The organism is Mycobacterium sp. NTMscope_Eco_3, assembly GCF_976985685.1.
The window spans coordinates 5,702,461-5,814,299 of record NZ_CDRJYZ010000001.1; the positions used below are offsets into that span (position 1 = coordinate 5,702,461).

The window sequence follows — 111,839 nt, forward strand, 5'->3', positions numbered from 1 at the left end:
TCTTCGGGTTCGTCGGCGTCGGCGTCGTCGGCGGCGGCGTCGGCGTCGTCCGTCTCGCTCGCCTCGGCTTCGTCGTCTTCGTCGGCGCTGTCGGTGTCAGCGTCCGCGTCCGCCTCCTCGCCCTTCTTGCGGCGCCGCTTCTTGGGCTTCTTCGCCTTGATCGGTTTGGGCGGCGGCGGTGGCAGCTCGGCGACAAAGGAGAGATAGAAGGCAAAGAAACCGAGCAACGCGATCGCGGCGGCCGCCCCGTAGATCCCGAACAACCATCGTCCGGCGACGTCCAGGCTCAGCCAGATCTCGCTGATCGCCGCCCCGATGATCAGCACACCGGCCAGCACGTGGGCCACGATCGAGGCGACCCGGAGGGACAGCGCCATCTGCGGGGTGCCCAGTTCCGGCTTGCGGGTGCGCAGCAGGGTGAACACCACCGGCAGCGCCGCGAGCGCGACGAGCGCACCCGCCACGATGCGCAGCGCCGTCCCCAACGAATGCGCGGTGTCACCCATCAACTCGGGCCAGCGGGGCAACACGAAAAAGAAGTAGAGGAAGCCGGCGGCGATCGTGAATGACGCGTGCCACGGGATGGCAACCTTGCGCCCCATAAGCCTCCTCATGCTGGGCCGGCCCGAGCCGGCCTGAGGGCGACCAGCGCGATACCAAACCGCTTACGTGCGTGTCCGCGGGGCGGACCGATGGCGGAGGATGCGGGATTTGAACCCGCGAGGGCTGTTAACCCAACCCGCGTTCCAGGCGAGCGCCATAGGCCACTAGGCGAATCCTCCGTGGCAATGGTAACCGAGGGCCAGACGGCCACCGCCGGTTGCTCCGGGGAAGGTATTAGACTCTCGGTGGACCCCGCGCGGCGTCTATCCTGTGAACTCCCCCAGGGCCGGAAGGCAGCAAGGGTCAATGGGCTCTGTCGGGTGCGCGGGGTCCCCTAGGTTAAACGGGTGCCGACCCGCTGCGCCCGGCGATCGCACCTCCCACGCCTTGATAGCGAAAGGGTCCATGGTGTCGCTGGAGTCCCTCGGCCCTGCCGAGCTTGCCGCTGCACACGCTCGCCATCAGCAGGATTACGCGGATTTGCAGGCCAAAAAGCTGGCCCTGGACCTGACCCGCGGCAAGCCGGCTCCCGCCCAGCTCGACCTGTCCAACCAGCTGCTGAGCCTTCCCGGCGATGACTACCGCGACAGCGAGGGCACCGACACCCGCAACTACGGCGGCCTGCACGGCCTGCCGGAGCTGCGGGCCATCTTCGGTGAGCTGCTCGGCATCCCGGTGCAGAACCTGATCGCGGGAAACAACTCCAGCCTGGAACTGATGCACGACCTCGTCGCCTTCTCGATGCTCTACGGCGGCGTGGACTCGCAGCGGCCCTGGAAGGACGAAGCCGGCGTCAAATTCTTGTGCCCCGTCCCCGGCTATGACCGGCACTTCGCCATCACCGAGACGATGGGCATCGAGATGATCCCCGTCCCGATGCTGTCCGACGGGCCCGACGTCGACCTGATCGAGGAACTGGTCGCCGCGGACCCCGCCATCAAGGGCATGTGGACCGTGCCGGTGTTCGGCAACCCCACCGGGGTCACCTACTCCTGGGACACGGTGCTGCGGCTGGTCCAGATGCGGACCGCCGCGCCCGACTTCCGGCTGTTCTGGGACAACGCGTACGCGGTGCACACCCTGACGCACGACTTCGTCCGGCAGGTCGACGTCCTCGGCCTGGCCGCCGCGGCCGGCAACCCCCATCGGCCGTACGTGTTCGCGTCGACCTCCAAGATCACCTTCGCCGGCGCCGGCGTGAGCTTCCTTGGCGGATCGCTGGGCAACATCGCCTGGTACCTGCAATACGCGGGGAAGAAGTCGATCGGGCCGGACAAGATCAACCAGCTGCGGCACCTGCGCTTCTTCCGCGACGCCGACGGGGTGCGCCTGCACATGCTGCGGCATCAGCAGATCCTGGCGCCGAAGTTCGCGCTGGCGGCCGAGATCCTCGATCGGCGGCTCAGCGATTCCAAGATCGCCTCGTGGACCGACCCCAAGGGTGGCTACTTCATCAGCCTCGACGTGTTGTCCGGCACGGCCAAGCGGACCGTCGCGCTGGCCAAGGACGCCGGGATCGCGGTGACCGAGGCGGGGGCGTCGTTCCCGTACCGCAAAGATCCCGACGACACGAACATCCGGATCGCCCCCACCTTCCCGTCGCTGCCGGATCTGCGCGACGCGGTCGACGGCCTGGCCACCTGCGCGCTGCTGGCGGCGTCGGAGTCGCTGCTGGCCCGCGATCGGGTGTGAACAGACGACCCTGCCGCGCCCGCGTCGTCGTCGGACGACGCCGGTAGCCTGCTGACCGTGGCCCTCTACCGCAAGTACCGTCCGGCAACCTTCGCCGAAGTGGTGGGGCAGGAGCACGTCACCGAGCCGCTGTCGATCGCGCTGGAAGCGGGCCGGATCAACCACGCGTACCTTTTCTCGGGTCCGCGCGGCTGCGGAAAGACCTCCTCGGCGCGCATCCTGGCCCGGTCGCTGAACTGCGCCCAGGGGCCGACGGCCACCCCCTGCGGGGTCTGCGACTCGTGCCAGGCGCTGGCACCCAACGCGCCCGGCAGCATCGACGTCGTCGAACTCGACGCCGCCAGCCACGGCGGCGTGGACGACACCCGCGAGCTGCGCGACCGGGCCTTCTACGCGCCGGCGCAGTCGCGCTACCGGGTGTTCATCGTCGACGAGGCGCACATGGTGACCACCGCGGGGTTCAACGCGCTGCTCAAGATCGTGGAGGAGCCGCCCGAGCACCTGATCTTCATCTTCGCCACCACCGAGCCCGAGAAGGTGCTGCCGACGATTCGGTCGCGCACCCATCACTATCCGTTCCGGCTGTTGCCGCCGAAGACCATGCGGGCGTTGATCGCGCGGATCTGCGAGCAAGAGGGCGTCGTCGTCGACGACGCGGTCTATCCGCTGGTGATCCGCGCCGGCGGCGGCTCGCCCCGCGACACCCTGTCGGTGCTGGACCAACTGGTGGCCGGCGCCGAGGGCGCGCATGTGACCTACCAGCGGGCCCTGGGCCTGTTGGGGGCCACCGACATGGCGCTGATCGACGACGCCGTGGACGCGCTGGCCGCCGGGGATGCCGCGGCGCTGTTCGGGGCGGTGGAGTCGGTGATCGACGCGGGCCACGACCCCCGGCGTTTCGCCACCGATCTGCTGGAGCGGTTCCGCGACCTGATCCTGCTGCAGGCCGTCCCGGACGCGGCGGCCCGCGGCGTGGTGGACGGGCCGGAGGACGTGCTGGAGCGGATGCGCGACCAGTCGACCCGGCTCGGGACGGCGACCCTGACCCGCTACGCCGAGGTGGTGCAGGCGGGGCTGGGGGAGATGCGGGGCGCGACGGCGCCGCGCCTGCTGCTCGAGGTCGTGTGCGCGCGACTGCTGTTGCCCTCGGCCAGCGACACCGAGGCCGCGCTGCTGCAACGCGTCGAGCGGATCGAGACCCGGCTGGACATGTCCATTCCCGGCGCCGAAACCACGGCGGGCACTCCCCGCGGCGCGGCCACACCGGCCGAGCCCGATCGCCCGGTCCGCTACACCCGGCCGTCCGCGTCTGCCGCCAAGCCCGAGCCGAAGCCCGACCCCGAACCGGCACCCGCGCCGGCGCCGCCACCCGCGCCGGCTCCCGAACCCGCCCCCGCGCCCGTCCCCGAAACCCCTTCTGCGCCTGGCGAACTCAACGCCGCTGCGGTGCGAAGCATGTGGTCGACGGTGCGCGACAAGGTGCGTCAGCGCAGCCGCACCACCGAGGTGATGCTGGCCGGCGCCACCGTCCGGGCGATCGAGGACAACACGTTGGTGCTCAGCCACGAATCGGCGCCGCTGGCCAAGCGGCTGTGCGAACAGCGCAACGCCGACGTCATCGCCGAAGCGCTCAAAGACGCGCTGGGGGTCAACTGGCGGGTGCGGTGCGAGGCCGGCACGCCGGCGCCGGCCGCGGCCGGGACGCTGACCCCCGCGCCGGAAGAGCCTGCCCCCGAACCGGATTCCGCTCGGCGGGCCGAAGAAGAACACATGCTCGCCGAGGCCGTCCGCGACGAGCCGCCGGGCCCGCGCCGCGATCCGGAAGAGGTCGCGCTCGAACTGCTCCAGAGCGAGCTGGGTGCCCGCCGCATCGACAACGGCTAGAGGCTAGCGCGTCAGGCCGTCCACCACGGCCGCAGCGGCAGGTCGTCGTCGCCCCGCGCGGCGGTCTTGGCCGCCAGCACGTGATGCAGCTGAAGGTTGTTCTGCTCGAAGGCAACCCGTGACGCCGCCATGTACAGGCCCCACACCTTCGCGGTCGGCAGGCCGACCTCGCTGACCGCGGCGTCCCAGTTGTCGACCAAATTCCGGCACCAGTCGCGCAGCGTCATCGCGTAGTGGTGGCGGAAGTTCTCCGCGTGCAGCACCTCGAAGCCGCAGTCCTGGACGTCGCAGGTGATGCGGCCCGAGCCGGTCAGCTCCCCGTCCGGGAAGACGTAGCGATCGGTGAACCCGCCGGCGAACGACGTCGACGTGTTGTCGTGGCGCGTGATGCAGTGGTTGAGCAGCAGGCCGCCGGTGCGCAGCTTCGACTTCAAGAACCCGAAGTAGGCGGGATAGTTCTTGACGCCGATGTGCTCGGTCAGCCCGATCGAGGACACGGCGTCGAACGCCGCCTCGCCCACGTCGCGGTAATCGGTGTGGCGCACCTCGGCCAGGCCCGCGAGGCCTTCCTCGGCGATCGCCTTCTGTGCCCACTTCGCCTGCTCGGCCGACAGGGTGGCGCCGGTGGCCCGGACACCGCGGCGCGCCGCGTAGCGCACCATGCCGCCCCAGCCGCAGCCGACGTCGAGCAGTCGGTCGCCCGGCTTCAGCCGCAGCTTCTCGAAGATCAGCCGGTACTTGTTCTCCTGCGCCTCTTCCAGCGTCGCGTCGGCATCGGGGTACACCGCGCACGTGTAGGTCATCGACGGCCCCAACACCAATTCATAGAAGGTGTTGGACACGTCGTAGTGGTGGTGGATGGCCTCGGCGTCGCGGGTCTTGGTGTGCATCAGCCCGTCGGCGATGCGGCGCCACCGGGGCAGCGCCTCCTGCGGGGGCGGCGCGACAGGCAACAACCGCTCGAACCCCAGCGACCGCACCACGTTGGCCAGCACCCGCGCCGGCGGGCGCTTGAATTCCACCCGGTCGGTCAGCGTCTTGAGCAGTTGGTACGGGTCGCCGGGATGGACGCCGTACGCCTGCAGGTCGCCCGACACGTACGCGCGGGCGAGGCCGAGTTCGCCGGGTGCGGTGGCCAGGTAGGTGGCGCCGCGGGGGCTGCGAAGGTCCAGGCCCAGTTCGGCGTCCTCGCTCCCGGCGGTGCTGCCGTCGTAGGCGGTGAACTTCAGCCGATGTCGGCCGGTCGCGGCGAAGACCTCCAAGATCTCGGCCATGCTGAGTTTCCCGTTCCGCGTGCGGTGGGTTTCCTTGGTAGTCGTCATCGCCGTTGTACCGCCTTTGCGTAGAGGTCGAGTAAACGAGAATCGGGGTCGTAGGTTTTCTTGACGGTGTTGTAGGCCTCGCCGCCGTACAGCTCGTCGAAGTCCTCGCGGGAGTAGAAGGAATCGGAGTACAGGGACTTGTGCCCGTCGAATTCGCCCACCTTGGCTTCGATCATCCGGTTGGTGGCGCCTTCGGTCGCGCCCCCCGGCACCGACGACCAGAAGCCGACGTTGACGTATGTGTGATCGGGTCGCATCGGGTACAGCGGCCAGCCGTGGCGGTCGCGAAGGCGCAACGGGCACAACCAGATCGGCGTGATGGGCACGTTGTCCAGGAACCACTGCAGGAAGTCGCAGGTCCGTTCGACCGGGACCTCGACGTCCTGGACCACCCGTTCGCGTGGGGGTCGACCGTTTCGCGCTTCGATGCGGTCGGACACCCCGAAGCGGCGGTCCATGGCGATCAGCTTGGAGTAGACGCTGCTGCGCCGATAGCGGCGCGGCCACCAGCGTCGCAACCGCGGGTCCTGCACACCGAACGCGCGCGAGCACCAGAACCAATCGGTGTCCCAGCGCCAGAAGTAGTCGTGGATGGTCAGCCGGTCATCCTTGGTCGCCTCTGCCGCGGCTTCGGGACCCGCCGCGTCGTGCCGGATGGACTGGTAGTAGATGTCCTTGCCCGTGTAGTCGCTGACCGGGCCGGGGGTGGTGGTCCGCCGGCCCACGCACAGGTAGCTTTCGTCGGCGCTGAAGACCACCCCGTCGAGATAGTCGACCGGGGTTCCGCCCTGCCCGCCGGTGTCGATGATGCGTTCCATAGCCGCGATCAGAGCGGGCAGCGAGCGGAAGCGGATGTGGCGCAGCGCCACAAACGGTGCGACGGGTTCCAGCTCGATGCGCAGCCGGGTCGAATACCCAAGTGTCCCATAGGAATTCGGGAAGGCTCGGAAAAGATCCGGGTGCTGGGAGCGGGACGCGGTGAGCAAATCGCCAGCGCCCGTGAGGATGTCCATCTCCAGCACCGATTCATGCGGCAGCCCGTTGCGGAACGACGCCGACTCGATCCCCAGGCCGGTGACCGCCCCGCCGAGGGTGATGGTCTTCAGCTGCGGGACGACCAGCGGCGAAAGGCCGTACGGCAGGGTCGCGGCCACCAGGTCCGCGTAAGTGCACATGCCGGCGACGTCCGCGGTGCGGGTTTCGGGATCCACGCCCAGGACGCCGGTCAGCCCGGACGTGTCCAAACCGGGCGCATCCCGTTTGGTGCGGGCGCGGAACAGGTTTGACGTCGGCTTGGCCAGCCGGACCACGGACGTCGCGGGGATGGATCGATAGCTTGCCAGCAGCCGCTCAACGCCCGACTTGTAGGCCGAGAGTGCAGATCCAAGGACAGGCACCACATATACCCTAGTCTTCGACAACAGCCCGTGCATCCGTCGCGAGCGGCGGCACCGGGGAATTCATCACGAGGAGGGGTCGCCTTGGCACAGGTGAGCGCCGACAGCACCATCTTGATCAACGCCGAGCCTGCGGCAACCCTTGCCGCCGTCGCGGATTACCAGACGGTGCGTCCGAAGATTCTCTCGCCGCAGTACAGCGACTACCAGGTGCTGCAGGGCGGGCAGGGCGCGGGCACCGTCGCCAAGTGGAGGCTGCAGGCCACCAAATCACGCGTCCGCGACGTGCAGGTCAACGTGGACGTGGCCGGGCACACCGTCATCGAGAAGGACGCGAACTCGACCATGGTGATCACCTGGACGGTGGCGCCCGCCGGGCCCGGCTCCAGCGTCACCGTGAAGACCACGTGGACCGGCGCGGGCGGAGTCAAGGGCTTCTTCGAAAAGACCTTTGCGCCCTTGGGGCTGAAGAGGATTCAGGGCGAGGTGCTGGCCAACCTGAAAAAGGAACTCGAAGGTTAGCGCGCCTGGCCCTGCGAGGCCAGGAAGCCCGCGACGCCGCGGACCATGGCGTCGGCGTATTTCTGCCGGCCCTCCGCGGACTGCATCAGCGCCGAGTCCGCGGGATTCTTCATGTTGCCGCACTCGACCAGAACCGACGGGTACTGCGCGAGGTTCAGGCCGGCCAGGTCCGAGCGCCCGTACAGGCCGTTCTGCCCGATGTAGTTGGCCGGCGGGATCCCCGAGGCCTGCATCTGGTCGCGCATGATGCGGGCGTACTGCACCGACGGCCCGGCCTGCGCCTGGTTGAGCGGCGGCGCCGAATAGTTGACGTGGAACCCGCGCCCCGACGGCGGGCCACCGTCGGCGTGGATGGACAGGATCGCGTTGGGGTGGAGCGCGTTGGCCATGCTGGCGCGCTCGTCGACGCAAGGCCCCAGGCCGGTGTCGTTGGCGCGGGCCAGGGCGGTCCGGACGCCCAGCGCGGTCAATTCGGCGCGGACCCGCAGCGCGGTGTCCCAGGTGAAGGTGTGCTCCTGATAGCCGGCGTTGGTCGCCGTCCCGCTGGCCTGGCAGTCCTTGGTGCCGCCGCGGCCGGTGGGCACCTGCCGGTTGATGGACGCATCGTTGGAGCCGTTGTGGCCCGGATCGATGAAAACCACCATGCCGGCGATGTTGGAGGGAACCCCCCACGCGGCCGGGGCGATCGCCGTCGACGCAGCAACGAGCGCACCAACCGCCAGTTTGATCCCGACACGTCTGCTCAGTCGTAGGTCCACGGCGCAAAGGTAACGGCGCGCGGTTTACGCTGGGTGTTCCGAATCGCCGGAGACTCACGAGCGAAATCAAGTCGAGACCAAGATGCGAGGGGACTGTCATGCAACCCGGAGGCGATATGTCGGCGCTGCTGGCCCAGGCGCAGCAGATGCAGCAAAAGCTCATGGAAGCCCAGCAACACCTGGCGAACGCTGAGGTGCATGGTCAAGCCGGTGGGGGTTTGGTCGAGGTCGTCGTCAAGGGCAGCGGCGAGGTGGTCGCCGTGAAAATCAATCCCTCCGTCGTCGACCCTTCGGACGTCGAGACCCTGCAGGACTTGATCGTCGGCGCCATGGCCGACGCGTCCAAGCAGGTCACCCGGATGGCGCAGGAGCGGCTCGGGTCGCTGGCCGGCGGGTTCGGACAGCCGCCGGGGCAGCCGCCCGCACCGGCGCCGGGGCTTTAGATCCCGCCCCGACATGTTCGAAGGACCCGTCCAGGATTTGATCGACGAGCTGGGCAAGCTGCCGGGCATCGGGCCCAAGAGCGCCCAGCGCATCGCCTTTCACCTGTTGTCGGTTGAGCCGCCGGACATCGACCGGCTGACCGCGGTGCTGGCGAAGGTGCGCGATGGCGTGCGGTTCTGTGCGGTGTGCGGCAACGTCTCCGACAACGAGCGGTGCCGGATCTGCGCCGATCCCCGGCGGGACGGCTCGCAGGTATGCGTCGTCGAGGAGCCGAAGGACGTGCAGGCCGTCGAGCGCACCCGCGAATTCCGCGGCCGCTATCACGTGCTGGGCGGCGCGCTCGATCCGCTGTCCGGGGTGGGGCCCGAGCAACTGCGGATCCGCGAGCTGCTGAGCCGGATCGGGGAGCGGGTCGACGACGTCGACATCACCGAGGTGATCATCGCCACCGACCCGAACACCGAAGGCGAGGCGACCGCCACCTACCTGGTTCGGATGCTGCGCGACATCCCCGGCCTGACCGTGACGCGGATCGCCTCCGGGCTGCCGATGGGTGGCGACCTGGAGTTCGCCGACGAGTTGACGCTCGGCCGCGCGCTGGCCGGCCGCCGGGCCATGGTCTGACGTTCGTCAGGCCTTGCTCAATTGGAACGACCTGGTAAAGGTCCTGCCCGCCTCTCCGCCGCACGCGTCCGTCGTCGTCTGCTGGCCTTCGCCGGCAAGCGACACGGCATCGAAGCTGTAGTTGACGGTCACCGGAGCGGATGCGCCGTTCGGGCACGGCGCCGGGGCCGTGCCGCTGTGCGTCCATCGTCCGTTGGCGAGGTGGAATTCCCAGCTGATGACGAACGTCCCGCCATCTTGGGAGGTCGCCAGGACGCAGTCCGATCCGCACGGGACGAAAAGCCAGGCGGTCGGTTTGTCGTTGTCCGCGTAGAGCACGTTGTACCGGCCGTTGAGCACTTCCGGGTTGGCGTGCGACGGCGTCGACGACGCGATGAACGCGGCGACCAGTGCGGCACCGGCGGCAAGTCTGGGGCTGATCTTCGTCATCTCGTTTCGTCCTAGCGCGCCGCTAACCGCTCGCGGCGCAACAAGTCCACTTCCGGCATCGACAGCGGGGGCAGCTCGCCGACGACCGTGCTCAGCAGCAGGTCGGCCAGCTCCGGATTGCGGGCCAGGCACGGCCCGTGCATGTAGGTCGCGATCACGCTGCCCTGCACCACGCCGTCGAATCCGTCTCCAGACCGGTTGCCGGCGCCCTTGACCACCGCGCCCAGCGGCGACGCCGACGGGCCCAGCACGGTGCCGCCGCGGTGGTTTTCGAAGCCGGTGAGGCGCTCGGTCAGGCCCGCCAGCAGCGGCCTGGTGGCCAGCTCGCCGATGGTGCGCGCCTCCTGCGGTGACGTCGTCGCGTCCAGCATGCCCACACCGTCGACGCGTTCGCCGGCCGACGTTTCGTACCACTGGCCCAGCACCTGGACGGCCGCGCAGATCGCCAGCACGGGCGCGCCGCGTTCCGCGGCGCGCTGCAGGCCCGGGTGCTTGATCAGGTGGCGGGTGGCCAGCCGCTGCGCGTAGTCCTCGGCGCCGCCCAGCGTGTAGAGGTCCAGCGACTCGGGCACCGGGTCGGCCAGCGTGATCTCGACGATCTCGGCGGCGATGCCGCGCAGCAGCAGCCGCTGGCGCAACACCAACGCGTTGCCGCCGTCGCCGTAGGTGCCCATCACGTCGGGCAGGACGAGCCCGATCCGGACTACCGAGTCAGCCATGGCGCGCCAAGGCTCGTTGCAGCTGCAAAAACGCGGTGTAGTTGGCGACGACCTCCACCCGCCCGGGCGGGCACGACGCGATCGCGGCGACGGTGTCGTGCACTAGCGTGTGCTCGACGCCCGCGTAGCCGAGGCGCACCGCGAGATCGGTGCCGCGCTCGCCGGCGGCCACCACGGACGTCTCGTCGAAATGCTCGAAACGCACGTCCCACAACCACGACAGGTCCTCCCCGTCGGGCACCTGGCCGTTGACGGAGATGACCACCCCGGCGGCGTGCTTGTCCACCATCGACAGCGCTTCCTGCCAGCCCGCCGGATTCTTGGCCAGCAGCATCCGCACGTCGTGCTCGCCGACCCGGACGGTCCGGTAGCGCCCCGCGACCTCGTCGACGGCCGAGACGGCCGCGACCGCCGCCGCCGGATCCGCGCCCAGCGCGACCGCGGCGGCCACGGCCTGAGCGGCATTGCCCCGATTCACCGCGCCCGGCAGCGTCAGTCGCATCGGCAGGCACAAGCCGTCGGGGCCGTGGAGCGCGCCCCCATCTTCCGGGTCGACCCACCACTGCGGGCTGGGTCGTTTGAAGTCGGCGCCGGTGGAGTACCAGTGGCCGTGCTCGCGGACGATGACCTCGCCGCTGCGCGGGCAGCTGACCGAATCGTTCGACCACGAACCCCCGGCGGCCACCCACACCACGTTGGGGCTGTCGTAGGCCGCCGACGTCATCAGCACGTCGTCGCAGTTCGCCACCACGACCGCGTCCGGGTGCCGGGCCAGGCCCGCGCGCAGGGTTCGTTCGATGACGTTGATCTCGCCGACCCGGTCCAGCTGGTCGCGTGAGAGGTTGAGCAGCACGACGACGCTGGGGTCGACGGCGTCGGAAACGTGGGGGACGTGCATTTCGTCGACTTCCAGCGCGGCCAGCGATGCTCGACGTTGGGCGGCCAGCGCGGCCACCAGGCCGGCGTCCATGTTGGCGCCCTCGGCGTTGGTGGCGACCGGGCCCAGCGTTTCCAGCGCGGCCGCCGTCATCCGGGTGGTGGTCGATTTGCCGTTGGTGCCGGTGACGATGACCGTGCGGCGTCCGGAGGCGAGCTGCCGGAGGACCGAGCGGTCCAGCGTCATCGCGATCAGGCCGCCGATCATCGCCCCGGCCCCGCGTCCGGTCGCCCGCGACGCCCAGCGCGCGCTCGCTCCTGCGGCGAGGGCCAGACGGGCGCGGGTGGTGACCACCCGGGAAGTTTAAGGGGAGCCGGTTTCCCGCATCGATTCAAGCGCCGACACGGCGCGCAACGACCCGGCGATGTCGGTTGGCCGTGCCATCCTCAGTGCATGAGCGCGGTGTGCTGGGGTCGGCCGGCCAGCGAGCCGGACGCGGGCTGGGCCGTGATCGACGTCGAAACCTCGGGTTTCCGGCCAGGTCAGGCACGGATCATCAGCCTCGCGGTGCTCGGCCTGGACGCGGACGGCGAGGTCGAGCAGTCGGTGGTCAGCCTGCTCAACCCCGGAGTCGATCCGGGCCCCACCCACGTGCATGGCCTGACCGCCGCCATGCTGGAAGACCAACCGCAGTTCACCGACGTCGCCGGGGACGTGATCGACGTGCTGCGCGGCCGCACGCTGGTGGCCCACAACGTGGCGTTCGACTACGCCTTCCTGGCCGCCGAGGCCGAACTCGCCGACATCGAACTTCCCGTCGACTCGGTGATGTGCACGGTCGAACTGGCCCGGCGGCTGGACCTCGGCCTCGACAACCTGCGGCTGGAAACGCTCGCGGCGCATTGGAGCGTGACCCAGGAGCGCCCCCACGACGCCTTCGACGACGCAATGGTGTTGACCGGCGTGCTGGCCTCGGCGCTCAAGCTTGCCCGCGACGGCGACATCTGGCTGCCGGTGCATCCGGTGACCCGGCGGCGCTGGCCGAACGGTCGGGTCACCCACGACGAGCTAAGGCCGTTGAAGGTGCTGGCCTCCCGGATGCCCTGCCCGTATCTCAACCCGGGCCCCTACGTGGGCGGCCGGCCACTCGTCCAGGGCATGCGGGTGGCGCTGGCCGCCGAGGTCGGCCGCACCCACGAGGAACTCGTCGAGCGGATCCTGCACGCCGGGCTGGCCTACAGCGACACCGTCGACCGGGAGACCTCGCTGGTGGTCTGCAACGATCCCGCGCCCGAGCAGGGCAAAGGCTATCTGGCCCACAAATTGGGGGTGCCGGTGATCTCCGACGCGAAGTTCATGGACTGCGTCGGAGCCGTCATCGGCGGCACCAGCATGGACGAATTCACCGACACCACCAACGCGGACCCGCAGCTCGCACTCTTCTGATCAGGCGCGAGTCTGATCAGGCGCGGGCGGCGCGGTTGACCGCCGACACGACCGCACGCAGCGACGCCGTGGTGATGGACGGCGCAATGCCGACACCCCACACCGTCTGCCCACCGACTGGGCCCGATGGGTGCCGACCCGCTTCGCCCGGCTCCGCCGCGCTCGCGATCGACACCGGGCCCGAGGGGTGCCGACCCGCTTCGCCCGGCTCCGCCGCGCTCGCGATCGACACCGAAGCCTCGACGTAGGCCGCCGCCTGCGCGTCGTCACCGGAACTCATCGCGTGCTCGGAGTAATCCAGCACGGCCACGTCGAAGCCGACATCGCCCAGCGCGTGGACGAACGCGGCCAGCGGGCCGTTGCCGGACCCACTGATCTCGGTCTCCACCCCGTTGATCTTGACGGTCGCGGTGATGCTGGTGACGCCGCTGTCTTCCTCCGAAGCGTCGACGCGCTGTTTCACCCGCTCGAGCGGCCACACCGGGGCCAGATACTCCTCGGAGAACGCGTCCCACATCTCCTTCGGCGAGACCTCGCCGCCCTCGCCGTCGGTGATCTTCTGCACCACCTGGGAGAACTCGATCTGCAGCCGTCGCGGCAGGGCCAGGCCGTGATCGGCCTTCATGATGTAGGCGACCCCCCCCTTGCCGGACTGCGAGTTGACCCGGATCACGGCCTCGTACGTGCGCCCGACGTCCTTGGGGTCGATCGGCAGATACGGCACCTGCCAGAGCATCTCCTCGACGTCGGTATCGGCCTCATCGGCGTCGACCTTCATCTGATCCAGGCCCTTGTTGATGGCGTCCTGGTGGCTGCCGGAGAACGCGGTGTAGACCAGGTCACCGCCGTAGGGGTGACGCTCGTGGACCGGCAGCTGGTTGCAGTACTCCACGGTTCGGCGGATCTCGTCGATGTTGGAAAAGTCGATCTGCGGGTCCACGCCGCGCGAGAACAGGTTCAGCCCCAGCGTCACCAGGCAGACGTTGCCGGTGCGTTCGCCGTTGCCGAACAGGCAGCCCTCGATGCGGTCGGCGCCCGCCTGGTAGCCCAATTCCGCTGCGGCAACGGCGGTTCCGCGGTCGTTGTGCGGATGCAGGCTCAGGATGACCGATTCCCGGTTGGCCAGGTTGCGGCTCATCCACTCGATCGAATCGGCGTAGACGTTCGGGGTGGCCATCTCCACGGTGGCGGGCAGGTTGAAGATGATCGGGTTTTCCGGTGTGGGCCCGATGATTTCGCCGACGGCGTCGCACACCTGCTTGGCGTACTCCAGCTCGGTTCCGGTGTAGGACTCCGGCGAATACTCGAACCGCCACCGCGTGTCCGGGTACTTGGCGGCCTGTTCGACGCACTTGCGGGCGCCTTCGGTCGCGATGTCCTGCACCGCGGCCCGGTCGGCGCGAAATACGACGCGGCGCTGCAGGATTGACGTCGAGTTGTAGAAGTGCACGATGGCCTGCGGCGCGCCCTGGCACGCCTCGAACGTGCGCTCGATCAGTTCGGGCCGGCACTGGGTCAGCACCTGGATGGTGACGTCGTCGGGGATGGCGCCGTCGGTGATGATCTCGCGGACGAAGTCGTAATCGGTTTGGCTGGCCGACGGGAACCCGACCTCGATCTCCTTGTAGCCCATGCGGACCAGCAGATCGAACATGCGGCGCTTGCGGGTGGGGCTCATCGGGTCGATCAGCGCCTGGTTGCCGTCACGCAGATCCACCGCACACCACAGCGGTGCGCTGGTGATGACCCGATCGGGCCAACTGCGATCGGCCAGCCGGATCGGCTCGACCTCGTCGGCAAAGGGCCGGTACCGGTTGACCGGCATCGACGAACCCCGCTGGGGGTTCCACGTGGGCTGCCCGGGTCGTGGTGGGCCCGCCGGTTTGACGATGCTGCGTGTCGAGCTGAATGCGTCGGAATTGGAAGTCACGGTAATTGCTCCGGGGATGTCAGAAGGAACCTCAGACCGGCGCATCGCGAACACCCGCGACGGGAAGCCGGTCTGGATCAGACCCCGTCGCGGCGTCCGAGGAGGAGCACCCGCTGCACGTCGGCAACTTTACCGCGCTTGGCGCCGTGGTGAAAATCTGCGTCAGATCCGGGCCGCTGTGGTTCCGCGCGCAGCGCCGCGGGAAAAGTCGCAGCGGCGCTGCAAGTATTCTGTTGCGCGACGCATCAGTCGTAGCAGAAGGGGAAGCAGTGGCGCTCGTCGTGCAGAAGTACGGCGGATCCTCGGTGGCCAACGCCGATCGGATCCGGCGCGTGGCCGAGCGCATCGTCGCTACCAAGAAGCAGGGCAACGACGTCGTCGTCGTCGTCTCCGCCATGGGCGACACCACCGACGACCTGATGGATCTGGCCCAACAGGTGTGTCCGGCCCCGCCGCCGCGCGAACTCGACATGCTGCTGACCGCCGGTGAACGCATCTCCAACGCCCTGGTCGCGATGGCCATCGAATCGCTGGGTGCGCAGGCCCGCTCGTTCACCGGTTCGCAGGCCGGCGTGATCACCACCGGCACGCACGGCAACGCCAAGATCATCGAGGTCACTCCCGGACGGTTGCAGGCCGCGCTCGACGAGGGGCGCATCGTGCTGGTGGCCGGGTTCCAGGGCGTCAGCCAGGACACCCGGGACGTCACCACGCTGGGCCGCGGCGGCTCGGACACCACCGCGGTGGCCCTGGCCGCGGCGCTGCGCGCCGACGTCTGCGAGATCTACACCGACGTCGACGGCATCTTCAGCGCCGACCCGAGGATCGTGCACAACGCCCGCAAGCTGGACACGGTCACCTTCGAAGAAATGCTCGAGGTGGCGGCTTGCGGCGCCAAGGTTTTGATGCTGCGCTGCGTGGAATACGCGCGCCGCTACAACATTCCGGTGCATGTCCGATCCTCGTATTCGGAAAACCCAGGCACCGTCGTCGTCGGATCGATCAAGGACATAGCCATGGAAGACCCCATCCTGACCGGAGTCGCGCACGACCGCAGCGAGGCCAAGGTGACCGTCGTCGGCATTCCCGACATCCCCGGATACGCCGCCCGCGTCTTCCGGGCGCTCGCCGACGCCGACGTGAACATCGACATGGTGTTGCAGAACGTCTCCAAGATCGAGGACGGCAAGACCGACATCACCTTCACCTGCTCCCGTGACAGCGGGCCCACCGCGGTGGCCAAGCTCGACGCGCTCAAGGACGAGATCGGGTTCAGCCAGCTGCTCTACGACGACCACATCGGCAAGGTGTCGCTGATCGGGGCGGGCATGCGCAGCCACCCCGGGGTCACCGCCACCTTCTGTGAGTCCCTGGCCGAGGTGGGCGTCAACATCGAGCTAATCTCCACCTCCGAGATCCGGATCTCGGTGCTGTGCCGCGACACGGAACTGGACAAGGCCGTCGTGGCGTTGCACGAGGCGTTCGGGCTCGGCGGCGAGGAGTCGGCGACGGTGTATGCGGGGACGGGTAGATAGAAATGGTTGCCATTGGCGTGGTTGGCGCCACCGGCCAGGTCGGCCAGGTGATGCGCAGGTTGCTCGACGAGCGGGACTTCCCGGCGACGTCGGTGCGGTTCTTCGCGTCGGCGCGCTCGCAGGGCCGCAAGCTGGAATTCCGCGGCCAGGAGATCGAGGTCGAGGACGCCGCGACGGCGGACCCGAGCGGCCTGGACATCGCGTTGTTCTCCGCCGGCAAGACGATGTCGCTGGTGCAGTCGCCGCGGTTCGCCGCGGCCGGGGTGACGGTGATCGACAACTCGTCGGCCTGGCGCAAGGACCCGGACGTGCCGCTGGTGGTCTCCGAGGTGAACTTCGAGCGGGACGCGCACCGGCGCCCCAAGGGCATCATTGCCAACCCGAACTGCACCACCATGGCCGCGATGCCGGTGCTCAAGGTGCTGCACGAGGAGGCCGGTCTGCAACGCCTGGTGGTGTCCAGCTATCAGGCGGTATCCGGCAGCGGGATCGCCGGGGTGGAGGAGCTGTCCACGCAGGCGCGTGCGGTCGTCGACGGCGCCGAGCAGCTGGTGCACGACGGCAGCGCGGTGCAGTTCCCGGCGCCCAAGACCTACGTGGCACCCATCGCCTTCAACGTGGTGCCGCTGGCCGGATCGCTGGTGGACGACGGCTCCGGTGAGACGGACGAGGACCAGAAGCTGCGCCACGAGAGCCGCAAGATCCTCGGCATCCCCGACCTGGCGGTGAGCGGCACCTGCGTGCGGGTGCCGGTGTTCACCGGGCACTCGCTGTCGATCAACGCCGAGTTCGCGCGGCCGCTGTCGCCGCAGCGCGCCCGCGAGCTGCTCGACCGGGCGCCCGGCGTCAAGGTTGTCGACGTGCCGACCCCGTTGGCGGCCGCCGGCGTCGACGAATCCCTGGTCGGCCGGATCCGCCAGGACCCGGGGGTGCCCGACGGCCGCGGCCTGGCCCTGTTCGTCTCGGGAGACAACCTGCGCAAGGGGGCGGCGCTGAACACCATCCAGATCGCCGAGCTGCTGGCCGCCCAGCTGTGATCAGCGGGTGAGCTTGTTGAGCTCAGCCCACACTCGCCTGGTCGTGCGGTGCTCGCTTGCACTGACTTTATTTGCGCCGCAATGGTTTTGGGACGCTCATGCCGATCCGCCGGCGCCCGCCCCCGAGCCGATCCTGCAGCCGCTGGCGCCCGGGGAGGTGTTGCGGATCGGCCCCACCGCCGGAACCGGCACTCCCACGGGGGATTACGGCATCGGCGCGACCGACCTGTGTGAGTTCGTCGAATTCCCCACCGAGCTGCTGCAGGTGTGCGGCGACAGCTTCGCCGGCCAGGGCGTCGGGTTCGGCGGCTGGTACGCGCCCGTCGCGCTGCACGTCGACACGGCGTCGGTCGACGACCCGGGCGGGGTGCGCTACACCGGCGTCACCGGGATCGCCCACCCGCTGCTGGCCGACCCCACCCCGCCGGACGCCTCGCAACTGCCCGCCGGAGTGGTGCAGATCAACCGGCGCAACTACGTGATGGTGACGACGACGAAGAACCTGGAGCCGCAGAGCTCTCGGCTGGTGACCGCCGAACCGGCGCGCGCGGGATGGCAGACGATCCCGGGTTCCAAGCGGCCCGCCTCGTATCAGGGCGGCTCGCAGACGCAGATCAGTGGGTATTACGACCCGATCCCGACCCCGGATTCGCCCACCGGGTGGGTGTACATCGTGGCCGACAGCTTCACCCGTCGGGACCCGGTGGTCCTGTATCGCGCCACACCGCAAACGTTCACCGACCGGTCCCGGTGGCAGGGCTGGGCGGCCGGGCCGCAAGGGGGCTGGGGCAAGCCGCCGACACCGCTGTGGCCGGATGCGGTGGGCGAGATGTGCATCCGGCAGATCGACGGCAAGGCCGTGTTGTCCTACTTCAATGCCGTCACGGGCAACATGGAGGTCCGGGTGGCCGACCACCCGACGGCACTGGGCGACGCGCCGGTCACCACCGTGGTGCAGCACGACGAGTGGCCGGAACCCGCGGAAAGCCTGCCGCCGCCCTACGACAACCGGCTCGCGCAGCCGTATGGCGGCTACATCTCGCCCGGCTCGACGCTCGACGAGCTGCGAATCTTCGTGAGCCAGTGGGACACTCGCGCGCGGGTAGCCGCGCCGTACCGGGTCATCCAGTTCGCGGTCAATCCGTTCAAGCCCGAGTAGCTGCTTTCGGGCGCTGAGCGGCGGTTTTAGTTCACAGCTGCTACATAAGTAGCGCATAGCCGCCACTACTGTTAACGGCTTCATCATTTGTCTCATGAGTGAAACATCTGAAACCCCCACTGTGCGGACCTCCACCGCCACTGCACCGGCCGCAGCTGCCGCGGCCTACCGGGCCCCGCGGGTCTTCCAGCTCGCCGCGTGGGTCGCCATCGTCGCCGGGATCGTGTTCATCGTCGCGGTCATCTTCTTCACCGGCTTCATCCTTGGCCACCGCGGCGGCCATCACGGCCACCACCACAAGCACCACCACCACGCGATGCTGCATCACCGCGGCCCCGGTGGCCCCGGTGGACCTGGCGGCGTCGCCCCGGGTGGCCCGAACGGGCCGGGCGCTACCACGACGCCGGCGGCCCCGTCGTCCGTGCGGCCCAGTGGCATGGCCCCGGGACAGCTCCCGGCGTCGGTATTCCACTCGGCGGCCTCGCATGAGGTCCCGAGCGTCATCGTCCTGACCAACTAGAACCCCCAACCCGCGAGTGGCCCGGCGCTCTCCTCGAGCGTCGGGCCACCTGTCATGCGCGGTAACCGCCGCGTCTCGATTCACGGCAATTTGCCGCCGGGGCCTGTTACGGACATCGCGGGCGGGGCAATATGGCATGGCATGAGCGAGACACCCGAACCCCAAGCCGAGCCGACCCCTGCCGCCGCGACCACTCCGCCTCCGCCGCCACCCCCGCAGCGGGTGAAGCCGCCGCGGCTCTACACGGCGGCGGCCTGGGTGGTGATCGTCGCGGGCATCGTGTTCATCATCTCGTCGGTGTTCTTCGTCGGCGCCTTCATTTGGAAGCACAACTACCACTGCCACCATCACCACGGCATGTTCCACCCGGGCGGCCCCGGACCGGGCAACGGGCCGTGGGGGCCCGGGCCGGGCAACGGGCCGTGGGGACCCAACCCCGGCGGTCCCGGCGCGTGGTACGGCGGCCCCGGTGGTCCCGGACCCGACAATGGGCCATGGGGACCCAACCCCGGCGGACCCGGTTTGATCGTGCCGATGCCCCCCGGCGGTCCGGGCGGGCCCGGCGGTCCGGTCTCCGGCCCCGGGATCAGCGGCCCCGGTCAGCCGACGGCTGTCAGCCCGGCTCCCGGCACGCCCGCGCCGCGCCCCTGACGCGGCCGGGAACGCTTGGCGCACAAGGCCGGTGCTGACGGGGGCTGACCGAACGTCCGGACGCCTGGCATGATCGCTGCATGACCATGCGGGTGTACTGGGCCGTACTCGCCGTCGGCTTCGCGTTGGCGGGTACGGTCGGGCCTCCGATCGCGGCGGCCCATCCGTCGGAGCCGGGCGTGGTGAATTACGCCGTCCTCGGCAAGGGGTCGGTCGGCAACATCGTCGGCGGACCCATGGGCTGGGAGTCGGTGTTCACCCAGCCGGGACAGGGCACCTGGGTGGACCTGCCGGAGTGCAACAACTGGGCGGACATCGGGCTGTCCGAGGTGTACGACGACCCCGACCTGGCGTCCTTCAACGGAGCCGTCACGCAGACGTCGGCGAGCGACCAAACGCATCTGGTCAAGCAGGCGGTCGGGGTGTTCGCCACCCCCGACGCCGCGGCCCGGGCATTCCATCGGGTGGTGGATCGAACGGTCGGCTGTTCGGGTCAGACGACCGCGATACACCTGGACAACGGCAGCACGCAGGTGTGGTCCTTCGACCGGGGGGCCGGCCGAGCCCGCCGACGAGAACTGGACCAAGCAGGAGGCGGGCACCGATCGGCGTTGCTTCGATCAAACCAGGCTGCGCGAAAACGTGTTGCTGCAGGCGAAAGTGTGTCAGTCGGGCAACGCCGGGCCCGCCGTGAACGTGCTAGCTGGGGCGATGCAGAACGCGCTGGGTCAGTAGTCGAGCGATTGGGTATCCGTCCCTGCCGTCCGGCCATTGGCGCGGGAAGGGAATATGTCGGGGGCGTCTGATAGATGAAGCACTAGACGAAGTAGTGCCGGATATCGTTCGATTAGCTGCGCAGGGAAGCGGTCCGCAGGTGCGTGTTCAGCCTTGGTCGGGCCCGAAGGGATCGTGATATGACGTTCGCCCCGATCACTGCGGCGGCTCCGCGGTCGACCGGCGCCGACCCTGCCGCGGAGCTGAAAATCGCCGAACTCACCGACGCCACGGCCGTCGCGCAGTACATCGCCGACGGCTGCCTGGTGGACGCCCCGCTGGGACGGGTGGGTCTGGAGCTCGAGGCCCATTGCCACGACCCGGCCGCCCCGCACCGCAGGCCCGGCTGGGACGAAATCGCCGCGGTGCTCGACGGGCTCCCCGCGCTCCCGGGCGGCAGCAGGGTCACCGTGGAGCCCGGTGGCGCGGTCGAACTTTCCGGCCCGCCGGCCGACGGCGTCCTCCCCGCGATCGATGCGATGCAACGCGACCAGGCCGTGCTGCAGCCGGCGTTCGCCGAGGCCGGCCTGGGCCTGGTCTTCCTCGGCGCCGACCCGCTGCGACCGCCCCGGCGCATCAACCCCGGCGCCCGGTACCGCGCCATGGAACGGTTCTTCGCCACCAGCCGCTCCGGTGAAGCGGGCGCGGCGATGATGACGTCCACCGCGTCGATTCAGGTCAACGTGGACGCCGGGCCGCGCGAGGGCTGGGCGGCGCGGGTTCGGCTGGCGCACGCCTTGGGGCCCACCATGATTGCGATCACGGCCAACTCACCGATGCTGGGCGGCGACTTCACCGGCTGGGTCTCCAGCCGGCAGCGGGTGTGGGGACAGATGGATTCGGCGCGCTGCGGCCCCATCCTGGGGGCCAGCGGCGACGACCCGGGCACCGACTGGGGGCGCTACGCGCTCAAGGCTCCCGTGATGCTGGTGCACACGCCGGACGCTGAGGCGGTCACGCATTGGGTGCCCTTCGCCGACTGGGTCGACGGCCGGGTGTTGCTCGGTGATCGCCGCCCCAGCGTCGCCGACCTGGAGTACCACCTGACGACCTTGTTCCCGCCGGTCCGCCCCCGCCGGTGGCTGGAGATCCGCTACCTGGACAGCGTCCCGGACGCGTTGTGGCCCGCGGTGGCGTTCACCCTGGCGGCGCTGCTCGACGACCCGGCCGCCGCCGACGCCGCGGCCGAGGCCGTCGAACCGGTGGCCACCGCCTGGGACGTCGCGGCGCGGCTCGGGCTGCGCGACCGGCGGCTCTTCGCGGCCGCGAACGCGTGCGTGACCATCGCCGCCGAAAGGGCACCGGCCGAACTCGGCGACGCGATGCAGCGGCTGGTGAGCCTCGTCGAACAGGGCCGGTGTCCCGGCGACGACTTCGCCGACCGGGTGATCAAACATGGCGTCGCCGCCGAGGTGTCGCGGGCGGCGCGAGGGGGACGGTGACGGTGACGTCACGCCAGGCGCTTGCCGACCAGTTGGCGCGAACCCGGACCCGGACCTTGCGGCTGGTCGACTTCGACGACGCCGAGGTGTGCCGTCAGTACGACCCGCTGATGAGCCCGCTGGTGTGGGATCTGGCGCACATCGGGCAGCAGGAAGAGCTGTGGCTGTTGCGGGGCGGTGATCCGGCCCGGCCGTCGATGCTGCCGCCGGCCGTCGAGGGACTCTACGACGCTTTCGTGCACTCCCGCGCCAGCCGGGTCGACCTTCCGCTGCTGCCACCGGACCAGGCGCGCGCGTACTGCCGGACGGTGCGGTCCGCCGTGCTCGACGCCCTGGACGCGCTGCCCGACGACCCCGCGGGCGACGAGGCGGCCTTCGCGTACGCGATGGTGGTCAGCCACGAAAACCAGCACGACGAAACCATGCTGCAGGCATTGAATTTGCGCCGCGGCGCCCCGCTGCTGCGCGAGACGCCGCTGCTGCCGCCCGCCCGTCCGGGCCTGGCCGGCACCTCGGTGCTGGTGCCCGGCGGCGAGTTCGTGCTCGGTGTGGACCCGGCCACCGAGCCCTTCGCGCTGGACAACGAGCGCCCCGGCCACGTCGTCGACCTGCCCGCGTTCCGGATCGGCCGGGTTCCGGTCACCAACGGCGAATGGCGGCACTTCGTCGACGACGGCGGCTACGACCAGCCGCGGTGGTGGTCGGAGCGTGGCTGGCGGCATCGCCAGGCCGCCGGCCTGACCGCGCCGCAGTTCTGGAATCCCGACGCCGCCACCCGCACCCGGTTCGGCCGCGTCGAAGACATCCCCGCCGACGAACCCGTCCAGCACGTCAGCTATTTCGAGGCCGAGGCGTACGCGGCCTGGGCCGGGGCGCGGCTGCCCACCGAGATGGAATGGGAGAAGGCCTGCGCGTGGGACCCGTCCGCCGGCACGCGGCGCCGCTACCCGTGGGGCGCCCAGGAGCCGGGCGAGGCGCTGGCCAACCTCGGCGGCGCCGCGTTGCGGCCCGCACCCGTCGGGGCCTACCCCGCCGGCGCCTCGGCGTACGGGGCCGAGCAGATGCTCGGCGACGTGTGGGAGTGGACGAGCAGCCCCCTGCGGCCCTGGCCCGGGTTCGTCCCGATGCTCTACGAGCGCTATTCACAGCCGTTCTTCGACGGCGATTACCGGGTGCTGCGCGGCGGGTCGTGGGCCGTGGAGCCAGGCATCCTGCGGCCGAGTTTCCGCAATTGGGACCACCCGTACCGCCGCCAGATCTTCTCCGGCGTCCGGTTGGCCTGGGACGTTTCCGACAACGGGGACATCGCCTGATGTGCCGGCATCTCGGGTGGCTCGGGGCCGACGTCACGGTCTCCTCGCTTGTGCTCGACCCGCCGTTCGGGCTGCGGGTGCAGGCCTACGCGCCGCGCCGCCAAAAGCATTGCCTGCTGAACGCCGACGGTTGGGGCGTCGGGTTTTTCGATGTTCCTTCGGACGGCCCCTCGAATGGCGCCGCGCCACGGCGCTGGCGTAGCCCGCTGCCGCTGTGGGGCGACGTGTCGTTCGAGTCCGTCGCGCCGGCGCTGCGCAGCCACTGCGTGGTGGCCGCGGTGCGCTCGGCGACCGTCGGCATGCCCATCGAAGTCAGTGCGACGGCACCGTTCACCGACGGGCAGTGGTTGTTGTCGCACAACGGAATTGTCGACCGGGCCGTGTTGCCGGCGACGTCGCGGGCCGAATCGGTCTGCGACAGCGCGATACTGGCGGCCGTCATCTTCGAGCGGGGCCTCGACGCGCTGGGCGAGACCATCGCCGAGATAGCGGCCGCCGATCCCAGCGCCCGGCTGAACGTGTTGGCCGCCAACGGCTCTCGCATGCTGGCGACGGCCTGGGGGGACACGCTGTCCATCCTGCGCCGCCCGGACGGTGTGGTCCTGGCCAGCGAACCCTATGACAACGACTCCGACTGGGAGGACGTGCCGGACCGCCACCTCGTCGAAGTCACCGCCGGCGGCGTCACGCTGACGCCGCTGGATCATCCGAAAGGGTCTTGATGACGCTGTCGCTGTCGAACCACCTCGCCGCCGACTCGGCCTACCATGCGTTGCGCCGGGACGTGTTCGACGGCCTGCAGCAGACGCCGAAGTCGTTGCCGCCCAAGTGGTTCTACGATGCCGTGGGCAGCGACCTGTTCGACCAGATCACCCGGTTGCCCGAGTACTACCCGACCCGCGCCGAGGCCGAGATCCTGCGCGCGCGGGCGGCCGAAATCGCCTCGGCCAGCGAGGCCGACACCCTGGTGGAATTGGGCAGCGGGACCTCGGAGAAGACGCGGGTGCTGCTCGACGCCCTGCGCGCACGCGGTTCGCTGCGCCGGTTCGTCCCGTTCGACGTCGACGCCAGCATCCTGTCGACGGCCGCCGCGGCCATTCAGCGGGAATACGAAGGGGTCGAAATCAAGGCCGTCTGCGGTGATTTCGAAGAACACCTGACCGAGATCCCGGTGGGCGGGCGACGGCTGTTCGTATTCCTGGGGTCGACGATCGGTAACCTCACGCCCGGGCCGCGCGCGGACTTCCTCACCGCGCTGTCCGCCCAAATGCGGCCCGGCGACAGCCTGCTGCTGGGCACCGACCTGGTCAAGGACACCGAGCGCCTGGTGCGCGCCTACGACGATGCCGCCGGGGTGACGGCGCTGTTCAACCGCAACGTGCTTGCGGTGGTAAACCGGGAACTGGACGCGGATTTCGACGTCGACGCCTTCCGGCACGTGGCCCGGTGGAACCCGTCCGAGGAACGCATCGAGATGTGGTTGCGGGCCGACCGCCGCCAGCGGGTGCGTGTCGGCGCGCTCGAGCTGATCGTGGATTTCGAGGCCGGCGAGGAGATGCTCACCGAGGTGTCGTGCAAGTTCCGCCCGGAAAAGGTGAGTGCCGAATTGGCCGCCGTGGGATTGCGCCGCACGCGATGGTGGACCGATGGCGCGGGCGACTTCGGGTTGTCGTTGGCCGTGAAGTGACGGTCGGCGAAACGCTGGCCGACCAATGGCGGGCGGCGCGCCCCCGCTTCGCCGGCCTGCACCTGGACAACGCCGCGTGTTCACGGCAGAGCCTTGCGGTGATCGAGGCCGCGGCGCAGCACGCCCGCAACGAGTCCGAAGTCGGCGGGTATGTCGCGGCCGAGGCGGCCGCGCCGGTGCTCGACGCCGGACGTGTCGCGTTCGCCGCGCTGACCGGGATGACCGACGCCGAGGTGGTGTTCACCACCGGCTCGCTCAACGCCTTGGATCTGCTGTTGGGCGCCTGGCCGGCAGGAGGGGCGGACCGAAAAAGGCTAGCGTGCCTGCCCGGCGAATACGGTCCCAACCTGGCCGTGATGGCCGCCCACGGATTCGAGCGCCGGCTGCTGCCGACCCTGGACGACGGCCGTGTCGCGCTCGACGACGCGGCGCTGGCCCTCGACGCCGACCCGCCGGACCTGGTGCACCTGACCGCGGTCGCCAGCCATAGCGGTGTGGTGCAACCGGTTTCGATGGTCGCGCAGCTCTGCCGCGAGGTCGGGCTGCCACTGGTCGTCGATGCGGCTCAGGCGCTGGGGCAGGTGGACTGCGCGGCCGGCGCGGATGCGACGTATTCCTCGTCGCGCAAGTGGATCGCCGGGCCGCGTGGCGTGGGGATTCTCGCGGTGCGCCCGGAGCTGATGGAAAGCCTGCGCCCGAGGCTGGCGGCGCCGCAGTGGGCGCGCGCGTCGGGTTCGCCGACGGTCGCCGAGCAGCTGGAGTTCGGCGAAGCCAATGTTGCCGCGCGGGTGGGGTTTTCGCTGGCGCTGGGGGAGCACCTGGCGTACGGGCCGGCGACGGTCTGTGCACGCCTGGCCGAACTGGGCGGCCTGAGCCGCGCGGTGCTGGCCGATGTGGCCGGGTGGGCGGTGGTCGAGGAGGTCGAAGAACCCAGCGCCATCACGACTTTGGCGCCGACCGACGGCGTCGACCCGGAGGCGGTGCGGGGCTGGTTGCTCGCCGAACGACGGATCCTGACCACCTTCGTCGGCGTGCAGCGGGCGCCGCTGGAGCTGTCGGGGCCGCTGTTGCGGATCTCGCCGCACGTGGATACCACGGCCGAGGACCTGGAGACCTTCGCGGAGGCGCTCATCGCCGCGACGGCGGCGACCGCGACCGGCTAGCCGGCTTTGTGCGCCGTCAGCAAGTAGGCCGGCATCTTGATGCGGCCCTGCTCGTCGCGGTCGTGCGGCGGGAATTCGAAAGGCGCGTCGGGGATGTTGACGGCGTTCGACAGGATGAAGGAGGGGCGAATCTCGTCGACCTCCCAGTACTTGCTCACCGCGGCGCGCAGTTCGTCTTCGTCGACCTCGTTGGGCTTGGGTTCCATCTCGGCGGGGAAGGCGCCCTTGGCGAACACCAGCACGAAGTAGTTGGCGCCCGGGGCCGCGGCGCGGTGGACCGCGCGCAAGTAGCCGTCGCGGGCCTCGACGGGCAGCGAGTGAAACAGCGTGCTGTCGACCACGGTGGCGAACCGACCGTCATAGCCGCTCAGCGACGTGATGTCGGCCTGCACGAAGCTGGCCGTGGTCAGTCCGCGCTCTTGGGCGGACTTGGTGGCCGCGGCGACGGCGGTCGGGGTGAGGTCGACGCCGACGACGGTGTAACCCTGCGCGGCCAGGCTCAGCGACAGTTCGGCGACTCCGCAGCCGGCGTCCAGCACGTCACTGCGGAATTTGCCGGCCGCGGCCAGCGCCGCCAATTCGGGTTGTGGCTCACCGATATTCCACGGCGGCGGACCCTCGAAGTGGGCCTGCTCGCGGTAGGCACTGTCCCAGTCCATCACTTGATCAGACGACATGTTGTCAACCTACTCCCAGGTGTGCACCGGCTCGTTGGCGTGCATGTACTCGCAGTAGCGGCGCAGCATCTCGGCCAGGGCCGCGGGCCTGGTCATGCCGCCTTCCTGCAGGGCCCGCACGGTGGAAACCTGCCAGGTGGCGCCGTTGCGGCCCGCGCGGGCACGGCCCTCGATGACCCCCAGAAACCGGTCGCGCACCTCGGCGTCGACGCCCCAGCGCCGCAACCCCTCGTCGGCCATCGGCAGCAGTGTGTCGAGCACCAGGTCGCGTGCGGTCACCTCCCCGACCCCGGGCCAGCGCAGCCGGGCGTCGATGCCATCGCGCGCCGCCGCCAAGAAATTGGCCTCCGCCACGGCGAAATCCATGTCGGCCCACAACGGCCTGTCCGCTTCGGACAAGCTGCGCAGCATGCCGTAGAAGAAGGACGAATTCGCCAGCATGTCAACGACTGTCGGCCCGGCCGGCAACACCCGGTTCTCCAGTCGCAGATGTGGGCGCCCGTCGACCACGTCGTACACCGGACGGTTCCAGCGGTAGACGGTGCCGTTGTGCAGACGCAGTTCGGACAGGTGTGGGATGCGTCCGGCGGCCAGCTCGGCGACCGGATCCTCCTCGGACACCTCGGGTAACAGGGACGGGAAGTAGCGGATGTTCTCGCGATACAGGTCGACGACCGAGGTGATCCACTGTTCGCCGAACCACACTCGCGGGCGCACGCCTTGGGTTTTCAGCTCCTCCGGTCTGGTGTCGGTGGATTGGGTGAACAGCTCGATGCGGGTCTCTGCCCACAACCGGTGGGAGAAGAAGTAGGGCGAGTTGGCGCCCAGCGCCAGCTGCGGGCCGGCCACGACCTGCGCGGCGTTCCAGTTGGCGGCGAACATCTCCGGAGCCAGTTGCAGGTGCAATTGCATGCTGGTGCAAGCGGATTCGGGCGCTATCGTCGCGGTGTGCCAGTTCAACGGTTCGGGGCCGTCGATGTCGATGGGGAGGTCTTCGCCGCGGGCGGTGAAGATCGAGTCGTTGAGGGCGGCGTAGCGTGTCGACTCGCTCATCCAGTCGTGATCGAGGTGTTCGGGCATCAGCGTGGGCAGGATGCCGATCATGACGATGTGCGCACCGTCGGCGGCGCCGGCCTTGATCTCGGCCTCGTTCAGGCTGGCCCGCACCTCGGCCTCGAGATCCAGCCCGGTGTGCCCGGGCAGCGCGTGCGGGGGGACGTTGAATTCGATGTTGTAGGCGCCCAATTCGGTCTGGTACGCGGGATCGCCGATGGCGTCCAGAACGTGGCGATTGGACATGGCCGGCTGGTAGTCCGCGTCGACGAGGTTGCACTCGATCTCCATGCCGGTGAGCGGCTGTTCCGAATCGAAGCATGACTGGGCGAGCATCGTCTCGAACACGTTCAGGCACAGCTGAACCTTGCGCCGGTATTCGCGGCGGTGTGCGCTGTCGTACGTGGTGCGCTTGACCTCTTCGCCCACACCGCAGATGCAACAGGGTTACCGCCCGTAACGCAAGCTCTCCGGCGTCGCGGTTGCGGCCTCGCGCGCCGGGCGGGTAGTCCATGATGGACTTTTGCCGCAAAAGTGCCGGAGCTCACGGGTGGAGGAGGGCAGTTGGCCGAGTTCGCCGAATTCGTGGCCGCCATCGACCAGGGGACGACCAGCACTCGCTGCATGATCTTCGATCACGAGGGTGCCGAGGTGGCCCGCCACCAGCTCGAGCACGAACAGATCCTGCCCCGGGCCGGCTGGGTCGAGCACGACCCGGTCGAGATCTGGGAACGCACCTCCTCGGTGCTGACCTCGGTGCTCAACCGCGCCGACCTGGCTCCGAAAAACATTGCCGCGCTGGGTATCACGAACCAGCGTGAGACGACGCTGGTCTGGAACCGCAAGACCGGACGGCCCTATTACAACGCGATCGTGTGGCAGGACACCCGCACCGACCGAATCGCGTCGGCCGCCGAACACGACGGCCGGGGCGAGGTGATCCGCCGCAAGGCGGGACTTCCCCCGGCGACGTACTTCTCCGGGGCGAAGCTGCAATGGATCTTGGAGAACGTCGACGGAGTGCGCGATGCGGCCGAGCGCGGCGACGCGTTGTTCGGCACCCCCGACACCTGGGTGTTGTGGAATCTGACCGGGGGTCCGCGGGGCGGCGTGCACGTCACCGACGTGACCAACGCCAGCCGCACCATGCTGATGAACCTGGAGACGCTGGACTGGGACGACGAGCTGCTGTCGTTCTTCGCCATCCCCCGGGCGATGCTGCCGCGGATCGGGCCGTCGTCGTCGCGGCAGCCCTACGGGGTGACGACGGAAACCGGACCGGCCGGGGGCGAGATTGCGATCACCGGGATGCTCGGTGACCAGCACGCGGCGATGGTGGGGCAGGTGTGTCTGGCCGAGGGGGAAGCGAAAAACACCTATGGCACCGGCAATTTCCTGCTGCTCAACACCGGTGAGACGATCGTGCGGTCCGACAATGGGTTGCTCACCACCGTCTGCTACCAGTTCGGGGACGCCAAACCCGTTTACGCGCTTGAGGGTTCGATCGCGGTGACGGGAGCGGCCGTGCAGTGGCTGCGCGATCAGCTGGGCATCATCAGCGGGGCCGCGCAAAGCGAGGCGCTGGCCCGCCAGGTCGACGACAACGGAGGGGTCTATTTCGTCCCGGCGTTTTCCGGGCTGTTCGCGCCCTACTGGCGATCCGACGCCCGGGGCGCGATCGTCGGGCTGTCGCGGTTCAACACCAACGCGCATCTGGCGCGGGCCACCCTGGAGGCGATCTGCTACCAGAGCCGCGACGTGGTGGACGCGATGGCCGCGGATTCCGGTGTGCGCCTTGAGGTTTTGAAGGTCGACGGCGGTATCACCGGCAACGACCTGTGCATGCAGATACAGGCTGACGTGCTGGGCGTGGACGTGGTGCGTCCGGTGGTCGCCGAGACCACCGCGCTGGGCGCCGCGTACGCGGCCGGACTGGCCGTGGGGTTCTGGGCCGACCCGGCGGACCTGCGCGCCAACTGGCAGGAGGGCCGGCGTTGGTCACCGGCCTGGAACGACGAGCAGCGCGCCGAGGGGTATGCGGGCTGGCGCAAGGCCGTGCAGCGGACCCTGGATTGGGTCTCCCTCACCTGAGGTGACCTGATCCAGGGCCCGCCGACGCCGGTCAGTCTTCGCCGAGAATGCCGTAGATCTCGCGCCGCGCGTTGTTGAGGATGTCAACGATGCGCTGCTGCTGCTCGGCGGAAGCGGTGTGGGCGGACTGCCCGACCGCGCCGAACAACTGCCCGGCGGCCGCCCTCAGGTTCATGTGACCCGGGTCCGCCCCTTCGGTGATCTCGTCCCACGGCGGGGTCTCGATCTTCTCGGCCGCGCCGCGGCCCTGTTCGGTCAGCTCGAAAAGCTTCTTGCTGCCTGCGCTTTCGCTCGCGGCGATCAGGCCCTCGTCGTCGAGCAGCTGCAGGGTCGGGTAGACCGAGCCGGGGCTCGGCTTCCACAGTCCGTTGCTGCGTTCGGCGATCTGCTGGATCATCTCGTAGCCGTGCATCGGCCGCTCGGCCAGCAGCGTCAGGATGGCCGCTCGCACGTCGCCGCGCTTGCCGCGGCCCGGGCCGCCACGGCGCCAGCCGCCGCGTCGACCGCCGGGCCCGAAGCCGAATCCGGGACCGAAGCCCGGACCGAATCCGGGACCCAACCCGAACGGGGCCTCGAAGCCACCGGGGTGGCCGCCGCCGGCGTGGTCGCGGAGATGTTCGCGAAGGTCCCGGCGCGCCTGGCGCCGCGCCTCGTGCAGGGCGCGGCGGTCGACGGGGCCGGAGCCAAAGCCGAATCCGAAACCGGGCCGGGCGCCGAATGGTCCCTCGGGGGGAGTGAATGGGTTGCTCATTGTCTGTCCTTACGTTCGTGGGTTGTGCACCAGTTTGGTGCGCTACGGAATATCACGATATATCGGAACCTAACGCGATGCAACGGGATATGTTGAAAAATATCGCTTGCCGCCGCTGACCTGCGGAAATATGCGCCCAAAACCGGGGCTCGGTCTGGAGGGCCGGTTTGCAGAGGGCGGACGGCGGGTAGGAACTGTGGGATGGACGCTGACAACGACGTGACGGTCGGTCGCGGGGTCGCCGGTGCGGCCCCGTTCGGGGACCCCGGTGGTGCCCCGCGCCGGAACGCGTGGCCATGGGTCAACTGGGGGTTGGCGCTGGCCACGGTGCCCGCCGCCGCGATCGTGATGCTTTTCGCGCTGGGTGGCGTGATGAGCACCGCCGGCTGCAGCGGCCGCAGTTGCCCCAGCATGGGCCACGGCGGCATCGATTTCGGCGTCGCGTTCTACGGCGCGCCCGCGGTCGCGGTCGTCGTCATCGTCATCTCGGTTTTCACCGCCAAACACCGCGGCGGCATCGCCGTCCCGCTGTTCGGGTGGGCGCTGCTGATCGCCGACGTCGCACTGATGGCGGTGAGCGTCGCCGGCTAGCGCGCGTCAGTGCGGCGGTGCGAAACCATCCGGTGCACCGCCGTGGCCCGGCCCCGGGCCGGGCGGCCACGGCGGCGGGTACTGCTGCACCGCCCCCGGTGGCATGGTCGGCCAACCCGGGGCGGGCGGGCGCAGCCGGGCCAGTTCGCGGCGGTGCCGCTCGGCGAGGACGGCGGCAAGCACCAGTTCCGGCGGGGCTCCCGGTGGCGGTGGCGGCGCAATGCGGGCCACGACGTCACCGGCGATGCGGTACGCCATCTGCGTGCGTAGCTGGCGGTCGAGTTGCGGTGCCCGGGAAAGGAATTGGCGCGCGACCTCGGCCTGACCGACGGATAGCCCCGACAGCTGCAGCGACGCAGCCCACCAGGCCAGGGCCGGGGGCATCGTCGGCGGAGGTCCCAGCCGGGGTCCGCGTTCGTTGACCATCACCGTGCCGGCGAAGATATCGCCGATCCGTTTGGCCTTGGGCGACAAGATGCTGCAGATGACGGCGGGGCTCCCGAAGAGCATCCAGATTTCCACCAGCGAGGCCAGGGCGCGAAACAGCGCCTGGCGGAAGCGTTCTGGGCCGCCGTCGTCGGACACGACGCGCAGGCCCAAGGCGATCTTGCCCACCGAGCGTCCCCGCGTCGCGGTCTCGAGGATCAACGGGTAGCCGACAATTACCAGCACCGTAAATATAAGCAGGATGGCGTTACTCAGCGCGGTGTCGAACTGGGTCAGGGTGGCGGCCCACAGCATCAGCCCGAGCAGATAGCCGATCACCATGACGGCGATATCGATCAGCGCGCTCAATGCCCGCACCGGCAGCTGGGCGATCTGCACATCCAGCACCACGGCGTCCCCGGTCACCACCTCCGACATAACTTCGAACGGTACAGGCCGGGCGGGTGCGGCCGGCCACACTTGGTTGTGCCCGCGGGGGCATGGCCGCCGGGGCGATTAGGCTGCCCAGGGTGGACGTCGACGCATTCGTGCTGGCCCATCGCGGTACGTGGGACCGCCTCGACCGACTGATCGGGCGGCGCCGGTCGCTGAGCGGCGCGGAAATCGACGAGCTCGTCGAGCTGTATCAGCGGGTGTCCACCCACCTGTCGATGCTGCGCTCGGCGTCGTCGGATTCGATGCTGGTCGGCCGGCTCTCGAGCCTGGTCGCGCGGGCCCGTTCCGCGGTGACCGGCGCCCACGCGCCGCTGAGCAGTACGTTCGCCCGGTTCTGGACGGTGTCGTTCCCGGTCGTCGCGTACCGCACCTGGCGGTGGTGGCTGGCCACGGCGGCGGTGTTCTTCGCGGTGGTCGTGCTCGTCGCGCTGTGGGTCGCCGGCAGTCCCGAGGTGCAGTCAGCGCTCGGAACACCCAGCGACATCGAGCAATTGGTCAATCACGACGTCGAGTCGTACTACAGCGAACATCCCGCCGCCGCGTTCGCGCTGCAAATCTGGGTGAACAATTCCTGGGTTTCCGCCCAATGCATCGCGCTTTCCGTGGTGCTGGGGCTGCCCATTCCCTTCGTGCTGTTTGAAAATGCCGCCAATCTGGGCGTGATCGCCGGCCTGATGTTCCCGGCCGGCAAGGGCGACGTCCTGCTGGGATTGCTTGCCCCCCACGGGTTGTTGGAGCTGACGGCGGTCTTCCTCTCGGGGGCGGCGGGGATGCGATTGGGATGGTCGGTGATCTCGCCCGGAGACCGGCCCCGAGGGCAGGTCCTGGCCGAACAGGGTCGTGCCATCGTCTCGGTGGCCGTGGGCCTGGTGGCCGTGCTCTTGGTTTCCGGGTTGATCGAAGCGCTGGTGACGCCGTCGCCGTTGCCGACCGTCGTACGGGTCGGCATCGGCATCGTCGCCGAGGCGGCGTTCGTGTGCTACATCGTCTATTTCGGCCGCCGCGGGGTCAAAGCCGGGGAAAGCGGCGACATCGAGGACGCGCCGGACGTGGTCCCCACCGGCTGAGTTTCGCGAGACTGCAACTACCGACGGCCTTACTCGGGAAATGCGTCGGTGGTTACAGCTTCGCGGCGCCAAAGCTACAGGCGCCCGGTCGCTTTCATCGCCAGGTAGTGGTCGGCGAGGGCGGGTGCCAGCTCGGCGGGTGGGGCGTCGACGACCTCCACGCCGGTGCGGCGCAGCCGCGTGGCCATGGCGCCGCGGTCGTTGCGGGAGCGCTCGGCCGCGGCGGCGTCGTACACCGCCGCGGCATCGGAGCGGCCGGCGGCCATCTGGTCGACCCGCGGGTCGGAGACCGCGGCCAGCAGCAGGTGATGCTTGGCCGACAGCTGCGGCAGCACGGGCAGCAGGCCCTCGTCGAGGGCGGCCGGATTGAGGTCCGTCAGCAGCACCACCAGTGAGCGCCGACGGGCCCGCAGTGCGATGGCGGAAGCCATTGCCCGCCAATCGGATTCGACGAGCGTCGGCTGCAGGGGGGCCATCGCGTCGACGAGCTGGGCAAGCAGTTCGGTGCGCGAGGCGCCGAAGACGCCGGCCCGGCGCACCCGGTCGTGGGCGAGGAAGTCGACGTTGTCCCCCGCCCGCGACGCGAGCGCGGCCAACAGCAGCGCGGCATCCATCGACCAATCCAGCCGCGGCCAGCCCGCGGGATCGGAGGCGGTCGGGTCGACGCCGACCCGGCCCGCCGCCGTGCGGCCCGTGTCGAGCACGATCACCACGCGCCGGTCGCGTTCGGGGCGCCACGTGCGCACCACCACGTCGGCGCGGCGCGCGGTGGCGCGCCAATCGATCGAGCGCACGTCGTCACCGACGACATACTCTCGCAGCGAATCGAATTCGGTTCCCTGCCCGCGCACCAGGGTGGGTAGCAGGCCGTCGATCTCGCGCAGCCTGGCGAGCCGCGACGGCAGATGCTTGCGCGACAGGAATGGCGGCAGCACCCGCAGCTGGCCGGGCACCGATTGCGAACCTTGCCGCCCCGCCAGGCCCAGCGGTCCGATCGATCGCGCGGTGATCACAGTGGCGCGCTGATCGCCGCGGCGCACCGGTTCGAGCAGGGTCTGGACGTGCTGATCACCCCCGGCGGGGATGTCCACCGGGTGGGTGCGCGGGTGCGCGCGGGCGCTGGGCGGCCAGGCGTCGCGGACCTGGCCGCGAAACCGCCGCCGGCCGTCGTTGTGGATCACCAGCTCACACTCCACCTGCTGCCCCAGCCGGGCGGAGCGATCCGGGGAGCGCACGTAGCGCAGGCCGCCGGTGCGGGCCGCCAAGGCGACGTCGACGGCCACGGCGGCGGCCAGCGCCACCAGCAGGGCCACGAAAGCCGTTGCCGGCCAAGGCGACACCGCGATGGGCAGGACGCAGATCAGCGCGACCAGCCCGGTGCGTCCGGTCAGGATCACTAGCGGGGCACCGGAACCGACGCCAGAATCCCGTCGAGCACGCCGTCGGGCGTGGCCCCCTCGAGCTCGGCCTCGGGTCGCAGCATCACCCGGTGCCGCAGCGTCGGGCGGGCCATGGCCTTCACGTCGTCGGGGGTGACGTAGTTGCGGCCCGACAGCCAGGACCAGGAGCGCGCGGTGGCCAACAGGGCGGTCGCCCCGCGGGGGGACACGCCCAGCTGCAGCGCGGGGGAGGAGCGGGTGGCCCCGACGATGTCGACGATGTAGCCCAGTACCTCGTCGGCGACCAGCACGTGTCGCACGGCGTCGCGGCCGGCGGCCAGGTCGGCCGGCCCGGCCACCGGCTTGATCGCCGACAGGTCGCGGGGGTCGAAGCCGTGGGCGTGCCGGTGCAGGATGGCGACTTCGGCGTCACGCGGGGGCAGCGCCACATTCAGTTTGAGGAGAAAGCGATCCAGCTGGGCCTCGGGCAGCTGATAGGTGCCCTCGTACTCGACCGGATTCTGGGTCGCGGCAACGATGAAGGGGTCCGGCAGCGGCTGCGGTTCGCCCTCGACGCTGACCTGGCGCTCCTCCATCGCCTCGAGCAGGGCGGCCTGCGTCTTGGGCGGGGTGCGGTTGATCTCGTCGGCCAGCAGCAGGTTGGTGAACACCGGGCCGGGCCGAAAGACGAACGCGGCGGTGCGCGCGTCGTAAACCAGGGACCCCGTCACGTCGCCGGGCATCAAATCGGGGGTGAACTGCACCCGCTTGAACTCCAGCTGCAGCGCCGCGGACAGGGCCCGGACCAGCAGCGTCTTCGCCACTCCCGGAACGCCTTCCAGCAGCACATGCCCGCGGCACAGCAGCGCGATCACCAGGCCGCTGACCACGCCCTCCTGCCCGACGACGGCCTTGGCGAGCTCGGCGCGCAACGCCAGCAGCGCCTCACGTGCCGATTCAGTGGTGGGGGACTCCGCGGTGGTGGGTTGTGTCACGGGTGTGCGACCTGCCTTTCGATTTCGTCGAGCGCACGGGCAAGTTGTAACAGGTCGTTGTCGGTCGTCGGAGGCGGACCGAACAGATGGTAGGAGACGTATCCCGGATCGGACCCGATGCGCTGGGCCACGGTGGACACCACCGCCGCCGGTGCGGCGCCGGCGCCCAGCCCGAGTCGCGGCAGCAGCCGCTGCAGCGTGGCCGTGCGCAGCGCCGCGGCGGCGCGATCGCGTGCCCGCCGGGACCGATACAGCCGGCCGCGCCCCTCGACGGTCTCCGAGGCGCGCACCACCACGGGCAGCTCCTCGGCCACCAGCGGGCCGGGCCGGCGGCCCTTCCACGCGGCGACCAGCAGCACCACCAGCGCCAGTTGCCACACGATCCAGATCACGCTGGGCGGAATCAGGTCGAAAAGCGATGCCTTGGCGGAGGATTCACCCTCGACGCGATGGGGCGCGTACCACACGAGGCGGGGCCGGTCCCCGGCGAGGTTCATCGCCAGCGCGGCGTTGCCCGCTTGCAACAGGCTGCCGTTGGTCATGAACTCGGTGCTGCCGACCGCGGTGACGACCCGCCCGCCATCCCGGAAGCGGATCAGCGCGCCGCCGTAGCAGCGGGTCATCGCCCGGCCGTCCTTGGCCTTGTAGGTGTTGGTCGGCCCGAACCGGACAGAACCGGACCGAACGGCCTCGCGCAGAGTGCAATTCGGGCCGCTGTCAAAGCCGCTGGCGCCCGATACATCCACGTCCGGCAGCAGCGCCTCGCGGGCCCGCGTCGTCGGCTCCACCAGCAGCAGATCCGAGGGGATCTTCGCCAGCCGGTCGGCCACGGTGTCGGTCAGGTATTGGCTCTGTGCCACCAGGATCAGCGCGTCCGGGCGCGCGGCGTGTTCGACGTCGGCGATGGTGTCGGCGACCACGACGTCGACGCCGGCGTTGCGCAGCAACTCCACCAGCGCGTGCGCGCCGTCCGGGCCGCTCGACGCCGGGTCCATCCGCGCGCCGGGGCGCGGCGCGCTCAGGTAGGCGTCGACCCCCGCGATGACGGCGAGCACCAGCAGGAGGACGACCACCCAGCGCCAGGACCGCCGGCGCCGGGGCGCGGTTCCGGGGCGGTCCTCGGTGATCGTCGCCATCACCGCACCTGGGCCCACGACTCGGGGACGGCGGGCCGGCCGGCCTCCGCCGGGACGCCCGACCAGCGCGACCGCAGGTGGTCGTCGAGGTCGGCGATCATCCGGTAGGCGGCCTGGGTGCCGGTCTGCTCGCCGTAGGTGACGTCGTTGAAAGCCGTTGCCGCTTCGGATAATTCGCCAGCCAGATGGGGCAACGCGGTGCCGGCGTCGCGAGCCAGCTCGTTGGCCGTGCGGCCGGGGGCCGCCGCCAGCACACCGGTCTCCTCGAGCTGGCGGGCGACGGCGCGCAGCCGGTGGCGTATCGCCGCCGCCCAATCGCCCTCGGCCGCGTAGCTTTCGGCCGTCGCGCGATGCTGGGCGGCCGTCAGCTGGGCGGCTTCGAACAGCAGATGGTCGCCGCCACGGCGGGCGCGCATGGTGCGCCGCGCGATGTGGACGGCAACCAGCACCGCGATGGCCAGCAGGATCAAAAGCACTGCCGCCGTGAACCATCCGCCCGGCACCGTGGAGGTCTTCTGCAGCATCCGGTAGATCAGGTCGTTGAGCCAGTGGAGGAATTGGTCGGCCGCCGACCCCTTGGAATAGATCGGCTTGTTGAGTTCGTCCTGCGCGGCACGGTGCGCGGCATCGCGGTCGATGTCGATGGAAGGCATGCTCAGCTAGTCCTCGCTCAGCCGTTACAGCGGCCGCGTGAGCCAGAGGTGGTCGGTGGACGCGGCCGCGTAGGGCCCGTGGGCGGCTCCGGTCTGTAATACCAGGTCGAACGCCTCGGCGCGCATCCGGCGGTCGGTGTAGAGCAGGACGATGACTCCGGCGTTGAACGGCGCGGTGATGATCTCGCCGATCGCCGCCCCGACGGAGAGGACGGCGGTGCTGATCAGGAAAGCCGTGCCGGACGAGGTGATCTGGAGAAACTGGCCGGCGATGCTGAACGGCACCGCGACGGCGTTGGCGACGATGGAGGCCACCAGGAAGGTGAGGGTACGGATGCCCAGCACCCGCCAGAAGCCGTTGCGGATCAGCCTGAACGATCGGGCGATCGCGTCGAGCACCGGCAGCCGCTCCAGCACGATCAGCACCGGGGCGAACAGCGCCGCGGTGTACAGGTACACCAGCGCCGCGACGACGACCAGCACCAGAGGGATGCCGAGCACCACGGCCGCCGCGGCGCTACCGATCGCCGCCAGCACCCCGATGATCACCGCGACCAGCCCGGCCAGGGCCGCGACCACGACGGCCTCCAGCAGGGCCAGGCCGAGCAGGGCGTGCAGCCGCCCACGGATCTTGGCCCAGGTTTCACCGATGGTGATCGGCGACCCGAACACCGCCCGCCCGACGATGACGGTGAGCATTCCGGACAGCAGCATGCCGCCCAGCCAGCCGACCAGGAGGCCGGCGCCCACCGACGCCGTAAAGGCGCCCAGGACGCCCGCGGTCAGGCCGTCGGATTCGTCGGTGGTGAATCGGTCGTGGGCGGCCAACGGTCCGAAGAAGGCGGCCTTGGTGATGATCTGCATGATCACCACGACGATCGCGGTCAGGCCCAATGTCGCTTTCGGATTGGCGCGGATGTAGCCGACCGCGCCGTTGAAGATGTCGCCGAGGGTCAGCGGCCGCAGCGGGATGATGCCGGGTTTGACCGTTCCGTAGCCCGGCGGCGGGCCGAAGGTGGGTGGGGACCCGTAGCCCGGCGGCGGTCCGTAGCCGGGCGGGGGTGGATAACCCGGCGGGGGCGCGTAGCCCGGTGGGGGGCCGTACGTCGGGGGCGGCCCGTACGCCGGGGGCGGGCCATAGTGGGGTGGTGGGCCGTATGCCGGCGGCGGGCCAACCGGATAACCAGGCGGCGGCGCGCTCACCGAACCCCGAGGCCTTGCAAACTAGCTCTGCAGCCGGGCGCGTCGTTCGTCATGGGCTCCATCCTGTCGGCGGCCGTGGCATTTCACAATGTTCACCGGCGTTCACCCGCGTTCATACGTGTGGAACCGCGTTGTCCCCCCGCGCCCGCGCGTAGCGTCTCACACATGGCGGAACTCAAATCCCGGCTCCGGACGGACCTGACCGCGGCGATGAAGGCCCAGGACAAGCTGCGAACGGCCACCCTGCGCATGCTGCTGGCCGCGATCCAAACCGAGGAAGTGTCCGGTAAGCAGGCCAAAGACCTCACCGATGAGGAGGTCATCAGGGTGCTGGCCAAGGAATCCCGCAAACGCGGCGAATCGGCGGAGATCTATACCCAGAACGGGCGCGGGGATCTCGCCGCCAACGAGCACGCCGAGGCGCGGATCATCGACGAGTACCTGCCCACCCCGCTCACCGAGGCGGAGGTGGCCGACGTTGTCGACACGGCGATCGCGCAGGTGGCCGAGGAAATCGGCGAGCGTCCGGGCATGAAACAGATGGGCATGGTGATGAAGGCCGCCAGCGCGATCGCGGCCGGCAAGGCCGACGGCGCCCGCTTGTCGGCCGCCGTCAAAGAGCGCCTGTAGCCCGACCGGTTCGGTGGTGTCGTTTGTCCTCGGGGCAGCCGGGTACCCAATTGCGCATGACCAATTTTGGCTACACTTTGATGACCGAACAGAGTGGACCCAAAGAGCTTGTCCAGTACGCCATTTCGGCCGAAGAGCGCGGTTTCGACTTCCACGTCTGCAGCGACCACTTTTCACCGTGGCTCACCTCGCAAGGACACGCGCCCAACGCCTGGGCGGTGCTGGGTGCGGTGGCACAGGCCACCGAACGGGTGGACCTCTACACCTACGTGACGTGCCCGACGATGCGGTATCACCCGGCCATCGTCGCCCAGCAGGCCGCCACCGTGCAGATCCTGTCCGACGGCCGGTTCACCCTGGGGTTGGGCAGCGGCGAGAACCTCAACGAGCACGTCGTCGGCAAGGGCTGGCCGGTTGTGACCCGTCGGCAAGACATGCTGCGTGAGGCCATCAAGATCATCCGGGAACTGTTCGGCGGGCAGCTGGTGGACTTCACCGGCGAGTATTTCCAGGTCGACTCCGCGCGGTTGTGGGACGTGCCCGACATCCCGGTCGGCATCGGGGTGGCCATCGGTGGCACCAAGGCGATCGACAAGTTCGCCAAGCTGGCCGACCATCTGATCGCCACCGAGCCCAAGGCCGATCTCGTCGACGGTTGGCACGGCGCGCGTCAGGCCGCCAACCTCGCCGGCGGCGGGCGGGTGATCGGCCAGATACCGGTCTGCTGGGACCCCGATCGCGACACCGCCGTCAAGCGCGCGCACGACCAGTTCCGCTGGTTTGCCGGCGGCTGGAAGGTGAACGCCGACCTGCCGACCCCGGCCGGCTTCGCGGGCGCCACCCAATTCGTGCGCCCCGAAGACGTCGCCGAGACCATTCCGTGCGGACCCGATCTGGACGCGATCGTCGAGGGCGTGCGGCCCTACTGGGAGGCCGGATTCACCGATATCGCGCTCATCCAGATCGGCGGGGAAACCCAGGAGCGATTCCTCAAAGAGGCCGCCGAGCCGTTGCTCGCCGCGCTGCGCGAGGCAGCAAACTGATCAGCGGGGAGCGACGATGAGCGACCAATCAGGCGACACCACAGCCACATTGGTCAAGGCGCTCGGCGGTGCCAGCTTCGTCCTGGGCATCAGCGAACTACTGGCCCCGGGGAAGGTCGCCGCGATCGCGGGCGTGAACGACACCACCCGATCGCGACGGGTGATCCGCGCGCTCGGGCTGCGCGAATGCGGTCACGGCGCGGCGCTGCTGGCGGGTCCCGACAAACTGGTGTGGACGCGCGTGGCCGGGGATGTCCTGGATATGGCCCTGCTGGTCGCGGGTGTGGCCGCCCGCGGTCCCGGGCGACGGCGGCGGGGCACCATCTGTGCCGCCGCCCTTTCCGGGATCGCCGGCCTGGACCTCTACACGGCGATGCGAACCCTTTGATCCGACGGGAATCGTTGATCGCAGGAAGGAAGACGGCGATGTCAAACGAATTGCAAGGAAAGAAAATAGCGTTTCTGGCGGCCGACGGCGTGGAAAAGGTTGAGCTCGAACAGCCACGCGCGGCGCTGCACGACGCCGGCGCGCAAATCGAGGTGCTGTCGCTCGAGGACGGCGAAATCCAGGCGCGCAACCACGATCTCGAGCCGGCCGGGACCTTCGCCGTCGACCGGAAAGTGTCGGAGGCGTCGGTGGACGAATACGACGGCCTGGTGCTTCCGGGTGGCACCGTGAACCCGGACAAGCTGCGCATGGACGACGACGCCGTTTCGTTCGTCCGTGATTTCGTCAGATCGGGGAAGCCGGTGGCCGCGATCTGTCATGGACCGTGGACGCTGGTGGAAGCCGGTGTGGCGGTGGGCCGGACGTTGACGTCCTACGCGAGCATCCGCACCGATCTTCGCAACGCGGGCGCCCGCGTGGTAGACGAAGAGGTCGTCGTCGACGGCAATTTGATCTCGAGCCGATCGCCCTCGGACCTCCCGGCCTTCTGCGCGGCGATCCTCGAGCAGTTCGCCCACGCGACGGCGCGTTAGCGGTGGTGACTTTTCGGCCGGTCGGTTTGAATGCGCGGGTTTGCGGGCATTATCCCGCCAAGCCGTGATCAGCGGCGATCCTTGTAGGGTTCTCGAAAGGCCAATAGTGACGACCACGTATCCCGAGCCCGCCGTCTTGCCCGCCCACAACGTGTATCAGCCGCAAGAGGATTCCAGACTGCTGGTCGACGTGATGCACGACACCGGTCTGATCCCGGGGCGGCATGTCCTTGATTTGTGCACCGGCAGTGGCTTCGTCGCGATCGCGGCCGCGGGCATGGGCTGCGCCGATGCGACGGCCTTCGACATCTGCCCGCAGGCAGTGCGCTGCGCCCGGGAAAACGCCGCGGTTGCCGGTGTCGACGTCGACGTTCGCGAGGGGTCGTGGATCGCGGCAGTGGAGTGCGCGCCGTTCGACGTGGTGGTGTCGAACCCGCCCTACGTGCCGACTCCCCCCGGTGCTGAGCTGGAAGCGATCTACCCGGTCGCCGGACCGTCGTGGGCCTGGGATGCCGGCCAAGACGGCCGCCAGATACTCGACCCCCTGTGCGAGTCGGCACCGAAGTTGTTGCGCGACGGGGGATCCCTGCTGCTGGTGCACTCGGCGCTGGCCGGTGTCCAACAGTCGCTGGATTCCCTCAAGTGGGCCGGCATGGAGGCGGAAGTGATTGCCTCGAAATGGATTCCGTTCGGTCCGGTGATGACATCCCGGGCGACTTGGCTGGAAGATGTCGGCCTGATACCACGCGGGCGCCGGGAAGAGGAACTGATCGTGATCCGGGCTGAAAAGCGATGAGTCCCACCCGGGTTCAGGTGGTTCCCAACGGGCCGGTGCTGGTGTCGGGTCCGGTGCGCATCGAGATGCCCGGCGGCGAAGTCGTCGAGTCCGACCGTTTCATGGTGGCGATCTGTACCTGCCGGCGCAGCGGCAGGTACCCGTTGTGCGACACCAGCCACCGCAGGTGCCGGCGACTCAACAAGACGACCACTACTACGGCAGCGGCCGCCGCAACGACGTCTGATCCTGCTTCCACGACGCCATAATCGTTTCCGCCAAGCGGTTTTCGACCGCGGCGTGTGCGCGGATCCCGAAAATGATGTCACGCTCGAGCTGCGGCTCCCTCGCGACGAGATCGCCGACCACATCGCCGCGCACCACGTGTTCGTGTACCGCGTCGGCCTCGACGTGCTCGCTGTAGAAGGCGATGCAGGCCGCCGGCGCCCGTAAGCGCTCCAAGGCCCGAACCATCCGTTGGGATCCCGGCGGCGAAGTGATCTCGGTCGAGGCGAAGTGCCCGATCGCGGCGCCGCGCAACGAGCGGTGCAGCCCGAACAGCGACATGAGGTTGACCGCCGCCAGCGATTCGGCGGGAACCGCGTCGACGTAACCCCAATATGTCGCGTCGAGCCCGGCCGCGGCCAGCAGATCGGCGAACAGCTGCTGGTGCAGTCGCGGGCCCTGCCCGGCGCCGTACTCGTCGAACTCCACCGCCACGAAGGCCGCTTTGGCGGTGCCGATCAGGCGCGGAATGGCCCACGCGTGCGGATCGCCCTCCTTGAGGTGATACACCGAGCGGTGCACGAAATATTCGCGCATCTGCTGCCACGTTCCGGTGTCACGCAGGTAATACGACGGGCCGGTGCCGTCGACGGGCTCGACCGAAATCGCTTCCATTTCGGCCGCCGCCGTCTGATCGGGTTCGATGGGATCGACGTCGCGGCGCACACCGGCCAAAAACACGCGCTCCAATTCGGCCCGCAGCGCCAGCAGCGCCGGATTCCACTCCCATTCGGGGTCGACGCCGGCAAAGCCGCGGTAGTGCAGCTCGTAGCACACGGACAGCGCCAGCTGCAGATCCAGACCGTAGGGGTCCGAATCGCGCACAGATGCGCCGATGCGTGCGAAATGGTCAACCGACGGCGGGCCCGTCAGGGCGCAACGAACGGCCGTCGACAGCGGCCCGTGCGCCTCCGGCAGGACGGGTTCAGTCATGGTCGATGCGAGGGTCACGCCGGTGACTACCCGTATCCGGGGCCCGGCAAACGGCGCCGCAACACTTTTCGATGCCCACTACTCGGATGCTGCCGGCAATCGGAACGTGATATCGGCGGTGGTGCCGGTGGCCGCGGTCTCGAGTTCCATCGCATGGCTGAGCGCCCTGATCAGCGGCAAGCCGCGCCCACCGTTGACCGGGTTGGCGGCCGGCGTCTTCCACGACCCGTAATCGGTGATGCGGGTGTGCACTTCGCCGTCGCCAAGGCTGGCCTCGACCACCATGGCCCCGGCGACGAATCCCCGGTAGGCGTGCTCGACGCAATTGGTGCAGGCTTCGTTGACCACCAGCACGATGTCGGCGGCCAGCTCATCCGTGATGTGGGCGGCGCGCAGCCAGTCCGCGAGACGGTGCCTGATACGAACCAATTGGTCTGCGGTGGCGTCACTTTCGATGCGCAGCGGGGTCTGATGGTGGCGGTAGATCACCATCGCCACATCGTCGTCATAGCCGCCCTCCGGCGCCAGTTCACGAAGCATCTCATCGGCGACGGTGTCCAACGGCAATGACTTCGTCCGCGCCAGAAAGTCTGCCGCGCGGGCGATTCCGTCGTCGATCGACTCGTGTTTGCGTTCCACCAGCCCGTCGGTGAACAACATGAGGGTCGAGCCGGGCGGCAGCACCTGGGTGGTCTGCGGTCGCGGCGCATCGCGGCGGACCGCGAGCGGCACCGAAGCGGCGTCGGTCAACAGGGTCGTCGTACCGGGCTCGGGCCCGGTGAGCACGGCCGGCATGTGGCCGGCGTTGCTGTACTGCAGGACCCCGGTTTCGGTGTCCAGGATCGCGAGAAAGACGGTGGTGCAGTAGGCATTCGGGATGAGCGACGCCGCCGAGTCGAGCTGATCGAGCAGCACCGCGGGCTCGGCGCCGTTGATCAACAGCGCTCGCGCGGAACTGCGCAGCTGCCCCATGATGGCCGCGGCCGGCAGGCCGCGGCCCACGCAGTCGCCGACGACGATGCCGATGCGGTGATCGCCGATGGGCAGCACGTCATACCAGTCACCGCCGATCTCCAGCGGCAGCACCGCGGGCTCGTAGCGCACCGTGAAACCCGGCGGGGGCTTGACGGGCGGCAGCATGGCGCGCTGCAACGTCAGCGACGTCTCGCGGGCATTCTCGAACTGACGGACGTGCTGCATGGCCAGACTGAGATGGCTGATCAGCACGGTGACCAGCAGGCGGTCTTCGCCGCTGACCCAGCGAGGCGTGCGCAGCTCCAGCCACAGCGCCAGGTCCCCGGTGCCGGAGAGCACCGCAACCAATCCCTGAGCCTTGCCGGGATGATCGGGTGACTCAACGGTTTTCGCCGTCAGCGGTAATTGCTGACGCGCGTCGGTGAAGGTGTGACGCAACGTCGGATCCAGTTTGCGCCACGAAGTTGCCGAGGGCTCGCCCGCGGCGTGGACCGTCGGGTCGCCCTCGCCGCTGGGCCACATGACCGCGACCACGCGCTGCACGTCGATCGCCGCGCGGCACTCGTCGAGCGTGATCGACAGCAACTCGTCCACGCTCTTGGCCACCGCCACCGCCGTGGCCAGGCGCAAGACCGCACTCTCCCGCGCCGCAAAAGCGCGCTCCGCGGTGATGTCTCGAACGGTCCCGACGTAGGCGGCGCGGTCGCTGCCGGACTCCTTGACCGCGTTGATGCTCACCTTCACCCAGGCGAGATGCCCGTCGCCGTGGCGGATCGGCGTTTCGTAGTCGGCCCTGCCGTGGTCCAACACCCGGCCGATCTGTTCGGCCGCCGTCTTGGTGTCGACCAGCCACGGGTGCGGCCACCGATAGGGCAAGCCCTCGCTCGGAAACCCGATGATGTCGATGAAGGCGCTGTTCACCTCGATCACGGAGCCCTCGTGGTCGGCGACGAAGAACCCCTCCTGCAGCGAATTCACCAGCGCGTTGCGGAACTTGTCGCGGTCGGCCAGCCCCTCGGCGCGAGCCCGCTGTTCCGCGTAACGCTTGTTGCCGTCGATGAAGCCGCGCATGGCCACGTCGAGCGGAACCATCAACTGCAGCAGGAACTCCAGCGCGATCGGCCCGTCGATGCGCACGTCCTTCGCGATTTCAAAGACCAGGCGGACGTGGTTCTCGACGATTTCCAGCAGGCTGATTTGATCCTGTAGGGCCGTGCGGCCGAGCTCGTATCCGATCGACAGGCTGGCCTCGTCGCGGGTGTCCAGGTAGGCGCGCAACGCGGCGGCGTACTGCGCGTGGAAGCCGGCCGCGGAGACGTTGTCGCTCATGTCGAGGCCCCCCTGTGCCGCGCCGTCAGCACCATCGCGTCGTCGGATTCCTTGGCGTGCTTGCCGAGAATTTCTTCGGCGATGGCGACAGCATGGGCCGAGAAGTCGAGGTGCTCCAGGTAATCTTCCCCGATCCCGTCGGTGCTCATCACGAGCAGATCGCCGGGGCGGATCGAAACCGCCTGTGCCGGACGGATTTCCGGGATCCGGTAGCCGACGATGCCTCCGGTGAGACGGGCACTGGACCGGACCTGGATACCGCTGGGTGCCTTGGCCACCAGATCGGCGGTGACGTTGCCGACCCCCGTCCACTCCAGCGTGTTCGCGGCAAAATCGACTCGCGCCAACGTCATTGCGACCCCCCTGGTCCCGGTGAGCAGCCGGTGGCAAAGCTCGATCAAAACTTCGAGCCGCTCGGAACTGTTGCGCTTGACCGCATCGATCGCGCGCAGTGCAGCTTCCGCGGCAGCCGGCCCGTGGCCGAGGCCGTCCACCAGACCGAACAGCACGGCCTCACCGCCGATGTCGACTGCGATGCCCCGGTCGCCGGAGGTGTACTCGCTGGGCAAGGGCCGGCCCGCCCTCGCCCACTCGATGGGTCCGCAGCGGCCGCTTTCATGCACGGGGAGGGACCCATTTCCACATTTCGATGACGGTTCCCTGGCCGACCGTGGACTCGACGACCAACCGGTCCATCAGGCGGCGCGCGCCCGGCAGCCCCATCCCGAGCCCGCGTCCGGTCGAATATCCGTCTTCCATCGCGCGTTCGATGTCGGCGATGCCGGGCCCCTGGTCCTCGGCGCGCACCACCAATGCCTTGCGGCCCTCCCGGTCGGCCACCCCGACCCGCACGGAGCCACGGCCGGCGTAGCTGGTGATGTTGCGGGCGATTTCCGAGATCGCCGTGGCGATCATCGTGACGTCGGTCAGGGAGAAGCCCAAATCAAGGGCGAGTTCGTGTCCCGCCTTGCGGGCTTCGACGATGTCGTCGGGATTGTCGATGGCGACGACGATATCAGCCGCCACCATCGCGTCCGATCGTCGGTTTCCGCTGTGCCAGTTGGCGATTCAGAAGGGACAGGCCCTCTTCGAGGTCCAGCGCGGTGTTCATGTCGTCGAACGCCAGGCCAAGCTGGACCATCGCGAACGCCACCTCGGGCTGCAGGCCGACGATCACCGTGTCCGCGCCGCGCAGCCGGGTCATGTGCGCGATCGTGCGCAGCGACCGGGCCGCGAAGGAATCCATCACGTCGATGGCGGTGACGTCGACGATGATGCCCTGCGCGCGGAACCGGCTGACGCGCTCCATGAGGTCGTAGCGCAGCCGTTCGGCGTCGGAGTCCGAGAGCGCGGCCTGCACCGAGGCGATGAGGATCGAACCCTGTTTCAGGATCGGTACTGGCATGCGGCGCTCGCGTTCCTGACTGTCACCCGGTCTGCTCGCCGGTACGAGTCACCTCGTAGCCCAGCAGTCGCTCGGCTTCCTCGATACCGCCCTGCAGGTCGCCGACCGCGTTCATCTTCGACAGGTCCAGGCCGATCGTCACCAGCGTCAGCGCGATTTCGGAGGACAGGCCGGTGATGATCACGCTGGCACCCATCAGCCCCGACGCGTCGACCGTCTGCACCAGGTGGTTGGCCACCGTCGAGTCGATGGTCGGCACACCGGTGATGTCGATGACCACCACCTTCGCGCGGTTGGCGCGGATGGCGCGCAACAGCTGTTCGGTGACCTGGCGCGCGCGCTGGCTGTCCAGCACACCGATGATCGGAAGGATCAGCAACTGCTCACGCACCTGCAGCACCGGCGTCGAGAGCTCCCGGATCGCCTCCTGCTGCTGGCGGATGATGCGCTCACGTTCCTGCACGAAGCTGACCGCCACGGTGTTGGCGATCCGGTTGGCGGCCGGCTCGTAGGCGTCCAGCACCCGGTTGAGCATCTCGAATTCGGTCTGGTATTTCTCGAACAGCGAGCGCGCCAGCACGTCGCGGAGCAGCAGGACGATCCCGACGACCTCGTCGGTTTCCACGCCTCGGGGGATGATGCGTTCGGACAGGTCGCGGGCGTAGGCCTGCAGCGCCTCGACGCTACCGGTCTCGAGCACCTCGACGTAGTTGTCGTAGACGGCCGTCGCTTCGGAGAAGAGCTCCTCGGGGGTCATCGCGGTGAGCAGCTCGGCCTCGGTGATGCGGCGGGCCCATTCCTCCCGCAAAACGGTCCGGTTCTGACGCAGATGCTGAACTAGCTGGGGCAACAGCCCCTCGCTGGAAATGCCGACGACTTGCGCTGCGGTGCCGGTACTGGTGAAATCCGACGTCGAATCTGACATATGGCCTCCCCAGGCCTCCCGAGTACACGTCACGCACTGCGGTCTGCAGTTCCTTTTTGCGAGACTAGCCTGGGTTGTCGCGGGCCACGTGTAGAGGGCATATTCTTCTCGCAGTTCGTAACGCAGGCTAGGGTTGAACAACGCTTAAGGCATTCAAGGCCCAGGACAAAGGATTGCCATTGTCAGCTCCTGATTCGATTACCACGTTGGTCGAGGACCACGACGGCGTTTCCGTGGTCAGTGTCAGCGGCGAAATCGATTTGGTCACGGCTCCTGCCCTGGAACAGGCCATCGGCGCGGTTGTCGCGGAGAGCCCCACGGCACTGGTCATCGATCTGTCGGCGGTGGAGTTCCTCGGTTCGGTCGGGCTGAAGATCCTGGCGGCGACGTACGAGAAGCTGGGCAAGGACACCGGGTTCGGCGTGGTCGCACGCGGCCCGGCCACCCGACGGCCGATTCACCTGACCGGTCTGGACAAGACCTTTCCGCTGTATCCGACGCTCGACGACGCGCTGACCGCGGTGCGGGACGGCAAACTCAACAGCTAGCGATTCCCGCGCCGCCGGGCGCGCCGGGTGCGATGATCACGGCTATGGACGTCGACCATCCGCAGGACGACCAGCGGTGGGATCGCCGTGAACGTGGCGAAACCGAAGTGCAACGGCTGGACCGCAATTGGAACAGCCTGCTGCAGGAGCTGCGCGTGGTCCAGACCGGGGTGCAGCTGCTGACCGGCTTCCTGCTGACGCTGCCGTTCCAGCAGCGTTTCGATGTCCTCGGACGCCCCATGCGCGATGTCTATCTGGCCACGGTGATGTGCGCGGTGTGCTCGACGGTATTGCTGATCGCCCCGGTTGCGATGCACCGGATCCTTTTCCGGCGCCATCGGCTGCAAGTTCTCGTCTCCGCCGCTCACCGCTGTGCCTATGCCGGGCTGGGGCTGCTCGGCCTGGCGCTGATCGGCGTCACCACCATCATTTTCGCGGCGGTGTCCGGGCGGAATGTGGGCCTCGTCGCGGGCGCGTGCGCGCTGCCGCTGTTCATATTCTTTTGGTTCGTGCTGCCGTTGATGCTGCGCACTCGCGGCATGTGAAAGCGCCCGCGGTCAGCGTCCCGGAGTGAGCGCCGCGATCCGGGTGGTTTCCAGATGGTCGAGCAGGTCTTGCGGATCGGCGAAGATCGGGTCGGCCCCGGCCTCCCGCAACTCCGCGCCGGCGATGCCGCCGCTGAGCAGCCCGATGCACGGCACGCCCGCGCCCGCCGCGGCGTGCGCGTCCCACACGGCGTCCCCGACGAACACGGCGTGCCGGGCATCCACCCCGGCTCGGTCCAGCGCGACCCGCACGATCCCGGGTTCGGGTTTGGCGGTGTCGACGTCCCGGGACGACGTCGTCTCGGAGATGACGTCGTCGCAATCGAGCACTTTGCGCAGGATCTCCAATTCGTCCTCGGGCGCCGAGCTGGCGAGCACGACCTGCAGCCCCAGCTCGGCGACGCGGCGCAGCAGGGCGCGGGCTCCGGGCAACGGTTCGAGCAGCGCGGTGATCTCGCGGTAGTACCGGCTGTGCTTGTCGCTGAGCCGCTCCTGCACGTCGGCCGGCGCGTCATCGGACAGCGTCCGCACCAGCCTCGAGCCGTCCATGCCGATGCAGCGGTGGATCCGCCACGACGCCACCACGATGCCTTCGGCGTCGAACGCGCGCTGCCACGCGTGGACGTGCAGGTAGTTGGAATCCACCAGGGTTCCGTCGACGTCGAACAGGACGGCGGGCGCACCTCCCGCATCCGGTTGCAACGTCATGTGGCGGGGCATACCCACGTCGGGCCCGGCTGACACCATCCGGCGGGTGATCGGGAGACGGCGGCCGGTTCACGTCCGTTCATTCGTGCGAATAACGCTGGTGCACAGGGGTTCTCGCGACCACCCAGAGGGTATCGCCCCCGGAGCCGCGTGCTCGGTCACGCCGGACCGCATGGGGGAATCCTGACACGCGGACCGCGCCGAAAATTTCTTATCTCGGATCGGTGTAGGGCGTGCATTAACGGGGTATTGCCTGCGCCACGGGTGAGTACAAGAAAGTGCGTCAGCCCGTCTGAGAGCAGGGAGGAACTCCGATGGCGACCACCACTGACTACGACGCACGCCGTGTATCCGACAACGACACCCAGGAAAAGTCCTCGCTTCGCGAGCTCGCGCCGACCCTGCACGGGGCGGGAACCACCGTGGTCGACGAGGACCCGAACGATGTGCACTTCTTCGAGCTGCCCGGCGCCGACCTGTCCGGGGAAGAGCTGACGGTGACCGTGATCCCGCAGCGGGCCGACGAGTTCACCTGCTCGAGTTGCTTTTTGGTGCAGCACCGCAGCCGGTTGCGTCGCTCCAGCGCCGGCCTCCCGGTCTGCGCCGACTGCGCGTAACGCTCGACGGTTCACCGGATAGCTCCCCGCGGCCGCGCCGCGGCGTCGCCTCGCGCCTGCCCCGAGATGTCACAGGCTTGAACTAGGTTCATCGGCAGGTCTGCGTCGGCGCGAAGGGCACGTTGAGGAGTCATGGAGAAGATTCTCGGGTCGCTCCTCTTGCTGGGGTTAGCTCTCCCTTGGTATTTCACGCAGCGGGCCACCGGCAGCCCGCCCGCGGGATTTCTGGCCGGCCTCGGCGGGCTCGCGGTCGCGGTCGCCCTCCTGTGGTGGCTTTCGGTGCAGCGGGACCGCTATCAGGCCGACGCACACCGCCGGCGCGACCTCAAAATCGCGAAATCCGGGCTGCGGGCCATCGATCGAATGTCCGGTACCGAATTCGAGGAATTCGTTGCCGCGCAGCTGCGCATCGCGGGCTACAGCGTCACGCCGACGGCGAGCACCGGCGACTACGGGGTGGACCTCATCGCCAAGAAGGACGGCGTCCGCATGGCGGTGCAGTGCAAAAGGCTGGCCAAGGCCGTCGGCGTCGCCGCGGTGCAACAGGTCGTGTCCGGTTCGCTACACCACGATTGCAATCGGACGGTCGTGGTGACCAACCAGACGTTCACGAAGGCGGCCCGCCAACTGGCCATCACCCACCAATGCCGTCTGGTCGGGCGCACGCAACTGCGGAGCTGGACGCGGGTGGCGCCCATCCCCGTGCGGGGCCCCCGCCGCGCACCCAGCGTCGCGCCGGGCGGCGGCGCCGGGAACCAGAGCTAGAGGCCGCGAGATACCCAGGGCCGCAGCGCATTCCGGTGGCTGCGAACGCGTTCGCGTCAGCGCCGGGTCGTGTCCTCGATGACCCGGCGCGCGATGACGCGCAGCGGGGTGTTCATGCTCTGCGACAGTTTGATCAGCGTGTTGAACGCCGTGTCGTCATCGAGGTCATAGCGCTCCATCAGGATGCCCTTGGCCTGCCCGATCGTGTCGCGGGTGCTCAGGGCTTCCCTGAACTGCTGGGCGCGCACGACGTTGCTCCACGCCAGGGCACCCAGCGTGGCGAAGACGGCGGCCACCCGGCGGGAGTCGTCGGAAAAGGCGTGCGGGCGTTCGGCATAAAAGTTCAGCGCTCCCATGCTCAGCTCGTCGGCGTACATCGGCAGTGACAGGATGCTGCGCACCGGGGTGTGGGCGAGCGCGTCGGCCTGATACTTCGGCCAGCGCGTGTCGGCCGCGAGGTCGTTGATGACGACGACCTTCCGGGTCCACGCGGCGTGCACGCACGGCCCTTCGAGGTGGCGTTGCTGGAACTCGTCGAGCAACCTGGCGCAATCGTCCGTGACCGAGGGGGTGCTGACCTCGTTCTTCCGGCTGGTGACGGTGATCCCCGCCTCCTGCGCCCCGGGCACCCAGCGCGCCGCCGCCCTGGTCAGCTCGTCCAGCACCTGCGGGAAGTCCGCCGCGTCGGCGGAATAGATGGCGCGCAGAACGTCGGTGAGCAGGGTGAAATCTTCGAGATTGGTCACTGAATGTCGCCTTCGTGCGTCGAGACCGGTTACAGGCAAAATCCCGCGCCGTTTCAGCAGCCTGCGGTCTCGCAAGGCGATCATTGGTCAGTTATGACGGCGACGAATGTCAATGCTGTCTGCTCAGCATTACGGTGAGATCCACTATATCGGCCGGGTTTTGGGCGATTGCGCCCGCACCGGATGGGCAGACCTAACTGGTCGGGGTGGCGGGATTCGAACCCACGGCCTCTTCGTCCCGAACGAAGCGCGCTACCAAGCTGCGCCACACCCCGCCTGAAGCTCCGACAGCCTATCGCACCGGGCTATCGGGTGGCCAAACCGCGGTGCGCCACATCACTCCCACGAGCACGAACGCTCGAACTCGACCAGCGCCGCGGCGGGGCCCGTCGGATCCAGTCCCTGTTCCGCGACCCACTCGTCGCTGAAGTACGTGTCGCGGTAGCGGTCGCCGCTGTCGGCGAGCAGCGTGACCACCGAACCGCTGCGGCCTTCGGCGACCATCTCGGCGAGCAGGCCGAACGCGCCCCACAGGTTGGTGCCCGTGGACGGCCCCACCCGGCGCCCCAAAACGGCGCTGACGTGGCGCGCGGCCGCGATCGAGGCCGCGTCGGGGACGGCCACCATGCGGTCGACGACGCCGGGGAGAAACGACGGCTCCACCCGCGGCCGGCCGATGCCCTCGATGCGCGACGACGTGGGCATCACCAAGTCGTTCAGGTCGTCGCGGCCATGGGCGTAGGCGGGAAAGAAGGCGGAGTTCTCCGGGTCGACCACGCACAACCGGGTGGCGTGCAGTCGATAGCGGATGTAGCGCCCGATCGTCGCGCTGGTTCCGCCGGTGCCCGCGCCGACCACGATCCATTCCGGGACGGGGAAGCGCTCCTCGCGCATCTGCTCGAAGATCGACTCGGCGATGTTGTTGTTGCCCCGCCAGTCGGTGGCGCGTTCGGCGTTGGTGAACTGGTCCAGGTAGTGGCCGCCGGTTTCGCGGGCGACGCGCTCGGCTTCGGCATACACCTCGCTGGAGCTCTGCACGAAATGGCAACGGCCGCCGTGGGCTTCGATCAGCGCCACCTTCGATGCGCTCGTCGCCGCCGGCATCACCGCGACGAACGGGAGCCCCAACAGGGCCGCGAAATAGGCCTCCGACACCGCCGTCGAACCCGAGGACGCCTCGACCACCGTGGTGCCCTCGTCGATCCAGCCGTTGCACAGGGCGTAGAGGAACAACGAACGGGCCAGCCGGTGCTTGAGGCTGCCGGTGATGTGGGTGGTCTCGTCCTTGAGGTACAGCGCGACGTCGACGTCGCTGCTCCACCGCGAAGGCAGCGGATAGCGCAGCAGGTGGGTGTCGGCGCTGCGACGCGCGTCGGCATGGATCAACCGGATCGCGTTGTCGGTCCAGCAACGTGAGCGGCTGCGGACCGCGATCCGGGTCCGGTCGGTCAACGCACCGAAGCTGTTGGCTGCGAACGGCTCAGGTCCCTGGCCGCGCCGCGGTCGCCCATCGGGGTGGCGATCAGGGTCAGCATGGTCGCCTCCGGCCGGCAGCAGAACCGCACCGGCGCGAACGGCGAGGTCCCCATCCCCGCGGAGACGTGCAACTGCATGTGCGCACCCCACCGCGACGGCCCCTTCGCGCGTGAGCGGTCCAGGCCGCAGTTGGTCACCAGGGCGCCGTAGAACGGCAGGCACACCTGGCCGCCGTGGGTGTGTCCGGCCATCACCAGTTGATAGCCGTCGGCGGCGAAGCGGTCCAGCACCCTGGGCTCCGGGGAATGGGTCAGCCCGAGCCGCAGGTTCGCCGCCGGACTGGCCGGGCCCGCGATGGTGTCGTAGCGGTCCCGGTCGAGGTGCGGGTCGTCCACGCCCGCGGCGGCGACGTGCAGGCCCGCCACCTCGAACTCGCGCCGAGTGTGGGTGAGGTCGAGCCAGCCGCGCTCGGTGAACGCCGCCCGCAGGTCCTGCCAGGGCAGCGGCTCGCCGCGGACCCGGTGCGACGGGTTGGTCACGTAGTTCATCGGGTTCTTCAGGCGCGGCCCGAAGTAGTCGTTGCTGCCGAACACGAAGACGCCCGGCCGCGACAGCAGGTCACCCAGGGCCTGGACGACCGCCGGGACGGCCTTCGGGTGGGCCAGGTTGTCGCCGGTGTTGACGACCAGGTCAGGCTCCCAGCCGGCCAGCTCACGCAGCCACGCCTGTTTGCGCCGCTGGCCGGGCGTCATGTGGAGGTCACTGATATGGAGCACGCGCAGCGGGGTGGAGCCGGGGCTCAACACGGGCATGGTGATCTCGCGCAGGACGAAGGCGTTGCGCTCGATGATCGCGGCATAGCCGAGGCCGGCGACGCTCGAACCGAGCGCCGCGACACCGGCACGTATCAGGACGGGCAAAACAGCAGCCATGGTGGCAGCCTACTGCCGGCCGCGGACCGGCAGCGTATCTCTTGCGTCACGCCGCAATCACGCCTCGCCGTACGACGATGCGGCCCGCGAAGCGGGGTGCGGAGGAGTGCGGCAATCGGGTCTCGCCGTGCGACGATGCGGCCCGCGAAGCGGGGTGCCGAGGAGTGCCGCAATCGGGTCTACGGCGGCGGCGCACCGGGCGGGGCCGGCGGCGGCGGCGCCATCAGGGGGATGGTGATCGGCGGCAGCCCCGGAATCTCGACGACCTGCGAGCCGACCGGCACCGGCGCCCCTTCGGGCGGCGGCGGCGGGGCGGGCGGGATGCCGTTGCTGACCTGAATGGTGATGATCGAGCCCGGAATCGTTGCGCCGCTCGGTGTCGTGCCGACCACCTCGCCCTGCTTTGCGCTGCTGTTGACGAAGTTGTTCTGGTCGGCGACCTGGAAGCCCGCCTCCTTGATGCGCGCGCGTGCCGCATCGATGTCCAGGCCCGCCACGCTCGGCACCCGCGACCCGGGCGAGCCGTCGACGTAGCGCGGGTCGGTGGGCGGCAGTTGCACCGGCCCGAAACTGGTGGCGATCGGCTTCATCGCGGTGAACCACGTGCGCGCGGGCTCGTTACCGCCGTACAGGTCGCCCTCGCCGCAGTGCCGCAGCGGGGACGAACACAAATCCGTGGGGTTGGTGGAGTCGTCGTAGATGTAGTTGGCCGCCGCGTAGTGGTTGGTGAATCCGACGAAGCCCGAGGACCGGTGGGCTTCGGTGGTGCCCGTCTTACCGGACATCGGCAGGTCCCAGCCCGCCGCGCCGGCCGAACCGGCCGCCGTGCCACCGCCCAGCGCGTCCTTGCTCATCGCGTTGGCCAGGGTGTTGGCCAGGCCCTCGGGGACCACCTGATCGCAGGTCTCGGTCGTCACCGCGACCTCATTGCCCTTGCGGTCGACCAGCTTGTCGATCGGGTTCGGCGGGCACCAGGTGCCGCCGGAGGCGAGGGTGGCCGCGACGTTGGACAGTTCCAGCGCGTTCACCTCGATCGGGCCCAGGGTGAACGAGCCGATGTTCTGCCGTTTGACGAAGTCGGCCAGGCTCTCGTTGCTGTCGGGGTTGTAGTCGCGGGCGGTGCCCGGGTCGGCGTAGGACCGCAGCCCGAGTTTGATCGCCATGTCCACCGTGCGCGTCACGCCGACCTGCTGGATCAGCTTGGCGAACGCGGTGTTGGGCGAGGTGGCCAACGCGTCGGTCACGTTCATCGACCCGCGGTAGTTGCCGGCGTTGACCACGCACCAGTTGTCCTTCGGGCAGCCCTTGGCCCCGCCGCTACCCATGCCCTTCGCCTGGAACCGTCCCGGCACCTCGAGGGTGGCGTTGATGCCCATCCCCATGTCCAGGGCCGCGGCCGTCGTGAAGATCTTGAACACGGAGCCCGCGCCGTCGCCGACCAGGGAGAAGGGCTGCGGTCGCATGGTCTGGCCGGCGTCGACGTCCAGCCCGTAGGTGCGGTTGCTGGCCATCGCCATCACCTTGTGCGACGTCTTGCCGGGCTGGATCACGCTCATCACGCTCGAGATGCCCGGCAGCGTCGGGCTGGCGAACTTGTCGATCGCCGACTTGACCGGGAGCTGCACGTCCGGGTCCAACGTGGTCTTGATCAGATAGCCGCCCCGGGCCACCTGTTCCTTGCTGATCCCGGCCCGGGAGAGGTACTCCTGCACGTAGTCGCAGAAGAACGCCCGATCGCCCGCCGCGATGCAGCCGCGGGGCAGCTCGTTGGGCTGCGGCAGAATCCCCAGCGGCGCGGCCTTGGCGGCTTGCAGCGCCTCGGCCTCCTGCGGGATGTTCTCGATCATGGTGTCCAGCACCAGGTTTCGCCGCGCGAGAGCGCCCTCGGGGTTGGTATAAGGGTTGAGCGCGCTGGTCGATTGCACCATGCCCGCCAGCAGCGCCGCCTGCTGCCAGTTCAGGTCGGAGGCGTTGATCCCGAAGTAGGTCTGGGCGGCGTCCTGCACGCCGAACGAGTTGTTGCCGAACGACACCAGGTTCAGGTACCGGGTCAGGATCTCGGGCTTGGTGAAGGTCTTGTCCAGCGTCAGCGCCATCCGGATCTCGCGCAGCTTGCGCGCCGGGGTGGTTTCCACCGCCGCGCGCTTCTCCGCGTCGGTCTTCGCGGTGACCAGCAACTGGTAGTTCTTGATGTACTGCTGCTCGATGGTCGAACCGCCGCGCGTGTCCACGTCACCGCGCGCATAGCCCGCCAGCCCGGTCAGCGTGCCCTTCCAGTCCACCCCGTTGTGGTCGGCGAACCGCTTGTCCTCGATGGAGACGATCGCCAGCTTCATCGTGTTGGCGATCTTGTCGCTGGGCACCTCGAACCGGCGTTGCGAATACAGCCAGGCGATGGTGTTGCCCTTGGCGTCGACCATCGTCGTCACGGCCGGCACCTCGCCCTCGAGCAGCTGCGCGGAGCCGTTGGCGACCACTTCCGAGGCCCGATTGGACACCAGTCCGATGCCACCGGCGACGGGAAAAAGGAGGGCGGTGGCGACGACGCTGGCCAACAAACAGAACCCCGCGAGCTTCAGAATCGTGAGCGCGGCCGGGGGGCGGTCTGACATAGGTACTACAGTAGCGGCCTCCAGTCACGCCGCCACGCTGCAACTTCACCCGAAAATTTTCCGCTGCTGGGGCCCCGGGCGCGCGTTGAGAATTTGCGGTTGCGTCACAGGTCAGACGGGTAGCCGAGTGGGCAAGATCACTTCCCCGCCCAATTTTTTGTACGAGACGGCACGTTCGTCCCAAAAAATGCGTTATCGGACTGTTGCGCAATTGGCACCTGACCACCTAACTTAGACACACGGTGAGATTCAGGTAACACCGATGTACATGGTGAGGCGTAGATCGCAGGGTTGGATCTGCACCCAAGGAGGGCGGCCGTGACGGGCGGCCGGTAGGGAAAGGGAACGATTCGTGTCACCAATACGGCCGGCGGCGCGTAGGACAAACATTGCAGCCGCACAAGGTGTACTCCGCAGCGTCGATGCTGAAGATCGGATCGCTTGGGTCTCGAAGGCGCTATGCCGCACGACCGATCCCGACGAACTGTTTGTCCGTGGCGCGGCCCAGCGCAAGGCGGCGGTGATCTGCCGCCACTGCCCGGTGATGCAGGAGTGCGCGGCGGACGCGCTGGACAACAAGGTCGAGTTCGGGGTGTGGGGCGGCATGACCGAGCGGCAACGCCGCGCGCTGCTCAAGCAGCACCCCGAGGTGGTGTCCTGGGCGGACTTCTTCGACAAGAGCAGAAGCCGCACCGCCGGCTGACCGAACGCCGCAGCGCTGCGCCCGCTGGTCGGGGTGGCTCGGCCTAAGCGACCGACGTGATCTGGTCGGCGAGGGCCCGCAGCGCTTCCAAATCCGAAACGTCAAACGGCAGCGACGGAACGCCGATGACCGGCACGTGCGGGTTGGCTCCGGTGAATCGGGACAGCAATCTGACTTCCCGCTTGGCGGTTTGGGCGCGGTCGGCATGAATTTGCAACACGGCGGCGGCCAGCGGCGCGGATTCGGGGTCGGTCCCGTGTTCGAGCATCTCGGTGGCGTCGATCGCCCGCTCGGCCGGCAGGGAGCACAACGTCGGATGCGTGCGGTTCAAGACCAGCCCGGCGAGCGGCATCCCTTCCTGCGACAGCCGGTCGACGAAGAAGGACGCCTCGCGCAGCGCGTCGGGCTCGGCCGCCGACACCACAACGAATTGCGTGCCACGCCTTTTCAGCAGCGCGTACGTGCGATCGGCCTTTTCCCGGAAGCCGCCGAATGTGGCGTCCAACGATTGCACGAACGCGGCGGCGTCGCCCAGCATCTGTGAGCCCAGGATCGTGGACATCGCCTTCATGGCCAAACCCATTGCGCCGGTGACCAACCGGCCGATGCCGCGGCCCGGCGCCAGCAACAGCCGCCACAGCCGGCTGTCCATGAAGCTGCCCAGCCGCTTCGGCGCGTCCAGGAAGTCCAGCGCGTTGCGCGACGGCGGGGTGTCGACGACCACCAGGTCCCAGCGATCCTCGGCCAGCAGCTGCCCCAGTTTCTCCATCGCCATGTATTCCTGCGTGCCCGCAAGCGAACTGGCGACGGTCTGATAGAACTGGTTGTCCAGAATCGCTTGTGCGCGACCGGGTCCGGAGTATTGGACCACCATTTCGTCGAAGGTGCGACGCATGTCGAGCATCATCGCGTGCAACTCGCCGGGCACCTCCGCCGCCAGCGGGACTCGCTGCGGGGTGTTGCCGAGGTCGTTGACCCCCAGCGCCTGGGCCAGCCGCTTGGCCGGGTCGATCGTCAAGACGCAGACGTTGCGACCGTATTCGGCGGCGCGCAGCGCGATCGCGGCGGCGGTGGTCGTCTTGCCCACACCGCCCGCGCCGCAGCACACCACCACGCGGTTCGATGTGTCGGCCAGAATAGCGGCCATATCAAGCGGTTTCGGCGTAGTGCTCATCGAACTCCCTGCTGCGCAAGCGATTCCGACAGCTCGTAAAGGCTGCCCAAATCGACACCGTCGGAAATCGCCGGAAGCTGCAGCCGCGGCACCTTCAAGGCATCGAGCTGCTGTGCGATCTCGGAGCGCGTGGCGATCACCGTCGCGTGCTCGATGGTCTCGGTCAGCAACCCGGCGAAGTCGTTGTCGTTCAACGTGATTCCGGCCTTTTCCAGCCCGGCTCGCACCGAGTCGGCGTCGATGTCCCCCTCGGCGGCCTTCGCCAGATCGGCCGGCTGCAGGTAGGAGGGGATGTTGCGGTTGACGATCACGCTGCCGATCGGCAGCTGCATCTCGGCGAGCTCCTCGATGGCTTCCAGCGTCTCCTGGACGGGCAGCGCCTCCAACAGGGTGACCAGGTGAATGGCGGTCTGCTCGGAGTGCAGCAGCTTCACCACGCCGTCGGCCTGCGAGTGCACCGGGCCGCCCTTAGCCAGATCGGAGACGGCCTTGGTGACATCCAGGAACCGCGCGATCCGTCCCGTCGGCGGGGCGTCGACGACGATCGCGTCATACACCGGGAGCCGATTCTTGTCGACGCGTATCACCGTCTCTTTGATCTTCCCGGTGAGCAGCACGTCGCGCAGGCCGGGCGCGATGGTCGTCGCGAACTCGATCGCACCGATGCGCCGCATCGCGCGGCCCGCGATGCCCAGGTTGTAGAACATGTCGAGGTATTCCAGGAACGCGGCCTCGATGTCGATCGCCAGGGCGTTGACCTGACCGCCGCGTTCGGCGGTCGCGATCTTCACCTCCTGATACGGCAGGGGCGGGACGTCGAAGAGTTGCGCAATCCCTTGGCGGCCCTCGACTTCCACGAGGAGGACTTTGCGGCCCCCGGCCGCGAGCGCCAGCGCCAGCGCCGCCGCGATCGTCGACTTGCCCGTACCGCCTTTGCCGGTCACAAAATGTAAGCGGGCCTTGGTCAAGCGCGCCGGCCAGCCGACGGCGCTACCACCGCTCGATGTGGTTGCCACCTTCGCATGCTAGCCGGGCTGGCCGGAGCGGTTCACCACCGACCGATAAGCTCGCCGCATGAGCGAACCGACCGCCTGGGAGTACGTCACCGTCCCGTTGCTGACGCACGCCACCAAACAGATCCTCGACCAGTGGGGCGCCGACGGCTGGGAGCTGGTCTCGGTGCTGAACGGCCCGACCGGCGAACAGCACGTCGCCTACCTCAAACGCCCCAAGTAAAGATGAGCGCCCAGCCTTCCTGGAAGGCCCGCATCGGGGAGCTCGGTCTCGCGCTGCCGGAGGTGGTCGCGCCGCTGGCCTCCTATGTACCGGCGGTGCGCACGGGCAACCTGGTCTACACCGCGGGCCAGCTGCCGATGCAGGCCGGAAAGCTGGCGGGCACCGGCAAGCTCGGCGCGGAGGTCACCCCGGACGAGGGCAAGGCGATGGCGCGGATCTGCGCGCTCAACGCGCTGGCGGCGGTCGACTCCCTGGTGGGGATCGACTCGGTGACCCGGGTGGTCAAGGTCGTCGGGTTCGTCGCATCGGCTCCCGGTTTCAACGGCCAGCCAAGCGTCATCAACGGCGCCTCCGACCTGCTCGGCGAGGTGTTCGGCGACCGGGGCGCACATGCGCGGTCGGCGGTCGGCGTCTCCGAGCTGCCACTGGACGCGCCGGTGGAAGTGGAGCTGATCGTCGAGGTCGGCTGACGGCCGTGACCGAGGTTGCCGAGTCGCTGACCCACCCCGCATACGGCAGGTTGCGGGCGGTCACCGACACGGTCTCCGTCCTGCTGGCCGACAACCCAGGCCTGATGACGCTGGAGGGCACCAACACCTGGGTGCTGCGCGGCCCGCGCAGCGACGAGCTGGTCATCGTGGACCCCGGGCCCGACGACGACGAGCACATCGCGCGGATCGCCGCGCTGGGCCGCATCGGTTTGGTGCTGATCAGCCACCGGCACGGCGATCACACCGACGCCATCGACAAGCTCGTCGAGCGCACCGGCGCGACGGTCCGGTCGGCGGGCAGTGGCTTCCTGCGTGGGCTTGGCGGCGAGCTGGTCGACGGCGAGGTGATCGATGCGGCCGGACTGACGATCAAAGTCATGGCCACCCCCGGCCACACCGCCGATTCGCTGTCCTTCGTGCTCGACGACGCCGTGCTGACCGCCGATACCGTCCTGGGCCGCGGCACCACCGTGATGGACAAGGAAGACGGCAGCCTCACCGACTACCTGGAATCGCTGCACCGGTTGCGCGGTCTGGGCCATCGCGCCGTGCTGCCCGGGCACGGGCCGGAGTTGCCGGACCTGGACGCCGTCACGCGCGGATACATCGCGCACCGGCATGAGCGACTGGAGCAGGTGCGATCGGCGCTGCGGGAGCTCGGCGAGGACGCGGGCGCCCGCCAGATCGTCGAACACGTCTACGTCGACGTCGACGAGAAGCTGTGGGACGCCGCCGAATGGTCGGTGCAGGTCCAGCTGGATCACCTGCGCGGCTAGCGCCAACTCGCCCGGCGAGCGTTCGCGAGCGTAACCCCACTGCGAAATTGAACGCCGAAAATCGCAGCCACGTTACGCTCGCGAACCAACGTTCGCGCGCGGGCTTATCGAGCTCGGCGCGCGAGCCTTTCGGAGTCCGAGATCAGCACGCTCTTGCCCTCGAGGCGGATCCAGCCGCGGTGGGCGAAGTCGGCCAGCGCCTTGTTCACCGTCTCCCGGGAGGCCCCCACCAACTGCGCGATCTCTTCCTGCGTCAGGTCGTGGGTGACCCGCATGGCGCCGCCTTCTTGGGTGCCGAAACGCTGGGCGAGCTGCAGCAGCTGCTTGGCCACCCGGCCGGGCACGTCGGTGAAGATGAGGTCGGCCAGGTTGTTGTTGGTGCGGCGCAGCCGTCGGGCCAGCACCCGCAACAACTGCTCGGCGATCTCGGGGCGATCGGCGATCCACGCCCGCAGGGCGTCCCGGTCCATCGACACCGCACGCACCTCGGTGATGGTGGTGGCGCTGGAAGTCCGCGGACCCGGGTCGAAGATCGACAGTTCGCCGAACATATCCGACGGGCCCATGATCGTCAGCAGGTTCTCGCGTCCATCGGGCGAGCGGCGACCGATCTTCACCTTCCCCGCGACGATAATGTAGAGCCGATCCCCCGGTTCCCCCTCAGCGAAGACTGTGTGTCCGCGGGGGAAGTCGACGGGTTGCAGCTGCTTGGTCAGCGCTGTGACCGCGCCGGGCTCAACCCCTTGGAAGATTCCTGCCCTTGCCAGGATCTCGTCCACGTTGCCTCTTCAACTTTCCCAGAAAATTAATGTATACGGGCAGGCTGATCCCTTGCTCGCGTGACGAGTCTAGAGGAACGCCATTGTGTCTAACGTGCCAACGCTACACACGATTGGCGTGTCGAGGTGCCCTAAATTGCGGATTGACGTGCGAATGGCCGTGGATTCGCGTCGGCAATGTCATCTCATCGCGGTCGACGAAGCCGACGGCAAATGACGGCGCGGCGTGGCGCGGCCCGTCGGTGCGTCCGGTCAGCACGGGGCCGGACAGTTGCCGGGCCTCGCGTCGATGCAGGTACTCGAGCGCCTCGGGCATGCCTTCGCAGGCCAGGGTGCGCATATCGACGTCGCCCGCGCGCTCGAGAAACTCGTCGACATCGGCCACCGCCAGGGCGTCATGGGTGAGTTCGAATTCGAGCCGCCCCAGACCGAGCGCCGCCAGCATCAGCAGCACCGGAACGCCGGCTACCAGCAACCATGACACACGAAGAGTAAACATGGCCTTGCATCAACACGAGGTCTCGGCGAGATCACGAAATCAGTACTCTGTCGTAGGTGACAGTGGCAAAGTCGTCCGGGCGTTCGAAGTCGACGCCGGCCCAGCCCGGTGGCGTCGAGGCCCGGCGCTGGGCGCAGGAATCCCGAGTTGGCTTGGTGCGACGGGCGCGACGGATGAATCGTGCGCTGGCACAAGCGTTTCCGGACGCGCACTGCGAGCTGGACTTCACCACGCCGCTGGAGTTGACGGTCGCCACCATCCTGTCCGCGCAGAGCACCGACAAGCGGGTCAATCTGACGACGCCGGCACTGTTCAAGCGGTACCCGTCGGCGCTCGACTACGCCCAGGCCGACCGCGCCGAACTGGAAACCCTGATCCGCCCGACCGGCTTTTTCCGCAACAAGGCGTCCTCGCTGATCGGCCTCGGCCAGGCCCTGGTCGAACGGTTCGAGGGCGAGGTGCCGGGCACCATGGGCGAGCTGGTCACGCTGCCCGGTGTGGGCCGCAAGACCGCCAACGTGATCCTGGGCAACGCCTTCGGGGTCCCGGGCATCACCGTCGACACGCATTTCGCGCGGCTCGTGCACCGGTGGCGCTGGACCACGGACAACGACCCGGTCAAAATCGAGCACTCCGTCGGCGAGCTCATCGAGCGCAGTGAGTGGACCATGCTGAGCCACCGGGTGATCTTTCACGGGCGCCGGGTGTGCCACGCACGCAAACCCGCGTGCGGCGTCTGCCTGATCGCCAAGGACTGCCCCTCCTTCGGCCTGGGACCCACCGAGGCGCCGCTGGCCGCGCCCCTGGTGCGGGGTCCGGAAACCGAGCACCTGCTCGCGCTGGCCGGGCTGTAACCCGCGCCGGAACCGACTCGCACAGGGACCGCATGCCGATGTGGAGGCCGACGCTCACCCGGAAGGCTCGCTGGCACATCGCGATTCTGGCGGTGGTCGTGGCGCTCATCGCGGCGCTGGTGGCGCAGCTGCGCGACCACCCGGCCACGACGGGGCCGCCGGCGACCGAACGTGGCGATCAGACCGCGGCGGACCGGGAACACCGCGACGCCGACACCCCGGCGGCGTTGGCGGGTCCGCGGCAACGGGCCGGCCTGGCGCCGTGCCCCGGCGCCGGAAGCGGTCCCGGCCCCGAGGCGCTGCGCGGCGTGACGGCGGAGTGCGCGGCCGACGGTTCGGTCGTCGATGTCGCCCGCGCGGTGGCCGGGCGCCGCGTGGTCCTCAACTTGTGGGCGTATTGGTGCGCGCCGTGCGCCGCCGAACTGCCCGCGATGGCCGAGTATCAACGGCGGGCCGGTTCGGACGTGACGGTGGTGACGGTGCATCAGGACGAGAACGAGACCGCCGCCTTGCTGCGGCTGGCCGAGCTCGGCGTTCGGCTGCCGACGCTGCAGGACGGTCGTCGCCGGGTCGCGGCCGCGCTGCGGGTGGTAAATGTGATGCCCGCGACGGTGGTTCTGCGGCCGGACGGTAGCGTTGCGCAGACGCTGCCGCGAGCTTTCACCACTGCCGACGAGATCGCGGCGGCGATCGGAACCGACAGGGGATAAGCGGAAAAATTGAACCGACTGGAGGGGCCGTGAGTGCTGGGGGTTCGCCCCTGCGGAATGGGGACCCCGCCCCCACACGCGGGACCGTTCCGCTGACGCCCGACGCCTGCCCGTCCTGGCTGCGTCCGCTGGTCGACAACGTCGATGACGTTCCGGATGCGGCCCGGCGCCGGCTGCCGGCCGACGTGCTGGCGATGATCACCACCAAGGCCGCGTCGGCGGTCACCGCCCTGCGCGGAGGCGCCCGCGAAGCCGCGGTCCTGGTGTTGTTCTCCGGCCCGCAGTCCGGTCCACCCGATGGCGGTCTCCCCGACGACGCCGACCTGTTGGTCACCGTGCGGGCGTCGACCTTGCGTCACCACGCCGGCCAGGCGGCGTTCCCCGGTGGCGCCGCCGATCCCACCGACGACGGCCCGGTGGCCACCGCCCTGCGCGAGGCCCACGAGGAAACCGGAATCGACGTCAGCAGGCTGCATCCGCTGGCCACCCTGGAGCGAATGTTCATCGCGCCCTCGCAGTTTCACGTCGTCCCAGTGTTGGCGTACTCGCCGGATCCCGGTCCGGTTGCCGTGGTCAACGAGGCCGAGACGGCGATCGTCGCACGAGTTCCGGTGCGCGCCTTCATCAATCCGGAAAACCGGTTGATGGTGTACCGCGGCGACCTCGGCCGCCGGTGGGCCGGCCCGGCGTTTCTGCTCAACGAGATGCTGGTCTGGGGATTCACTGGCCAGGTGATCTCCGCGTTGCTCGACGTCGCCGGCTGGGCGCAGCCCTGGGACACCGCCGACGAGCGGGAGCTGGACGCGGCGATGGCGCTGGTCGGTGAACGGGGCGAGACCCGCCGATGAACATGAATTCGATGACCCCGTCGCAGTGGCTGGATATCGCCGTACTGGCGGTCGCCTTCATCGCGGCGGTCTCGGGTTGGCGGTCGGGGGCGTTGGGTTCGCTGCTCTCGTTCGTGGGGGTGTTGCTCGGCGCGATCGCCGGGGTGTTGCTGGCGCCCCACCTCGTCAGCCACATCGCCGCCCCGCGCGCCAAATTGTTTGCGGCACTGTTCTTGATCCTCGCGCTCGTCGTCATCGGTGAGGTCGCCGGCGTGGTGTTGGGGCGAGCAGTCCGGGGCGCGATCCGCAGCCGCTCCATCCGCACTCTCGACTCGGTCATCGGGGTGGGAGTGCAGCTCGTCGTGGTGTTGACCGCCGCGTGGCTGTTGGCGACGCCGCTGACGCAGTCGAAGGACCAGCCGGAGCTGGCCGCCGCGGTCCGGGGTTCGCGAGTGTTGGCTCAGGTCAACGAGGTTGCACCGCCTTGGCTCAAGACGGTGCCCAAGCGGCTGTCCGCGCTGCTGAACACCTCCGGCCTGCCCGCCGTGTTGGAGCCGTTCAGCCGGACCCCGGTCATCCCGGTCGCCTCACCCGACCCCGAGCTGGCCCGCAATCCGGCGGTGCAGTCCACCGCCCCCAGCGTGGTCAAGGTGCGCAGCCTGGCCCCCAGCTGCCAGAAGGTGTTGGAGGGCAGTGGATTCGTGATCGCGCCCGACCGGGTGATGACCAATGCGCACGTGGTGGCCGGGTCCAACAGCGTTCAGATCTACGCCAGCGGCAGCCCTCTCGACGCGACCGTGGTGTCCTACGATCCGTCGGTCGACATCGCGATCCTGGCGGTCCCCAACTTGCCGCCACCACCGTTGCCGTTCGCGCAGACCGAGGCGAAGACGGGTGCCAGTGTCGTCGTGCTCGGTTATCCGGGCGGGGGCAACTTCACCGCGACACCGGCCAGGATCCGGGAGCTGATCAAATTGAGTGGGCCCGATATCTACCGGGACCCGGCGCCGGTCACCCGCGACGTCTACACGATCAGAGCCGGTGTGGAGCAAGGCAATTCGGGTGGACCGTTGATCGATCTCGACGGCCATGTGCTCGGTGTGGTGTTCGGCGCGGCCGTCGACGACCCCGACACCGGCTTTGTGCTGACCGCCGACGAGGTGGCCGGTCAGCTCGCCAAAATCGGTGACACGCAGACGGTGGGCACCGGGTCCTGCGTCAGTTGAGGCCGGCTCGGGACGCGTGCACCTGGTCGAGGAATCTCGTCAGGTGCCTGTTGACTTCCTCGGGCGCCTCTTCGTGGCTGAAATGCCCTGCGCCCGAGATGGATACGTAGCGCCCCTGCGGCGCATAACGTTGCGTCCGATCGACCGGGTCGGCCAGCACGTAGGGATCCGCCTCGCCGCGTAGGTGCAACAGCGGCACACTGAGCTGCTGGCACATCGACCTCATGAACCGCCGGCCCTCGTCGCGCAGCTGGCTGCGCGCCGCCCAGCGCTGGTATTCCAGCGCGCAGTGCGCGGCCCCCGGAATCTGTATCACCGTCCGCAGATGGCCGATGGTCTCGGAAAAGTCCTCGGATGCAAGCCATTTCGCGCAGCTACGGCTGCGGACCAGGTGTTCGATCTCCGCCGCGTTGTTGCGGGTCAGCAGGCGCTCGGGCCACAACGGCAGTTGGTATGGCAGCAACGTCTGCAACAGCGCGTAACCCTGGTCGCGTCGCGTCAATGTGGATCGCCGCAACGCCGCCGGGTGCGGCGAGCTGATCAGCGCGATGGCCGACACCAGCCGCGAATGCAGCAGCGCGGTGGCCCAGCAGGCCAGCCCGCCGTCGGCGTGGCCGACCAGCGTCGCCGAGGGGTGCCCGAGCGCACGGATGAGTCCGGCCGTGTCCCCGGCCAGCGTCCAGCCGTCGTAGCCGCGGGGCGGCTTGTCGCTGCCGCCGTAACCGCGCAGGTCGACCGCGACCACGCGCGCGCCGGTGAGCCCGCGCAACTGGTGACGCCAGGACCACCAGAACGATCCGAATCCGTGCAGCAGCATCACCAACGGCCGCGCCGTCGGCGGCAGGCCCCCGGCATCGCGGGGAGGAAGGGCCTCCACGACGTGAAAGCGGATGCCGTTGGCGTGCACATCCAGGTGGCGCCACGGCCCGTCGATGCGGGTTACCGACGGATCGGGCGGCGCCATCTACCCGCCCGAGAGATCGCCGGCGGCTTCGTCGCCGCGCTTCGCGTGCCTGCCGTGCGACTGGGTGAGTTGCTTGTCATGGCCCGGCGTGAGCGCGGTGCGGGTCTCCTTGACAGATTCGATCGTCTGGCGCGGCCCTCGAATCCGGCGCACCTTGAGGAAGCCCAGCAAGGCGAGTGCGGCGCCGACCACCACCATGATCCCGAAGACGATCAGGTACGCCACCCAGCGCCACAGCCAGGTGTCGAGCAGTTCGGCGACGAAGAAGAAAAAAAAGAAGGTGGAGTAGAACAGCACCACGAGCGCGGCGATGAAGAAAACGCTACCGGTGAGGCCCTTTTTGACGTCGCGGGTAATTTCGGCGCGGGCCAGTTCGACTTCGGCGCGCACCAACGTGGAGACCTGGGTCGTCGCGTCCTTGATCAGGTCGCCGATCGACGACTCGGTGGGCTTGGCGTGCGGGTCGGTCAACGGAATCGTGGTCAGCGTGCTGGGCACACCGTTCTTGCCATCGGCTTTGCTCACAGACCGTCCTCTTTCGTCGTCGCCAGGCTCGCTGTCGTCGCGGTTCATGTTGCCACGTGGCGCCTGGACAGGAGAAGCCAGACGAGGCCGGCCGACCACGCGACCGCCCGCTGGCCAGTTGGGTTCGGCCAGAACACGGTCGGCCGGGACGCGCGGCCGAAGCGAACATGGCTCCCCGGCCGATTACACTCGGCCAAGCCGGTCGCGATGTCCGGCCGACGATGGGAGTGAGGCTGTGCGGAGGGCGCACCGATGCTTCTTGGTGGCGATGGTTGCCCTGCTCGTGGCCGTGCTCGGTTCGCATGGCCACGCCGCCGCCGCTGATGTCAGGATCCCGCTGGGGGGTGGGGCGGGCATCGTTGTCAACGGCGACACCATGTGCACGCTGACCACCATCGGTGGGGATGCCGCGGGCGAGCTCATCGGCTTCACCTCTGCGCATTGCGGGGGCCCGGGCGCTCAGGTCGCCGCCGAGGGCGCGGAAAACGCGGGGATATTGGGCACCATGGTCGCCGGCAACGACAACCTCGACTACGCGGTGATCAAGTTCGATCCGGCCAAGGTGACACCGGTGGCGAACTTCAACGGCTTCTTGATCAGCGGCATCGGCCCGGACCCGGCCTTCGGCGAGATCGCCTGCAAACAGGGCCGCACCACCGGCAATTCGTGCGGCGTCACCTGGGGGGCGGGCCAGACCCCGGGCACCATCGTGATGCAGGTCTGTGGCCAACCGGGTGATTCCGGCGCGCCGGTGACCGTCAACAATGAGTTGGTCGGAATGATCCACGGCGCGTTCAGCGACAACCTGCCGACATGCATCGTCAAGTACATCCCGTTGCACACCCCGGCGGTGGTCCAGTCCTTCAACGCGATCCTGGGCGACATCAACGCCAAGCACCGCCCCGGTGCGGGGTTCAGCCCGCTGCCGGCCTGAACGGCACCGGCTACTTCGCCGCCCTGATCGCGTCGAACACGCCGGGGTCGAGCAGCGTTGAGGTGTCGCCCAATTCGCGGTTCTCGGCGATGTCGCGCAACAGCCTGCGCATGATCTTGCCGCTGCGGGTCTTGGGCAGCTCGGGCACCACGTGCACCTCGCGCGGACGCGCGATGGGGGAGATCTCCCGGGCCACCTCGACGCGCAGGTCGTCGACGATTCCGTCGTGCACCTCGAAATCCGCGCACAGGACGACGAACGCGCAGATGGCCTGACCGGTTGTCTCGTCGGTCGCGCCGACCACCGCCGCCTCGGCCACCGCGGCGTGGCCGACCAACGCCGACTCCACCTCGGCCGTGGAGAGCCGATGGCCCGACACGTTCATCACGTCGTCGATGCGGCCGACCACCCAGATGTCGCCGTCGGCGTCGTAATAGGCGCTGTCACCGGCGAAATACCAGCCTTGCTCGGCGAATCGGGACCAGTAGGTCTCGACATAACGTTGCGGATCGCCCCAGATGCCGCGCAGCATCGACGGCCACGGCTGGTCCAGCACCAGGTAGCCGGTGACGTGCTCGCCCTTGTCCTCGCCCGGCGGCGGCAGCTCCTCGCCGTGGTCGTCGACGATCTTCGCCGAGACCCCCGGCAGCGGCCTCATCGCCGAACCCGGTTTGGCCGCAGCGACCCCCGGCAACGGGGAGATCATCGTGGCGCCCGTCTCGGTCTGCCACCAGGTGTCGACGATCGGGAGGCGCTCGGCGCCGATCACCTTCCGGTACCAGCGCCACGCTTCGGGGTTGATCGGCTCGCCGACCGACCCCAGCAGCCGCAGGCTGGACAGGTCGTGCGCATCGGGGATCTCGCGGCCCCACTTCATGAATGTGCGAATCAGCGTGGGCGCCGTGTAATAGATTGTCACACCGTATTTTTCGATGATGTCGAAATGACGGTGCTGGGTCGGGCTGTCGGGTGTGCCTTCGTAGAGCACCTCGGTGACCCCGTTGGCCAGCGGACCGTATACACCGTAGGTGTGTCCGGTGACCCAGCCGATGTCGGCGGTGCACCAGAACACGTCGGTGTCGGCCTTGATGTCGAAGACGTAGTGGTGCGTGTAGGCGGCGTGTGTCAGGTAGCCGCCGCTGGTGTGCACGATGCCCTTGGGCTTGCCGGTGGTGCCCGAGGTGTACAGCAGGAACAACGGCTGCTCGGCGCCGAACGGCTCCGGGGTGTGTTCGGGGGAGGCGGCGTCCACGACGTCGTGCCACCACAGGTCGCGGTCGTCATCCCAGGACACGTCAATTCCGGTGCGCCGCACCACCACAACGTGCTCGATGGGGCTGTCCGGGCCCGCAACCGCCTCGTCGGCGGCGTCCTTGAGGGGCGCGGGCTTGCCGCGGCGGAATTGCCCGTCGCTGGTGATCAGCAGCTTGGCGTCGGCGTCGGCGATGCGGGCCTGCAACGCTTTGGCGGTGAAGCCCGCGAACACGACGCTGTGCATGACGCCCAGGCGCGCGCAGGCCAGCATCGCGATCACCGCCTCGGGGATCAGCGGCAGGTAGATCGCGACGCGGTCACCGGCTACCAGGCCGAGATCGGTCAGCGCGTTGGCGGCCTTGCAGACTTCGGCTTGCAGCTGCGCGTAGGTCAGGCTGCGGTGGTCACCGACCGGCTCGCCCTCCCAGTGGATGGCGATGCGATCCCCGTGGCCGGCCTCGACGTGGCGATCGACGCAGTTGTACGCGACGTTGAGCTTGCCGTCGGCGAACCACTTGGCGAACGGCGCGTCGGACCAGTCCAGCACCTCGGTGAACGGCGTTGCCCAGGACAGCCGATTGGCCTGGTTCGCCCAGAAGGCCAGCCGGTCCTGTTCGGCTTCGCGGTACAGCTCCTCGCCCGCGTTGGCCTGTTCGACGAAGTGCGCCGACGGGGGATACGACGAGGGGCCCGCAGGGTGGGTTGCGGTCACTGGCTTCTCCTGTGTCGAGACTGCGCCGTTGGCTGGCCGACTGCGAGCCTAGCTGTGTGCGGCGTGGCTCTGCGAGCGGCAGTTGTGTGCCGAATCCGGGGTCAAAGTGTGCCCTCAGGGCGGATAATCACCGTGTGCCGGGTCATGGGCGGAGCATCCGCCGACTAGCCCCCAGCTTCGCCGCGGCCGCAACGACTTACGCCGCCGCCGCGGTGCTGGGGTGGCCCGCGTCGGCCATGCCGGCCGACACCGTCGACGCGCCGACGCCGTGCTGGTCGGACCAGATCGCCGTGTCCGCCTCCCCGACGGAGGCCGCGGTGGGGCACCGCGCGGTGACCCTGATCTTCACCCTCGCCGGCGGCGCGGAGCCCTGCACCATCGCCGGATACGCCGGGGTCGACTCGGGCGCCGGCGGCCCATTGGTGCACGCCCGGCCCACGTTGCGCGGATACATGGGCGGCCTGCCCAGCGGCGTCAACGTCGCGCCCGCCGTCATCCTGTCCATCTCGACCCAGGGCCAGGCGATCGTCGAGGGCGTCGCCGTCGACGGTGAGGGAAAGCCGTGCCCCACCTACACGGACTTGCTCGTCAATCCGCCCGGCACCACCAACGTGGTGACGGTGTCGGCCACCATCGAGGCCTGCGAGTTGCAGGTGCATCCCGTCACCGCGGTCTGAGCGAGTCAGTCGGCCCTGGCCAGACAGTAGACGCGCGCGGGGACGACCACCCGGGGGTTCTAGGTCGCAGACGCGGTCGTGGCACTTCACCCCCGCACGACTTCAGGCCCTAGGGTCGGGTGTCATGCGTGCGATGCGGACCCCGCCGGCCTTGCTGGCCCCGGTCGTCGCCGCGATGCTCGTGGTCGCCTCGCTGGCCGGATGCGGCGGCGGTGTGCTGAGTCCGGATCTGGTGGTGGTCAACGGCGGCGAACCACCCAACCCACTGATCCCGACCGGCACCAACGACAGCCAGGGTGGCCGGATCCTCGACCGGCTCTTCGCCGGCCTGATGTCCTACGATGCCGCCGGCCACCCGTCGCCCGAGGTCGCCCAGTCGATCGACACCACCGACAACGTCAACTACCGCGTCATCCTCAAACCCGGCTGGACGTTCACCGACGGCTCACCGGTGACGGCGCATTCGTTCGTCGACGCCTGGAACTATGGCGCGCTGAGCACCAATGCCCAACTGCAGCAATGCTTCTTCGGCCCAATCGACGGCTTCGACGCGGTCGCCGGCCTCACCGGAGACGGCAAGCCGACCGCGACCACGATGTCCGGGCTGCGGGTGATCAACGACCTGGAGTTCACCGTCCGGCTCAAGGCGCCGACCATCGACTTCAGGATGCGGTTGGGACACAGCGCCTTCTATCCGTTGCCGGCGGCCGCCTTCCGGGACATGAGCGGGTTCGGCCAGCACCCGATCGGCAACGGACCGTACCAACTCGCACAAGGCCCGGACGGTCCGGCGTGGGAGCACAACGTCCGAATCGACTTGCGGCCCAACCCCGGATATCGCGGCAACCGCAAGCCACACAACAAGGGGCTGCGCTTCGAGTTCTACGCGAACCTGGACACCGCCTACGCCGACCTGCTGTCGGGCAACCTCGACGTGCTGGACACCATCCCGCCCAGCGCCCTGCCGGTCTACAAGCGCGACCTCGGCGACAAGGTCACCAGCGGCCCGGCCGCGATAAACCAGAGCCTCGACACCCCGTTGCGGCTGCCGCATTTCGGGGGCGAGGAAGGCCGGCTGCGCCGCCTGGCGCTGTCGGCCGCCATCAACCGGCCGCAGATCTCCCGGCAGATCTTCGCCGACACCCGCAGTCCCGCGCGCGATTTCACCGCCCGATCACTGCCGGGGTTCGATCCGAACATCGCCGGCAGTGACGCGTTGGACTTCAATCCCGATCGGGCGCGGCGACTTTGGGCGCAGGCCGATGCGATCTCGGCCTGGAGCGGACGCTACGCGATCGCCTACAACGCCGACGCGGGACACCAGGACTGGGTGGACGCCGTGGCCAACAGCATCAAGAACGCGCTCGGCATCGACGCGGCAGGCGCGCCGCAACCGACCTTCGCGGGGTTTCGCACCCAGATCACCAACCGCAGCATCGCCACCGCGTTTCGCGCCGGATGGCAGGGCGACTACCCGTCGATGATCGAATTCCTCGCCCCGCTGTTCGGCACCGGCGCGGGATCCAACGACGTCGGCTACTCCAGCGAGAAGTTCGACGCCGCGCTGGCGGCCGCCGAAGCCGCACCCGACCTGGCGCAGGCCACCGGGCTGGCCAACGACGCCCAACGAATCCTGTTCCACGACATGCCCGTTGTTCCGCTGTGGAACTACATCAGCGTGGTCGGATGGTCACCCGAGGTCAGCAACGTCACGGTCACCTGGAACGGGCTGCCCGACTACGAGAACATCGTCAAGGCTTGACATGGGCTGGTACATCGCGCGCCGGATCGCCGTCATGGTGCCCGTGTTCCTCGGCGCCACGTTGCTGATCTACGGCATGGTCTTCCTGCTGCCCGGCGACCCCTTGGCCGCGATCGCCGGCGATCGCCCCCTGACGCCGGCCGTCGCCGCGCAGCTGCGCACCCGCTATCACCTCGACGACCCGTTCATCGTGCAGTACTTGCGCTACCTCGGCGGCGTTTTGCATGGCGACCTGGGCCGCGCCTACTCCGGGCTTCCCGTCAGTGACGTTCTCGCACACGCGTTTCCGGTCACCCTGCGGCTGTCGTTGATCGCCCTGGCCGTCGAGGCGGTGCTGGGAATCGGGTTCGGGCTGGTCGCGGGCCTGCGTGCGGGTGGCCTTTTCGATTCGACGGTGTTGATCACCGGCCTGGTCATCATCGCGATCCCCATCTTCGTGCTGGGATTCCTCGCGCAGTTCGTGTTCGGGGTCCGGTTGGGCATCGCCCCCGTGACGGTGGGACAACGAGCCACCTTCGCGCGCCTGCTGTTACCCGGAATCGTGCTGGGCTCGGTGTCTTTCGCTTATGTGGTGCGGTTGACCCGGTCGGCGGTGGCCGCCAACGCGCATGCCGACTACGTGCGCACCGCCACCGCCAAAGGATTGTCACGGCCCCGGGTTGTGACGGTGCACATCCTGCGCAACTCGCTGATCCCCGTCGTGACGTTTCTGGGAGCGGACCTGGGCGCGCTGATGGGCGGTGCCATCGTGACCGAAGGCATCTTCAACATTCACGGCATCGGCGGGGTGCTCTACCAAGCCGTCACCCGGCAAGAGGCGCCCACCGTGGTCTCGGTCGTGACCGTGCTGGTGATGATCTACCTGCTCACCAATCTGATGGTGGATCTGCTGTACGCCGCGCTGGATCCCCGGATCCGTTATGGCTGAGCCGAACACCGCACGGGGCGGATTCTGGCGCGACACGTGGCGGCGCTTGCACCGGCGCCCGAAGTTCATCGGTGCGGCGCTGTTGATCGCGTTCATCGTTGCCGTCGCGATGTTTCCGGCGTTGTTCACATCCGTGGATCCGACTTATGCCGATCCCGGCCAGAGCCTGCTGCCCGCGTCGCGCGCGCACTGGTTCGGCACCGACTTGCAGGGCCACGACGTGTACGCGCGCACGGTGTACGGCGCGCGCGCCTCGGTCACGGTCGGCCTGGGGGCCGCCGCGATCGTGTTCGTCGTGGGCGGCGCGCTGGGCGCGTTGGCCGGCTTCTACGGCGGCTGGATCGACGCGGTGGTCTCCCGTGTCACCGACGTGTTCTTCGGGCTGCCGTTGCTGCTTGCCGCGATCGTGCTCATGCAGGTCCTGCACCATCGCACGGTGTGGACGGTGATCGCGATCCTCGCGTTGTTCGGTTGGCCGCAGGTGGCCAGGATCGCGCGCGGTGCGGTGCTCTCGGTGCGCGCAAGCGACTACGTCCTCGCCGCTAAAGCGTTGGGGATGAGCAGGTTTCAGATCCTGCTCCGGCACGCGCTACCCAACGCCCTGGGCCCGGTCATCGCGGTGGCCACCATCGCCCTCGGCCTTTTCATCGTCACCGAGGCCACCTTGTCGTACCTCGGTGTCGGATTGCCGACCTCGGTGGTGTCGTGGGGCGGCGACATCAATCTCGCCCAGACGCGGCTGCGGGCGGGCTCGCCCATCCTGTTCTATCCCGCCGGCGCCCTGGCCATGACCGTGTTGGCCTTCATGATGATGGGCGACGCGCTGCGCGACGCGCTGGATCCGGCGTCGAGGGCGTGGCGGGCATGAGCGCAACCGCCCCGCCACTGCTGTTGGTGGACGGCCTGGAAGTCAGTTTCGGCGGTCAGGCCGCGGTGTGTGGCCTGGACCTGTCCGTGCTGCCCGGTCAGACCGTCGCCGTCGTGGGCGAATCGGGATCGGGGAAATCCACCACCGCCGCGGCGATCCTCGGACTCCTTCCGCCGGGCGGGCGAATCACCGGCGGGCGCATCGTGTTCGACGGCGTCGACATCTCGGCCGCCGACCGCCGAGCGATGCGTGCGATCCGGGGTCGGGAGATCGGCTACATTCCGCAGGATCCGATGACCAACCTGAACCCGGTGTGGAAGGTCGGCTTTCAGATCCGGGAAGCGTTGCGGGCCAACACCTCCGACCCGCACACCCGTGAACGCGCGGTGGAGCTGCTCGCCGCGGCGGGGATGTCGGACCCGGTGAAAGACGCCGGGCGCTACCCGCATCAGCTGTCCGGCGGCATGTGCCAACGTGCGCTGATCGCGATCGGGTTGGCGGGCCGGCCGCGGCTGTTGATCGCCGACGAGCCGACGTCCGCGCTGGATGTCACGGTGCAGCGGCGTGTGCTCGACCACCTGCAGCGGCTCACCACCGAACTGGGCACGGCGCTGCTGCTGATCACGCACGACCTGGCCCTGGCCGCGGAGCGTGCCGAGTCCGTGGTCGTCGTCCATCGCGGCGTCGTGGTGGAATCCGGTGCGGCGCAGTCGATCTTGCAAAGCCCGCAGCACGAATACACCCGCCGGCTGGTCGCCGCGGCTCCTGCACTGGCGGTCCGGGGCGCCGCGCGGTCGCGTCCGAGAGCCGGGCAGCCGGACGAGGGCGACGCCGACGAAATCCTCGTCGCCTCCGAGTTGACCAAGGTCTACCGCGAATCCCACGGTGTTCCGTGGCGGCGCGGCGAATTCCGCGCCGTCGATGCGGTGTCGTTTCGGCTGCGCCGCGCGCGCACGCTGGCGATCGCCGGGGAATCGGGGTCGGGAAAATCGACCCTGGCGCGGATGGTGCTCGGCCTGCTGCCGCCCACCTCGGGCGCGGTGGTTTTCGACGGCACCCGAATCGACGACGCGATGCCCCGGGACGCGCAGCTTGCTTTCCGCCGGCGGGTGCAGCCGGTGTTTCAAAATCCTTACAGCAGCCTGGATCCCATGTACTCGGTGTTTCGTGCCATCGAGGAACCGTTGCGGATTCACCGGGTCGGCGACCGCAGGCAGCGCGCACAAGCGGTGCATGACCTCGTCGACCAGGTGGCGCTGCCGTCGTCGGTATTGGATCGCCTGCCCCGCGAACTGTCCGGTGGCCAACGCCAACGGGTGGCGATCGCTCGCGCGCTGGCGTTGCGTCCCGAAGTGCTGGTGTGCGACGAGGCGGTGTCGGCGCTCGACGTTCTGGTTCAGGCGCAGATCCTGGACCTGTTGGCCGATCTGCAGGCCGAACTGGGGCTGGCCTACTTGTTCATCAGCCATGACCTCGCGGTGATCCGGCAGATCGCCGACGACGTGTTGGTGATGCGCGCGGGCCGCGCGGTGGAGCACGCGCCCACCGAGGAGCTGTTCACTCGCCCCGGCCACGAGTACACGAGGCAGCTGTTGGAGGCTATCCCGCACGCGCGGACAATCCGACGGAGATAGGTTGTCAAGCTGTGACGGCTGATCCTCTGGCCCCCCTGATGGAACTGCCCGGCGTCGCCGAGGCGAGCGACCGCGCCCGCGAGGCGCTGGGGCGCGCCCATCGCCACCGGGCCAACTTGCGCGGCTGGCCCGTGACCGCCGCCGAGGCCGCGCTGCGGGCGGCGCGCGCGTCGTCGGTTCTCGACGGCGGTCCCATCCGACTGGAGGATCTCGCCGACGCCGGAAAGGTCAGCGATCCGGTGTTCGCGGGCGCGCTCCGGGTGGCGCAGGCGCTCGAGGGCGGCGAAGGCCCCGTTGTGGGCATCTGGCGGCGCGCGCCCCTGCAGGCGCTTGCCCGTCTGCACATGCTGGCCGCGGCCGATCAGACCGACGCCGAGCACCTGGGTCGCCCGCGCGCCGATGCGGGCGTAGGGCCGCGGCTGGAGCTGTTGGCGGAGTTGGTGAATGGCCGCACCCAGGCGCCGGCCCCGGTGATCGCCGCGGTCGCGCACGGTGAGTTGTTGACGCTGAAGCCATTCGGCAGTTCGGACGGCGTGGTCGCCCGCGCGGTGTCGAGGTTGGTGACCATCGCCAGCGGGCTGGACCCGCACGGCTTGGGGGTGCCCGAGGTCAGCTGGATGCGTCAGCCCGCGGCGTACCGCGACGCGGCACAGGGTTTCGCCGATGGCACGCGCGAGGGGGTGGGCGCGTGGCTGGTGCTGTGTTGCCGAGCGATGCAAGCCGGTGCGAAAGAGGCTCTGGCGATCGCCGACTCGATGTCGAATCGGTAGCTGAAGCAGGGGCCGAAAGGCCGGGAAATCGGCACCGGAAAAGGGCCGGAAAAGTGTAGAGCGGGCGACGTTCCGAATGATCGGTCCGCCGCCCGCTAGCACGGGACTCGGTTACCAAGCGTGCATTTCGGGGCTGCGTGGGTTGGCCTCGGCGATCTTGCGACGCTTCTGGTTGCAGCCCCACCCAAAGGGCCGTCGACACTTCCGCTTTTCGCAATTACGCAGGCCCGCAACACTTCTGCCATTTTCGCGGCTATGACTCCGCGTGGGTGCCGGGCACCGTGCTGGGCGCCCGGATCGGGAGATCGAACCTTCTCTTCCGGATCGACCTAGGCCTCACCGGGCTTCCGTGGTTCCTTTGTACTACTAGACCCTTAGCACAGCAAGGCCCAATTTGGCGAATGCCGCCAAGGCGCATTGGATGGCGCGCCTCACGTGTTTGCTGTGGCTTAGAACGCGTAGCGGCGCAACAGCGAGTAGGTGACCGCGCCGGCGGCGAGCGCGCTGATGCCCACCGCCGCGGTGGTGGCGATCGCCGCGCCGGACGGCGCCGGGATGCGGTCCCGCAAGGACACCGGGCGGGAGAAGGACATCACGGGCCAGCCGCGTTCGACGGCTTCCCTCCGCAACCCGCGGTCGGGATTGACGACGCTGGGGTGACCGACCGTCTCGAGCATCGGCAGGTCGGTGATCGAGTCGGAGTAGGCGTAGCAGTGTTCGAGCGGATAGCCCTCGCGAGCGGCCAGCTCGCGGATCGCTTGGACCTTGCCCTCGCCGTAGCAGTAGAACGCGATCTCGCCGGTGTACCGACCGTCCTCGACGACCATCCGGGTGGCCATCGCGTGGGTGGCGCCCAGGGCCCGGGCGATCGGCGCGACGATTTCCTCGCCCGAGGCCGAGACCACCACGACGTCACGCCCGCACAATTTGTGGGCGGCGATCAGATCGGCGGCTTCGGCGAACACCAGCGGGGTCACGATGTCGTGCAGCGTCTCGTTGACGATCGATTTGACCTGTTCCACGTCCCAGCCGGTGCACATATTGGTCATGTGCGCCCGCATCCGATCCATCTGGTCATGATCGGCACCGGAGAGCAAATAGATGAACTGGGCGTAGCTGGACTTGAGCACGGCGCGGCGATTGAGCAGGCCCTGTGCGAAAAACGGTTTGCTGAACGCCAGCGTGCTGGACTTGGCGATGATCGTCTTGTCGAGGTCGAAGAAGGCCGCCGTGCGGGCGCGGGACGTGGTGCTTGCCGCTGATTGGCCCGCGGCTGACTGCTCGGCAGCCGGGTCGAAGACGGTCACGGACCCAGCATAGGTCGGCGGTGCCGTCGTGCCGTGGTCCCGCACCGGAAATGGCCGCTCAGGGCCGTGCGGGTGGCCGGTGGAGCAGTGTTTTCGCGGCTCAAGGTCATTTTTCAGTAAATGATCTATTGCGTTATTGCGGACTGTCATGTGTATAGTAAGCATTACTCGGCCTGAGCCGAGGGTGTATCAGCCCGACCCCCCGGGGCTGATACACGACGACCCTCGCCTCCTCCCCCCCTGGCGGGGGTCGTCCCTTTTCTCGGGTCTTTTTGGGCCGTTTCCCCCCGGTTTCGGGCGCTGGGATTGGCCCTCGATGCGTTGCGGGGAGTTCGTCCGTCGTCGCTGGCGCACCGCCGCCGCGCGCGGTTTGTGCACACTCACGTCTCTATCCCCAAATCCGCGTTTGGGACTGGTGTGCCAAGGTTGGGGCCCCGCACAGTGGGCGGATGACCGGCACCTCCACGACCGAAGCCGCCCACCGCGCCGAGGGTTCTGCGGGTGTATTGGCGATGCTGGCGGAGCCCGAACTGCGCGCCGAGGTGGAGCGCGTGGCGGCAGCGGCCGGGATTCGCGTCGTGCATGCCGGCGACGCGACGCCGGTGAGCCGCAAGACCTGGGAGGCGGCCGCGGCCATCGTGCTGGACGCGGGGGCCGCGGTGCGCTGCGAGCGCTGGGCGCTGCCACGCCGCGATCACGTGACCGTAGTGACCGCGGCCGAGCCCGACCCGACGACGTGGGCGGCCGCCGTCGGCGTCGGCGCCGGGCACGTGCTGCGACTGCCCGGGCACGCGGCCGAGCTGGTTGGTGAACTCGCCGAAGCCGCCGAGTCGTCGCGCGACGACGGGTCGCGCGGCCACGCGGTCGCCGTCATCGGGGGCTGCGGCGGCGCCGGCGCCTCTGTGCTCGCGGTCGCCCTGGCTCACGCCGCCAGCGAAGCGCTGCTGGTGGACCTCGACCCGTGGGGTGGCGGCATCGAATTGTTGCTCGGCGGTGAAAACGCGCCGGGGTTGCGCTGGCCGGACCTTGCGCTGCGCGGTGGGCGGCTCACCTGGCCGGCGGTGCGCGATGCGTTGCCGCGACACCGCGGAATCAGCGTGCTCTCCGGAACTCGGCGCGGGTACGAGGTGGACGCCGGGGCGGTGCACGCCATCGTCGAGGCGGGCCGTCGGGGCGCGGTCAGCGTGATCTGCGACCTGCCTCGCCGCTTCACCGACGCGACCCAGGCCGCCTTGAGCGCCGCCGACCTTGTCGTGGTCGCCAGCCGCTGTGACGTGCGGGCCTGCGCGGCGACCACGGCGATGGCGCCGGCCCTGGCGTCCGTCAATCCCAACGTGGGCCTGGTGGTGCGGGGACCGTCGCCGGGAGGACTGCGGGCGGCGGAGGTCGCCGAGATCGCCGGCCTGCCGTTGCTGGCGGCGATCAAAGCGCAGCCGCAACTCGGCGAGCAGGTGGAACGCGGCGGCCTGCGATTGGGGCGGCGGTCGGCGCTCGCGGCGGCGGCCCGCGAGGTGCTTGGGGTGCTGCCGCCCGCCGGCGCGCGGGCGGCGCGGAACGGTCGGGCGGCGTGAGTGGTTCGCTGATCGAGCGCGTCCGCGAGCGACTGGCCGGCGAAGCCGGGCCGCTGGGGCCTTCGGTGGTGGCCGCCGCGATCCGGGCCGAGTCCGGCGGGATGCTCGGCGACACCGAGGTGCTGGCCAATCTCCGTGTGCTGCAGACCGAACTGACCGGCGCCGGCGTTCTCGAACCGCTGCTGTGCGCGGACGGTACGACCGACGTCTTGGTCACGGCACCGGACGCGGTATGGGTCGACGACGGCAACGGCTTGCGCCGAACGGGGATTCGCTTCCGCGACGAGGCCGCGGTGCGGCGCTTGGCGCAGCGACTGGCGCTGGCCGCCGGACGGCGGCTGGACGACGCGCAGCCCTGGGTAGACGGCGAGCTGACCGGCATCGGGGCCGGGGGGTTCGCGGTGCGGCTACATGCCGTGCTGCCGCCGGTGGCCGCCGCCGGCACCTGTTTGTCGCTGCGGGTGCTGCGGCCGGCCAGCCAGGACTTGGCGGCCCTGACCGCCGCGGGTGCGATCGAGCCCGCGGCCGCTGCGCTGGTCGCCGACATCATCGCCGCCCGGCTGGCGTTTTTGGTGAGCGGCGGAACCGGCGCGGGCAAGACGACTTTGCTGGCCGCGATGTTGGGCGCCGTGCCGCCCGCCGAACGGATCGTCTGCGTCGAGGATGCCGCCGAATTGGCGCCGCGGCACCCGCATCTGGTGAAACTCGTCGCGCGGTGCGCCAACGTCGAAGGCGTCGGCGAAGTCCCGGTGCGCCAACTGGTCCGGCAGGCGCTGCGGATGCGGCCCGACCGCATCGTGGTCGGCGAGGTCAGGGGCGCCGAAGTGGTCGACCTGCTGGCCGCGCTGAACACCGGGCACGACGGGGGCGCGGGCACCGTGCACGCCAACAACCCCGGCGAGGTCCCCGCACGCCTGGAAGCGCTGGGCGCGCTCGGCGGTCTCGATCGGGCGGCCCTGCACAGCCAACTCGCCGCGGCCGTGCAGGTGCTACTGCATGTCGAACGCGACCGCACCGGTCGGCGGCGACTCGCTGAAATCGCTGTGCTGCAACCGGTTCGAGGACAGGTCCGGGCGGTCACGGTGTGGCACGCGGATCGGGGGATGACCGACGACGCCCCGCAACTGCGGCGCGTCCTGCAAAGCCGGATGCCGGCGTGAACGGCCCGCAGGCCGGCGCGCTGCTGTTGTCGCTCGCGCTGGTGGTCGGTCGGCCCTCGCCCCGGCGCCGGCTCCGTCCGGCGGCGTCGCCGCGCCGGCGGCTCCCGTCGAACGGGCTTCGCGGCGCGGGCTGGGTGGCTGTGGGTGTGGGCTGCGCCGCCCTGGTCCTGCTGCCGCTGACGACCGTTCTGTGCTTCGCGGTCGTGGGCGCGACCGTGAGCCTGCGCTATCGGCGTCGCCGCCGCATGCGACGCGCGACGCGGGAGGGCCGCGCGCTGGAAACCGCGCTCGATGTGCTCGTCGGTGAGCTGCGGGCGGGCTCCCATCCGGTGCGCGCGTTCGGCGTCGCCGCCGACGAGACCGCCGGCGCGGTCGCGGACTCGCTGCGCTCGGTGGCGGCGCGGGCCCGGTTGGGTGCCGATGTCGCGGCCGGGCTGGCCGCCGCCGCACGCTCGTCGGCGCTACCCGCGCATTGGGAGCGGCTCGCGCTGTGCTGGCGGCTGGCCAGTGACAATGGGTTGGGAATAGCGACCCTGATGCGCGCCGCCCAGCGCGATATCGCTGAGCGGCAACGGTTCTCGGCGCGCGTTGCATCGAGCCTGGCCGGTGCGCGCGCGACCGCGGCGATACTGGCCGCCCTGCCGGTGCTCGGGGTGCTGCTGGGTCAACTGATCGGGGCCCGACCGCTGGCCTTCCTGCTGGGCGGGCATGTGGGCGGGTGGCTCTTGCTCATCGGTTCGACGCTGGCCTGCGGCGGGCTGTTGTGGTCGGACCGCATCGTCGATCGGGTGGCGTGATGAACCGCGCCGGTGACGATGCAGAGCGAAGCGATGAGGAGGAGCGGCGCATGAACCTCGTAGCGGTGCTGCTGGCCGCGGCGCTGTGGATCGGTCCCGGTCCCTCGCTGACGCGACGGCGTGCCGGGATGCCGCTGCGCGGCGGCCGGGCGCGGGGGACCGCCGCGCGAACGGGCGGCCCGGACGCGCTGGCGGTCGCGTCCTGTCTCGACGTGCTGGCCGTGTGCCTGGGGGCGGGCATGGCGGTGTCGACCGCCGCGGCGGCCGCCGCGCCATCCGCGCCGCCACAGCTGGCCCGCGTCCTGCGCCGGACCGCCGACCTGCTGGCGCTGGGCGCCGATCCCGCTGTGGCATGGGCGATTCCGTCGGACCTACCGGCGAGCCCGGACGACACGCACGTCGACGCGCTGCTGCGGTTGGCGCGGCGCTCTGCGTCCTCGGGCGCGGCGCTGGCCGGTGGCGTCGCCGAGTTGGCCGACCAGTCCCGCCACGACGCCGCACACGCGGCCACCGCCGCCGCCGAGCGGGCCGGGGTGCTCATCGCCGGGCCGCTGGGCCTGTGCTTCTTGCCGGCGTTCGTCTGCTTGGGCATCGTCCCGGTGGTGGCGGGATTGGCCGGTGAGGTGCTGCAGTCGGGTCTGCTGTGAAACGAAAGGAAGTCCTTGATGATCAACATGTTTCGCGAATTCGCCGCGCGCGTGGTCGTGCTGGCGGCCGACGAGTCGGGCATGTCGACGGTCGAATACGCCATCGGCACGATAGCGGCGGCGGCGTTCGGCGCGGTGCTGTACGCGGTGGTCACCGGAGATTCCATCGTGTCGGCGCTGACCAACATCATCGGCCGTGCGCTCAACACCAAGGTGTAGCCGGTAGTGCCGGCGCGAGCACCGTCGAGGCGGCGTTGGGCATCGCATCGCTCGTGGTGGTGCTGGTGCTGTGCCTGGCCGGCGTCAGCGCGGTTTCGATGCAGGTGCGCTGCATCGACGCCGCGCGCGAGGCCGCCCGACTGGCCGCTCGCGGCGACGAACGCTCCGCCGTGGCCGCCGCTCGCCGACTCGCCCCTGCCGGGTCGCGAATCAACCTGCACCGCGACGGCGACTTCCTGGTCGCCACCGTGGTCGCGCACTCGAAGTTGTTGCCCGCCAGTGTCATTGACGCAAAGGCGGTCGCCGCGGTCGAGCCGCCCCGATGATCGGGGCTCGGCCACATTGGTCGCGGCCTGGATGGTCGTGGTGCTGCTATGGGCGACCGGCGTCGCCGCCTACCTCGGCTCGGCGGTGGTGGCCCGTCACCGCGCACAGGCGGCGGCCGACCTGGCCGCCCTGGCCGCGGCGGCGCGCCTGGCGTCCGGATCCGACGCGGCCTGCACCCACGCCGCGGTCGTCGCCCGCGCGATGCGGGTCGACGACATCGGCTGTGTGGTCGACGGTCTCGATGTCGTCATCACGGCGCGGGTGGCGGTCGTCGTCGCCGGTACGGCACGGGCCACCGCGCGGGCGGGGCCGGCGGTCGCAGGAAAGGACTAGGGCGCTTGTGACAGCCCCGCGGCGACCAGCTCGTCATCGGTGGGCAATCGCAGGGAGACCAGCCCCGCGTACGTATCCGGCTCCAGCTCCACCCGGTTGACGGTGATGTGCACCGGCACCCAGTCCCCGTCGTGCCCGGGCATGCGCAGCACCCGACTGGTGGCGCCCCCGTCGAATTCCCTTGTCATGGCGGTCATCACGTCCTGATCGTCGGGGTGAACGCGTGGCTTTCCCGTCTCGCTGCGTCGCCAGTCGTAAAAGGTGCAGGGCTCGTCGAGCCATTTCAACAGGGTCCAGTTGTTGAGGTCGATCAGCGCGCGGTGCACCCCGGCCTGGGCGAGGCCGCTGAGGATCCGTTGCGCCAGGTCGTCGGTCGACACCGCCGGGCCCTTCAGTTCGGACTGCCAGTTGATCGCTCGCGCCACCAAGTGCTCCCGGCCGTCGGGCCCCGGCTCCAAGATCGTGCGCGCGACGAAACCTATCCGGATCGCCTTGCCGCGCCAGTCGGTGAGATCCCAGGTGCTGCACAATGTTTGGTCGGGCTTGGCCTTGACCGCCATCGCGAGCACTTTGGTCTCGTTCGGGTTGAGTTCACGGGACGGGAGATCCTCGGCGAAGGCCCTGCCGAAGGTGACTTCGACTTCGGGGTTCTTGCCGCTGTTGATCAGCGATTCGCGGGTGTCGGTCGCCACACCCAGGGTCAGGTCCCACTTCAGCGGCCCCGGAATCGGGCGCTCGGGCGGGTCGATGTCGGAGGGCCCGGTCCACACGTGCACGCCGTGGATGAGACCGTCGGACATCACCACCGGTTCGGTGCGAATGATGCGATCACGCTTGGGTGTGATGCTGGTCAGGCCCTGCCCGGTCTGCACCGATTCGGCGATCGCGGTTCGCACCGCGGCGAGATACGGGCTGCGGCGCAGGAAGGTGGCGATCGGGACGAGATTCTTCAGTTGGCGCCCCTGCGCCACAACGGTGGGATCCCCACCGAGCGTCTCCACGAGCAACCAGTCGTGGGCCATGCGGCTGAGTTTACGGCGACGGGACGCGCCCGTGGGAGCGGGTGAACCGACGGGCGACCTCGCCGGCTCCGCCGGTTTGCTCAGCGTGACTCTCGCGCCAGCTCCGCGAGGACCAACCGCAGCACCTGCACCGCGCCGGCCTTGTCGAGCGGGTCGTTGCCGTTGCCGCACTTGGGGGACTGCACGCACGACGGGCACCCCCGCGGGCATTCGCACGCCTCGATGGCGCCGGCCGTCGCGCCGAGCCACGTGCGGGCCTTTCGAAAGCCCCGTTCGGCGAATCCCGCGCCGCCCGGATACCCGTCGTAGACGAAGACACTGGGCAGCCCGTCGGGCTCGGGTCCCACCGCGGTGGACAAGCCGCCGATGTCGCCGCGGTCGCAGCTGGCGACCAACGGCAGCAGCCCGATGGCCGCGTGCTCGGCCGCATGCAATGCCCCGGGAATCCGCGTGCCGTCAATACCGTTGCGCTGCAACGCATCCTCGGTGATGGTGTACATCACCGAGGTGGTGGCCAGCGTGTGCTCCGGCATGTCCAATTCGATGAAGTCGATCACCTCCCCGGAGAGCCGGCGGCGCAGATACCCCACCACCCGGTGCGTGACCCGAACCGGGACCAGCCCCAGCGTGACCGGACCGAAGGCCGAGCGCTCGCCGGTGCCGGTGACGGCGATGTCGGTGATCTCCCGCGCGAACGTCGCATAACCGGGGTCCTCGGCGTGGACGAAGGCGATGCCCTCCTCGGTGTCCAGCGAGTCCACCACGTAGCTGTCGCCTTGATGCAGGTACACCGCTCCCGGGTGCACCGAGACCGGTGCCTGGCCGACGCCGGCGCTGCCCAGCAACCGCCCGGTGTCGGTCTCCACGATGACGATCTGCCCGCCCACCGAGCCCCGGATGTCCACCGCGGCATGCGGTTCCAGACCGGGCACCGGAAAGTACTTGCCGCTTCGCCGCCGCAGCAGCCCGTCATCGACCAGGCCGTCCGCCACGTCGGTGGCGCCGAGTTCGCGGACCTCGACCTCGTCCAGCGGCAGTTCGGTTGCCGCGCAAAGCAATTGCGGACTCAGGATGTACGGGTTCCCGGGGTCGATGACGACCCGCTCGACCGGCTTGTCCAGCAGCGCGGCCGGGTTGTGCACCAGATACGTGTCCAGCGGATCGTCACGGGCGATCAGCACCACCAGCGCCCCCTGGCCGCGCCGTCCGGAGCGGCCGGCCTGCTGCCAGAACGAGGCGACGGTGCCGGGAAAACCGGCGAGCACCACCGCGTCCAACCCGGCGATGTCGACGCCCAGCTCCAACGCATTGGTGGTGGCCAGGCCGCGCAACCGGCCCTCGGCCAGGGCACGCTCCAGCGCGGTGCGGTCCTCCGCGAGATACCCGGCCCGATACGACGCCACCGTCCGGGAAAGCTCCGGGGCGATGTCGTCCAACCTCGCCTGGGCGCCCAGCGCGGTCAATTCCGCCGCGCGGCGCGACCGTACGAAGGTCAGGGTCTGGGCTCCCTCGGCGATCAGGTCGGCCATGACGCGCGCCGCCTCCGCACCCGCCGAGCGCCGCACCGGCGCGCCGTTCTCGCCAACCAGGTCGGCCCGCAGCGCGGGTTCCCACAGTGCCACGGTCCGCGCCCCCTGGGGTGAACCGTCTTCGGTGACCTCCTGAACCGGAAGCCCGATGAGCTCGGCGGCCGTCGCTCCCGGGGAATCCGTTGTCGCGCTGGCGAAGATCACCGTCGGCGCACTCGAATAGCGGGCGCACAACCGCAACAAGCGGCGCAGCACCATCGCCACATTGGAGCCGAACACCCCACGGTAGTAATGACATTCGTCGACCACCACGAAGCGAAGACCCCGCAACAGGACGGCCCAGCGGGCATGGTTGCGCAGGATCGACACATGGATCATGTCGGGGTTGGAGAACAACCAGCGGGAGCGCTCCCGCGCGAAGCGGCGCACCTCGGCGGGGCTGTCGCCGTCGTAGGCGGTGGGCGCCACCGCAAAACCGGGGTCATGCAGCCGCGGAACCGCCGCGGTCAGTGCGTGCGCGGCCCGCAGCTGGTCATGCCCCAGGGCCTTGGTCGGCGACAGGTAGAGCACCCGGGCCCGCGGATCGGTCGCCAGCGCGTTGAGGACGGGGAGCTGATAGGCCAGCGACTTGCCGGACGCGGTGCCGGTGCTCACCACCACATGGCGGCCCGCGTAGGCCAGGTCCGCGGCCGCGAACTGATGCGACCAGGGTGCGGCGATCCCGCGGTCGGCGAACGCCTTGACCACGTCGGGCTCGGCCCACGCCGGCCAATCGGCCGGCCGGCCGCCGCGCGGCGGCAGCTCGGCGACGTGGCGCAGCGGGCGTTCGTCCGTCGCGGTTCCGGCGAGCGCGGCGGCAAGCAGGTCACTGCCGAAACTCGCCATCTCACCCCGCTTGGCATCGCTGCCCGAATCGCACTTCACATCAGGCAAACACACAAGTCTGTCGCCGACGCGATGAACATGGTTGACTAATTGCGGTCGCAGCTTCTGTGTTCGTGTCAAACTTTCGCAGGATCGACGTTGCGGCCGCGGTTCCTGCGAGGTTAATCGGTCGGGTGAAGTTCCGGCGACTCAGCGAGGTATGGCGGTCGTACCAGGCCCGGGGCATCGAAAGGCGATGCCCCGCACCCAGAAGAAAAGGAAAGATCGAGAGATGCCACAGGGAACTGTGAAGTGGTTCAACGCGGAGAAGGGCTTTGGGTTCATTGCCCCCGAAGACGGTTCCGCGGATGTGTTTGTCCACTACACGGAGATCCAGGGTTCGGGCTTCCGCACCCTCGAAGAGAACCAGAAGGTCGAGTTCGAAATCGGCCACAGCCCTAAGGGCCCCCAGGCCACCGGAGTCCGCTCCCTGTAGAGGAGAGCAGACCTGAGACGGATACCCCCCGTGCAGCCCCCAGCGGGCCCCGCCGGGGGGTTTCCTCTTTGTTTCGGTTTCTTTCGGCTTTTGCGCCACGTGGGTGCCCGCCGCCGCCGCGCCGGTCGCCTCAAGACGCGGACGGGTGAGAGGGCCTACTGTCGGATGGCGTGAGCCAGCTTTCCTTCTTCACAGCGGAGTCGGTGCCGCCCGCGGTCGCCGATCTTTCCGGGGTGCTGGCGGCGTCCGGGCAGATCGTCACCGTCGGCGGTCCGGAGGCGCAGGGCGCGCGGCTGGCTCGGCTTTCCGTGGTCGTCGACGACGTATGGCGGGCCTCGGCGCTGGCGGACATGATCCGCGAGGCCGGGCTGGTGGCCGAGATCAGCCGGACCGACGAGGACACCCCGCTGGTGCGCACGGCGGTGGACCCGTCGCTGAGCACGCTGGCGGCCGAATGGACGCGCGGCGCGGTCAAGACCGTGCCGCCGCGCTGGCTGCCCGGGCCGCGGGAGCTGCGGGCGTGGACGCTGGCGGCCGGCAACCCGGAGGGCGAGCATTACCTGCTGGCGCTCGACCCGCACGCGCCCGACACTCACTCGCCGCTGGCGTCGGCGTTGATGCGCGTCGGGATCGCGCCCACCTTGATCGGCACCCGAGGCGGCCACCCGGCGCTGCGCATCACCGGCCGCCGCAGGCTATCGCGCCTGGTAGAGAACGTGGGGGAGCCGCCCGACGGCGCCGAGGCGCTGTCCCGGTGGCCGCGGGTTTAGCCGGCGGACAACGGGCGATTTTGCGCCGCGTTCTCGAGCGTCGGTTTGCGCAGGCCCGCCCGAGGGTGCGAAATTGTCAGGTGCCGCAGGGCGAAGGAACGGTCGCGTACCTGAATTTCACCGGAATTTTCGATGCCGACCTGTCATTCTTCCTGCAGGTGGTCTCGCAGGGGGGACCAATCAGGGATGGAGCGTAAGGGCAGTTGGCTGACCCGAAACTGAAGGACAGCGCCGGCGGCGGCAACGGAAGCCGCCGGCGACTTGTGATTGTCGAGTCGCCTACCAAGGCGCGCAAACTGGCCGGCTACCTGGGGTCCAGCTACATCGTCGAGTCGTCCCGCGGTCACATTCGGGACCTGCCCCGCGCCGCGGCCGACGTGCCCGCCAAGTACAAGTCGGAGCCGTGGGCCAGGCTGGGCGTGAACGTCGACCACGACTTCGAACCGCTCTACATCATCAGCCCCGAGAAGAAGAGCACCGTCACCGAACTCAAGGGCCTGCTCAAGGACGTCGACGAGCTCTATCTCGCCACGGATGGTGACCGTGAGGGCGAAGCCATCGCCTGGCACCTGCTGGAGACCCTCAAGCCCAACATTCCGGTCAAGCGGATGGTGTTCCACGAGATCACCGAGCCGGCGATCCTGGAGGCCGCCGAGAATCCCCGCGACCTCGATATCGATCTGGTCGACGCGCAGGAGACCCGCCGCATCCTCGACCGCCTGTACGGCTACGAGGTCAGCCCGGTGCTGTGGAAGAAGGTCGCGCCCAAGCTGTCGGCGGGCCGGGTCCAGTCGGTGGCCACCCGGATCATCGTGCAGCGCGAACGTGACCGCATGGCGTTTCGCAGCGCGTCCTACTGGGACATCGTGGCCCAGCTGGACGCCAGCGTGTCCGACCCGCAGGCGTCGCCGCCCACCTTCACCGCCCGGCTGACCAACGTCGACGGCCTGCGCGTGGCCGCCGGCCGCGACTTCGACTCGCTGGGGCAGCTGCGCAAGGCCGACGAGGTCACCATCCTCGACGAAGCGAGCGCGACCGAGTTGGCCGCCGGGCTGCGCGGCGCCCAGCTGTCCGTCGCCTCGGTGGAGGAAAAGCCTTACACGCGACGGCCGTACGCGCCGTTCATGACGTCGACGCTGCAGCAGGAGGCCGGCCGCAAGCTGCGGTTCTCCTCGGAGCGCACCATGAGCATCGCCCAGCGGCTCTACGAGAACGGCTACATCACCTATATGCGTACCGACTCGACCACGCTGTCGCAGTCGGCGATCAACGCCGCGCGCAACCAGGCGCGTCAGCTCTACGGCGAGGAGTACGTCTCGCCATCCCCGCGCCAGTACACCCGCAAGGTGAAGAACGCCCAGGAGGCGCACGAGGCGATCCGGCCCGCCGGCGAGACGTTCGCCACCCCGGACGCGGTGCGCCGTGAGCTCGACGGCGACGAATTCCGGCTCTACGAGCTGATCTGGCAACGCACGGTGGCCTCGCAGATGGCCGACGCGCGCGGTACCACGCTGAGCCTGCGGATCGGGGGCCGTTCCGGGGACAGGCAAGTGGTGTTCTCCGCCAGCGGTCGCACCATCACGTTCGCGGGCTTCCTCAAGGCCTACGTGGAGACGGTGGACGAGTTGGCCGGCGGCGAGGCCGACGACGCCGAGAGCCGGCTGCCGCAGCTCACCCAGGGCCAGCGGCTGGACGCCATCGAGCTCACGCCCGACGGCCACGCCACCAACCCGCCGGCGCGCTACACCGAGGCGTCGTTGGTCAAGGCGCTCGAGGAGTTGGGCATCGGCCGCCCGTCGACGTATTCGTCGATCATCAAGACGATCCAGGACCGTGGCTACGTGCACAAGAAGGGCAGCGCCCTGGTGCCCTCGTGGGTCGCGTTCGCCGTAACCGGTTTGTTGGAGCAGCATTTCGGCCGGCTGGTCGACTACGACTTCACCGCCGCGATGGAGGACGAGCTCGATGCGATCGCCTCGGGTCAGGAGCGGCGCACCGACTGGCTCAACAACTTCTACTTCGGCGGCGAGCACGGGGTGGCCGACTCGGTGGCCCGATCCGGCGGCCTGAAGAAGCTCGTCGGCGTCAACCTGGAAGGCATCGACGCTCGAGAAGTCAACTCCATCAGGCTCTTTGACGACGAGCAGGGGCGTCCCGTCTACGTCCGGGTGGGCAAGAACGGGCCGTACCTGGAGCGCATGGTGACCGGCGACCCCGATGATCCCAGCGGCGAGCCAAAGCCGCAGCGGGCCAACCTCAACGACTCGCTGACCCCCGACGAATTGACCCTCGAGCTGGCCGAGCAGCTGTTCGCCACGCCGCAGGAGGGACGGGTGCTGGGTGTGGACCCGGCAACCGGCCACGAAATCGTCGCCAAGGACGGGCGATACGGCCCGTACGTGGCCGAGGTCCTGCCCGAGCCGCCGCCCGGGGACGACGACGGCAGCGCCACACCCGCGAAGAAGGGCAAGAAGCCCACCGGTCCCAAACCCCGCACCGGGTCGCTGCTGCGCACCATGGACTTGCAGACGGTCACGCTCGAGGATGCGCTGCGGCTGCTCTCGCTGCCCCGGGTGGTCGGCGTCGACCCCGAGTCCGGCGAGGAGATCACCGCGCAGAACGGCCGCTACGGCCCATACCTGAAGCGCGGCACCGATTCTCGTTCGCTGGCCACCGAGGAGCAGATGTTCGACATCACCCTCGAGGAAGCGCTGAAGATCTACGCCGAGCCCAAACGCCGCGGCCGCCAGGGCGCCGCCGCGCCGCCGCTGCGTGAGCTGGGCGCCGATCCGGCGACGGGCAAGCCGATGGTGATCAAGGACGGCCGGTTCGGGCCGTACGTCACCGACGGCGAGACGAACGCGAGCCTGCGCAAGGGCGACGACGTGCTGTCGATCACCGACGAGCGGGCCGCCGAACTGCTGGCCGACCGCCGGGCCCGCGGTCCGGCGAAGCGCCCCGCCAAGAAGGCCGCCCGCAAGTCACCGGCCAAGAAGTCGGCGGCCAAAAAGACCGCCAAGCGCAGTTAGCTGCTTACGTCGCTGGAAACCTCTTGCGGCGCAACCAATTCCGGGGCAGCTAGCTTTACCGGTCGGGCCAGCTGGGTGGGCGCCCTGCGGCCGCGCAGCTCGACCACCTCGCCGACATCCCAGCACAACGCCTCGGCATCCAGCGCGCCGCTGACGGCGATCGCCGACGCGAGCACGTGGCCGGGCTCGAGTTTGGCCAGCTCGGTCAGCCGGGCGGCCTCGTTGACCGGGTCGCCGATCACCGTGTACTCGAAGCGGGCCTGCGCACCGATGTGGCCGGCGATGGCCCGACCGGACGACACCCCGATGCCGAACTCCGCCGAACCGATCACCGGGAGCAACTCGTCGTGCAATTCCCGGGCGGCGGCCAGCGCCCCGCCCGGTGAGTCGGGGTGCTCGATCGGCGCGCCGAAGATGGCCAGCGCCGCGTCACCCTGGAACTTGTTGACGAAACCGCCGTGGCGGCCAACGGTGTCCACCACCACCCGGAAGAACTCGTTGAGCAGGTGGACGACCTCGGCGGGCGGCCGGGTGGAAGCCAGCTGGGTGGAGCCGACCAGGTCCACGAACAGCACCGCGACGTCGCGCTCCTGGCCGCCCAGCTCGGTGCCGCGCTCCAGCGCGCGGCGGGCGACGTCCTCCCCGACGTAGCGGCCGAACAGGTCGCGCAGCCGCTGCCGCTCGGACAGGTCGCGCACCATGTCGTTGAAGCCCGCCTGCAGCAGGCCCAGCTCGCTGGCGTCGTAGATCTGCATGTGCGCGTTGTAGTTTCCGCGCTGCACCTCGCTCAAAGCCCAGCGCAGCTGGCGCAGCGGATCGGCGATCGACATGGCCACCAGCAGGGTGCTGATCAGCCCGACGCCCAGCGCGGTCAGCGCCAGTAACAGGATGGGGTTGAACAAGCTCTCCGGCGCGGCATGCAGCAGCGAGGCCTTGTCGGCGACCACGGCCAACACGATCGCCATCAGCGGCACCGCCGTCGAGAGCATCCAGGTCAGGATCTGGCGCAGGATGACGCCGGGCGCCTTGACGTTCTCGGGCACCCCGCTGCGCAGGGCGGCGACCGCCACCGGCCGCAGCACCCGCTCGGATTGCAGATAGCCGATGATCGCGGTGGCCGCGGCTCCCAGCGCGGTGGCGACCGAGACGACGGGCGCCGCGAACTTGGCCACCGACCAGCTGGCCACGATGAACACCACGCCGCCGATGCACCAGTACACGACGGTGCTCAGGGTGCGGTAGTAGGGCATGCGCAGCGCGCGGCTGCGGGCGAGTTCGGTCGCGACCGGATCGGTCTCGGCGAGCATGTTGTCGCGGCGCTGCCAGCGGAAGACCGGCATCAGCAGCTTGAGGTTGACCACGACGCCGACGAGGAACAGGACGACCAAGGAGGTCGCGAAGATCGCCAGGTTGAGCGTCGGCAGGTCCTGCAGTTCGATACGGTCCTGCGGTGGCAGGCCGTAGCGCAGGAAGCCGAGCACGAACAGCGCGCCGATGATGTCGGCTTGCAGCATGCTCAGCGCGAACAGCGGCCACGGGGTGCGCACCACCCATCGGACGAATGCGCTGATCCGCCCCGGTAGTGCCGCCGCCGATGTCACGAACCCACCGTATCGGGCTGCGGCGACGTCCCGGAAACTTAATAACGATCTCGGCAGGTCGCGCGGGGGCCCCGAGGGCCGCAAAGGTCACGGAATGGTCGCGGTACGGTAGCCGATCGGTATCTGTCGGCCTCGCTGTCTACTGTTACCGGTGATGTCCGGGGTGTTTGCGCGGCTGGTAGGCCAAGACGCGGTGACGGCCGAGCTGCTCGCCGCCGCCAAAGCCTCGCGCGGTGACCCAGCCCACAGCGATGCGGGCGCCGGGACTATGACACATGCGTGGCTGATCACCGGCCCGCCGGGTTCGGGGCGCTCGGTGGCGGCGCTGTGCTTCGCGGCCGCGCTGCAGTGCACCTCCGCCGTTGAAGACGGGGGGCCGGGCTGCGGGCGCTGCCACGCGTGCGCGACGACCATGGCCGGCACCCACGCCGACGTGCGCCGGGTGATTCCCGAGGGCCTGTCCATCGGCGTCGACGAGATGCGCGCGATCGTGCAGATCGCGTCGCGGCGCCCGGCCACCGGCAATCGGCAGATCGTGGTGATCGAGGACGCCGACCGGCTGACCGAGGGCGCCGCCAACGCGCTGCTGAAGGTGGTCGAGGAACCGCCACCGTCGACGGTGTTCCTGCTGTGCGCGCCGTCGGTGGACCCCGAGGACATCGCGATCACGTTGCGGTCCCGGTGCCGGCACGTGGCGCTGGTGACGCCTTCGACCGAGGCGATCGCGCACGTGCTGGTGGACAGCGACGGCCTGAGTCCCGAGACCGCGGACTGGGCGGCGTCGGTCAGCGGCGGCCACGTGGGCCGGGCCCGCCGGCTGGCCACCGACCCGGAGGCCCGGCAGCGGCGCGAGCGGGCGCTGGGACTGGTGCGCGACGCCGCGACCCCGTCGCGGGCCTACGCCGCCGCCGAGGAGTTGGTGGCCGCGGCCGAAGCCGAGGCGGTGGTGCTGACCGCGGACCGCGCCGAGGCCGAGACAGAGGAGCTGCGCACGGCCCTCGGCGCCGGTGGCACCGGAAAGGGCACCGCGGGCGCGATGCGCGGTGCGGCCGGGGCGATCAAAGACCTTGAGCGGCGGCAGAAGTCGCGCCAGACCAGGGCCTCGCGCGACGCGCTGGACCGGGCGCTGATCGACCTGGCGACCTATTTCCGGGATGCGCTGATGGCCTCCGCCCTGGACGCGGGAGCCGGGGCGGTGCGGGCCAACCATCCGGATATGGCCGAGAAGGTCGCGGCGCTGGCGGCCCATGCCCCGCCCGATCGGCTGCTGCGCTGCATCGAGGCGGTCCTCGAATGCCGCGAGGCGCTGGCGATCAACGTCAAGCCCAAGTTCGCCGTCGACGCCATGGTCGCGACGATCGGTCAGGAACTGCGCACCCAGGAACCGCGCGATTGATTTCGTGGTGCCCGCCCGCCTGCCGTAGACTCGTGCCGCCCGCGCGAGGGCACGCCGCCTTAGCTCAGTCGGTAGAGCGATTCACTCGTAATGAATAGGTCAGGAGTTCGATTCTCCTAGGCGGCTCCATTACTTCCCTGCTCAGCCCGGGGCCAGAAAACCCACCGGACCCGACGCGATGCACAACGCCAGCGCCGCGGTGTTGGCCCGCACGGTGATCGCGTCCCCGGCGCCCGGCAGGCGCGCGAACACCCGGTTGAGTCCCGGATGCACCGGCACTTTGACCTCGGGCCCCTGCGTCATCGACAACAGCATCGACCCGTCGCTGTTGGCCAGGTAGTTCAGTTCGATGGTCCAGTCGGCGGGTAGCAGCGGCCCGTCGAGGACCAGGCGCGCCGGTTTGTCCGGTTGCGCGAAATAGCCGCAGCGCGGCATCGGCCCCGGCGCGATGGTACGAACCCAGGTCACCCGCGCCTTGATCAGGTGACCGGAGCTGTCCAGCATGCGCAATTGCGTTGTCGCGGGCGCGAATTCGGGCCTATCCCGCAGCAGGGCGAACATGTGGCTGGACAGATTCTCCGGTGCGGCCACCCGTTGCAGCACCAGCGGATCGACCTCCTGGTCAAGCAGCGGCGCGTCCGCGGCGGCATGGGCCGCGGCCAGAGAGGCCCGAGCGTTCTGCAGATAGGGCTGAGCCGGGTTGTCGCGCCAGCTGGTCAAAAACGTGGCCGTCGAGTACAGGCTGCTCGCCACGAACAACACCGCCAGACCCGCGGCCGCCGCCGCGCGTTTCGGCGACGCGTCGAGCCAGGCCGGCCCGGCCGGCCGGTTCGGGGCGCACAGCGCGACGGCGGCCAGCAGCGCCAGCACGACGACGAGATCCGGGAAATACCGCAGGGTCTGCGCGAGCTCCAGCGCGGTCTGCTTCGACGAGCGCATCAGATAGATCGGCACCTGGCAGGCCACGGCGTAGCCGGCGGCGGTCGCCCACACCGGCCCGATGCGCCGCTTGCGCGCCAGCGACACCGCCAGCACGCCGGCCAGCACCAGCCAGCCCAGCGCCATCACCGACGGCGGGGGCGTGGCCCACGGCGACGCCGGCGCCCACCGGTCCCAGTGCCAGGGCCCGCCGGCCAGCCCGGGCACGATGCCGTGCGTGATCGATCGCGCCAGCAACCGCGCCGTCATCGACAGGTCGGAACTCCACCGCTGCTGATTGACCACGCCCAGATAGAGGGCCACCCAGGCGGCGGTGAGCGCCAGCGCCGCGGTCCACAACCGCGCCCCGGCCCGCCACACCGTCGCCAGCGCCGACCGCAGGCTCCCGTCACCGGTCACGTGGCACAGCAGCGCGGCCACCGCGAACGCGACGAACGGGATCACCGCGGCCTTCTCGAAGAACAGCAGCCCGCCGAAGTAGACCAGCACCCCGGTCACCGCGTAGCGCCGATCGCCGGTGCGCACCAGCAGGACGGCGTCGGCGCAGACCCAGGCCAGCGCCGCCAGCATCGGCAGCGAGTTCAGCGCCGCCGCCCACCAGGCGAATCCGGGCACGCCGAGCGGCGTGAACAACGCGAACGTCAACGGGATCAGCAGCACCGGCCGCCAGCCGAGGATGGCGTGCAGCGCGCGCAACAACGCCAGCGACGCCAGCAGTTGCAGCACCACCAGGCTGACCGCCGGCCACGTCCAGTCCAGCGGCGCCAGCCGGATGATGGTGCCCGCGAGCAGAAATGCCCCCGGCATCACGTGGCCGTCGTGATCGTGGAACAGATACGACGGCGCGAGCAGGTGATGCGTGCCGGCCTTGCCGATCAGAATCAGGTCGTCCCAATAGAAGTAGCCCCCGAACGCCAGCGCCGCGCGGACCGCCAGCTGCACCGCGATGAGCGCCGCGGCCGCCGCCGCTATGTATGGTGGGCCGGTGCGTGCACTGGTTACCGGGGCAGCCGGATTCATCGGCTCGACGCTAGTCGACCGTCTGTTGGCCGACGGCCACGCGGTGGTGGGGCTGGACAACTTCGCGTCCGGCCGCGCGGGCAACCTCGAGCACCTGGCCGACAATCCGGCGCATGTCTTCGTCGAGGCCGACATCGTGACCGCCGATCTGGAGGCCATCCTCGACGAGCACCGCCCGGAGGTGGTGTTCCACCTGGCCGCCCAGATCGACGTGCGGCACTCGGTGGCCGACCCGCAGTTCGACGCCTCGGTCAACGTGATCGGCACGGTGCGCCTGGCCGAGGCCGCGCGCAGGACGGGGGTGCGCAAGGTGGTGCACACCTCCTCGGGCGGCTCCATCTACGGCGTCCCGCCGCGGTACCCGACCGGTGAGGACGCCCCCACCGATCCTGCGTCGCCCTATGCCGCGGGGAAGGTGGCCGGCGAGATCTACCTGAACACCTTCCGCCACCTGTACGGGCTGGACTGCTCGCACATCGCGCCGGCCAATGTCTACGGGCCCCGCCAGGACCCGCACGGGGAAGCGGGCGTGGTGGCGATCTTCGCCCAGGCGCTGCTATCGGGTAAGCCCACCAAGGTTTTCGGCGACGGCAGCAACACCCGCGACTACGTTTTCGTCGACGACGTGGTCGACGCCTTCGTCAAGGCGTCCGGAGACGCCGGTGGCGGGCAGCGCTTCAACATCGGCACCGGGGTCGAAACCTCGGACCGGCAACTGCATTCGGCGGTGGCCGCCGCGGTCGGGGGCCCCGACGACCCGGAGTTCGCGCCGCCGCGACTCGGCGACCTCAAGCGATCCTGTCTCGACATCGGTTCTGCGGCACAGGTTTTGGGTTGGCGGCCGAAGGTCGAGCTCGCCGAGGGCGTGCGCCGCACGGTGGACTACTTCCGGCGGACGCACACCGGCTAGCCCGCTTCGGGCGCCTGGGCGGAATCCATCGCGATCGCCCGGGCCAGCCGCGCGTAACGCAGCTCCAGGTCCTTGAACCGCATGTAGGTACTGAGCGTGGTGAAGCAGAACGCCATGATCAGCGCGTAGAGCATCAGGTCGGTGCCGCGGCGCACCCCGAACCATTGCGCCACGACGGTGGTGTCGTCGGGTCGCAGCACGGCGTAGATGCCGGCCAGCACGAACACCACGTAGCCGACCTTGACCCAGGCCCGGGACCGCGCGTTGCGGCGCGAGCGCAGCAGATACACCAGCAGCGCGACGATCGATCCGATCAGGAGCACCTGGATCCAGTTCATCTTCCGGTCCTTTCATGTCGGATCATTTTGGAATCCTCCCCCGCAGGAATCCGTCGAAAATGATGTTGACGCCGTTGAGCAGCGGCTGGCCCTTCGACCTCGAATACTCGGTGTAGAGCACCTCGATCGGTTCTTCGGCGACGCGCCAATGGTTTTCGTCGATCAGCATGATGAACTCGTTCGCGTGGCTCATGCCGCTCATCGTGATGTTCAGGCCGTCGGCGACCTTCTTGTTGAACACCCGCAGCCCGTTGTTGGTGTCGGTCAGGCCAAGCCGGCGACCGCGCCGGCTCAACCGCGCGGCGGTCTGCAGCACGATCCGTTTCAGCAACGGCGGCCGGGCGACCTGCTGGGTGCCGAACCGGGTGCCGATGACCACGTCGACGTCCCCGGCGCGCAGCCGGTCGACCATCGCGGCCAGGTCCTTGACCCGATGCTGGCCGTCGGCGTCGAACGTCGCGAAAATCTGGGCCCCCGGCTGCTTGCGGGCGTACTCGACGCCGGTCTGAATGGCCGCGCCCTGCCCGAGGTTGATGGGGTGGCGGACCAGGTGGGCCCCCGCCCGCCGGGCGATCTCACCGGTGCCGTCGGCGCTGCCGTCGTCCACGCAGACGACGTGGTCGAACACCGAGCGGACGTCGGCTATCACCTCGCCGATGACAGCTGCTTCGTTGAAGGCGGGAATGACGACCCAGACGACCGAATATTGCGTTTCCGTACCCATCTAAGCCCACAAGGTACACGCTGGTGCAGGCCAGATCAGCCCGATGCGCGTCCGGCGCGCGACAGCGCCACCAGATGGACGCCGATGCCGACCAACGGCCCGCACAGCAGGCCGACCACGGTTCGGGTCTGCAGGGACAGCGGCAGCAACAGCAGCAGACCCGACGCGACCGTCGCGCCGACCCAACCCAGCGAGTAGGCGCGGTGCAGCGCGGCGGCCACCGCGGCGGCGCCGGTCAGCGTCAGCATGGCGATCGCCACCGCGGCCCCGGTCAGCCACGCCAGCAGGGCGCTGCTGGCGTGGTACTGGGGCCCGAAGGCGAATCGCAACAGCCAGGGGCCGACCGCGCCCGCGGCCAGCACCCCGACCGCGCCGATCGCCGCGACGATCCCGGCCGGGGCGATCAGCGCACGCACCCGGTCGCTGCGCTCGTCGACGAAATGCGCAATCAGGTTGCCCTGCATGGCAGTCAGCGGCACCAGCAGTGGCGCGCGGGTCAACGTGACGGCCAGGATGATCACCCCGCCCTCGGCGCCGAGCTCGGCGCTGGTGAGCTTCAGCAGCACCGGAAAACCCATCACCAGGATGGCGCTGGCGCCGGCCGCGGTGATCGAATGCGCGGCGCCCCGCAGAAACCTCGCGGTGCCGCCCGGGGTGAGCAGGCGGGCGGCGGCGCGGGTGGCGGGCGAGGCCACCAGCAGGATCAGCCAGGCGAGCGCGCCGGCGACCGTCGCCCAGAGGAAGCCGGTCAGATGCCAGCCCAGCACCACGGTGGCCGCCGCGATCGCGACCCGGATGACCGCGTCGGTCACCATCAGCGCCCCGTACTGGGTCCACTGATTGATTCCGGCCAGCATGCCTAGCAGGGTGGTGTGCACACAGAAGCCGGCCAGCCCGACGCTGAGCAACGCTACCGACAGCCAGCGGTCTTCGACGAAAACCCGCCCGCTCCACAACGGCGCGGTCCCCGCGATCACGACGGCCGCGGCCACGCCGATCAGCGCGGCGACCCGCAGCGGGTGGGTGCGCTTGACCGGCGCGACCTCCAGGTACGGCCCCCCAATTGAGCAAGCGCGGATCTCGCGGGTGGTTTCTTGGAGCAGGCCGAACGCGGCGCCGCTGACCAGCCCGAAGGCCCCCCAGAACACCCCGAACACCGAGAAGCCGCTGGGCGCCAGGTCGCGGGCCGCCAGGTAGATCACGCCGTAGCCGCACAGCGCGGTCACGGCGGTGGCGGTGCCGACGCGGGCCATGGCGCCGCGCGCCACCGGCCCCTGTGACGCGCTGATTTCGGTCATCGGGGCAGCGCTTTCAGCGGACCGCGCCGATGTATCGCCACAATTTGAAAATAGTAAGTGTCCGCAACCGATAGCCCGGCGCCGCGACCGGGTTCGCTAGTGTGAGCGGCTGTCGGAAAGGACCTATGGCCGCCTACCGCGTCTTCGGCATCTCGTTGTTGCTCACCGTGGTGGCCCTTGTGCTGGGGTATGCGCACGGCGGCCTCGAGGACCTTTTCCTGCTGCTGGTGTTGGCCGTCCTCGAGGTGTCGCTGTCGTTCGACAACGCCATCATCAACGCCGCGATCCTGAAGCGGATGAGCCCGTTTTGGCGGCAGATGTTTTTGACCGTCGGGATTCTCATCGCGGTGTTCGGGATGCGTTTGTTGTTCCCGTTGGTGATCGTGTGGGCCACCGCGGGGATCGGGCCGGTTCGCGCGCTGGAACTGGCGCTGCATCCGCCGCCGCACGGCGCGCTGGAGTTTCCGGACGGCTCGCCGAGCTACGAGAAGATGATCCTCTCCGCCCATCCGCAGATCGCGGCGTTCGGTGGGATGTTCCTGTTGATGCTGTTCCTGGATTTCGTCTTCCATGACCGAGACATCAAGTGGCTCAAGTGGATTGAGGTCCCCTTCGCCCGCATCGGGCGACTCGGTCAGGTGTCGGTGGTGGTGGCCGGCGCCACGCTGGTGCTGGTCGGCTCGCGGTTGACGCATTCGGCCGACGAGCGTGCCACGGTGCTGACCGCCGGAGTGCTGGGCTTGGTGACCTACCTGGTGGTCAACGGGTTGAGCCGCGCGTTCCGCCCGGCCGACGTCGAGGGCATGACGGCCGGCGAGGCGGTCGGTAAGGCGGGGTTCACCCTGTTCCTCTACCTCGAGGTTCTCGACGCCGCGTTCTCGTTCGACGGGGTCACCGGCGCCTTCGCGATCACCTCGGACCCGATCGTCATCGCGCTCGGGCTCGGACTGGTGGGCTCCATGTTCGTGCGGTCCATCACCATCTATCTGGTCAAGCAGGAAACCCTGGACCGGTACGTGTACCTGGAACACGGCGCGCACTGGGCCATCGGCGCGCTGGCCGTGATCATGCTGGGATCCATCGACCCTGGCCTGCAGGTCCCCGAAGCGGTCACCGCCTCGGTCGGGGTGGTCTTCATCGGAGCGGCGCTGGGCTGGAGCCTGCTGCGCAACCGGCGCAGGGCCGGTGCGGTCGCTAGTGCCCCTCGGTCTTGAACCGCTCCACCGAGCGCTGAATCTCGGCCTCGGCCTCCGCGCGACCAACCCAGTCCGCCGCCTTGACGAACTTGCCCGGCTCCAGGTCCTTGTAGTGCACGAAGAAGTGCTTGATCACGTCGAGCTCGAACTCGGGCACGTCGCCGATGTCCTGGACGTGGTCCCAGCGGTGGTCGCCGGCCGGCACGCACAAAACCTTGTCGTCGCCGCCCTTTTCGTCGGTCATCCGGAACATGCCCACCGGACGGGCCTCCACGATCACCCCGGGAAACACCGACTGCGGCAGCAGCACCATGGCGTCCAGCGGGTCGCCGTCCTCGCCGAGGGTGTCCTCGATGAAGCCGTAGTCGGTCGGGTAGCCCATCGCGGTGTACAGGTAGCGGTCCAGACGCACCCGACCGGTCTCGTGATCGATCTCGTATTTGTTCCGCTGGCCCTTCAGGATCTCGATGGTCACGTCGAATTCCACCGCGTCGGCTCCTTGTCTGGGTGTCTGCATGGGCAGGCCAATTTTGCTCTGCTACACCCTAGTCGAGCCCATCGCCGCCGATTCGGCAGAATGGGTTCAAACAGTCAGGAGAGTGATGGCCCGTACTCGCTGGCAAAAATCCACCCCAGTGTTCATCGGGTTGGGCGTGCTGGCGTTCGTCGCTGCCGTGGTGGTGGCGGCAACGTTTTTCACCACGACCGGGCATGGCGCGGGCAGTGCGCGCGCTCCGATCCCGGCTCCGCACGCACCCACGGTCAAGCCCGGCATGGTCCCGGTGAGCGATACCGCCGAGTTGCCCAGCGGCCCGGGCGTGAGCGCAGCGCTGGCGCCGGTGGCGGGCGACCCCAACCTGGGCAGGCTGGGCGGCCGGATCACCGACGCCAGCACCGGCAAAGAGCTGTGGCAGGTGGCGGACGACATGCCGCTGGTGCCGGCGTCGACCAACAAGGTGTTGACGGCGGCCGCCGCCCTGCTGACGTTGGACCGCCAGGCCCGGATCAGCACCCGGGTGGTGGCCGGCAGCCAAAACGCCCAGGGCCCCGTCGTGCTGGTGGGCGCCGGCGATCCGGTGCTGTCCGCCGCACCGCCCGGGCAGGACACCTGGTACCGGGGCGCGGCCCGCATCAGCGACCTCGTCGAGCAGATCCGGCGCAGCGGCGTGACCCCGACCGCGGTGCAGGTGGACACCTCGGCGTTCAGCGGGCCGACGATGGCGCAGGGCTGGGATCCCGCCGACGTCGACAACGGCGACATCGCGCCGATCGAGTCGGTGATGATCGACGCCGGACGCATCCAGCCGACCACGGTCAACTCCCGGAGGTCCCGGACGCCGGCGCTGGATGCCGGCCGCGAGCTGGCCAAGGCGCTGAACCTCGATCCCGCCGCGGTGACGATCGCGACGGCGCCGTCCGGAGCGCGCCAGCTGGCCGTCGTGCAGTCGGCGCCGTTGGTGCAGCGCCTGTCCGAGATGATGGACCACTCCGACAACGTGCTGGCCGAATGCATCGCCCGTGAGGTGGCCGCCGCGATCAACCGGCCGCGCAGCTTCGCCGGTGCGGCCGACGCGGTCACCAACAGGTTGAGCACCGCCCACGTCGACACCGCGGGTGCGGCGCTGTTGGATTCCAGCGGGCTCTCGGTCGACGACCGGCTGACGGCCAAGACGCTCGACGGGGTGCTGCAGGCCGCCGCCGGGCCGGACCAGCCGGCGCTGCGCGCGCTGCTGGATCTGCTCCCGATCGCCGCCGGCAGTGGCACGCTGGGCGACCGGTTCGTCGACGCCTCGACCAGCCAGGGCCCCGCCGGCTGGTTGCGGGCCAAGACCGGCTCGCTGACCAACATCAACGCGCTGGCCGGGGTGCTCACCGACCGCAGCGGCCGGGTGCTCACCTTCGCGTTCATCTCCAACGACGCGGGCCCGACCGGCCGCAACGCGATGGACGCGCTGGCGACCAGGCTCTGGTTCTGCGGGTGCTCATGACGCCGGCGCCGGACCTGACGCTGGGCACCGCGGTCGACTGGCAATTCGCGGCCACGGTCGGCCGGCGGCTGGCCCGGCCCGGCCCGCCGTCCAGCGACTACACCCGGCGCCAGGTGATCGACGAACTCGTCGGCGCGGCGGCCAACGCCGAACCCCTGGTCCGTGAGGTCACCGGCCTGGTCGCAGGTGGCGCCGTGCCCGCCGCCCGCATCGTCGACCGCCCGGAATGGATTGCCGCCGCGGCCGAGTCGATGCGGGTGATGATGAACGGCGCCGAGAAGCCACGCGGATTTCTCACGGGCCGGATCACCGGCGCGCAGACCGGCGCCGTCCTGGCCTACGTCTCCTCGGGGATCCTCGGCCAATACGACCCGTTCGCCGGCGATAACGGGGCCAGGGCCGGCAGCCTGCTGCTGGTGTACCCGAACGTCATCGCCGTCGAGCGGCAACTGCGGATCGACCCGTCCGATTTCCGGCTGTGGGTGTGCCTGCACGAGGTCACCCATCGGGTTCAGTTCACCGCCAACCCGTGGCTGCCCGACTACATGTCGGAGGCGCTGGGCCTGCTCACCCGCGACGCCGGCGACGACCTGGGGGAGGTGGTGAGCCGGCTCGCCGACTATGCCCGCAATCGCGGCAATCCGGCCTCGGACGCCAACTCGGCGGGGATCCTCGGTCTGGTGCGGGCGGTCCAGTCCGAGCCCCAGCGCCACGCCCTGGATCAGCTGCTGGTGCTGGGCACGCTGCTGGAGGGCCACGCCGACCACGTCATGGATGCCGTCGGGCCGATGGCCGTGCCGTCGGTGGCCACCATCCGCCGCCGCTTCGACGAGCGCCGCCACCGCAAGCAACCGCCCCTGCAGCGCCTGCTGCGCGCACTGCTGGGACTCGACGCCAAGCTCAGCCAATACACCCGTGGCAAGGCGTTCGTCGATGACGTCGTGGGCCAGGTGGGGATGGCGCGATTCAACGCCATCTGGACGGGGCCCGAGACGCTGCCGCAGCCCAACGAGATCGAAGAGCCCCGGCGATGGATCGACAGGGTGCTGTAGGCCGGCTGCGCGCGGCGGTCGAGGCGTTCATCAAGACGCATCTGGCCACCGTCGACCAATGGTGCGTGGCCCTGTCCGGTGGCCCGGATTCGTTGGCGCTCACCGCGGTGGCGGCCCAGCTGCGACCCACCGCCGCGGTGGTGGTGGACCACGGCCTGCAACCCGACTCGGCCGACGTCGCCGAAACCGCCCGGGCGCAGGCCATGGAACTGGGATGTGTTGCGGCGCAAGTGGTTCGGGTGCAGGTCGGCAGCCAAGGCGGTCCGGAAGCGGCCGCGCGCGCCGCCCGCTATGCCGCGCTGGCCGCCTACCATGACGGCCCGGTGCTGCTCGGCCACACGCTCGACGACCAGGCCGAGACGGTGCTGCTGGGGCTGGGCCGGGGGTCCGGGGTGCGCTCGATCGCCGGGATGCGCCCCTACGATCCGCCGTGGTGTCGGCCGTTGTTGGGGGTCCGGCGCGCGGTGACGCACGACGCGTGCCGGGAGCTGGGCCTGACCGCGTGGCGCGATCCGCACAACAGCGACCGCCGCTTCACCCGGACCCGGCTGCGTGCCGAGGTGTTGCCGCTGCTCGAAGACGTGCTCGGCGGGGGCGTCGCCGAGGCGCTGGCCCGCACCGCGACCGCGTTGCGGGAGGACAACGAGTTGATCGACACCCTGGCCGCCCGGGCGCTGCCCGACGCCAAGGAGGGCCCGGGGCTGCGGGTCTCGGCGCTGGCGACGCTGGACGCGCCCGTTCGGCGCCGGGTGATCCGGGCCTGGCTCCTGGCGGGCGGCGCAACGGGGCTGACCGACAAGCAGATTCGGGGGGTCGACGCCCTGGTCACCGGATGGCGCGGCCAGGGCGGGGTGGCGGTGGGGTCGGCCCTGCCCGACGAGCGGCTGTTCGCGGGCCGCCGGGACGGCGTTTTGACGCTGTGGCGCGAACCGGTCCACTGACCGCAATATCGGGGCCGCCGTTGGTTATCCGCCCGTCGGCGTGGCACTCTGTGGGCGTGGCCCAGATCTCCTCGGCGATCACCCCCGCCCAGCCCGCGGAGCTCTACCCCGGGGATATCAAGTCTGTCCTGCTGACGGCGGAGCAAATTCAGGCGCGGATCGCCGATCTCGGCCGCGAAATCGGGGAGAGCTACCGCGACGCCGCGAGCGAGACGGGCCAGGACCTGCTGTTGATCACCGTGCTCAAGGGCGCCGTGATCTTTGTCACCGACCTGGCCCGCGCGATCCCGGTGCCCACCCAGTTCGAGTTCATGGCCGTCAGCTCGTACGGCTCATCGACGTCCTCGTCGGGGGTGGTGCGCATCCTCAAGGACCTGGACCGCGACATTCAGGGCCGCGATGTGCTGATCGTCGAGGACGTCGTCGACTCGGGCCTGACCCTGTCCTGGTTGCTGCGCAACCTCAAAACGCGGCATCCGCGGTCGCTGAAGGTGTGCACGCTGCTGCGCAAGCCGGACGCGAAGGGAGCCCACGTCGACATCTCGTACGTGGGCTTCGACATCCCGAACGACTTCGTCGTCGGCTACGGCCTCGATTACGACGAGCGCTACCGCGACCTGTCCTACATCGGCACCCTGGACCCCAGGGTCTACCAGCAGTAGCTCGCGGCGATCGCCGCCATCCGGCTGCGTCAGTCCAGCTCCCACACCGCGCTGACCGAGAAGTTCACGGTCTGCTGGCCGGGCTCGAGCGGGACCATCGACGGCATGGCCCGCGGCGTCGGCGGCCCGACCGGCGGGGGGTTGCCGGTGGCCTCCGAGATGGACAGCACCCGGCCCAGCCGGAGCCCGGACAGCTGGGCGTATTGCTCGGCGCGGCTCTTGGCATCGTTGAACGCCCGCGCGCGGGCGTCCTTGACCAGCTGCGAATCGTCGGCGATGGAATAGCGGACCGACCTGATCCGGGTGGCGTCGCCCCCCGTGCCGACGATGAGGGCCAGCAGCCGCGACGCCGCATCGGGCGGGTGGATCTTGACGGCGACGGCGTTGGTGGCGCGGTACCCGGTGATGTCGGCCGTGCCGCTGGGTCCGGGGTTGTTGTACTGCGGCGCCAGGGTGACCTCGGTGGTGCTGATGTCCTTGTGGTCGACGCCGGCGCCGAGCAGCGCGTTGAGGACCGCCTGCTGGCGGTCGTTGGTCTGGTTCATGGCGGTGGTGACGTCGGGGGCGGTGAATTCGATACCGACGTCGGCGGTCAGGGTGTCCGGGGCGCCCTGAACTTGCCCGGTACCCAAAACCGTTACCTGCCGGGGGTTCGCGCCCGGGCGTGACGGGCGGGGTTCGTCGCACGCCGACGCCGCGGCGACGGTCAGGCAGGCCGCGGCCACCGCAATCGATCGGCGGACAAAACTCGAGGCGTTGGTTGCGACCGGCATGCCTGGCACCCTAGCCGCTGGGCCGTCGTCCGTGTGGCGGAGTCCTGTGTCGGCGCGCGGCGGCATGGCCGGCGCCCCAGGCCCCGCCGTCGGATCCAGCCGATCGTGGTCGCGAATTACCTTGTGCGACGGCATGTTTAGCCCCGAATCCTGAGCCAGCAAAGCTAGGCGGACGCGTATGCGCGCTCATATAGGAACATATATGACTCCAATCATATTGGATTATAGCGAGATTCATGCCGAATCCAAAAGTGGCAGCGTTTGTGGCCAGCTAAATGAATAGTTGTCCAACCGGCCATGAAATAGCGGCCCGCAGGCTGTCATCATCCGAGGTCACCGGCCTAACGTGACGAGCGTCGAACTCGGTGCCGGTGACGGGCGCCGAAAGCTGGTTAATTGAAAGGGTTTTGAGGACTCACCATGTCGTTTCTGATGGCACAGCCGGAAATACTGGATGCGGCTTCGCGTGATCTGCACGGCATCAATGCCGCAGTGCAGGAAAACAATTCGGCGTTGATCGCGACGACGACCGCGGTGGCCCCCGCCGCCGCCGATGTGGTGTCGATATTGACGGCCGCACGGTTCTCCCGGCACGGACAGCTCTTCCAGGAGATCAGTGCGCAGGCAGCTCTGATGCGAGAGCAGTTGGCGACGACGCTTGGCATCAGCGCCGGTTCGTACGCCGCCACGGAATTGGCCAACGCCGCCGCGGTCGGTTAGGCGAGGACCCGATGCTGGACTTCGCGCAGTTACCGCCGGAGATCAACTCCGCGCTGATGTATTCGGGGCCCGGTTCGGGGCCGCTACTCGCCGCCGCGGCGGCCTGGAGTGGATTGGCCGCGGGCCTGCATTCCGCGGCATCCTCGTATGGGTCGGTGATCGCGGGCCTCGAGGGCGGACCATGGCAGGGGCCGGCCGCGGCATCCATGCTCGCCGCGGCCGTGCCGCAACTGGTGTGGCTCAGCGGCACGGGTGGGCAGGCCGAACAGGCGGCGCATCAAGCCGTGGCGGCGGCCGGTGCCTACGAGGCGGCGTTCGCCGAAACGGTGCCGCCACCGGTGATCGCGGCGAACCGGGCGTTGCTGATGGAGTTGCTGGCGACGAACTTCCTCGGGCAGAACACCCCGGCGATTGCGGCCACCGAGGCGCAATACGGCGAGATGTGGGCCCAGGACGCTGCCGCGATGTACGAATATGCCGGCGCCTCGGCGGCGGCGTCGACATTGCCGGCGTTCGAGTTGGCGGCGCCCACCACGAACCCGACCGGCGTCGCGGGTCAGGCCGCTGCGGTGGCCCAGGCGGCCGGCGCCACCGGCAGCAACAGCGGGCAGGGCCTGGACGCGGTGCCCCAAGCCCTTTCGGCGCTGGCGGGGTCGACGAACACGTCCCCGTCGTCCGCCAATCCCACGCTGTCCTTGGGAGGGATCGGCCTGAACCCGGAGGGCGATGGGATCGTCGTCGGGGGTCCGCTGGGTGACCTGTTGGAGGGACTGACCGGGTCGCAAACCTTGGACGCCAGCACGCCTTTTGACGCGTTCATCCGATTGATTTCGCCGACGCGGTTGTTCACCACCGCGTTCAAGGACATCCAAAGCCTCGCGCAGGGCTTCATGCCCGCCGCGAAGTCCGCCGCCGAGGGCGTCGCCAAGGCCGCAGAAGCGGCCCTTCCCGCCGTTTCGGGTGCGGGCCTGGGCTCGATCGGCGCAATCGGCGGAGCCGTCGGCAAGGCGGCGTCGATCGGCGGGTTATCGGTGCCCGCCGCCTGGGCGAGCGCGGCCCCGGCACCGACGGTCGCCGTGGCGCTCAACGGTGCCTCCGCCGCGGGGGCCGTCGAACGTGCCACGAACGCGGTGGGCGGGGTGCCGATGGTGCCCGCCGCCGGGGCGGGGCGCGGCGTCGCGGCCCACTTCGTCACTCCCCGATACGGTTTCAAGCCCACGGTCATCGCGCAGCCCCCCGCGGGTGGGTGATGCGTCAGAAGGGTGGGTCGTCGGGTAGGGGCTGCAGGGTGGGTTGGTCGGGTTCCCAGTCGGGGGGCAGTTCTTCGGGTTCTCGGGGGTCGTTGACCCAGGTGCAGTAGGGGCTGGTACTCGGTGTTCCCTTGAACAGGAACAGCATGTCGCGCATGTGGTTTCGGAACTTGCGTGCCGCGATTTCGTCTTTGCGGTCCTGTTCGAGTCGACGGCGGGCCTCGTTGATCGGGCGCTGCTCGCGATTGTGGGTGCGCGCCTGGGTGATTCGCGCGCTGCGCTGCCGGGATCGGCTGCGTCGTCTCGGCTCGGGGGCGGCGCAGGCCGGGGCGCGCGCCGCCGGAAACAAATCCGCACCCGCCGGCGAGGTCCGATAGGTGTTGCCGGTCGGCGAGGCCCAGATCACGGTTCCATCGGCCAACTGTTTGTCGCGCCAGCCCCCGAAGGTTTTGAGCCGATGATGCTGGCGGCACAGACATTTCAAGTTCTCCGCGACGGTGCGCCCACCCGCCCGCGGATTTTGATGGTTGAACGGAATGGTGTGGTCGACATCGCAGATCATCGCCGGGCGGGAGCATCCGGGGAAGCGGCAGGTGAGATCGCGGCAGCGCACGAACCGCTCCAGCGCCGCCGACGGTTGATAGCGCAAGGCCTCGACCGGACTGGTCACCGGGTTGGCCACCAGCACCGACGCGGCGGCCGCCAACCGGCGCACCTGATCGGCATCGATGACGCCATAGCCCTCCAGATAGCCGGGCTCAGCCCCATCGGCGTAGACGGTCTGCTCGCCGGCCACCACGTTGACGACCACCCGCGCCCCGGTCGGCTCACCTTCGCGAGCGTGCTCGCCGGCCCGGGTGGGGCAGTCGGCTTGTCCACACGCACAACCCAACCCGCGGCCGTCGGCCAGCGCCGACAGTGCGTCGGCGCGGCGCTGATCCATCGTCCGTGGATCGGCCGGGCACACCTGCTTGGCGAGTTGGGACAGCCGGCGATCAAAGGCCGTCGCGGCGGCGGCCGCCACCGAACCGCGGATCTCGGCCATCCCGTTGTCCGCGGCGCTGATGGCGACGTAACGGTCCTCCTCGGCGGCCACCCGACGCTCCCGGGCGGCGTCGGGATCGGCGACCCGCACCGCGGCATCAACCGCGTTGACGATCCGCTGCCGCGACCAACTGTGCCAATTCCCGATCCGGGCGGCCAACGACTCATCGAGCGTGGCGATCACCTCCGGGTCGGTGACCAGATCGGTGCGGGTGATGACCAAACGCACCGTGCGCCAATCCGTTCGCCCCTCGGCCAACAGCGCCGCCACCCGTGGCAGGCGGGTATCGAGCGCCTCGGCGTGCGACACCAGGAAACTGGCACCCATCGCAGACAGGTTCATCACCGCGGCGACCTCGGCGGCGGTCTGCTCGAAGCTGTCGATCTCGGCGTACTCCCGATCGGCCCCGTCGGCAGTGGCCACCCGATGCCGCAGCAGCGCCGCCACCGCCGCCAACCGCCGCGCCACCAGCATCGACTCCTCCCGATACGTGGACTCGATCAGCGCCACCAGAGCGGCGGGATCCGACGGTACTTCGAACATGCGTTCGATTATAGGTGGCCCCTCCGACAATTTTCAGGGAGTGACGAGAACCTTGCAGTGCCGCTCGGGGTCGGCCAGGTCGTCGAAGGCCGCGCCGACCGCATCCAGGCCCACCTCGCCGGTGATCAGCGGGCTGACGTCGATCTCACCCTCCGCCAGCGCGCGCAGCGAGTCGCCGAACTCGTCGGGTGTGTAGGCGAGCACGAATTGCACGTTGATCTCTTTGGCGATCGCGAAGAACGGATGCACGGTGTCGGGTTGCATGCACACCCCGGCGACCACCAGGCGGGTGCCCGGCCGCGCCCGGAGCATGACGTCGTCGATGATGCCGGGCACCCCGACGGCCTCGAACACCACCGCGGGCTTGACGGTGTCGAAGGGCGAGCCCTGCGCCGGATCCAGCGTCTGGTGGGCTCCCATCGCGGTGGCCAGCTCGCGCCGCTTGGGCGAAAAGTCCGACGCCACAATGGTTTCGACGCCCTTGGACCGAAGGGCGGCGACGATGGCGATCCCGATCGGGCCGCAGCCCAACACCAGGGCCGTCTCGCCCGGTGCGATGTTGGACTTGTTGACGGCGTGCAACCCGACCGCCATGGGTTCGGTGAGGGCCGCGTGTTTGAAGTCCAAGCCGTTGGGGATGGGCAGCAGCAGCGGCGCCGAAAGCAGCATCCGTTCGGCGTAGCCGCCGATTGTGCTGTTGCTGTACACAATCGGCTCGACTCCCTTGGCGGACAACAGCACCGGCAGCGACGTGACCAGCGTGCCCGGTGGATGTGTCTCGGTGTCGGGACCGGCTTCGAGTATCTCGGCACTGAATTCGTGCCCCATGAAGATGTCGTGGTTCAGGTCGACGTGCATGCTCCCCGCGCCGCCCGCCGCCCGATCGGTCATTTCCAACACCTGGGCGCCGTGGGCGGCGAAATGCAGGTCGGAGCCGCAGATTCCGCACGCCCGCACGCCGACGAGCACCTGGCCGGCTTCGGGTATCGGGTCGGGCACGTCGTCGCGGTAGACCATGCGTCCGTCGCGCAATACCGAGGCGCGCATCAGTGCACCGCATCTTTCTGTTCGTCGACGTGCTCGGTGATGGCTTTGACCACGGCCTCGCCCGCCCGGCCGATCAAGTGGTCGCGCTTGCCCTTGGCCCAGTCGTGGGATGCGCGGGAGGCTTCGAGTTGGCGTTTGAAGTGGGGAATCACCTTGCGCGCCATCAGGTCGTAGCAGTGGTGCGTCGCCTCGGGTGAGGCCCAGTCGTGGCCGAGCATCAGCAGGGTGCCGAAGCCGCCGGAGCGGTCGAGCAGGTCCTCGATGTGGGCGATGGCGTCCTCGGGCGTGCCGATGCAGCAATTTCCTTTGGCCGCATAGTCGGCGACGAATTCGTGTGGCGTCTGGGTGCCTTCGACACTGTTGGCCAACGGGACGAACCCGGCGGCGCCGAAGTAGTTGGCGAAATCCTGTAGCCCGTAGGTGCAATCGTCGATCGCCTGCTCGCGGCTGTCGGCGATGTGCATGATGCTCAGGACGCGCCAGTCGCCGCGGTCCGGCTCGTCGCGTCCGGCCTTGTCGGCCTGGTCGCGCACCACGTCCCAGGTGGTTTCCAGCGCCGCGTAGCCGCCGGGCACCGACATCGACAGCGACAGCAGCGAGGTGCCCAGCGCGCCGGCCAACCGCGGCCCTGACGGTGAAATCATTGCCGCCGTGGAGATTTCGGGATAGGGCCAGGTGTAGGGCCGGATATGTAACTGGGCGTCGCGCAGGGTGAACCAGTCGGAGTGGCGGTCGATTCGTTCGGTGGGTGCGGCGCGGAACAGCGCCAGGATGGCCTCGAGGGATTCCTGCATCATCCGTCGCTGATCGACGGGATCGATGCCCATCATGTACGCGTCCGACGGCAGCGCCCCCGGACCGGCGCCGAACATGACCCGGCCGCGGGTCAGGTGGTCCAGCAACACCCAGCGGTCGGCCACCATCAGCGGATGGTGATAGGGCAGCGACACCACTCCGGTGCCCAGCCGGATGTGTTTGGTCCGCTCGGCCGCCGCGGCGATGAATACCTCCGGGCAGGCGATCAGCTCGTAGCCACCGGAGTGGTGTTCGCCGAACCACGCCTCGTCGAACCCGAGCCGATCCAGCGCGACGACGCGTTCCATGTCGTATTCCAGTGCCACCGTTGGGGATTGACCGACCGGGTGAAATGGTGTGATAAAGACACCGAAACGCAGGGGCGCGCTCATCAAAGCTCCAATCCGTTGAGGAATTCCAATAACGCCGCGTTCACCTCGTCGGGGCGCTCCTGTTGCAGCCAATGCCCGGCGCCGTCGATCATCAGCTGCCGATACGGACCGGAAACCATCTCCGATGCGCGGTCGACGGGAGTGAAGGACAGGACAGGATCGGCCGTCCCACCGATGAACAAACACGGCACCGAGATCT

General features: G+C 69.2%; 112 protein-coding genes, 3 tRNA genes, 1 other RNA gene and 1 pseudogene (2 of these 117 only partly in view). 66 read left to right on the forward strand and 51 right to left on the reverse strand.

What is annotated here, in order from left to right; genetic code table 11:
• Both lucA and AC0KTM_RS26645 read right to left on the reverse strand, forming a co-directional pair.
• A protein-coding gene (gene lucA / locus AC0KTM_RS26640) for a lipid uptake coordinator LucA (RefSeq protein ID WP_472417182.1) crosses the window boundary here: on the reverse strand, positions 1–602 show its 5' portion. It extends 220 nt beyond the left edge of the window; only the first 602 of its 822 coding nucleotides appear in the window; the start codon lies at positions 600–602; its stop codon lies off the left edge, out of view.
• Positions 603–693: 91 nt separating this feature from the next.
• Positions 694–782, reverse strand: a tRNA-Ser gene (locus AC0KTM_RS26645).
• A 64-nt stretch (positions 783–846) separates the two neighbouring features.
• Between AC0KTM_RS26645 and ffs the strand changes: the two genes are divergently transcribed.
• The 3 genes from ffs to AC0KTM_RS26660 all read left to right on the forward strand — a co-directional run bounded on the left by ffs (position 847) and on the right by AC0KTM_RS26660 (position 4,179).
• Positions 847–943: signal recognition particle sRNA small type (gene ffs, locus AC0KTM_RS26650), an RNA gene on the forward strand.
• A gap of 68 nt (positions 944–1,011) precedes the next feature.
• A complete protein-coding gene (locus AC0KTM_RS26655) occupies positions 1,012–2,295 on the forward strand; it encodes an aspartate aminotransferase type Ic (protein WP_225326311.1) in 1,284 nt (427 codons plus the stop codon).
• Positions 2,296–2,352: 57 nt separating this feature from the next.
• On the forward strand, positions 2,353–4,179 hold the full coding sequence (locus tag AC0KTM_RS26660; RefSeq protein ID WP_225326108.1) for a DNA polymerase III subunits gamma/tau: 1,827 nt from the start codon (positions 2,353–2,355) through the stop codon (positions 4,177–4,179).
• Between the two features lie 11 nt (positions 4,180–4,190).
• Here AC0KTM_RS26660 and AC0KTM_RS26665 read toward each other — a convergent pair whose 3' ends face one another.
• Together AC0KTM_RS26665 and AC0KTM_RS26670 are read right to left on the reverse strand one after the other, a co-directional pair.
• On the reverse strand, positions 4,191–5,501 hold the full coding sequence (locus AC0KTM_RS26665) for a class I SAM-dependent methyltransferase (protein WP_225326109.1): 1,311 nt from the start codon (positions 5,499–5,501) through the stop codon (positions 4,191–4,193).
• On the reverse strand, positions 5,498–6,901 hold the full coding sequence (locus AC0KTM_RS26670) for an FAD-binding oxidoreductase (RefSeq protein WP_225326110.1): 1,404 nt from the start codon (positions 6,899–6,901) through the stop codon (positions 5,498–5,500). The genes AC0KTM_RS26665 and AC0KTM_RS26670 overlap by 4 nt, the downstream gene beginning before the upstream one ends.
• Before the next feature lie 81 nt (positions 6,902–6,982).
• Between AC0KTM_RS26670 and AC0KTM_RS26675 the strand changes: the two genes are divergently transcribed.
• Complete coding sequence (locus AC0KTM_RS26675; RefSeq protein WP_225326111.1) at positions 6,983–7,420, forward strand: SRPBCC family protein; 438 nt, start codon at positions 6,983–6,985, stop codon at positions 7,418–7,420.
• On the opposite strand, the gene AC0KTM_RS26680 is transcribed toward AC0KTM_RS26675, so the two are convergent.
• Positions 7,417–8,178 carry an Rv3717 family N-acetylmuramoyl-L-alanine amidase gene (locus tag AC0KTM_RS26680; RefSeq protein WP_225326112.1) on the reverse strand — a complete coding sequence of 254 codons (762 nt, stop codon included), beginning with the start codon at positions 8,176–8,178 and terminating at the stop codon, positions 7,417–7,419. The genes AC0KTM_RS26675 and AC0KTM_RS26680 overlap by 4 nt on opposite strands.
• Before the next feature lie 98 nt (positions 8,179–8,276).
• Here AC0KTM_RS26680 and AC0KTM_RS26685 point away from each other — a divergent pair, with 98 nt between their 5' ends.
• The gene (locus tag AC0KTM_RS26685) at positions 8,277–8,621 is read left to right on the forward strand and encodes a YbaB/EbfC family nucleoid-associated protein (protein WP_225326113.1); all 345 of its coding nucleotides are present in this window, start codon (positions 8,277–8,279) and stop codon (positions 8,619–8,621) included.
• Between the two features lie 13 nt (positions 8,622–8,634).
• Positions 8,635–9,246, forward strand: coding sequence for a recombination mediator RecR (gene recR / locus AC0KTM_RS26690; protein ID WP_067173162.1), 612 nt, complete (start codon positions 8,635–8,637; stop codon positions 9,244–9,246).
• A 6-nt stretch (positions 9,247–9,252) separates the two neighbouring features.
• Here the strand turns inward: recR and AC0KTM_RS26695 are convergent, their stop codons facing one another.
• The 3 genes from AC0KTM_RS26695 to AC0KTM_RS26705 are packed head-to-tail and all read right to left on the reverse strand — an operon-like array spanning position 9,253 to position 11,625.
• Entirely contained in the window at positions 9,253–9,675 is a 423-nt protein-coding gene (locus AC0KTM_RS26695) for a hypothetical protein (RefSeq protein WP_225326114.1), read from the reverse strand.
• 11 nt (positions 9,676–9,686) lie between these two features.
• Complete coding sequence (locus tag AC0KTM_RS26700; RefSeq protein WP_238955604.1) at positions 9,687–10,394, reverse strand: type 1 glutamine amidotransferase; 708 nt, start codon at positions 10,392–10,394, stop codon at positions 9,687–9,689.
• The gene (locus AC0KTM_RS26705) at positions 10,387–11,625 is read right to left on the reverse strand and encodes a Mur ligase family protein (protein WP_225326116.1); all 1,239 of its coding nucleotides are present in this window, start codon (positions 11,623–11,625) and stop codon (positions 10,387–10,389) included. The genes AC0KTM_RS26700 and AC0KTM_RS26705 overlap by 8 nt, the downstream gene beginning before the upstream one ends.
• A 99-nt stretch (positions 11,626–11,724) precedes the next feature.
• On the opposite strand from AC0KTM_RS26705, the gene AC0KTM_RS26710 reads away from it, so the two are divergent.
• Entirely contained in the window at positions 11,725–12,717 is a 993-nt protein-coding gene (locus tag AC0KTM_RS26710) for a DEDDh family exonuclease (protein WP_225326117.1), read from the forward strand.
• Between the two features lie 16 nt (positions 12,718–12,733).
• Here the strand turns inward: AC0KTM_RS26710 and leuA are convergent, their stop codons facing one another.
• Entirely contained in the window at positions 12,734–14,692 is a 1,959-nt protein-coding gene (leuA, locus tag AC0KTM_RS26715; protein WP_472417184.1) for a 2-isopropylmalate synthase, read from the reverse strand.
• Between the two features lie 224 nt (positions 14,693–14,916).
• Here leuA and AC0KTM_RS26720 point away from each other — a divergent pair, with 224 nt between their 5' ends.
• From AC0KTM_RS26720 to egtE, 11 genes and pseudogenes are all read left to right on the forward strand, one after another.
• Entirely contained in the window at positions 14,917–16,182 is a 1,266-nt protein-coding gene (locus AC0KTM_RS26720) for an aspartate kinase (RefSeq protein ID WP_472417186.1), read from the forward strand.
• Between the two features lie 2 nt (positions 16,183–16,184).
• A complete protein-coding gene (locus AC0KTM_RS26725) occupies positions 16,185–17,219 on the forward strand; it encodes an aspartate-semialdehyde dehydrogenase (RefSeq protein WP_472417188.1) in 1,035 nt (344 codons plus the stop codon).
• A 16-nt stretch (positions 17,220–17,235) separates the two neighbouring features.
• Positions 17,236–18,378: a DUF4185 domain-containing protein gene (locus AC0KTM_RS26730; protein ID WP_225326313.1), complete on the forward strand. Its 1,143-nt coding sequence runs from the start codon at positions 17,236–17,238 to the stop codon at positions 18,376–18,378.
• 121 nt (positions 18,379–18,499) lie between these two features.
• Positions 18,500–18,898, forward strand: a complete 399-nt coding sequence (locus AC0KTM_RS26735) for a hypothetical protein (RefSeq protein ID WP_308011526.1) — start codon at positions 18,500–18,502, stop codon at positions 18,896–18,898.
• Positions 18,899–19,039: 141 nt separating this feature from the next.
• A complete protein-coding gene (locus AC0KTM_RS26740; RefSeq protein WP_225326121.1) occupies positions 19,040–19,549 on the forward strand; it encodes a hypothetical protein in 510 nt (169 codons plus the stop codon).
• Between the two features lie 86 nt (positions 19,550–19,635).
• Positions 19,636–20,284 (forward strand): annotated as a pseudogene (locus AC0KTM_RS26745) (sensor domain-containing protein).
• 179 nt (positions 20,285–20,463) lie between these two features.
• Positions 20,464–21,765, forward strand: a complete 1,302-nt coding sequence (gene egtA / locus AC0KTM_RS26750; protein ID WP_238955608.1) for an ergothioneine biosynthesis glutamate--cysteine ligase EgtA — start codon at positions 20,464–20,466, stop codon at positions 21,763–21,765.
• A gap of 2 nt (positions 21,766–21,767) precedes the next feature.
• A complete protein-coding gene (egtB, locus tag AC0KTM_RS26755; protein ID WP_238957259.1) occupies positions 21,768–23,078 on the forward strand; it encodes an ergothioneine biosynthesis protein EgtB in 1,311 nt (436 codons plus the stop codon).
• Positions 23,078–23,800, forward strand: coding sequence for an ergothioneine biosynthesis protein EgtC (egtC, locus tag AC0KTM_RS26760; protein WP_225326124.1), 723 nt, complete (start codon positions 23,078–23,080; stop codon positions 23,798–23,800). Before egtB ends, egtC begins: the two co-directional genes overlap by 1 nt.
• Positions 23,800–24,765, forward strand: coding sequence for an L-histidine N(alpha)-methyltransferase (egtD, locus tag AC0KTM_RS26765; RefSeq protein WP_225326125.1), 966 nt, complete (start codon positions 23,800–23,802; stop codon positions 24,763–24,765). Before egtC ends, egtD begins: the two co-directional genes overlap by 1 nt.
• Positions 24,714–25,928, forward strand: a complete 1,215-nt coding sequence (egtE, locus tag AC0KTM_RS26770) for an ergothioneine biosynthesis PLP-dependent enzyme EgtE (RefSeq protein WP_238955609.1) — start codon at positions 24,714–24,716, stop codon at positions 25,926–25,928. The genes egtD and egtE overlap by 52 nt, the downstream gene beginning before the upstream one ends.
• Here egtE and AC0KTM_RS26775 read toward each other — a convergent pair.
• Together AC0KTM_RS26775 and AC0KTM_RS26780 are read right to left on the reverse strand one after the other, a co-directional pair.
• Positions 25,925–26,605, reverse strand: coding sequence for a class I SAM-dependent methyltransferase (locus tag AC0KTM_RS26775; protein WP_238955610.1), 681 nt, complete (start codon positions 26,603–26,605; stop codon positions 25,925–25,927). The two genes, egtE and AC0KTM_RS26775, sit on opposite strands and share 4 nt — an antisense overlap.
• 9 nt (positions 26,606–26,614) lie before the next feature.
• The gene (locus AC0KTM_RS26780) at positions 26,615–28,087 is read right to left on the reverse strand and encodes a glutamate-cysteine ligase family protein (protein ID WP_238955611.1); all 1,473 of its coding nucleotides are present in this window, start codon (positions 28,085–28,087) and stop codon (positions 26,615–26,617) included.
• Positions 28,088–28,222: 135 nt separating this feature from the next.
• On the opposite strand from AC0KTM_RS26780, the gene glpK reads away from it, so the two are divergent.
• A complete protein-coding gene (gene glpK / locus AC0KTM_RS26785) occupies positions 28,223–29,749 on the forward strand; it encodes a glycerol kinase GlpK (protein WP_225326129.1) in 1,527 nt (508 codons plus the stop codon).
• Between the two features lie 31 nt (positions 29,750–29,780).
• Here glpK and AC0KTM_RS26790 read toward each other — a convergent pair whose 3' ends face one another.
• Positions 29,781–30,500: a PadR family transcriptional regulator gene (locus AC0KTM_RS26790; RefSeq protein ID WP_238955612.1), complete on the reverse strand. Its 720-nt coding sequence runs from the start codon at positions 30,498–30,500 to the stop codon at positions 29,781–29,783.
• Positions 30,501–30,701: 201 nt separating this feature from the next.
• Between AC0KTM_RS26790 and AC0KTM_RS26795 the strand changes: the two genes are divergently transcribed.
• Positions 30,702–31,091 (forward strand): hypothetical protein, encoded by a 390-nt coding sequence (locus tag AC0KTM_RS26795; RefSeq protein WP_225326131.1) that lies wholly within the window; start codon positions 30,702–30,704, stop codon positions 31,089–31,091.
• Positions 31,092–31,097: 6 nt separating this feature from the next.
• Here the strand turns inward: AC0KTM_RS26795 and AC0KTM_RS26800 are convergent, their stop codons facing one another.
• Entirely contained in the window at positions 31,098–31,955 is an 858-nt protein-coding gene (locus tag AC0KTM_RS26800) for an RDD family protein (RefSeq protein WP_472417190.1), read from the reverse strand.
• Positions 31,956–32,047: 92 nt separating this feature from the next.
• Between AC0KTM_RS26800 and AC0KTM_RS26805 the strand changes: the two genes are divergently transcribed.
• Complete coding sequence (locus tag AC0KTM_RS26805; protein ID WP_225326133.1) at positions 32,048–33,040, forward strand: stage II sporulation protein M; 993 nt, start codon at positions 32,048–32,050, stop codon at positions 33,038–33,040.
• Between the two features lie 74 nt (positions 33,041–33,114).
• Here the strand turns inward: AC0KTM_RS26805 and AC0KTM_RS26810 are convergent, their stop codons facing one another.
• From AC0KTM_RS26810 to AC0KTM_RS26830, 5 genes are read right to left on the reverse strand one after another with little or no spacing between them, the layout of a single operon-like run.
• On the reverse strand, positions 33,115–34,437 hold the full coding sequence (locus tag AC0KTM_RS26810; RefSeq protein ID WP_225326134.1) for a DUF58 domain-containing protein: 1,323 nt from the start codon (positions 34,435–34,437) through the stop codon (positions 33,115–33,117).
• Positions 34,437–35,414 carry an AAA family ATPase gene (locus AC0KTM_RS26815; RefSeq protein WP_225326135.1) on the reverse strand — a complete coding sequence of 326 codons (978 nt, stop codon included), beginning with the start codon at positions 35,412–35,414 and terminating at the stop codon, positions 34,437–34,439. The genes AC0KTM_RS26810 and AC0KTM_RS26815 overlap by 1 nt, the downstream gene beginning before the upstream one ends.
• The gene (locus tag AC0KTM_RS26820; protein ID WP_225326136.1) at positions 35,411–36,550 is read right to left on the reverse strand and encodes a DUF4350 domain-containing protein; all 1,140 of its coding nucleotides are present in this window, start codon (positions 36,548–36,550) and stop codon (positions 35,411–35,413) included. Before AC0KTM_RS26820 ends, AC0KTM_RS26815 begins: the two co-directional genes overlap by 4 nt.
• Positions 36,550–37,203: a DUF4129 domain-containing protein gene (locus AC0KTM_RS26825; protein WP_225326137.1), complete on the reverse strand. Its 654-nt coding sequence runs from the start codon at positions 37,201–37,203 to the stop codon at positions 36,550–36,552. The genes AC0KTM_RS26820 and AC0KTM_RS26825 overlap by 1 nt, the downstream gene beginning before the upstream one ends.
• 24 nt (positions 37,204–37,227) lie before the next feature.
• Positions 37,228–38,406, reverse strand: coding sequence for a DUF7847 domain-containing protein (locus AC0KTM_RS26830; RefSeq protein WP_225326138.1), 1,179 nt, complete (start codon positions 38,404–38,406; stop codon positions 37,228–37,230).
• A 165-nt stretch (positions 38,407–38,571) separates the two neighbouring features.
• Here AC0KTM_RS26830 and AC0KTM_RS26835 point away from each other — a divergent pair, with 165 nt between their 5' ends.
• The 6 genes from AC0KTM_RS26835 (at position 38,572) to AC0KTM_RS26860 (ending at position 42,104) form a co-directional block, all read left to right on the forward strand.
• On the forward strand, positions 38,572–39,036 hold the full coding sequence (locus tag AC0KTM_RS26835) for a GatB/YqeY domain-containing protein (RefSeq protein ID WP_225326139.1): 465 nt from the start codon (positions 38,572–38,574) through the stop codon (positions 39,034–39,036).
• 56 nt (positions 39,037–39,092) lie between these two features.
• Positions 39,093–40,079 carry an LLM class F420-dependent oxidoreductase gene (locus tag AC0KTM_RS26840; protein WP_225326140.1) on the forward strand — a complete coding sequence of 329 codons (987 nt, stop codon included), beginning with the start codon at positions 39,093–39,095 and terminating at the stop codon, positions 40,077–40,079.
• A gap of 16 nt (positions 40,080–40,095) precedes the next feature.
• Positions 40,096–40,467 (forward strand): malate dehydrogenase, encoded by a 372-nt coding sequence (locus AC0KTM_RS26845; RefSeq protein ID WP_225326141.1) that lies wholly within the window; start codon positions 40,096–40,098, stop codon positions 40,465–40,467.
• A 38-nt stretch (positions 40,468–40,505) separates the two neighbouring features.
• Positions 40,506–41,060, forward strand: a complete 555-nt coding sequence (locus tag AC0KTM_RS26850; protein ID WP_225326142.1) for a type 1 glutamine amidotransferase domain-containing protein — start codon at positions 40,506–40,508, stop codon at positions 41,058–41,060.
• Between the two features lie 106 nt (positions 41,061–41,166).
• The gene (locus AC0KTM_RS26855; RefSeq protein ID WP_225326143.1) at positions 41,167–41,856 is read left to right on the forward strand and encodes a HemK2/MTQ2 family protein methyltransferase; all 690 of its coding nucleotides are present in this window, start codon (positions 41,167–41,169) and stop codon (positions 41,854–41,856) included.
• Complete coding sequence (locus AC0KTM_RS26860; protein ID WP_225326144.1) at positions 41,853–42,104, forward strand: CDGSH iron-sulfur domain-containing protein; 252 nt, start codon at positions 41,853–41,855, stop codon at positions 42,102–42,104. The genes AC0KTM_RS26855 and AC0KTM_RS26860 overlap by 4 nt, the downstream gene beginning before the upstream one ends.
• On the opposite strand, the gene AC0KTM_RS26865 is transcribed toward AC0KTM_RS26860, so the two are convergent.
• The 6 genes from AC0KTM_RS26865 to AC0KTM_RS26890 all read right to left on the reverse strand — a co-directional run bounded on the left by AC0KTM_RS26865 (position 42,052) and on the right by AC0KTM_RS26890 (position 47,687).
• Positions 42,052–43,053: an iron-containing redox enzyme family protein gene (locus AC0KTM_RS26865; RefSeq protein ID WP_225326145.1), complete on the reverse strand. Its 1,002-nt coding sequence runs from the start codon at positions 43,051–43,053 to the stop codon at positions 42,052–42,054. The genes AC0KTM_RS26860 and AC0KTM_RS26865 overlap by 53 nt on opposite strands.
• Positions 43,054–43,131: 78 nt before the next feature.
• Positions 43,132–45,357 carry a SpoIIE family protein phosphatase gene (locus AC0KTM_RS26870; protein WP_225326146.1) on the reverse strand — a complete coding sequence of 742 codons (2,226 nt, stop codon included), beginning with the start codon at positions 45,355–45,357 and terminating at the stop codon, positions 43,132–43,134.
• Positions 45,354–45,926, reverse strand: a complete 573-nt coding sequence (locus AC0KTM_RS26875) for a SpoIIE family protein phosphatase (RefSeq protein ID WP_225326147.1) — start codon at positions 45,924–45,926, stop codon at positions 45,354–45,356. The genes AC0KTM_RS26870 and AC0KTM_RS26875 overlap by 4 nt, the downstream gene beginning before the upstream one ends.
• A 46-nt stretch (positions 45,927–45,972) precedes the next feature.
• The gene (locus AC0KTM_RS26880; RefSeq protein WP_225326315.1) at positions 45,973–46,383 is read right to left on the reverse strand and encodes an anti-sigma regulatory factor; all 411 of its coding nucleotides are present in this window, start codon (positions 46,381–46,383) and stop codon (positions 45,973–45,975) included.
• Positions 46,373–46,762, reverse strand: coding sequence for an STAS domain-containing protein (locus AC0KTM_RS26885; RefSeq protein WP_008263312.1), 390 nt, complete (start codon positions 46,760–46,762; stop codon positions 46,373–46,375). The genes AC0KTM_RS26880 and AC0KTM_RS26885 overlap by 11 nt, the downstream gene beginning before the upstream one ends.
• A gap of 22 nt (positions 46,763–46,784) precedes the next feature.
• Positions 46,785–47,687, reverse strand: coding sequence for an STAS domain-containing protein (locus tag AC0KTM_RS26890; protein WP_009954780.1), 903 nt, complete (start codon positions 47,685–47,687; stop codon positions 46,785–46,787).
• Positions 47,688–47,866: 179 nt separating this feature from the next.
• Here AC0KTM_RS26890 and AC0KTM_RS26895 point away from each other — a divergent pair, with 179 nt between their 5' ends.
• Together AC0KTM_RS26895 and AC0KTM_RS26900 are read left to right on the forward strand one after the other, a co-directional pair.
• The gene (locus tag AC0KTM_RS26895; RefSeq protein ID WP_225326148.1) at positions 47,867–48,235 is read left to right on the forward strand and encodes an STAS domain-containing protein; all 369 of its coding nucleotides are present in this window, start codon (positions 47,867–47,869) and stop codon (positions 48,233–48,235) included.
• A gap of 44 nt (positions 48,236–48,279) precedes the next feature.
• A complete protein-coding gene (locus AC0KTM_RS26900) occupies positions 48,280–48,780 on the forward strand; it encodes a DUF6328 family protein (protein ID WP_225326149.1) in 501 nt (166 codons plus the stop codon).
• A 12-nt stretch (positions 48,781–48,792) separates the two neighbouring features.
• Here AC0KTM_RS26900 and AC0KTM_RS26905 read toward each other — a convergent pair whose 3' ends face one another.
• Positions 48,793–49,488, reverse strand: coding sequence for an HAD family hydrolase (locus tag AC0KTM_RS26905; RefSeq protein WP_238955613.1), 696 nt, complete (start codon positions 49,486–49,488; stop codon positions 48,793–48,795).
• Between the two features lie 314 nt (positions 49,489–49,802).
• On the opposite strand from AC0KTM_RS26905, the gene AC0KTM_RS26910 reads away from it, so the two are divergent.
• Together AC0KTM_RS26910 and AC0KTM_RS26915 are read left to right on the forward strand one after the other, a co-directional pair.
• Positions 49,803–50,105: a DUF4193 domain-containing protein gene (locus tag AC0KTM_RS26910; protein ID WP_225326151.1), complete on the forward strand. Its 303-nt coding sequence runs from the start codon at positions 49,803–49,805 to the stop codon at positions 50,103–50,105.
• 132 nt (positions 50,106–50,237) lie between these two features.
• Positions 50,238–50,870, forward strand: a complete 633-nt coding sequence (locus AC0KTM_RS26915) for a restriction endonuclease (protein WP_238955614.1) — start codon at positions 50,238–50,240, stop codon at positions 50,868–50,870.
• A gap of 56 nt (positions 50,871–50,926) precedes the next feature.
• Here the strand turns inward: AC0KTM_RS26915 and AC0KTM_RS26920 are convergent, their stop codons facing one another.
• From AC0KTM_RS26920 to ponA2, 5 genes are all read right to left on the reverse strand, one after another.
• Positions 50,927–51,616, reverse strand: a complete 690-nt coding sequence (locus AC0KTM_RS26920) for a GAF and ANTAR domain-containing protein (protein ID WP_238955615.1) — start codon at positions 51,614–51,616, stop codon at positions 50,927–50,929.
• A 198-nt stretch (positions 51,617–51,814) separates the two neighbouring features.
• Positions 51,815–51,891 (reverse strand) — tRNA-Pro (locus tag AC0KTM_RS26925).
• 61 nt (positions 51,892–51,952) lie between these two features.
• Positions 51,953–53,068 (reverse strand): L-cysteine desulfhydrase Cds1, encoded by a 1,116-nt coding sequence (gene cds1, locus AC0KTM_RS26930; protein WP_238955616.1) that lies wholly within the window; start codon positions 53,066–53,068, stop codon positions 51,953–51,955.
• Positions 53,065–54,024: a metallophosphoesterase gene (locus AC0KTM_RS26935; protein ID WP_238955617.1), complete on the reverse strand. Its 960-nt coding sequence runs from the start codon at positions 54,022–54,024 to the stop codon at positions 53,065–53,067. Before AC0KTM_RS26935 ends, cds1 begins: the two co-directional genes overlap by 4 nt.
• A 179-nt stretch (positions 54,025–54,203) precedes the next feature.
• Positions 54,204–56,636 (reverse strand): transglycosylase/D,D-transpeptidase PonA2, encoded by a 2,433-nt coding sequence (ponA2, locus tag AC0KTM_RS26940; RefSeq protein ID WP_225326156.1) that lies wholly within the window; start codon positions 56,634–56,636, stop codon positions 54,204–54,206.
• A 352-nt stretch (positions 56,637–56,988) separates the two neighbouring features.
• On the opposite strand from ponA2, the gene AC0KTM_RS26945 reads away from it, so the two are divergent.
• Positions 56,989–57,339, forward strand: coding sequence for a WhiB family transcriptional regulator (locus tag AC0KTM_RS26945; RefSeq protein WP_225326157.1), 351 nt, complete (start codon positions 56,989–56,991; stop codon positions 57,337–57,339).
• A 43-nt stretch (positions 57,340–57,382) separates the two neighbouring features.
• Here AC0KTM_RS26945 and bagB read toward each other — a convergent pair whose 3' ends face one another.
• Together bagB and bagA are read right to left on the reverse strand one after the other, a co-directional pair.
• Complete coding sequence (gene bagB / locus AC0KTM_RS26950; RefSeq protein WP_238955618.1) at positions 57,383–58,513, reverse strand: ATPase BagB; 1,131 nt, start codon at positions 58,511–58,513, stop codon at positions 57,383–57,385.
• Positions 58,510–59,529, reverse strand: a complete 1,020-nt coding sequence (gene bagA, locus AC0KTM_RS26955) for an ATPase BagA (RefSeq protein ID WP_225326159.1) — start codon at positions 59,527–59,529, stop codon at positions 58,510–58,512. Before bagA ends, bagB begins: the two co-directional genes overlap by 4 nt.
• Before the next feature lie 58 nt (positions 59,530–59,587).
• Here bagA and AC0KTM_RS26960 point away from each other — a divergent pair, with 58 nt between their 5' ends.
• From AC0KTM_RS26960 to AC0KTM_RS26970, 3 genes are read left to right on the forward strand one after another with little or no spacing between them, the layout of a single operon-like run.
• On the forward strand, positions 59,588–59,749 hold the full coding sequence (locus AC0KTM_RS26960; protein ID WP_095576409.1) for a DUF4177 domain-containing protein: 162 nt from the start codon (positions 59,588–59,590) through the stop codon (positions 59,747–59,749).
• A 2-nt stretch (positions 59,750–59,751) separates the two neighbouring features.
• The gene (locus tag AC0KTM_RS26965) at positions 59,752–60,219 is read left to right on the forward strand and encodes a RidA family protein (RefSeq protein WP_472417192.1); all 468 of its coding nucleotides are present in this window, start codon (positions 59,752–59,754) and stop codon (positions 60,217–60,219) included.
• A 5-nt stretch (positions 60,220–60,224) separates the two neighbouring features.
• Positions 60,225–61,016, forward strand: coding sequence for an MBL fold metallo-hydrolase (locus AC0KTM_RS26970; protein WP_472417194.1), 792 nt, complete (start codon positions 60,225–60,227; stop codon positions 61,014–61,016).
• Positions 61,017–61,120: 104 nt separating this feature from the next.
• Here AC0KTM_RS26970 and crp read toward each other — a convergent pair whose 3' ends face one another.
• Complete coding sequence (gene crp / locus AC0KTM_RS26975; RefSeq protein WP_007772229.1) at positions 61,121–61,795, reverse strand: cAMP-activated global transcriptional regulator CRP; 675 nt, start codon at positions 61,793–61,795, stop codon at positions 61,121–61,123.
• Positions 61,796–61,898: 103 nt separating this feature from the next.
• Positions 61,899–62,294, reverse strand: coding sequence for a hypothetical protein (locus AC0KTM_RS26980; protein WP_225326162.1), 396 nt, complete (start codon positions 62,292–62,294; stop codon positions 61,899–61,901).
• Positions 62,295–62,467: 173 nt separating this feature from the next.
• On the opposite strand from AC0KTM_RS26980, the gene nth reads away from it, so the two are divergent.
• From nth to marP, 4 genes are read left to right on the forward strand one after another with little or no spacing between them, the layout of a single operon-like run.
• Positions 62,468–63,148 carry an endonuclease III gene (gene nth, locus AC0KTM_RS26985; RefSeq protein ID WP_472417574.1) on the forward strand — a complete coding sequence of 227 codons (681 nt, stop codon included), beginning with the start codon at positions 62,468–62,470 and terminating at the stop codon, positions 63,146–63,148.
• A gap of 32 nt (positions 63,149–63,180) precedes the next feature.
• Positions 63,181–63,858, forward strand: a complete 678-nt coding sequence (locus AC0KTM_RS26990) for a TlpA family protein disulfide reductase (protein WP_472417196.1) — start codon at positions 63,181–63,183, stop codon at positions 63,856–63,858.
• Between the two features lie 29 nt (positions 63,859–63,887).
• On the forward strand, positions 63,888–64,706 hold the full coding sequence (locus AC0KTM_RS26995) for an NUDIX hydrolase (protein WP_238955621.1): 819 nt from the start codon (positions 63,888–63,890) through the stop codon (positions 64,704–64,706).
• An 11-nt stretch (positions 64,707–64,717) separates the two neighbouring features.
• Positions 64,718–65,911 (forward strand): acid resistance serine protease MarP, encoded by a 1,194-nt coding sequence (gene marP / locus AC0KTM_RS27000; RefSeq protein WP_472417198.1) that lies wholly within the window; start codon positions 64,718–64,720, stop codon positions 65,909–65,911.
• Here marP and AC0KTM_RS27005 read toward each other — a convergent pair.
• Both AC0KTM_RS27005 and AC0KTM_RS27010 read right to left on the reverse strand, forming a co-directional pair.
• Positions 65,904–66,875, reverse strand: a complete 972-nt coding sequence (locus AC0KTM_RS27005; protein WP_472417200.1) for an alpha/beta fold hydrolase — start codon at positions 66,873–66,875, stop codon at positions 65,904–65,906. The two genes, marP and AC0KTM_RS27005, sit on opposite strands and share 8 nt — an antisense overlap.
• Positions 66,876–67,400 (reverse strand): phage holin family protein, encoded by a 525-nt coding sequence (locus AC0KTM_RS27010; protein WP_472417576.1) that lies wholly within the window; start codon positions 67,398–67,400, stop codon positions 66,876–66,878.
• Between the two features lie 235 nt (positions 67,401–67,635).
• On the opposite strand from AC0KTM_RS27010, the gene AC0KTM_RS27015 reads away from it, so the two are divergent.
• Positions 67,636–68,334: a S1 family peptidase gene (locus AC0KTM_RS27015; protein ID WP_225326168.1), complete on the forward strand. Its 699-nt coding sequence runs from the start codon at positions 67,636–67,638 to the stop codon at positions 68,332–68,334.
• A 10-nt stretch (positions 68,335–68,344) separates the two neighbouring features.
• Here AC0KTM_RS27015 and acs read toward each other — a convergent pair whose 3' ends face one another.
• The gene (acs, locus tag AC0KTM_RS27020) at positions 68,345–70,300 is read right to left on the reverse strand and encodes an acetate--CoA ligase (RefSeq protein ID WP_472417202.1); all 1,956 of its coding nucleotides are present in this window, start codon (positions 70,298–70,300) and stop codon (positions 68,345–68,347) included.
• A 134-nt stretch (positions 70,301–70,434) separates the two neighbouring features.
• Here acs and AC0KTM_RS27025 point away from each other — a divergent pair, with 134 nt between their 5' ends.
• The 6 genes from AC0KTM_RS27025 to AC0KTM_RS27050 all read left to right on the forward strand — a co-directional run bounded on the left by AC0KTM_RS27025 (position 70,435) and on the right by AC0KTM_RS27050 (position 76,939).
• The gene (locus AC0KTM_RS27025; RefSeq protein ID WP_225326170.1) at positions 70,435–70,977 is read left to right on the forward strand and encodes a DUF4232 domain-containing protein; all 543 of its coding nucleotides are present in this window, start codon (positions 70,435–70,437) and stop codon (positions 70,975–70,977) included.
• A 133-nt stretch (positions 70,978–71,110) separates the two neighbouring features.
• Complete coding sequence (locus AC0KTM_RS27030; protein ID WP_472417204.1) at positions 71,111–72,739, forward strand: peptide ABC transporter substrate-binding protein; 1,629 nt, start codon at positions 71,111–71,113, stop codon at positions 72,737–72,739.
• Between the two features lies 1 nt (position 72,740).
• A complete protein-coding gene (locus AC0KTM_RS27035) occupies positions 72,741–73,667 on the forward strand; it encodes an ABC transporter permease (protein WP_472417206.1) in 927 nt (308 codons plus the stop codon).
• Positions 73,660–74,535, forward strand: a complete 876-nt coding sequence (locus AC0KTM_RS27040; protein ID WP_238955629.1) for an ABC transporter permease — start codon at positions 73,660–73,662, stop codon at positions 74,533–74,535. The genes AC0KTM_RS27035 and AC0KTM_RS27040 overlap by 8 nt, the downstream gene beginning before the upstream one ends.
• Positions 74,532–76,169, forward strand: coding sequence for a dipeptide ABC transporter ATP-binding protein (locus AC0KTM_RS27045; protein WP_472417208.1), 1,638 nt, complete (start codon positions 74,532–74,534; stop codon positions 76,167–76,169). The genes AC0KTM_RS27040 and AC0KTM_RS27045 overlap by 4 nt, the downstream gene beginning before the upstream one ends.
• An 11-nt stretch (positions 76,170–76,180) precedes the next feature.
• Positions 76,181–76,939 carry an oxidoreductase gene (locus AC0KTM_RS27050; protein WP_225326175.1) on the forward strand — a complete coding sequence of 253 codons (759 nt, stop codon included), beginning with the start codon at positions 76,181–76,183 and terminating at the stop codon, positions 76,937–76,939.
• Positions 76,940–77,388: 449 nt separating this feature from the next.
• Here the strand turns inward: AC0KTM_RS27050 and AC0KTM_RS27055 are convergent, their stop codons facing one another.
• Positions 77,389–78,246 carry an HAD-IB family hydrolase gene (locus AC0KTM_RS27055; protein WP_225326176.1) on the reverse strand — a complete coding sequence of 286 codons (858 nt, stop codon included), beginning with the start codon at positions 78,244–78,246 and terminating at the stop codon, positions 77,389–77,391.
• A gap of 512 nt (positions 78,247–78,758) precedes the next feature.
• On the opposite strand from AC0KTM_RS27055, the gene ssd reads away from it, so the two are divergent.
• Genes ssd through AC0KTM_RS27090 form a run of 7 tightly spaced genes read left to right on the forward strand, consistent with a single transcriptional unit; the run spans position 78,759 to position 83,300 of the window.
• A complete protein-coding gene (ssd, locus tag AC0KTM_RS27060; protein ID WP_472417578.1) occupies positions 78,759–79,817 on the forward strand; it encodes a septum site-determining protein Ssd in 1,059 nt (352 codons plus the stop codon).
• Positions 79,814–80,977: a TadA family conjugal transfer-associated ATPase gene (locus tag AC0KTM_RS27065; RefSeq protein WP_225326177.1), complete on the forward strand. Its 1,164-nt coding sequence runs from the start codon at positions 79,814–79,816 to the stop codon at positions 80,975–80,977. Before ssd ends, AC0KTM_RS27065 begins: the two co-directional genes overlap by 4 nt.
• Complete coding sequence (locus tag AC0KTM_RS27070; RefSeq protein ID WP_225326178.1) at positions 80,974–81,774, forward strand: type II secretion system F family protein; 801 nt, start codon at positions 80,974–80,976, stop codon at positions 81,772–81,774. Before AC0KTM_RS27065 ends, AC0KTM_RS27070 begins: the two co-directional genes overlap by 4 nt.
• A gap of 50 nt (positions 81,775–81,824) precedes the next feature.
• Complete coding sequence (locus tag AC0KTM_RS27075; RefSeq protein WP_225326179.1) at positions 81,825–82,421, forward strand: type II secretion system F family protein; 597 nt, start codon at positions 81,825–81,827, stop codon at positions 82,419–82,421.
• Between the two features lie 18 nt (positions 82,422–82,439).
• Entirely contained in the window at positions 82,440–82,640 is a 201-nt protein-coding gene (locus tag AC0KTM_RS27080; RefSeq protein ID WP_225326180.1) for a DUF4244 domain-containing protein, read from the forward strand.
• Positions 82,641–82,675: 35 nt separating this feature from the next.
• Entirely contained in the window at positions 82,676–82,966 is a 291-nt protein-coding gene (locus AC0KTM_RS27085) for a TadE family type IV pilus minor pilin (protein WP_472417211.1), read from the forward strand.
• Between the two features lie 31 nt (positions 82,967–82,997).
• Entirely contained in the window at positions 82,998–83,300 is a 303-nt protein-coding gene (locus AC0KTM_RS27090; protein WP_308011523.1) for an Rv3654c family TadE-like protein, read from the forward strand.
• On the opposite strand, the gene AC0KTM_RS27095 is transcribed toward AC0KTM_RS27090, so the two are convergent.
• Entirely contained in the window at positions 83,297–84,322 is a 1,026-nt protein-coding gene (locus AC0KTM_RS27095; RefSeq protein ID WP_225326181.1) for a PAS domain-containing protein, read from the reverse strand. The two genes, AC0KTM_RS27090 and AC0KTM_RS27095, sit on opposite strands and share 4 nt — an antisense overlap.
• Before the next feature lie 80 nt (positions 84,323–84,402).
• Positions 84,403–86,736, reverse strand: coding sequence for a DEAD/DEAH box helicase (locus tag AC0KTM_RS27100; protein ID WP_225326182.1), 2,334 nt, complete (start codon positions 86,734–86,736; stop codon positions 84,403–84,405).
• 271 nt (positions 86,737–87,007) lie between these two features.
• On the opposite strand from AC0KTM_RS27100, the gene cspA reads away from it, so the two are divergent.
• From cspA to topA, 3 genes are all read left to right on the forward strand, one after another.
• On the forward strand, positions 87,008–87,211 hold the full coding sequence (gene cspA / locus AC0KTM_RS27105; protein WP_007772268.1) for a cold shock protein CspA: 204 nt from the start codon (positions 87,008–87,010) through the stop codon (positions 87,209–87,211).
• A 170-nt stretch (positions 87,212–87,381) separates the two neighbouring features.
• Positions 87,382–87,981: a hypothetical protein gene (locus AC0KTM_RS27110; RefSeq protein ID WP_225326183.1), complete on the forward strand. Its 600-nt coding sequence runs from the start codon at positions 87,382–87,384 to the stop codon at positions 87,979–87,981.
• Between the two features lie 203 nt (positions 87,982–88,184).
• A complete protein-coding gene (topA, locus tag AC0KTM_RS27115; RefSeq protein WP_225326184.1) occupies positions 88,185–91,010 on the forward strand; it encodes a type I DNA topoisomerase in 2,826 nt (941 codons plus the stop codon).
• Here topA and AC0KTM_RS27120 read toward each other — a convergent pair.
• Entirely contained in the window at positions 91,007–92,668 is a 1,662-nt protein-coding gene (locus tag AC0KTM_RS27120) for an adenylate/guanylate cyclase domain-containing protein (RefSeq protein WP_238957262.1), read from the reverse strand. The genes topA and AC0KTM_RS27120 overlap by 4 nt on opposite strands.
• A 97-nt stretch (positions 92,669–92,765) precedes the next feature.
• Between AC0KTM_RS27120 and AC0KTM_RS27125 the strand changes: the two genes are divergently transcribed.
• Together AC0KTM_RS27125 and AC0KTM_RS27130 are read left to right on the forward strand one after the other, a co-directional pair.
• Entirely contained in the window at positions 92,766–94,007 is a 1,242-nt protein-coding gene (locus AC0KTM_RS27125) for a DNA polymerase III subunit delta' (RefSeq protein ID WP_238955635.1), read from the forward strand.
• 53 nt (positions 94,008–94,060) lie between these two features.
• Positions 94,061–94,136 (forward strand) — tRNA-Thr (locus AC0KTM_RS27130).
• 12 nt (positions 94,137–94,148) lie between these two features.
• Here the strand turns inward: AC0KTM_RS27130 and AC0KTM_RS27135 are convergent.
• Entirely contained in the window at positions 94,149–95,966 is a 1,818-nt protein-coding gene (locus AC0KTM_RS27135; protein WP_238955636.1) for a hypothetical protein, read from the reverse strand.
• On the opposite strand from AC0KTM_RS27135, the gene AC0KTM_RS27140 reads away from it, so the two are divergent.
• Positions 95,932–96,876 (forward strand): NAD-dependent epimerase/dehydratase family protein, encoded by a 945-nt coding sequence (locus AC0KTM_RS27140; RefSeq protein ID WP_238955637.1) that lies wholly within the window; start codon positions 95,932–95,934, stop codon positions 96,874–96,876. The two genes, AC0KTM_RS27135 and AC0KTM_RS27140, sit on opposite strands and share 35 nt — an antisense overlap.
• On the opposite strand, the gene AC0KTM_RS27145 is transcribed toward AC0KTM_RS27140, so the two are convergent.
• Genes AC0KTM_RS27145 through AC0KTM_RS27155 form a run of 3 tightly spaced genes read right to left on the reverse strand, consistent with a single transcriptional unit; the run spans position 96,873 to position 99,236 of the window.
• Positions 96,873–97,214, reverse strand: a complete 342-nt coding sequence (locus AC0KTM_RS27145) for a DUF2304 domain-containing protein (RefSeq protein WP_064940286.1) — start codon at positions 97,212–97,214, stop codon at positions 96,873–96,875. The two genes, AC0KTM_RS27140 and AC0KTM_RS27145, sit on opposite strands and share 4 nt — an antisense overlap.
• A 22-nt stretch (positions 97,215–97,236) precedes the next feature.
• Positions 97,237–97,938, reverse strand: a complete 702-nt coding sequence (locus AC0KTM_RS27150; RefSeq protein WP_238955638.1) for a glycosyltransferase family 2 protein — start codon at positions 97,936–97,938, stop codon at positions 97,237–97,239.
• Positions 97,939–97,973: 35 nt separating this feature from the next.
• On the reverse strand, positions 97,974–99,236 hold the full coding sequence (locus AC0KTM_RS27155) for a polysaccharide biosynthesis protein (RefSeq protein WP_225326189.1): 1,263 nt from the start codon (positions 99,234–99,236) through the stop codon (positions 97,974–97,976).
• Between the two features lie 125 nt (positions 99,237–99,361).
• On the opposite strand from AC0KTM_RS27155, the gene AC0KTM_RS27160 reads away from it, so the two are divergent.
• Positions 99,362–100,450 carry a DUF475 domain-containing protein gene (locus tag AC0KTM_RS27160; protein WP_472417213.1) on the forward strand — a complete coding sequence of 363 codons (1,089 nt, stop codon included), beginning with the start codon at positions 99,362–99,364 and terminating at the stop codon, positions 100,448–100,450.
• On the opposite strand, the gene AC0KTM_RS27165 is transcribed toward AC0KTM_RS27160, so the two are convergent.
• The gene (locus AC0KTM_RS27165; RefSeq protein WP_225326320.1) at positions 100,431–100,919 is read right to left on the reverse strand and encodes an inorganic diphosphatase; all 489 of its coding nucleotides are present in this window, start codon (positions 100,917–100,919) and stop codon (positions 100,431–100,433) included. The genes AC0KTM_RS27160 and AC0KTM_RS27165 overlap by 20 nt on opposite strands.
• A gap of 115 nt (positions 100,920–101,034) precedes the next feature.
• Between AC0KTM_RS27165 and dacB the strand changes: the two genes are divergently transcribed.
• From dacB to hpt, 4 genes are read left to right on the forward strand one after another with little or no spacing between them, the layout of a single operon-like run.
• Positions 101,035–102,420: a D-alanyl-D-alanine carboxypeptidase/D-alanyl-D-alanine endopeptidase gene (gene dacB, locus AC0KTM_RS27170; protein ID WP_225326191.1), complete on the forward strand. Its 1,386-nt coding sequence runs from the start codon at positions 101,035–101,037 to the stop codon at positions 102,418–102,420.
• Positions 102,417–103,472, forward strand: a complete 1,056-nt coding sequence (locus tag AC0KTM_RS27175) for a zinc-dependent metalloprotease (RefSeq protein WP_225326192.1) — start codon at positions 102,417–102,419, stop codon at positions 103,470–103,472. The genes dacB and AC0KTM_RS27175 overlap by 4 nt, the downstream gene beginning before the upstream one ends.
• Complete coding sequence (gene tilS / locus AC0KTM_RS27180) at positions 103,451–104,413, forward strand: tRNA lysidine(34) synthetase TilS (protein WP_225326193.1); 963 nt, start codon at positions 103,451–103,453, stop codon at positions 104,411–104,413. The genes AC0KTM_RS27175 and tilS overlap by 22 nt, the downstream gene beginning before the upstream one ends.
• Before the next feature lie 50 nt (positions 104,414–104,463).
• A complete protein-coding gene (gene hpt, locus AC0KTM_RS27185; RefSeq protein WP_225326194.1) occupies positions 104,464–105,075 on the forward strand; it encodes a hypoxanthine phosphoribosyltransferase in 612 nt (203 codons plus the stop codon).
• A 29-nt stretch (positions 105,076–105,104) separates the two neighbouring features.
• Here hpt and AC0KTM_RS27190 read toward each other — a convergent pair whose 3' ends face one another.
• A complete protein-coding gene (locus tag AC0KTM_RS27190) occupies positions 105,105–105,848 on the reverse strand; it encodes an SIMPL domain-containing protein (RefSeq protein WP_225326195.1) in 744 nt (247 codons plus the stop codon).
• Positions 105,849–106,268: 420 nt separating this feature from the next.
• Here AC0KTM_RS27190 and AC0KTM_RS27195 point away from each other — a divergent pair, with 420 nt between their 5' ends.
• Positions 106,269–106,568, forward strand: a complete 300-nt coding sequence (locus AC0KTM_RS27195) for a PE family protein (RefSeq protein WP_225326196.1) — start codon at positions 106,269–106,271, stop codon at positions 106,566–106,568.
• Positions 106,569–106,579: 11 nt separating this feature from the next.
• A complete protein-coding gene (locus tag AC0KTM_RS27200; RefSeq protein WP_472417216.1) occupies positions 106,580–107,818 on the forward strand; it encodes a PPE family protein in 1,239 nt (412 codons plus the stop codon).
• A 4-nt stretch (positions 107,819–107,822) separates the two neighbouring features.
• On the opposite strand, the gene AC0KTM_RS27205 is transcribed toward AC0KTM_RS27200, so the two are convergent.
• The 4 genes in view from AC0KTM_RS27205 to AC0KTM_RS27220 are tightly spaced (at most 33 nt apart) and all read right to left on the reverse strand, a layout consistent with a single transcriptional unit that may run on beyond the window.
• Positions 107,823–109,406, reverse strand: coding sequence for an HNH endonuclease signature motif containing protein (locus AC0KTM_RS27205; protein WP_472417218.1), 1,584 nt, complete (start codon positions 109,404–109,406; stop codon positions 107,823–107,825).
• A gap of 33 nt (positions 109,407–109,439) precedes the next feature.
• Entirely contained in the window at positions 109,440–110,453 is a 1,014-nt protein-coding gene (locus AC0KTM_RS27210; RefSeq protein ID WP_225326199.1) for a zinc-binding dehydrogenase, read from the reverse strand.
• Positions 110,453–111,640: an LLM class flavin-dependent oxidoreductase gene (locus tag AC0KTM_RS27215; protein WP_225326200.1), complete on the reverse strand. Its 1,188-nt coding sequence runs from the start codon at positions 111,638–111,640 to the stop codon at positions 110,453–110,455. The genes AC0KTM_RS27210 and AC0KTM_RS27215 overlap by 1 nt, the downstream gene beginning before the upstream one ends.
• Positions 111,640–111,839: the end of an alpha/beta fold hydrolase gene (locus tag AC0KTM_RS27220; RefSeq protein WP_472417580.1), read on the reverse strand. The gene runs 781 nt beyond the window's last position; the window shows 200 of its 981 coding nt (coding positions 782–981); its start codon lies off the right edge, out of view — the gene reads right to left on this strand; its stop codon occupies positions 111,640–111,642. Before AC0KTM_RS27220 ends, AC0KTM_RS27215 begins: the two co-directional genes overlap by 1 nt.

What these genes read in the sequence shown, in the direction of transcription:
- AC0KTM_RS26845 (WP_225326141.1), top strand. Translation starts at nt 40,096, where the DNA reads ATGAGCGACCAATCAGGCGACACCACAGCCACATTGGTCAAGGCGCTC.
- AC0KTM_RS27045 (WP_472417208.1), top strand. Translation starts at nt 74,532, where the DNA reads ATGAGCGCAACCGCCCCGCCACTGCTGTTGGTGGACGGCCTGGAAGTC.
- AC0KTM_RS27190 (WP_225326195.1), bottom strand. Translation starts at nt 105,848, where the DNA reads ATGCCGGTCGCAACCAACGCCTCGAGTTTTGTCCGCCGATCGATTGCG.
- AC0KTM_RS27200 (WP_472417216.1), top strand. Translation starts at nt 106,580, where the DNA reads ATGCTGGACTTCGCGCAGTTACCGCCGGAGATCAACTCCGCGCTGATG.
- AC0KTM_RS26990 (WP_472417196.1), top strand. Translation starts at nt 63,181, where the DNA reads ATGCCGATGTGGAGGCCGACGCTCACCCGGAAGGCTCGCTGGCACATC.
- AC0KTM_RS26795 (WP_225326131.1), top strand. Translation starts at nt 30,702, where the DNA reads ATGGACGCTGACAACGACGTGACGGTCGGTCGCGGGGTCGCCGGTGCG.
- AC0KTM_RS26870 (WP_225326146.1), bottom strand. Translation starts at nt 45,357, where the DNA reads ATGAGCGACAACGTCTCCGCGGCCGGCTTCCACGCGCAGTACGCCGCC.
- cspA (WP_007772268.1), top strand. Translation starts at nt 87,008, where the DNA reads ATGCCACAGGGAACTGTGAAGTGGTTCAACGCGGAGAAGGGCTTTGGG.
- AC0KTM_RS27135 (WP_238955636.1), bottom strand. Translation starts at nt 95,966, where the DNA reads ATGAATCCGGCTGCCCCGGTAACCAGTGCACGCACCGGCCCACCATAC.
- AC0KTM_RS27080 (WP_225326180.1), top strand. Translation starts at nt 82,440, where the DNA reads ATGATCAACATGTTTCGCGAATTCGCCGCGCGCGTGGTCGTGCTGGCG.
- AC0KTM_RS27215 (WP_225326200.1), bottom strand. Translation starts at nt 111,640, where the DNA reads ATGAGCGCGCCCCTGCGTTTCGGTGTCTTTATCACACCATTTCACCCG.
- AC0KTM_RS26820 (WP_225326136.1), bottom strand. Translation starts at nt 36,550, where the DNA reads ATGGCGACGATCACCGAGGACCGCCCCGGAACCGCGCCCCGGCGCCGG.
- AC0KTM_RS27040 (WP_238955629.1), top strand. Translation starts at nt 73,660, where the DNA reads ATGGCTGAGCCGAACACCGCACGGGGCGGATTCTGGCGCGACACGTGG.
- AC0KTM_RS27075 (WP_225326179.1), top strand. Translation starts at nt 81,825, where the DNA reads ATGAACCTCGTAGCGGTGCTGCTGGCCGCGGCGCTGTGGATCGGTCCC.
- dacB (WP_225326191.1), top strand. Translation starts at nt 101,035, where the DNA reads ATGGCCCGTACTCGCTGGCAAAAATCCACCCCAGTGTTCATCGGGTTG.
- AC0KTM_RS27150 (WP_238955638.1), bottom strand. Translation starts at nt 97,938, where the DNA reads ATGGGTACGGAAACGCAATATTCGGTCGTCTGGGTCGTCATTCCCGCC.
- AC0KTM_RS26890 (WP_009954780.1), bottom strand. Translation starts at nt 47,687, where the DNA reads ATGTCAGATTCGACGTCGGATTTCACCAGTACCGGCACCGCAGCGCAA.
- AC0KTM_RS27100 (WP_225326182.1), bottom strand. Translation starts at nt 86,736, where the DNA reads ATGGCGAGTTTCGGCAGTGACCTGCTTGCCGCCGCGCTCGCCGGAACC.
- AC0KTM_RS26900 (WP_225326149.1), top strand. Translation starts at nt 48,280, where the DNA reads ATGGACGTCGACCATCCGCAGGACGACCAGCGGTGGGATCGCCGTGAA.
- recR (WP_067173162.1), top strand. Translation starts at nt 8,635, where the DNA reads ATGTTCGAAGGACCCGTCCAGGATTTGATCGACGAGCTGGGCAAGCTG.
- AC0KTM_RS27125 (WP_238955635.1), top strand. Translation starts at nt 92,766, where the DNA reads ATGTCCGGGGTGTTTGCGCGGCTGGTAGGCCAAGACGCGGTGACGGCC.
- egtA (WP_238955608.1), top strand. Translation starts at nt 20,464, where the DNA reads ATGACGTTCGCCCCGATCACTGCGGCGGCTCCGCGGTCGACCGGCGCC.
- egtE (WP_238955609.1), top strand. Translation starts at nt 24,714, where the DNA reads ATGGTGGACCGATGGCGCGGGCGACTTCGGGTTGTCGTTGGCCGTGAA.
- bagB (WP_238955618.1), bottom strand. Translation starts at nt 58,513, where the DNA reads ATGAGCACTACGCCGAAACCGCTTGATATGGCCGCTATTCTGGCCGAC.
- AC0KTM_RS27035 (WP_472417206.1), top strand. Translation starts at nt 72,741, where the DNA reads ATGGGCTGGTACATCGCGCGCCGGATCGCCGTCATGGTGCCCGTGTTC.
- AC0KTM_RS26965 (WP_472417192.1), top strand. Translation starts at nt 59,752, where the DNA reads ATGAGCGCCCAGCCTTCCTGGAAGGCCCGCATCGGGGAGCTCGGTCTC.
- AC0KTM_RS26865 (WP_225326145.1), bottom strand. Translation starts at nt 43,053, where the DNA reads ATGACTGAACCCGTCCTGCCGGAGGCGCACGGGCCGCTGTCGACGGCC.
- AC0KTM_RS26665 (WP_225326109.1), bottom strand. Translation starts at nt 5,501, where the DNA reads ATGACGACTACCAAGGAAACCCACCGCACGCGGAACGGGAAACTCAGC.
- tilS (WP_225326193.1), top strand. Translation starts at nt 103,451, where the DNA reads ATGGATCGACAGGGTGCTGTAGGCCGGCTGCGCGCGGCGGTCGAGGCG.
- AC0KTM_RS27030 (WP_472417204.1), top strand. Translation starts at nt 71,111, where the DNA reads ATGCGGACCCCGCCGGCCTTGCTGGCCCCGGTCGTCGCCGCGATGCTC.
- AC0KTM_RS26790 (WP_238955612.1), bottom strand. Translation starts at nt 30,500, where the DNA reads ATGAGCAACCCATTCACTCCCCCCGAGGGACCATTCGGCGCCCGGCCC.
- AC0KTM_RS27205 (WP_472417218.1), bottom strand. Translation starts at nt 109,406, where the DNA reads ATGTTCGAAGTACCGTCGGATCCCGCCGCTCTGGTGGCGCTGATCGAG.
- leuA (WP_472417184.1), bottom strand. Translation starts at nt 14,692, where the DNA reads ATGCGCCGGTCTGAGGTTCCTTCTGACATCCCCGGAGCAATTACCGTG.
- AC0KTM_RS27155 (WP_225326189.1), bottom strand. Translation starts at nt 99,236, where the DNA reads ATGACCGAAATCAGCGCGTCACAGGGGCCGGTGGCGCGCGGCGCCATG.
- AC0KTM_RS26910 (WP_225326151.1), top strand. Translation starts at nt 49,803, where the DNA reads ATGGCGACCACCACTGACTACGACGCACGCCGTGTATCCGACAACGAC.
- nth (WP_472417574.1), top strand. Translation starts at nt 62,468, where the DNA reads ATGAATCGTGCGCTGGCACAAGCGTTTCCGGACGCGCACTGCGAGCTG.
- ponA2 (WP_225326156.1), bottom strand. Translation starts at nt 56,636, where the DNA reads ATGTCAGACCGCCCCCCGGCCGCGCTCACGATTCTGAAGCTCGCGGGG.
- AC0KTM_RS27175 (WP_225326192.1), top strand. Translation starts at nt 102,417, where the DNA reads ATGACGCCGGCGCCGGACCTGACGCTGGGCACCGCGGTCGACTGGCAA.
- AC0KTM_RS26835 (WP_225326139.1), top strand. Translation starts at nt 38,572, where the DNA reads ATGGCGGAACTCAAATCCCGGCTCCGGACGGACCTGACCGCGGCGATG.
- AC0KTM_RS27160 (WP_472417213.1), top strand. Translation starts at nt 99,362, where the DNA reads ATGGCCGCCTACCGCGTCTTCGGCATCTCGTTGTTGCTCACCGTGGTG.
- ssd (WP_472417578.1), top strand. Translation starts at nt 78,759, where the DNA reads ATGCTGGCGGAGCCCGAACTGCGCGCCGAGGTGGAGCGCGTGGCGGCA.
- AC0KTM_RS26905 (WP_238955613.1), bottom strand. Translation starts at nt 49,488, where the DNA reads ATGACGTTGCAACCGGATGCGGGAGGTGCGCCCGCCGTCCTGTTCGAC.
- egtD (WP_225326125.1), top strand. Translation starts at nt 23,800, where the DNA reads ATGACGCTGTCGCTGTCGAACCACCTCGCCGCCGACTCGGCCTACCAT.
- AC0KTM_RS27090 (WP_308011523.1), top strand. Translation starts at nt 82,998, where the DNA reads ATGGTCGTGGTGCTGCTATGGGCGACCGGCGTCGCCGCCTACCTCGGC.
- AC0KTM_RS26850 (WP_225326142.1), top strand. Translation starts at nt 40,506, where the DNA reads ATGTCAAACGAATTGCAAGGAAAGAAAATAGCGTTTCTGGCGGCCGAC.
- AC0KTM_RS26800 (WP_472417190.1), bottom strand. Translation starts at nt 31,955, where the DNA reads ATGTCGGAGGTGGTGACCGGGGACGCCGTGGTGCTGGATGTGCAGATC.
- AC0KTM_RS27145 (WP_064940286.1), bottom strand. Translation starts at nt 97,214, where the DNA reads ATGAACTGGATCCAGGTGCTCCTGATCGGATCGATCGTCGCGCTGCTG.
- AC0KTM_RS26685 (WP_225326113.1), top strand. Translation starts at nt 8,277, where the DNA reads ATGCAACCCGGAGGCGATATGTCGGCGCTGCTGGCCCAGGCGCAGCAG.
- AC0KTM_RS26840 (WP_225326140.1), top strand. Translation starts at nt 39,093, where the DNA reads ATGACCAATTTTGGCTACACTTTGATGACCGAACAGAGTGGACCCAAA.
- AC0KTM_RS26960 (WP_095576409.1), top strand. Translation starts at nt 59,588, where the DNA reads ATGAGCGAACCGACCGCCTGGGAGTACGTCACCGTCCCGTTGCTGACG.
- AC0KTM_RS26935 (WP_238955617.1), bottom strand. Translation starts at nt 54,024, where the DNA reads ATGGCTGCTGTTTTGCCCGTCCTGATACGTGCCGGTGTCGCGGCGCTC.
- AC0KTM_RS26825 (WP_225326137.1), bottom strand. Translation starts at nt 37,203, where the DNA reads ATGCCTTCCATCGACATCGACCGCGATGCCGCGCACCGTGCCGCGCAG.
- marP (WP_472417198.1), top strand. Translation starts at nt 64,718, where the DNA reads ATGACCCCGTCGCAGTGGCTGGATATCGCCGTACTGGCGGTCGCCTTC.
- AC0KTM_RS26775 (WP_238955610.1), bottom strand. Translation starts at nt 26,605, where the DNA reads ATGTCGTCTGATCAAGTGATGGACTGGGACAGTGCCTACCGCGAGCAG.
- AC0KTM_RS26915 (WP_238955614.1), top strand. Translation starts at nt 50,238, where the DNA reads ATGGAGAAGATTCTCGGGTCGCTCCTCTTGCTGGGGTTAGCTCTCCCT.
- AC0KTM_RS26740 (WP_225326121.1), top strand. Translation starts at nt 19,040, where the DNA reads ATGAGCGAGACACCCGAACCCCAAGCCGAGCCGACCCCTGCCGCCGCG.
- AC0KTM_RS27210 (WP_225326199.1), bottom strand. Translation starts at nt 110,453, where the DNA reads ATGCGCGCCTCGGTATTGCGCGACGGACGCATGGTCTACCGCGACGAC.
- AC0KTM_RS26980 (WP_225326162.1), bottom strand. Translation starts at nt 62,294, where the DNA reads ATGTTTACTCTTCGTGTGTCATGGTTGCTGGTAGCCGGCGTTCCGGTG.
- egtC (WP_225326124.1), top strand. Translation starts at nt 23,078, where the DNA reads ATGTGCCGGCATCTCGGGTGGCTCGGGGCCGACGTCACGGTCTCCTCG.
- AC0KTM_RS26885 (WP_008263312.1), bottom strand. Translation starts at nt 46,762, where the DNA reads ATGCCAGTACCGATCCTGAAACAGGGTTCGATCCTCATCGCCTCGGTG.
- AC0KTM_RS27005 (WP_472417200.1), bottom strand. Translation starts at nt 66,875, where the DNA reads ATGGCGCCGCCCGATCCGTCGGTAACCCGCATCGACGGGCCGTGGCGC.
- AC0KTM_RS26700 (WP_238955604.1), bottom strand. Translation starts at nt 10,394, where the DNA reads ATGGCTGACTCGGTAGTCCGGATCGGGCTCGTCCTGCCCGACGTGATG.
- AC0KTM_RS26725 (WP_472417188.1), top strand. Translation starts at nt 16,185, where the DNA reads ATGGTTGCCATTGGCGTGGTTGGCGCCACCGGCCAGGTCGGCCAGGTG.
- AC0KTM_RS27095 (WP_225326181.1), bottom strand. Translation starts at nt 84,322, where the DNA reads ATGGCCCACGACTGGTTGCTCGTGGAGACGCTCGGTGGGGATCCCACC.
- AC0KTM_RS26695 (WP_225326114.1), bottom strand. Translation starts at nt 9,675, where the DNA reads ATGACGAAGATCAGCCCCAGACTTGCCGCCGGTGCCGCACTGGTCGCC.
- AC0KTM_RS27195 (WP_225326196.1), top strand. Translation starts at nt 106,269, where the DNA reads ATGTCGTTTCTGATGGCACAGCCGGAAATACTGGATGCGGCTTCGCGT.
- AC0KTM_RS26860 (WP_225326144.1), top strand. Translation starts at nt 41,853, where the DNA reads ATGAGTCCCACCCGGGTTCAGGTGGTTCCCAACGGGCCGGTGCTGGTG.
- AC0KTM_RS26710 (WP_225326117.1), top strand. Translation starts at nt 11,725, where the DNA reads ATGAGCGCGGTGTGCTGGGGTCGGCCGGCCAGCGAGCCGGACGCGGGC.